At 59.0% G+C, this 109417-nt stretch carries 131 protein-coding genes (1 of these 131 cut by a window edge); 60 read left to right on the top strand and 71 right to left on the bottom strand.

Annotated elements, in window-relative coordinates:
- The 15 genes from ACR0AH_RS15300 to ACR0AH_RS15230 form a co-directional block, all read right to left on the bottom strand.
- Window positions 1-196, bottom strand: the 5' end (the start) of a protein-coding gene (locus ACR0AH_RS15300) for a Maf family protein (protein ID WP_480592577.1). Its footprint begins 383 nt before the window's first position; only the first 196 of its 579 coding nucleotides appear in the window; its start codon is at window positions 194-196; its stop codon lies beyond the left edge, outside the window.
- Between the two features lie 10 nt (window positions 197-206).
- Window positions 207-425, bottom strand: a complete 219-nt coding sequence (infA, locus tag ACR0AH_RS15295) for a translation initiation factor IF-1 (RefSeq protein ID WP_005978431.1) — start codon at window positions 423-425, stop codon at window positions 207-209.
- Window positions 426-515: 90 nt separating this feature from the next.
- Complete coding sequence (locus ACR0AH_RS15290) at window positions 516-1391, bottom strand: carbon-nitrogen hydrolase family protein (protein WP_480592575.1); 876 nt, start codon at window positions 1389-1391, stop codon at window positions 516-518.
- A gap of 333 nt (window positions 1392-1724) precedes the next feature.
- Complete coding sequence (locus ACR0AH_RS15285) at window positions 1725-1961, bottom strand: hypothetical protein (protein WP_170636270.1); 237 nt, start codon at window positions 1959-1961, stop codon at window positions 1725-1727.
- Window positions 1962-2095: 134 nt separating this feature from the next.
- Window positions 2096-2650: a DUF333 domain-containing protein gene (locus tag ACR0AH_RS15280; RefSeq protein ID WP_480592573.1), complete on the bottom strand. Its 555-nt coding sequence runs from the start codon at window positions 2648-2650 to the stop codon at window positions 2096-2098.
- A gap of 86 nt (window positions 2651-2736) precedes the next feature.
- On the bottom strand, window positions 2737-3081 hold the full coding sequence (locus ACR0AH_RS15275; RefSeq protein WP_170392698.1) for a DUF427 domain-containing protein: 345 nt from the start codon (window positions 3079-3081) through the stop codon (window positions 2737-2739).
- Between the two features lie 63 nt (window positions 3082-3144).
- Window positions 3145-4935, bottom strand: coding sequence for an aminopeptidase P family protein (locus tag ACR0AH_RS15270; RefSeq protein WP_480592571.1), 1791 nt, complete (start codon window positions 4933-4935; stop codon window positions 3145-3147).
- Between the two features lie 77 nt (window positions 4936-5012).
- Window positions 5013-6179, bottom strand: a complete 1167-nt coding sequence (locus ACR0AH_RS15265; protein WP_480592570.1) for an alpha/beta hydrolase — start codon at window positions 6177-6179, stop codon at window positions 5013-5015.
- Between the two features lie 265 nt (window positions 6180-6444).
- Window positions 6445-8322 (bottom strand): cobaltochelatase subunit CobT, encoded by a 1878-nt coding sequence (cobT, locus tag ACR0AH_RS15260; protein WP_170513326.1) that lies wholly within the window; start codon window positions 8320-8322, stop codon window positions 6445-6447.
- 121 nt (window positions 8323-8443) lie between these two features.
- Window positions 8444-9430 carry a cobaltochelatase subunit CobS gene (cobS, locus tag ACR0AH_RS15255; protein WP_010437533.1) on the bottom strand — a complete coding sequence of 329 codons (987 nt, stop codon included), beginning with the start codon at window positions 9428-9430 and terminating at the stop codon, window positions 8444-8446.
- A 145-nt stretch (window positions 9431-9575) separates the two neighbouring features.
- Complete coding sequence (locus tag ACR0AH_RS15250; protein WP_480592569.1) at window positions 9576-12923, bottom strand: error-prone DNA polymerase; 3348 nt, start codon at window positions 12921-12923, stop codon at window positions 9576-9578.
- On the bottom strand, window positions 12920-14395 hold the full coding sequence (locus tag ACR0AH_RS15245; RefSeq protein ID WP_480592567.1) for a Y-family DNA polymerase: 1476 nt from the start codon (window positions 14393-14395) through the stop codon (window positions 12920-12922). Before ACR0AH_RS15245 ends, ACR0AH_RS15250 begins: the two co-directional genes overlap by 4 nt.
- 101 nt (window positions 14396-14496) lie before the next feature.
- Window positions 14497-15228 carry an amino acid ABC transporter ATP-binding protein gene (locus ACR0AH_RS15240; RefSeq protein ID WP_010437537.1) on the bottom strand — a complete coding sequence of 244 codons (732 nt, stop codon included), beginning with the start codon at window positions 15226-15228 and terminating at the stop codon, window positions 14497-14499.
- Window positions 15228-16061: an amino acid ABC transporter permease gene (locus ACR0AH_RS15235; RefSeq protein WP_010437538.1), complete on the bottom strand. Its 834-nt coding sequence runs from the start codon at window positions 16059-16061 to the stop codon at window positions 15228-15230. Before ACR0AH_RS15235 ends, ACR0AH_RS15240 begins: the two co-directional genes overlap by 1 nt.
- A 1-nt stretch (window position 16062) precedes the next feature.
- On the bottom strand, window positions 16063-16878 hold the full coding sequence (locus ACR0AH_RS15230) for an ABC transporter substrate-binding protein (protein WP_170402438.1): 816 nt from the start codon (window positions 16876-16878) through the stop codon (window positions 16063-16065).
- A 322-nt stretch (window positions 16879-17200) separates the two neighbouring features.
- Here ACR0AH_RS15230 and ACR0AH_RS15225 point away from each other — a divergent pair, with 322 nt between their 5' ends.
- Window positions 17201-17761: a CHAP domain-containing protein gene (locus ACR0AH_RS15225; RefSeq protein WP_480592564.1), complete on the top strand. Its 561-nt coding sequence runs from the start codon at window positions 17201-17203 to the stop codon at window positions 17759-17761.
- A 152-nt stretch (window positions 17762-17913) separates the two neighbouring features.
- On the opposite strand, the gene ACR0AH_RS15220 is transcribed toward ACR0AH_RS15225, so the two are convergent.
- Window positions 17914-18399, bottom strand: coding sequence for a RidA family protein (locus ACR0AH_RS15220; RefSeq protein ID WP_170392688.1), 486 nt, complete (start codon window positions 18397-18399; stop codon window positions 17914-17916).
- Between the two features lie 199 nt (window positions 18400-18598).
- On the bottom strand, window positions 18599-19990 hold the full coding sequence (locus ACR0AH_RS15215; RefSeq protein WP_170392687.1) for an aminotransferase class III-fold pyridoxal phosphate-dependent enzyme: 1392 nt from the start codon (window positions 19988-19990) through the stop codon (window positions 18599-18601).
- Between the two features lie 221 nt (window positions 19991-20211).
- Between ACR0AH_RS15215 and ACR0AH_RS15210 the strand changes: the two genes are divergently transcribed.
- Window positions 20212-21840, top strand: coding sequence for an acyl-CoA synthetase (locus tag ACR0AH_RS15210; RefSeq protein ID WP_480592562.1), 1629 nt, complete (start codon window positions 20212-20214; stop codon window positions 21838-21840).
- Here the strand turns inward: ACR0AH_RS15210 and ACR0AH_RS15205 are convergent.
- From ACR0AH_RS15205 to ACR0AH_RS15180, 6 genes are all read right to left on the bottom strand, one after another.
- Window positions 21837-22169, bottom strand: a complete 333-nt coding sequence (locus ACR0AH_RS15205; protein ID WP_480592560.1) for a DOPA 4,5-dioxygenase family protein — start codon at window positions 22167-22169, stop codon at window positions 21837-21839. The two genes, ACR0AH_RS15210 and ACR0AH_RS15205, sit on opposite strands and share 4 nt — an antisense overlap.
- Window positions 22170-22257: 88 nt before the next feature.
- Window positions 22258-22896: a maleylacetoacetate isomerase gene (maiA, locus tag ACR0AH_RS15200; RefSeq protein WP_480592558.1), complete on the bottom strand. Its 639-nt coding sequence runs from the start codon at window positions 22894-22896 to the stop codon at window positions 22258-22260.
- Between the two features lie 7 nt (window positions 22897-22903).
- On the bottom strand, window positions 22904-23446 hold the full coding sequence (locus ACR0AH_RS15195) for a VOC family protein (RefSeq protein ID WP_170392683.1): 543 nt from the start codon (window positions 23444-23446) through the stop codon (window positions 22904-22906).
- A gap of 4 nt (window positions 23447-23450) precedes the next feature.
- Complete coding sequence (locus ACR0AH_RS15190) at window positions 23451-23648, bottom strand: DUF2783 domain-containing protein (protein WP_170392682.1); 198 nt, start codon at window positions 23646-23648, stop codon at window positions 23451-23453.
- A 5-nt stretch (window positions 23649-23653) separates the two neighbouring features.
- Entirely contained in the window at window positions 23654-25264 is a 1611-nt protein-coding gene (locus tag ACR0AH_RS15185) for an FAD-dependent oxidoreductase (protein WP_170402424.1), read from the bottom strand.
- A gap of 134 nt (window positions 25265-25398) precedes the next feature.
- Window positions 25399-26349 (bottom strand): MBL fold metallo-hydrolase, encoded by a 951-nt coding sequence (locus ACR0AH_RS15180; protein ID WP_480592556.1) that lies wholly within the window; start codon window positions 26347-26349, stop codon window positions 25399-25401.
- 52 nt (window positions 26350-26401) lie between these two features.
- Between ACR0AH_RS15180 and ACR0AH_RS15175 the strand changes: the two genes are divergently transcribed.
- Complete coding sequence (locus ACR0AH_RS15175; protein ID WP_480592554.1) at window positions 26402-26965, top strand: DUF2585 domain-containing protein; 564 nt, start codon at window positions 26402-26404, stop codon at window positions 26963-26965.
- Between the two features lie 20 nt (window positions 26966-26985).
- On the opposite strand, the gene fahA is transcribed toward ACR0AH_RS15175, so the two are convergent.
- Complete coding sequence (gene fahA / locus ACR0AH_RS15170) at window positions 26986-28245, bottom strand: fumarylacetoacetase (protein ID WP_480592552.1); 1260 nt, start codon at window positions 28243-28245, stop codon at window positions 26986-26988.
- 22 nt (window positions 28246-28267) lie between these two features.
- Entirely contained in the window at window positions 28268-28891 is a 624-nt protein-coding gene (locus ACR0AH_RS15165) for a LysE family translocator (RefSeq protein ID WP_480592550.1), read from the bottom strand.
- Between the two features lie 65 nt (window positions 28892-28956).
- On the opposite strand from ACR0AH_RS15165, the gene ACR0AH_RS15160 reads away from it, so the two are divergent.
- Together ACR0AH_RS15160 and ACR0AH_RS15155 are read left to right on the top strand one after the other, a co-directional pair.
- Window positions 28957-29409 carry a MarR family winged helix-turn-helix transcriptional regulator gene (locus ACR0AH_RS15160; RefSeq protein WP_170392676.1) on the top strand — a complete coding sequence of 151 codons (453 nt, stop codon included), beginning with the start codon at window positions 28957-28959 and terminating at the stop codon, window positions 29407-29409.
- Window positions 29410-29471: 62 nt separating this feature from the next.
- Window positions 29472-30707, top strand: a complete 1236-nt coding sequence (locus ACR0AH_RS15155) for an adenylate/guanylate cyclase domain-containing protein (protein WP_170392675.1) — start codon at window positions 29472-29474, stop codon at window positions 30705-30707.
- A 132-nt stretch (window positions 30708-30839) separates the two neighbouring features.
- Here the strand turns inward: ACR0AH_RS15155 and ACR0AH_RS15150 are convergent, their stop codons facing one another.
- Window positions 30840-31649, bottom strand: coding sequence for a division plane positioning ATPase MipZ (locus tag ACR0AH_RS15150; protein ID WP_170402416.1), 810 nt, complete (start codon window positions 31647-31649; stop codon window positions 30840-30842).
- Between the two features lie 218 nt (window positions 31650-31867).
- On the opposite strand from ACR0AH_RS15150, the gene ACR0AH_RS15145 reads away from it, so the two are divergent.
- The 3 genes from ACR0AH_RS15145 (at window position 31868) to ACR0AH_RS15135 (ending at window position 35192) form a co-directional block, all read left to right on the top strand.
- Window positions 31868-32755 (top strand): AEC family transporter, encoded by an 888-nt coding sequence (locus ACR0AH_RS15145; RefSeq protein WP_480592548.1) that lies wholly within the window; start codon window positions 31868-31870, stop codon window positions 32753-32755.
- A gap of 118 nt (window positions 32756-32873) precedes the next feature.
- Window positions 32874-34463: an MFS transporter gene (locus ACR0AH_RS15140; RefSeq protein ID WP_170508534.1), complete on the top strand. Its 1590-nt coding sequence runs from the start codon at window positions 32874-32876 to the stop codon at window positions 34461-34463.
- A 51-nt stretch (window positions 34464-34514) separates the two neighbouring features.
- Window positions 34515-35192, top strand: coding sequence for an SOS response-associated peptidase (locus ACR0AH_RS15135; RefSeq protein ID WP_170402410.1), 678 nt, complete (start codon window positions 34515-34517; stop codon window positions 35190-35192).
- A 76-nt stretch (window positions 35193-35268) separates the two neighbouring features.
- Here ACR0AH_RS15135 and rpmE read toward each other — a convergent pair whose 3' ends face one another.
- Both rpmE and rplS read right to left on the bottom strand, forming a co-directional pair.
- The gene (gene rpmE, locus ACR0AH_RS15130; RefSeq protein WP_170636256.1) at window positions 35269-35490 is read right to left on the bottom strand and encodes a 50S ribosomal protein L31; all 222 of its coding nucleotides are present in this window, start codon (window positions 35488-35490) and stop codon (window positions 35269-35271) included.
- Window positions 35491-35501: 11 nt separating this feature from the next.
- Window positions 35502-35885 (bottom strand): 50S ribosomal protein L19, encoded by a 384-nt coding sequence (gene rplS, locus ACR0AH_RS15125; RefSeq protein ID WP_170328369.1) that lies wholly within the window; start codon window positions 35883-35885, stop codon window positions 35502-35504.
- Window positions 35886-36255: 370 nt separating this feature from the next.
- On the opposite strand from rplS, the gene ACR0AH_RS15120 reads away from it, so the two are divergent.
- Window positions 36256-37056 carry a glycoside hydrolase family 25 protein gene (locus tag ACR0AH_RS15120; RefSeq protein WP_170392668.1) on the top strand — a complete coding sequence of 267 codons (801 nt, stop codon included), beginning with the start codon at window positions 36256-36258 and terminating at the stop codon, window positions 37054-37056.
- A 2-nt stretch (window positions 37057-37058) separates the two neighbouring features.
- Here ACR0AH_RS15120 and trmD read toward each other — a convergent pair whose 3' ends face one another.
- From trmD to ACR0AH_RS15060, 12 genes are all read right to left on the bottom strand, one after another.
- Complete coding sequence (trmD, locus tag ACR0AH_RS15115; RefSeq protein WP_170392667.1) at window positions 37059-37862, bottom strand: tRNA (guanosine(37)-N1)-methyltransferase TrmD; 804 nt, start codon at window positions 37860-37862, stop codon at window positions 37059-37061.
- Window positions 37859-38674, bottom strand: a complete 816-nt coding sequence (locus ACR0AH_RS15110; RefSeq protein WP_170425117.1) for a hypothetical protein — start codon at window positions 38672-38674, stop codon at window positions 37859-37861. Before ACR0AH_RS15110 ends, trmD begins: the two co-directional genes overlap by 4 nt.
- Window positions 38674-39177: a ribosome maturation factor RimM gene (rimM, locus tag ACR0AH_RS15105; RefSeq protein WP_170392665.1), complete on the bottom strand. Its 504-nt coding sequence runs from the start codon at window positions 39175-39177 to the stop codon at window positions 38674-38676. The genes ACR0AH_RS15110 and rimM overlap by 1 nt, the downstream gene beginning before the upstream one ends.
- Window positions 39170-39316 (bottom strand): hypothetical protein, encoded by a 147-nt coding sequence (locus ACR0AH_RS15100; protein WP_170392664.1) that lies wholly within the window; start codon window positions 39314-39316, stop codon window positions 39170-39172. Before ACR0AH_RS15100 ends, rimM begins: the two co-directional genes overlap by 8 nt.
- A gap of 2 nt (window positions 39317-39318) precedes the next feature.
- Window positions 39319-39954 (bottom strand): 5,6-dimethylbenzimidazole synthase, encoded by a 636-nt coding sequence (gene bluB / locus ACR0AH_RS15095; RefSeq protein ID WP_170425126.1) that lies wholly within the window; start codon window positions 39952-39954, stop codon window positions 39319-39321.
- A gap of 12 nt (window positions 39955-39966) precedes the next feature.
- Window positions 39967-40356 carry a 30S ribosomal protein S16 gene (rpsP, locus tag ACR0AH_RS15090; protein WP_010437590.1) on the bottom strand — a complete coding sequence of 130 codons (390 nt, stop codon included), beginning with the start codon at window positions 40354-40356 and terminating at the stop codon, window positions 39967-39969.
- A 42-nt stretch (window positions 40357-40398) separates the two neighbouring features.
- Window positions 40399-40695, bottom strand: a complete 297-nt coding sequence (locus ACR0AH_RS15085; protein ID WP_170392662.1) for a chorismate mutase — start codon at window positions 40693-40695, stop codon at window positions 40399-40401.
- Window positions 40692-41231: a GNAT family N-acetyltransferase gene (locus ACR0AH_RS15080; protein ID WP_170733722.1), complete on the bottom strand. Its 540-nt coding sequence runs from the start codon at window positions 41229-41231 to the stop codon at window positions 40692-40694. The genes ACR0AH_RS15085 and ACR0AH_RS15080 overlap by 4 nt, the downstream gene beginning before the upstream one ends.
- Window positions 41228-41779: a GNAT family N-acetyltransferase gene (locus ACR0AH_RS15075; protein ID WP_170392660.1), complete on the bottom strand. Its 552-nt coding sequence runs from the start codon at window positions 41777-41779 to the stop codon at window positions 41228-41230. The genes ACR0AH_RS15080 and ACR0AH_RS15075 overlap by 4 nt, the downstream gene beginning before the upstream one ends.
- Window positions 41776-42333, bottom strand: a complete 558-nt coding sequence (locus tag ACR0AH_RS15070) for a GNAT family N-acetyltransferase (RefSeq protein ID WP_170733723.1) — start codon at window positions 42331-42333, stop codon at window positions 41776-41778. Before ACR0AH_RS15070 ends, ACR0AH_RS15075 begins: the two co-directional genes overlap by 4 nt.
- Complete coding sequence (ffh, locus tag ACR0AH_RS15065; protein WP_480592545.1) at window positions 42330-43838, bottom strand: signal recognition particle protein; 1509 nt, start codon at window positions 43836-43838, stop codon at window positions 42330-42332. Before ffh ends, ACR0AH_RS15070 begins: the two co-directional genes overlap by 4 nt.
- Window positions 43839-43998: 160 nt before the next feature.
- Window positions 43999-44517, bottom strand: coding sequence for a hypothetical protein (locus ACR0AH_RS15060; protein WP_170402388.1), 519 nt, complete (start codon window positions 44515-44517; stop codon window positions 43999-44001).
- An 89-nt stretch (window positions 44518-44606) separates the two neighbouring features.
- Between ACR0AH_RS15060 and ACR0AH_RS15055 the strand changes: the two genes are divergently transcribed.
- Window positions 44607-45137 (top strand): prolyl-tRNA synthetase associated domain-containing protein, encoded by a 531-nt coding sequence (locus tag ACR0AH_RS15055; RefSeq protein WP_170402384.1) that lies wholly within the window; start codon window positions 44607-44609, stop codon window positions 45135-45137.
- Here ACR0AH_RS15055 and ACR0AH_RS15050 read toward each other — a convergent pair whose 3' ends face one another.
- Window positions 45138-45878, bottom strand: a complete 741-nt coding sequence (locus ACR0AH_RS15050) for an aspartate/glutamate racemase family protein (protein ID WP_170802235.1) — start codon at window positions 45876-45878, stop codon at window positions 45138-45140. It lies immediately after the preceding gene.
- 64 nt (window positions 45879-45942) lie between these two features.
- Window positions 45943-46524: an NAD(P)H-dependent oxidoreductase gene (locus ACR0AH_RS15045; protein ID WP_170425144.1), complete on the bottom strand. Its 582-nt coding sequence runs from the start codon at window positions 46522-46524 to the stop codon at window positions 45943-45945.
- 120 nt (window positions 46525-46644) lie between these two features.
- On the opposite strand from ACR0AH_RS15045, the gene ACR0AH_RS15040 reads away from it, so the two are divergent.
- The 4 genes from ACR0AH_RS15040 to ACR0AH_RS15025 all read left to right on the top strand — a co-directional run bounded on the left by ACR0AH_RS15040 (window position 46645) and on the right by ACR0AH_RS15025 (window position 49262).
- The gene (locus ACR0AH_RS15040; protein WP_170513380.1) at window positions 46645-47523 is read left to right on the top strand and encodes a LysR family transcriptional regulator; all 879 of its coding nucleotides are present in this window, start codon (window positions 46645-46647) and stop codon (window positions 47521-47523) included.
- Window positions 47520-48431 (top strand): DMT family transporter, encoded by a 912-nt coding sequence (locus tag ACR0AH_RS15035; RefSeq protein WP_170597451.1) that lies wholly within the window; start codon window positions 47520-47522, stop codon window positions 48429-48431. Before ACR0AH_RS15040 ends, ACR0AH_RS15035 begins: the two co-directional genes overlap by 4 nt.
- A 57-nt stretch (window positions 48432-48488) precedes the next feature.
- On the top strand, window positions 48489-48767 hold the full coding sequence (locus ACR0AH_RS15030) for a hypothetical protein (protein ID WP_170625091.1): 279 nt from the start codon (window positions 48489-48491) through the stop codon (window positions 48765-48767).
- A gap of 81 nt (window positions 48768-48848) precedes the next feature.
- Window positions 48849-49262, top strand: a complete 414-nt coding sequence (locus ACR0AH_RS15025) for a universal stress protein (protein ID WP_170597447.1) — start codon at window positions 48849-48851, stop codon at window positions 49260-49262.
- Here the strand turns inward: ACR0AH_RS15025 and ACR0AH_RS15020 are convergent.
- The gene (locus ACR0AH_RS15020; protein WP_170392649.1) at window positions 49259-49591 is read right to left on the bottom strand and encodes an ArsR/SmtB family transcription factor; all 333 of its coding nucleotides are present in this window, start codon (window positions 49589-49591) and stop codon (window positions 49259-49261) included. The genes ACR0AH_RS15025 and ACR0AH_RS15020 overlap by 4 nt on opposite strands.
- A gap of 231 nt (window positions 49592-49822) precedes the next feature.
- Between ACR0AH_RS15020 and ACR0AH_RS15015 the strand changes: the two genes are divergently transcribed.
- The 5 genes from ACR0AH_RS15015 (at window position 49823) to ACR0AH_RS14995 (ending at window position 52393) form a co-directional block, all read left to right on the top strand.
- Window positions 49823-50155 carry an AtpZ/AtpI family protein gene (locus tag ACR0AH_RS15015; protein ID WP_480592541.1) on the top strand — a complete coding sequence of 111 codons (333 nt, stop codon included), beginning with the start codon at window positions 49823-49825 and terminating at the stop codon, window positions 50153-50155.
- Between the two features lie 2 nt (window positions 50156-50157).
- Window positions 50158-50916 carry a F0F1 ATP synthase subunit A gene (locus tag ACR0AH_RS15010; RefSeq protein WP_170587982.1) on the top strand — a complete coding sequence of 253 codons (759 nt, stop codon included), beginning with the start codon at window positions 50158-50160 and terminating at the stop codon, window positions 50914-50916.
- Window positions 50917-50964: 48 nt separating this feature from the next.
- Window positions 50965-51189: a F0F1 ATP synthase subunit C gene (locus tag ACR0AH_RS15005; RefSeq protein WP_005981269.1), complete on the top strand. Its 225-nt coding sequence runs from the start codon at window positions 50965-50967 to the stop codon at window positions 51187-51189.
- Between the two features lie 86 nt (window positions 51190-51275).
- Window positions 51276-51827 carry a F0F1 ATP synthase subunit B' gene (locus ACR0AH_RS15000; protein ID WP_170694642.1) on the top strand — a complete coding sequence of 184 codons (552 nt, stop codon included), beginning with the start codon at window positions 51276-51278 and terminating at the stop codon, window positions 51825-51827.
- 5 nt (window positions 51828-51832) lie between these two features.
- On the top strand, window positions 51833-52393 hold the full coding sequence (locus tag ACR0AH_RS14995) for a F0F1 ATP synthase subunit B (protein ID WP_480592539.1): 561 nt from the start codon (window positions 51833-51835) through the stop codon (window positions 52391-52393).
- A gap of 81 nt (window positions 52394-52474) precedes the next feature.
- Here ACR0AH_RS14995 and ACR0AH_RS14990 read toward each other — a convergent pair whose 3' ends face one another.
- Window positions 52475-53245: a FadR/GntR family transcriptional regulator gene (locus ACR0AH_RS14990; protein ID WP_170392644.1), complete on the bottom strand. Its 771-nt coding sequence runs from the start codon at window positions 53243-53245 to the stop codon at window positions 52475-52477.
- A 151-nt stretch (window positions 53246-53396) separates the two neighbouring features.
- Here ACR0AH_RS14990 and ACR0AH_RS14985 point away from each other — a divergent pair, with 151 nt between their 5' ends.
- From ACR0AH_RS14985 to ACR0AH_RS14965, 5 genes are all read left to right on the top strand, one after another.
- Window positions 53397-54590: an aminotransferase-like domain-containing protein gene (locus tag ACR0AH_RS14985; protein ID WP_170733730.1), complete on the top strand. Its 1194-nt coding sequence runs from the start codon at window positions 53397-53399 to the stop codon at window positions 54588-54590.
- A 45-nt stretch (window positions 54591-54635) separates the two neighbouring features.
- Window positions 54636-55031, top strand: a complete 396-nt coding sequence (locus tag ACR0AH_RS14980) for a hypothetical protein (RefSeq protein ID WP_170392642.1) — start codon at window positions 54636-54638, stop codon at window positions 55029-55031.
- Between the two features lie 141 nt (window positions 55032-55172).
- Window positions 55173-58628: an AAA family ATPase gene (locus tag ACR0AH_RS14975; protein ID WP_170733731.1), complete on the top strand. Its 3456-nt coding sequence runs from the start codon at window positions 55173-55175 to the stop codon at window positions 58626-58628.
- 54 nt (window positions 58629-58682) lie between these two features.
- Window positions 58683-59036 carry a hypothetical protein gene (locus ACR0AH_RS14970; protein ID WP_170392640.1) on the top strand — a complete coding sequence of 118 codons (354 nt, stop codon included), beginning with the start codon at window positions 58683-58685 and terminating at the stop codon, window positions 59034-59036.
- Window positions 59037-59161: 125 nt separating this feature from the next.
- The gene (locus tag ACR0AH_RS14965) at window positions 59162-59959 is read left to right on the top strand and encodes a class II glutamine amidotransferase (RefSeq protein ID WP_170648503.1); all 798 of its coding nucleotides are present in this window, start codon (window positions 59162-59164) and stop codon (window positions 59957-59959) included.
- Window positions 59960-59969: 10 nt separating this feature from the next.
- Here ACR0AH_RS14965 and ACR0AH_RS14960 read toward each other — a convergent pair whose 3' ends face one another.
- Genes ACR0AH_RS14960 through ACR0AH_RS14950 form a run of 3 tightly spaced genes read right to left on the bottom strand, consistent with a single transcriptional unit; the run spans window position 59970 to window position 63028 of the window.
- Window positions 59970-61133, bottom strand: a complete 1164-nt coding sequence (locus ACR0AH_RS14960) for a lytic murein transglycosylase (RefSeq protein WP_170565092.1) — start codon at window positions 61131-61133, stop codon at window positions 59970-59972.
- Window positions 61134-61145: 12 nt separating this feature from the next.
- A complete protein-coding gene (gene cbiB, locus ACR0AH_RS14955) occupies window positions 61146-62066 on the bottom strand; it encodes an adenosylcobinamide-phosphate synthase CbiB (protein WP_480592537.1) in 921 nt (306 codons plus the stop codon).
- On the bottom strand, window positions 62063-63028 hold the full coding sequence (locus ACR0AH_RS14950) for a threonine-phosphate decarboxylase (protein ID WP_170733755.1): 966 nt from the start codon (window positions 63026-63028) through the stop codon (window positions 62063-62065). Before ACR0AH_RS14950 ends, cbiB begins: the two co-directional genes overlap by 4 nt.
- A 181-nt stretch (window positions 63029-63209) precedes the next feature.
- Here ACR0AH_RS14950 and ACR0AH_RS14945 point away from each other — a divergent pair, with 181 nt between their 5' ends.
- Window positions 63210-63572, top strand: a complete 363-nt coding sequence (locus ACR0AH_RS14945; protein ID WP_008756687.1) for a response regulator transcription factor — start codon at window positions 63210-63212, stop codon at window positions 63570-63572.
- Here the strand turns inward: ACR0AH_RS14945 and ACR0AH_RS14940 are convergent.
- Window positions 63554-64543: a glutathione S-transferase family protein gene (locus ACR0AH_RS14940; RefSeq protein WP_480592535.1), complete on the bottom strand. Its 990-nt coding sequence runs from the start codon at window positions 64541-64543 to the stop codon at window positions 63554-63556. The two genes, ACR0AH_RS14945 and ACR0AH_RS14940, sit on opposite strands and share 19 nt — an antisense overlap.
- 212 nt (window positions 64544-64755) lie before the next feature.
- Between ACR0AH_RS14940 and ACR0AH_RS14935 the strand changes: the two genes are divergently transcribed.
- Window positions 64756-65109, top strand: a complete 354-nt coding sequence (locus ACR0AH_RS14935) for a hypothetical protein (RefSeq protein ID WP_170392635.1) — start codon at window positions 64756-64758, stop codon at window positions 65107-65109.
- A gap of 91 nt (window positions 65110-65200) precedes the next feature.
- Here ACR0AH_RS14935 and ACR0AH_RS14930 read toward each other — a convergent pair whose 3' ends face one another.
- Both ACR0AH_RS14930 and ACR0AH_RS14925 read right to left on the bottom strand, forming a co-directional pair.
- Window positions 65201-65899, bottom strand: coding sequence for a fumarylacetoacetate hydrolase family protein (locus ACR0AH_RS14930; RefSeq protein WP_170733734.1), 699 nt, complete (start codon window positions 65897-65899; stop codon window positions 65201-65203).
- Between the two features lie 30 nt (window positions 65900-65929).
- Window positions 65930-67102, bottom strand: coding sequence for a MalY/PatB family protein (locus ACR0AH_RS14925; protein ID WP_170508492.1), 1173 nt, complete (start codon window positions 67100-67102; stop codon window positions 65930-65932).
- 94 nt (window positions 67103-67196) lie between these two features.
- Between ACR0AH_RS14925 and def (ACR0AH_RS14920) the strand changes: the two genes are divergently transcribed.
- The 6 genes from def (ACR0AH_RS14920) to speB all read left to right on the top strand — a co-directional run bounded on the left by def (ACR0AH_RS14920) (window position 67197) and on the right by speB (window position 70509).
- The gene (def, locus tag ACR0AH_RS14920; RefSeq protein WP_170392632.1) at window positions 67197-67715 is read left to right on the top strand and encodes a peptide deformylase; all 519 of its coding nucleotides are present in this window, start codon (window positions 67197-67199) and stop codon (window positions 67713-67715) included.
- A complete protein-coding gene (gene def, locus ACR0AH_RS14915; protein ID WP_480592533.1) occupies window positions 67712-68206 on the top strand; it encodes a peptide deformylase in 495 nt (164 codons plus the stop codon). The genes def (ACR0AH_RS14920) and def (ACR0AH_RS14915) overlap by 4 nt, the downstream gene beginning before the upstream one ends.
- Before the next feature lie 23 nt (window positions 68207-68229).
- Complete coding sequence (fmt, locus tag ACR0AH_RS14910; RefSeq protein ID WP_170733736.1) at window positions 68230-69144, top strand: methionyl-tRNA formyltransferase; 915 nt, start codon at window positions 68230-68232, stop codon at window positions 69142-69144.
- 6 nt (window positions 69145-69150) lie between these two features.
- Window positions 69151-69387 carry a hypothetical protein gene (locus tag ACR0AH_RS14905; protein ID WP_170392629.1) on the top strand — a complete coding sequence of 79 codons (237 nt, stop codon included), beginning with the start codon at window positions 69151-69153 and terminating at the stop codon, window positions 69385-69387.
- Between the two features lies 1 nt (window position 69388).
- Complete coding sequence (locus ACR0AH_RS14900; RefSeq protein WP_480592531.1) at window positions 69389-69625, top strand: GlsB/YeaQ/YmgE family stress response membrane protein; 237 nt, start codon at window positions 69389-69391, stop codon at window positions 69623-69625.
- Window positions 69626-69687: 62 nt separating this feature from the next.
- On the top strand, window positions 69688-70509 hold the full coding sequence (gene speB / locus ACR0AH_RS14895; protein ID WP_480592529.1) for an agmatinase: 822 nt from the start codon (window positions 69688-69690) through the stop codon (window positions 70507-70509).
- On the opposite strand, the gene ACR0AH_RS14890 is transcribed toward speB, so the two are convergent.
- From ACR0AH_RS14890 to ACR0AH_RS14860, 7 genes are all read right to left on the bottom strand, one after another.
- A complete protein-coding gene (locus ACR0AH_RS14890; RefSeq protein WP_170392626.1) occupies window positions 70506-71105 on the bottom strand; it encodes a COG3904 family protein in 600 nt (199 codons plus the stop codon). The two genes, speB and ACR0AH_RS14890, sit on opposite strands and share 4 nt — an antisense overlap.
- A gap of 24 nt (window positions 71106-71129) precedes the next feature.
- Window positions 71130-71753 carry a trimeric intracellular cation channel family protein gene (locus tag ACR0AH_RS14885; protein WP_170392625.1) on the bottom strand — a complete coding sequence of 208 codons (624 nt, stop codon included), beginning with the start codon at window positions 71751-71753 and terminating at the stop codon, window positions 71130-71132.
- Window positions 71750-72217: a ribonuclease HI gene (gene rnhA / locus ACR0AH_RS14880; protein WP_480592527.1), complete on the bottom strand. Its 468-nt coding sequence runs from the start codon at window positions 72215-72217 to the stop codon at window positions 71750-71752. The genes ACR0AH_RS14885 and rnhA overlap by 4 nt, the downstream gene beginning before the upstream one ends.
- Window positions 72210-72797, bottom strand: a complete 588-nt coding sequence (locus tag ACR0AH_RS14875; protein WP_480587597.1) for a class I SAM-dependent methyltransferase — start codon at window positions 72795-72797, stop codon at window positions 72210-72212. Before ACR0AH_RS14875 ends, rnhA begins: the two co-directional genes overlap by 8 nt.
- Window positions 72794-73246, bottom strand: a complete 453-nt coding sequence (locus ACR0AH_RS14870; protein WP_170392622.1) for a DUF3429 domain-containing protein — start codon at window positions 73244-73246, stop codon at window positions 72794-72796. Before ACR0AH_RS14870 ends, ACR0AH_RS14875 begins: the two co-directional genes overlap by 4 nt.
- Window positions 73243-74193, bottom strand: a complete 951-nt coding sequence (ispH, locus tag ACR0AH_RS14865) for a 4-hydroxy-3-methylbut-2-enyl diphosphate reductase (protein ID WP_480592525.1) — start codon at window positions 74191-74193, stop codon at window positions 73243-73245. Before ispH ends, ACR0AH_RS14870 begins: the two co-directional genes overlap by 4 nt.
- Before the next feature lie 202 nt (window positions 74194-74395).
- A complete protein-coding gene (locus ACR0AH_RS14860) occupies window positions 74396-74971 on the bottom strand; it encodes a LabA-like NYN domain-containing protein (RefSeq protein ID WP_039541714.1) in 576 nt (191 codons plus the stop codon).
- 126 nt (window positions 74972-75097) lie between these two features.
- Between ACR0AH_RS14860 and folK the strand changes: the two genes are divergently transcribed.
- The 15 genes from folK (at window position 75098) to ACR0AH_RS14785 (ending at window position 86129) form a co-directional block, all read left to right on the top strand.
- The gene (gene folK, locus ACR0AH_RS14855) at window positions 75098-75679 is read left to right on the top strand and encodes a 2-amino-4-hydroxy-6-hydroxymethyldihydropteridine diphosphokinase (RefSeq protein WP_170597420.1); all 582 of its coding nucleotides are present in this window, start codon (window positions 75098-75100) and stop codon (window positions 75677-75679) included.
- A 94-nt stretch (window positions 75680-75773) separates the two neighbouring features.
- Window positions 75774-76127: a DNA-directed RNA polymerase subunit omega gene (gene rpoZ / locus ACR0AH_RS14850; RefSeq protein WP_010437681.1), complete on the top strand. Its 354-nt coding sequence runs from the start codon at window positions 75774-75776 to the stop codon at window positions 76125-76127.
- Between the two features lie 25 nt (window positions 76128-76152).
- Window positions 76153-78285, top strand: a complete 2133-nt coding sequence (locus tag ACR0AH_RS14845; RefSeq protein WP_480592523.1) for a RelA/SpoT family protein — start codon at window positions 76153-76155, stop codon at window positions 78283-78285.
- Between the two features lie 16 nt (window positions 78286-78301).
- Window positions 78302-79000 carry a DUF2062 domain-containing protein gene (locus tag ACR0AH_RS14840; protein ID WP_170392618.1) on the top strand — a complete coding sequence of 233 codons (699 nt, stop codon included), beginning with the start codon at window positions 78302-78304 and terminating at the stop codon, window positions 78998-79000.
- Complete coding sequence (locus ACR0AH_RS14835) at window positions 78993-79739, top strand: pyridoxine 5'-phosphate synthase (RefSeq protein ID WP_170392617.1); 747 nt, start codon at window positions 78993-78995, stop codon at window positions 79737-79739. Before ACR0AH_RS14840 ends, ACR0AH_RS14835 begins: the two co-directional genes overlap by 8 nt.
- Window positions 79736-80359 carry a LysE family translocator gene (locus ACR0AH_RS14830; RefSeq protein WP_170425202.1) on the top strand — a complete coding sequence of 208 codons (624 nt, stop codon included), beginning with the start codon at window positions 79736-79738 and terminating at the stop codon, window positions 80357-80359. Before ACR0AH_RS14835 ends, ACR0AH_RS14830 begins: the two co-directional genes overlap by 4 nt.
- 16 nt (window positions 80360-80375) lie before the next feature.
- A complete protein-coding gene (locus ACR0AH_RS14825; RefSeq protein ID WP_480592521.1) occupies window positions 80376-80702 on the top strand; it encodes a Dabb family protein in 327 nt (108 codons plus the stop codon).
- Between the two features lie 27 nt (window positions 80703-80729).
- On the top strand, window positions 80730-81707 hold the full coding sequence (locus tag ACR0AH_RS14820) for an NADPH:quinone reductase (RefSeq protein WP_480592519.1): 978 nt from the start codon (window positions 80730-80732) through the stop codon (window positions 81705-81707).
- 1 nt (window position 81708) lies between these two features.
- On the top strand, window positions 81709-82128 hold the full coding sequence (gene acpS / locus ACR0AH_RS14815) for a holo-ACP synthase (protein WP_170392613.1): 420 nt from the start codon (window positions 81709-81711) through the stop codon (window positions 82126-82128).
- A gap of 59 nt (window positions 82129-82187) precedes the next feature.
- Entirely contained in the window at window positions 82188-83027 is an 840-nt protein-coding gene (gene lepB / locus ACR0AH_RS14810) for a signal peptidase I (protein WP_480592517.1), read from the top strand.
- The gene (rnc, locus tag ACR0AH_RS14805; protein WP_170686674.1) at window positions 83024-83701 is read left to right on the top strand and encodes a ribonuclease III; all 678 of its coding nucleotides are present in this window, start codon (window positions 83024-83026) and stop codon (window positions 83699-83701) included. Before lepB ends, rnc begins: the two co-directional genes overlap by 4 nt.
- 19 nt (window positions 83702-83720) lie before the next feature.
- On the top strand, window positions 83721-84233 hold the full coding sequence (locus ACR0AH_RS14800) for an N-acetyltransferase family protein (RefSeq protein WP_480592515.1): 513 nt from the start codon (window positions 83721-83723) through the stop codon (window positions 84231-84233).
- A 168-nt stretch (window positions 84234-84401) separates the two neighbouring features.
- Window positions 84402-85310, top strand: coding sequence for a GTPase Era (gene era / locus ACR0AH_RS14795; protein WP_170392609.1), 909 nt, complete (start codon window positions 84402-84404; stop codon window positions 85308-85310).
- 55 nt (window positions 85311-85365) lie between these two features.
- Window positions 85366-85695, top strand: a complete 330-nt coding sequence (locus tag ACR0AH_RS14790) for a DUF1491 family protein (protein ID WP_170402292.1) — start codon at window positions 85366-85368, stop codon at window positions 85693-85695.
- A gap of 110 nt (window positions 85696-85805) precedes the next feature.
- Entirely contained in the window at window positions 85806-86129 is a 324-nt protein-coding gene (locus tag ACR0AH_RS14785; protein ID WP_170392607.1) for a SemiSWEET transporter, read from the top strand.
- A gap of 9 nt (window positions 86130-86138) precedes the next feature.
- Here ACR0AH_RS14785 and ACR0AH_RS14780 read toward each other — a convergent pair whose 3' ends face one another.
- Window positions 86139-86528 (bottom strand): VOC family protein, encoded by a 390-nt coding sequence (locus ACR0AH_RS14780; protein ID WP_170402289.1) that lies wholly within the window; start codon window positions 86526-86528, stop codon window positions 86139-86141.
- Window positions 86529-86696: 168 nt separating this feature from the next.
- On the opposite strand from ACR0AH_RS14780, the gene recO reads away from it, so the two are divergent.
- Window positions 86697-87422 carry a DNA repair protein RecO gene (recO, locus tag ACR0AH_RS14775; RefSeq protein ID WP_480592513.1) on the top strand — a complete coding sequence of 242 codons (726 nt, stop codon included), beginning with the start codon at window positions 86697-86699 and terminating at the stop codon, window positions 87420-87422.
- Here the strand turns inward: recO and ACR0AH_RS14770 are convergent.
- The 3 genes from ACR0AH_RS14770 to ACR0AH_RS14760 all read right to left on the bottom strand — a co-directional run bounded on the left by ACR0AH_RS14770 (window position 87406) and on the right by ACR0AH_RS14760 (window position 90261).
- Complete coding sequence (locus ACR0AH_RS14770) at window positions 87406-87798, bottom strand: META domain-containing protein (protein ID WP_170402286.1); 393 nt, start codon at window positions 87796-87798, stop codon at window positions 87406-87408. The two genes, recO and ACR0AH_RS14770, sit on opposite strands and share 17 nt — an antisense overlap.
- A 12-nt stretch (window positions 87799-87810) precedes the next feature.
- Window positions 87811-88353 carry a hypothetical protein gene (locus ACR0AH_RS14765; protein ID WP_170402284.1) on the bottom strand — a complete coding sequence of 181 codons (543 nt, stop codon included), beginning with the start codon at window positions 88351-88353 and terminating at the stop codon, window positions 87811-87813.
- A 216-nt stretch (window positions 88354-88569) separates the two neighbouring features.
- On the bottom strand, window positions 88570-90261 hold the full coding sequence (locus ACR0AH_RS14760; protein WP_170733743.1) for an acyl-CoA dehydrogenase family protein: 1692 nt from the start codon (window positions 90259-90261) through the stop codon (window positions 88570-88572).
- Between the two features lie 144 nt (window positions 90262-90405).
- On the opposite strand from ACR0AH_RS14760, the gene ACR0AH_RS14755 reads away from it, so the two are divergent.
- Entirely contained in the window at window positions 90406-91170 is a 765-nt protein-coding gene (locus ACR0AH_RS14755) for a sulfite exporter TauE/SafE family protein (protein WP_170662871.1), read from the top strand.
- On the opposite strand, the gene ACR0AH_RS14750 is transcribed toward ACR0AH_RS14755, so the two are convergent.
- The 3 genes from ACR0AH_RS14750 to ACR0AH_RS14740 all read right to left on the bottom strand — a co-directional run bounded on the left by ACR0AH_RS14750 (window position 91167) and on the right by ACR0AH_RS14740 (window position 93953).
- Window positions 91167-91709 carry a hypothetical protein gene (locus ACR0AH_RS14750; protein WP_255611805.1) on the bottom strand — a complete coding sequence of 181 codons (543 nt, stop codon included), beginning with the start codon at window positions 91707-91709 and terminating at the stop codon, window positions 91167-91169. The two genes, ACR0AH_RS14755 and ACR0AH_RS14750, sit on opposite strands and share 4 nt — an antisense overlap.
- A gap of 32 nt (window positions 91710-91741) precedes the next feature.
- Window positions 91742-92032 carry a hypothetical protein gene (locus ACR0AH_RS14745; RefSeq protein WP_170392600.1) on the bottom strand — a complete coding sequence of 97 codons (291 nt, stop codon included), beginning with the start codon at window positions 92030-92032 and terminating at the stop codon, window positions 91742-91744.
- Window positions 92033-92354: 322 nt separating this feature from the next.
- On the bottom strand, window positions 92355-93953 hold the full coding sequence (locus tag ACR0AH_RS14740) for a phosphoenolpyruvate carboxykinase (protein WP_480592510.1): 1599 nt from the start codon (window positions 93951-93953) through the stop codon (window positions 92355-92357).
- A gap of 344 nt (window positions 93954-94297) precedes the next feature.
- Between ACR0AH_RS14740 and ACR0AH_RS14735 the strand changes: the two genes are divergently transcribed.
- From ACR0AH_RS14735 to ACR0AH_RS14705, 7 genes are read left to right on the top strand one after another with little or no spacing between them, the layout of a single operon-like run.
- On the top strand, window positions 94298-95002 hold the full coding sequence (locus ACR0AH_RS14735; protein ID WP_170392598.1) for a response regulator transcription factor: 705 nt from the start codon (window positions 94298-94300) through the stop codon (window positions 95000-95002).
- 32 nt (window positions 95003-95034) lie between these two features.
- Entirely contained in the window at window positions 95035-96744 is a 1710-nt protein-coding gene (locus ACR0AH_RS14730) for a sensor histidine kinase (protein ID WP_170392597.1), read from the top strand.
- A 3-nt stretch (window positions 96745-96747) separates the two neighbouring features.
- Window positions 96748-97218, top strand: a complete 471-nt coding sequence (locus ACR0AH_RS14725; protein WP_480567449.1) for an HPr kinase/phosphorylase — start codon at window positions 96748-96750, stop codon at window positions 97216-97218.
- Window positions 97203-98096, top strand: a complete 894-nt coding sequence (gene rapZ / locus ACR0AH_RS14720) for an RNase adapter RapZ (protein WP_170508468.1) — start codon at window positions 97203-97205, stop codon at window positions 98094-98096. The genes ACR0AH_RS14725 and rapZ overlap by 16 nt, the downstream gene beginning before the upstream one ends.
- Window positions 98093-98485 carry a PTS sugar transporter subunit IIA gene (locus ACR0AH_RS14715; protein WP_480592508.1) on the top strand — a complete coding sequence of 131 codons (393 nt, stop codon included), beginning with the start codon at window positions 98093-98095 and terminating at the stop codon, window positions 98483-98485. The genes rapZ and ACR0AH_RS14715 overlap by 4 nt, the downstream gene beginning before the upstream one ends.
- 16 nt (window positions 98486-98501) lie before the next feature.
- Window positions 98502-98771 (top strand): HPr family phosphocarrier protein, encoded by a 270-nt coding sequence (locus ACR0AH_RS14710; protein ID WP_170392593.1) that lies wholly within the window; start codon window positions 98502-98504, stop codon window positions 98769-98771.
- A gap of 34 nt (window positions 98772-98805) precedes the next feature.
- Window positions 98806-99705, top strand: a complete 900-nt coding sequence (locus ACR0AH_RS14705) for a lysophospholipid acyltransferase family protein (protein ID WP_170392592.1) — start codon at window positions 98806-98808, stop codon at window positions 99703-99705.
- A 79-nt stretch (window positions 99706-99784) separates the two neighbouring features.
- On the opposite strand, the gene ACR0AH_RS14700 is transcribed toward ACR0AH_RS14705, so the two are convergent.
- Entirely contained in the window at window positions 99785-100660 is an 876-nt protein-coding gene (locus ACR0AH_RS14700) for a 3-hydroxybutyryl-CoA dehydrogenase (RefSeq protein WP_170392931.1), read from the bottom strand.
- A gap of 163 nt (window positions 100661-100823) precedes the next feature.
- Between ACR0AH_RS14700 and ACR0AH_RS14695 the strand changes: the two genes are divergently transcribed.
- Window positions 100824-101642: a DUF6473 family protein gene (locus ACR0AH_RS14695; RefSeq protein WP_480439339.1), complete on the top strand. Its 819-nt coding sequence runs from the start codon at window positions 100824-100826 to the stop codon at window positions 101640-101642.
- Between the two features lie 63 nt (window positions 101643-101705).
- On the opposite strand, the gene ACR0AH_RS14690 is transcribed toward ACR0AH_RS14695, so the two are convergent.
- The 6 genes from ACR0AH_RS14690 to ACR0AH_RS14665 all read right to left on the bottom strand — a co-directional run bounded on the left by ACR0AH_RS14690 (window position 101706) and on the right by ACR0AH_RS14665 (window position 105973).
- The gene (locus ACR0AH_RS14690) at window positions 101706-102635 is read right to left on the bottom strand and encodes an electron transfer flavoprotein subunit alpha/FixB family protein (protein WP_170402252.1); all 930 of its coding nucleotides are present in this window, start codon (window positions 102633-102635) and stop codon (window positions 101706-101708) included.
- Entirely contained in the window at window positions 102635-103393 is a 759-nt protein-coding gene (locus tag ACR0AH_RS14685; RefSeq protein ID WP_170425241.1) for an electron transfer flavoprotein subunit beta/FixA family protein, read from the bottom strand. Before ACR0AH_RS14685 ends, ACR0AH_RS14690 begins: the two co-directional genes overlap by 1 nt.
- Window positions 103394-103578: 185 nt before the next feature.
- Window positions 103579-104151, bottom strand: coding sequence for a cob(I)yrinic acid a,c-diamide adenosyltransferase (locus ACR0AH_RS14680; RefSeq protein ID WP_170662863.1), 573 nt, complete (start codon window positions 104149-104151; stop codon window positions 103579-103581).
- A 3-nt stretch (window positions 104152-104154) separates the two neighbouring features.
- On the bottom strand, window positions 104155-104355 hold the full coding sequence (locus ACR0AH_RS14675; RefSeq protein ID WP_170392587.1) for a twin transmembrane helix small protein: 201 nt from the start codon (window positions 104353-104355) through the stop codon (window positions 104155-104157).
- 79 nt (window positions 104356-104434) lie between these two features.
- On the bottom strand, window positions 104435-105262 hold the full coding sequence (locus ACR0AH_RS14670) for an SDR family NAD(P)-dependent oxidoreductase (RefSeq protein WP_170392586.1): 828 nt from the start codon (window positions 105260-105262) through the stop codon (window positions 104435-104437).
- A 69-nt stretch (window positions 105263-105331) separates the two neighbouring features.
- Entirely contained in the window at window positions 105332-105973 is a 642-nt protein-coding gene (locus ACR0AH_RS14665; RefSeq protein WP_480592505.1) for an SH3 domain-containing protein, read from the bottom strand.
- A 200-nt stretch (window positions 105974-106173) separates the two neighbouring features.
- Between ACR0AH_RS14665 and parC the strand changes: the two genes are divergently transcribed.
- From parC to ACR0AH_RS14650, 3 genes are all read left to right on the top strand, one after another.
- Window positions 106174-108522: a DNA topoisomerase IV subunit A gene (gene parC / locus ACR0AH_RS14660; RefSeq protein WP_170513470.1), complete on the top strand. Its 2349-nt coding sequence runs from the start codon at window positions 106174-106176 to the stop codon at window positions 108520-108522.
- A gap of 97 nt (window positions 108523-108619) precedes the next feature.
- Window positions 108620-109210, top strand: coding sequence for a hypothetical protein (locus ACR0AH_RS14655; protein WP_480592503.1), 591 nt, complete (start codon window positions 108620-108622; stop codon window positions 109208-109210).
- A 116-nt stretch (window positions 109211-109326) separates the two neighbouring features.
- The coding region (locus ACR0AH_RS14650; RefSeq protein ID WP_036223564.1) for a GTP-binding protein at window positions 109327-109417 on the top strand (91 nt) is incomplete at its 3' end.

Below are 109417 nucleotides of genomic sequence, written 5' to 3'. Positions count from 1 at the left end.
ATAAGGTGATATCATCGCTATCAGCTTGAACAGCCTGAACTTTTTTCCGGGTAATGCGGCTGCAATAGGGGGTCGGCAGTTCGCCATTCAGCGGGGTTTCATCGATATCCGGCGGACGGATCGCATCGGGCTGAACGCCAAGCTGCGCCAGCAGGTCCAGCCGCCGCGGGCTGCCCGATCCGAGGATAAACGCCATGTACGAAGCGTTACTTGAAGCGATAGTTGATCCGACCCTTGGTCAGATCATATGGGGTCATTTCGACCTGAACTTTGTCGCCGGCCAGAACACGGATGCGGTTCTTGCGCATCTTGCCTGCCGTATGTGCGATGATCTCATGGCCGTTTTCCAGCTCGACCCGAAACGTCGCATTAGGCAGGAGTTCCTTCACGACACCGGGAAATTCGAGCGTATCTTCCTTGGCCATGTTGTCTCCATCATTAGGTTGCACCTGCAGAATCTGCAGATCGTGCGCTTAAATGAGCCTATTTCGGCCTTATTTCAAGGGCGAAGTCACCTAAAGGGGTGATATTGTGACTGAATCGACCCGAGCGTCTTGCTCGGTCCAGTGCGTGCGGTTCAACACCCACCCGTCTGCGCGGACGTTTGCAATTGTGGACAGGTCGGCCTCGGCATAGGTCCAGCCGGCGGTATTCAGCGTGCCCTCGGCAAGCACTCCCGTCGGTGGGAACCCGATATCGGGCGGGCCAAACACGCCACCCATGCCGGTATTCATGTCGACTGCTTCGGACCATTCATTGCCGCCAACTAACGATGACATTACCGTAACACATTGATTTTCAAGGGCACGAGACATGGCGCCGATCCGCACACGCCAATACCCGGACAGGGCTTCGGTGCAGGATGGTACGAGGATCAAGTCGGCCTCTCTCAGGGTCCGACCCAAGAGAGGGAACTCACTGTCATAGCAGATCAGAACGCCGATTTTACCCAATGCGGTATCAAACAGTTTCAACGAACCGCCCGGGGCGATGTCCCAGGCCTCGCGTTCAAACCGTGTCATGATCTGCTTGTCCTGATGATCGAGACGACCGTCAGGAGCGTAGAACACTGCGCGGTTCACCGGGCGCCCTGGTCCGTCGATAACCGGGGCGGAAGCCCCCAGAATGTATGTGTTGTACATCTTTGCAAGGCGCGAATGCACAACTTGTACATCTTCCATCCGGTCGGAAACCGCCCGGATTGAGCGTTCGAGATCACCGGCCACCTTAGGGCCGTCGAGCGTCGACAACTCCATTGCGCCATATTCGGGAAAGACCAGAAGGTCGGCACCTTGTCCTGCGGCCTCGGAAACCCATGCCTCAAGCTTGTCTTCATATTGAGCCCAACTATCGAGCCAATCGAGGTCGTAGGCGGCGGTGGCGATTTTCATTCCCAAGTCCTATGTCTGGTCGCTGCGCGACACTAGAACAGCAGATCGTCCAAGGCTACAGCAATCGCGGCGCGGGTGGTTCTGAAACCTATGTTGCGACTTACTGTTTCGAGGCGGGTGTGTGTTTATTGGCAGGCTTTCTCGGCCGCCGGTGCAGAGATTGCATCGAATGGCTGATCAGAGGTCGAGTTGACCTATCGAAGAACCTGAACGAAACAGGCAAGGAACTCCACCTCGGGCATCAACTTTGCAACTTCTTCAAGCGCGCGAAGGGGCAGTTTTACATCAAGAACATTGGCCCCGGGGATATCGACTCACAGAAACAAGGCGTTGTCATTTGTAACGGCATCGTGCACCAAGGATGCGGCCAGAAGGGCAAATCCGGGGATCAGGTATGTCCTCGATCCGGTCGGTCAGGCTGGTTTGCGAAATCCCGAAAAAGCGGTGAAACGCCTTGTCCAGAGCTTCGTGAATCTCGAACCCTTCATCAAAGGCGAGGAAGGCGAACCCCAGTGTAATCAGCAGCCAGATAATAGGCTTGCGTTGCAGGAAAACCTGATAACTAGCCAAGGCGACTTAATGGACGCGATCAGGCTATCGCAAAACGGTCACTACCACGCGCTCTGATCGTCGGTAAACTGCGGCTCAATCGGGGCTTCAAGTTCATTTTGGGTGTGGATGTCGGGCTTGATTACCGGATCGGATCACTCGGGATTTTCCGCACGGAACAGGGCCCATGCGTCCTGCGAGGTGCCGTCCGGCTTGGTGCATATACCTACCTGACCCGAACCAGTGTCTTTGATCTTGTAGCTGCCGCCAATCTCAAGGCAGTAGGCTGCTGCTGGGTTCACCACCTGATGCGTTTTTCCATGTGCCTTGCGGTACAGCTCCCATGCATCGGCGGACGTACCGTCGCTCAGTGCGCAGCGAGACGTGGTCAGGTCATATTCGCCTCCAATTGAGCCACAGTACACGACGGCGGGATTTGCAAGGCCGACCGGCTTGCTGCCATCCGCGCCCGCATGGTGTTCACGAAAATAGGTCCAGGCATCGATCCGGGTGCCGTCGGGTAATTGGCAGATACCGCTCTGACCGTCCGGGCCGTCATGTATACCGTAGAGCCCGCCTTGCGCGATGCAATATGTTGCCGCGGGATTGGCCAGACCGGTGTTGGCAGAGCTTGCGGCGGGCAGGGCCATTGAAAAGGCCATCGTCAGGGCCGCAATCGGGCCTGCGGAATTCAATAGACGCTTTGTCATGGTCGCCTCGCAACATTGTGGACAGGGCAGGTTCTGAGGATTTTCGCCGTTTTGCAGATCGATCCGGTCCTGCACTGATACTTGGATCAGAGTTGTTCCACCTTGATCGAGTCTGCGGGATAAAAGGCCAAGTGATCCTTGATTTCGGCCACCGCGTCGATCGGGTTTTCATAACTCCAGGCGGCGTTTTCGGTGACTGAGGATTTGTTTACGATCGAGAAATGCGTGGCGTCTCCCTTGCCTGCGCATTGGGTGACTTTGTTGGTCCGATCCAGAAAGGCCATCGCAATGTCCGCACGCGGGAAGTAGATAACCGGGTCTTTGTCGCCTTCCAGAAGTTCCAGCGCGTTGTTGGTTTCACCCAAAATCGCGCCGCCTGAGCGGACGCTCCATTTGCCCGGTGCTTTGCGGATCGTGATGGTGTCTGTCATTCCTGTTCCTTCCCTCGTCGTGTCAGGGCTTCTCCTCTGCCCAAACTATGTAACAATCCGGTGTCAGACCGGTGCGGTTGCGGCATCCAACCACAGTTGAGCGGCGTCGCCCAGCCTTGGCCGGACTTTTTCCGCCACGTCGCGGTGATAGGCGTTCAGCCAAGCACGTTCCTCTCGTGTCAGCATATCGACTACAATCAAACGCCTGTCGATTGGGACATAAGTCAGCGTACGCCAGTTCAGCATGGCGCGTTCGTCGTCACCGTTGGGCAGGTTTGGGGCCTCTTCCACTACGACAAGGTTCTCAAGCCGGATGCCAAAAGCACCCTCGCGGTAATATCCCGGCTCGTTCGACAGGATCATACCCGGCTCAAGCGGGACGTGGCTGACCCGAGACAGGCGCTGAGGGCCCTCATGCACGCTGAGATAGGTACCGACCCCATGACCGACCCCATGGTTGAAATCCTGCCCGGCCAGCCACAGCGGCAGCCGCGCTACGCATTCGATATCGCGTCCTGCCAAGCCAACAGGCCAGCGTAGCATCGACATGGCGATCATGCCTTTGAGGACGCGTGTAAAGCAGGCCTTTTCCTCATTCCCAACATCGCCGATTGCAATTGTGCGGGTGATATCGGTGGTGCCGTCCAGATATTGCCCACCGCTGTCCAACACCAGCAGGTGACCGTTTTCCAGCCTGCTGTTGGTTTCCTCGGTCACGCGATAATGCATGATGGCCCCGTTCGGCCCGGTGCCCGCGATGGTGTCGAATGAGATATCCTGCAGCGCGTTGTCCCGGCGGCGGCTTTCTTCCAGCCGCGTTACTACCTGTGTCTCGGTCAGGGTGCCGGGCTTCTGCGCGTCCAGCCAACACAGCAGTTCGATCACCGCTGCGGCATCTCGCAGATGTGCCTCGGCCGTGCCTGCGATTTCGGCCGGGTTCTTGCGGGCTTTGGGCAGGGCGCAGGGATCGCCGCCATCGACCATACGGTCCCCCAACGCATCCGCTACGATCTGCGGAACCGTTCCCGGATCGACCTGTACCTTGCCTTCAAGTGCCTCAACCGCTGTCAGGAACGCGTCGGTTTGGTGTTGGGTGACCTGCGGGCCCAGATGATCCTTCAGCCCGTTCAGTTTGGCAGCGGCCATGAACAGATCCACCCGCCCATCACCGTGCAGGATGGCAAAGCCATGGGCCACAGGGTTGTATGCGATGTCCGCGCCGCGAATGTTCAACAGCCACATGATCGAATCCGGCAAGGTGATCACCGCTGCCGTGCGATCTGCGCTCTGCAGTTCACTCGCGAGGCGCTTGATTTTGCTCTCGGCGCTTTCACCTGCAAATTCAATCGGATGTGCCCTGACAGGATTCATCGGAGGGTCGGGCTGATCCGCCCAAATTCGGTCTACAAGGTTATCACAGCGCACCAGTTCGACGCCGCTGCCTTCAAGCTCTTTCTGTGCAGACGAAATCTGTCCTGCAGCGTGGAGCCACGGATCAAACCCGACTTTGCCGCCATTTGGCAATTGCTCTTTCAACCACGCGCTCAGGCTGACATCTGGCCATGGGACCGGCGTGTAATCCTGTGCGACCTGGGCCTTTACCTGAGTGCGATAGCGCCCGTCGATGAAAACCCCGGCAATGTCCGTGAGCGCCGCGCAAAACCCCGCAGAACCGGTGAATCCGGTAAGCCAGGCCAGCCTTTCATCCCGAGGGGCCACATATTCACCCTGATGCGCATCCGCACGCGGGATCAGGAAGCCCTGCAGGCCTTCGCGCGCCAGCTCGTCCCGCAAAGCGGCCAGTCGTGGTGGGCCTTGCTCGGGGCGTGCGGTCACTTCGAAACTCTGGAACATGGGCGGCCTCATTCGTCGGTCTTGCTGCGCGCAAACCTGCGGCCTGCGGTAGGAAATGTCCAGCGCCCCGGCGCACACTATTCTTCTGTCTCAAGAAAGCGTTGAATGGCCTGGATATACGGGTTGTAGGCCTCATTTCCAGGCAATGGTATCTGGTTGCCGGTCTCAAGGATCACAAGCGAGGCATTGGGGATTCCAGCTGCCAGTTTGCGCGCCTCGGACAGGGGGTGAACGGCTGTGTGCCGCCCGTGCAGAACCAGAGTGGGGCATTGCACCATCGGAAGAAGTTGCAGCACCGAGGTGCTATTGGCGATGTCACGGTAGTGAAGTCTTTCCTCGCTTGAATAAAGTGTCTGCAATTCATTGACCATGTGCCGAACGCTATCCAGCGGACCTTCTGGAAAATAGCTGAATTCAGCGCCCATAGCATAGCCGCTGCCCGGCGTGTTCCAGCCTTCCGCGATCAGTGACCGGATCGAGTCGGGTTGTTTGGTATCTTCCCGGTAATCTCGCCCTTCTGCCCATCCGCCGGAGATAATCAGCTTGTCAATCCGCTCGGGGTGCCTTGCGGCGAAGTGTAGGGCAGGGAAGGTGCCGCCAATTTCACCGAGAATGGAAAAGCGGTCAAACCCCGCTGCATTCACGACGGTCAGGATTTCTTCTATTCTGCGGTCATACACCGCCTGATGATCGATGTTTGAGCTGACGTCATTGTCCTTGTTGTAGCGTAACAGGCGGAAACGGTTTGCCATGTCCTGTAACCGGGTACGCTCGGACGGGATGCGCCATTCCGCCTCCAGATCGTGCACGACCGAACCGATGCGCAGCACCGGCAACCCATCACCGGAAAGCGTGTATGGAACAGCGCGGCCCTTCGCACCGCGCGCGTAACGCAGCCGTTGCGTATGGTTTTCTACGCCTGAACTGGTGTCGGCGTCGCAGGTAACATCCGCCGCCATTTGCAACCCGCGCCGTACGACTGTCCGAATGATCCGCTGCGCTTTGCCATCGTCGCCGACTGCTTTACGCGCCGCTGCAATTCGTGCGCTGATGGTAGAATCCGAAACAAAGCGGCCACTCCATACCCGCGCGATGATCTCGTCCCGGGGCACCAGCTTACCTGGGTGCTGGGCCAAGAGGACCAATAGATCGAATACCTGAGGTTCGATTGCGACGGGCTCACCCCGGCGGGTCAGGACGTGTCGATCCACATCCAGAATACAGTCTGCAAACTCATAGCGCATGGGGCAAATACACTCCGTTTCTCGCGGAACGACAAGGTTCAACAACAATCTCAAGGGTTTCTAGGGCGTATCTCAGGACCAGCTACAAGCAGGCCGGGCAGGGTTGGGACACTATCCAAGCAGATAAACAGGAGAACGAATGATGTTCCTGCCCTTCGATATAGCGCTTATGCGCTATCCGTTGCGCCACCATAAGCAAAGTCGCCTTCAGCGGTGCAAAAACTGGCTTGGATGGCACTAAGTCTGCACCGTCGAAGCAGGGCCGTCAACTGGCCCGCTTCATCCCCATCACGCGCGCGCGGGCGCGCGGATCGCTGTCGAACAGTGCGGCCAACTGCTCGGTCATAGCACCTGCAAGCTGCTCGACATCGGTGATCGTGACGGCGCGGTCATAATAGCGCGTCACGTCATGGCCGATCCCGATGGCCAGCAATTCCACCATCTTGCGTTTTTCCACCATCGCAATCACGTCGCGCAGGTGTTTTTCCAGATAGTTCGCCGGGTTCACGCTGAGCGTTGAATCATCGACCGGAGCGCCATCCGAGATCACCATTAGGATCTTGCGCGCTTCACGCCGCGCGAGCATCCGGCGATGCGCCCATTCCAACGCCTCACCGTCGATGTTTTCCTTAAGCAGGCCCTCTTTCATCATCAGACCCAGATTGGGTCGCGCGCGACGCCATGGGGCATCGGCGCCTTTGTAGATGATGTGGCGCAGATCGTTCAGACGCCCCGGTTGCTGCGGGCGGCCATCGTTCAGCCACGCCTCGCGCGCCTGACCGCCTTTCCAGGCCCGGGTGGTAAAGCCCAGAATCTCGACCTTGACGTTGCAACGTTCCAGCGTCCGCGCCAGGACATCTGCACAGATCGCGGCAATCGAGATCGGACGCCCGCGCATCGAGCCGGAATTGTCCAGAAGCAGCGTCACCACAGTATCGCGGAATTCGGTATCTTTTTCGACCTTGAAGCTTAGTGGCGTGGTCGGGTTGGCCACGACGCGCGCCAGACGTCCGGCATCCAGAATGCCTTCCTCGCGGTCGAATTCCCAAGACCGGTTCTGCTGTGCCTGCAAGCGACGCTGCAGCTTGTTGGCCAGACGGCTCACTGCACCTTTCAGCGGCTCCAACTGCTGATCCAGATACGCACGTAGGCGCTCCAGCTCTGCCGGTTCCGCCAAATCTTCAGCTGCGATCTCTTCGTCGTGGGTGTTCAGATAGACCTTGTAATCGGGGTCCGCCTCGGACGCAGGTGGCGGGGCAGGCGGTTCTAGCGGAGCCTCGCCCTCGGGCATTTCAGCCTCATCACCCATCTCATCCTCGGCCATCTCGTCCATCGAGACCTGAGCCTGTGACTGGTCCTGCTGTTCTTCCTGAGTTTGTTCAGGGGTTGCATCGGCGTCTTGTTCGTCCTGATCATCCTGCCCGGTGCTGTCGGGATCGGGCTGCTCTTCGGCGTCATCCTCGGCCTGATCTTCCTGTTCGTCGTCCAGTTCATCCGGGTCATCACCCAGCTGATCGCCGTAACCCAGATCTTTAATCATCTGTCGGGCGAACTTGGCAAATTCGGCCTGGTCCGAAAGGATTTCGTCAAGGTTTTCCAGCGTCCCGCCGGCCTGTTCCTCGATAAATCCGCGCCACAGGTTCATGACATTCTCGGCGGCAGGCGGCATGTCGCGCCCGGTGGCCAGATGCCGGATCAGATAGCCCGCCGCCACAGCCAATGGCGCATCCGCAGGCTGTTTGCACTGATCATAGCCGCGCCGGATCGCCTCATGCCCGATCTTGACGTCGATATTCGACGCGGTGCCGGGCATGTCCCGCGCACCCATCGCCTCGCACCGGGCGGTCTCCATCGCCTCATAAAGATCCCGTGCCATATCACCCGGAGGGGCATATCGCGCATGGGTCGCGTCATCATGATATTTGCGTTGTAAAGCTAACGCGTCTGCCGTTCCGCGCGCCAACAGAACCTCTTCGCGCGTCATCCGGCGTGAGACCTGCGGCAAACGCATCGACTCGCCCGACAGGCCCGATGGATCAACAGTGTAGCTCACCGACAATTCGGGGTCGTCGGCCATAACTTTAGTAGCCTCGGCCAGAGCCTTCTTGAACGGATCAGCAGGATTGTCGTTCTTCTGCACCATGTTCAATCGCCCTTTGTGTTGCAGTGACCCGCCGCATCAATGCGAAACCGGATCCCCCTTCATCTGGCCAAAAATACCTCCGCCGGAGGCATTGCGCCCCGCAGGGCGCAATTCATATTGCTTAGCCCAAGCTCGCGCTCGCCGCGCTTTCCGGCAGTTCCTCATCAAAGCAGCGCTGATAGAACTCAGCAACCGTCTGGCGCTCTAGCTCGTCACATTTGTTCAGGAACGACAGGCGGAAGGCATAGCCGATGTTGCGGAAGATTTCTGCGTTTTGGGCCCAGTTGATCACGGTCCGGGGGCTCATCACGGTGGACAGATCGCCGTTCATGAAGGCGGTCCGGGTCAGGTCGGCGACTGTGACCATCTGGCTGACGGTCTTGCGGCCCTCGGCGGTGTTGTAATGCGGCGCTTTCGACAGAACGATCATAGTCTCGGCATCGTGGCTGAGATAGTTCAGCGTCGAAACCAGAGACCAGCGGTCCATCTGCGCCTGGTTGATCTGCTGCGTGCCATGATAGAGGCCGGTGGTGTCGCCCAGACCCACGGTGTTGGCGGTGGCAAACAGGCGGAAGTTCGGGTTCGGTGTGATGATCTCGTTCTGGTCCAGCAAGGTCAGCTTGCCGTCATGCTCCAGCACGCGTTGGATCACGAACATCACATCCGCACGGCCCGCGTCGTATTCGTCGAAGACGATGGCAACGGGGTTGCGCAGCGCCCAGGGCAGGATGCCTTCGTGGAATTCAGTGACCTGCTTGCCGTCGCGCAGTTTGATCGCGTCCTTACCGATCAGGTCGATCCGGCTGATATGGCTGTCGAGGTTCACGCGCACGGCAGGCCAGTTCAGACGGGCGGCAACCTGTTCGATATGGGTCGATTTCCCGGTGCCGTGATAGCCCTGAATCATCACCCGGCGGTTATGGGTAAAGCCCGCAAGAATCGCCAACGTGGTTTCGGGATCGAACTTGTAGGTCGGGTCGATCACCGGCACGCGGTCGCTGCGTTCGGCAAAGCCTTTGACTGCCATATCGCTGTCAATGCCAAACACCTCGCGAACCGAAATGTCCTCGGTGGGTTTTGCGTTGATGTCGATCGATCCGTCAGCCATGCGCCTTGTCCTTATCCTTTGGCCCGTTCACCGGGTTTGAACCCGTGTGTGGTGCAACATATTGCGGGCAAGGGCAAGGGAAAGAGGTGGTCGGATCACGCTAGCCGGATGTTTCTTTGAAACTGGCCTTATGATGGTGCGGGTTCTAGTGAAAATCCCGGCTTGGGAACAGCCGCTTGGCCTGTTCGCGCGGATGGCGGGCGCTCGGGCCGTTCTGCCGGGGGCGCGGGGTGTCATCCGCCTGTGGCTGGGTGATGCCGATGGCCTCGTCCAGCGGGTGCCCAAGCTCGGACAGTTTGTGCGACATATCGGTGATCTCCTGCGCGATCAGATGCACGACGATCCCCTCGCGCTGCAGATACCCGCGAACCTGCAGCAACCGCCCACCCATCACGATGCGGCGAAATCGTTCATAGACCTTGGGCCAGACAACCACATTGCTGACGCCGGTTTCATCCTCAAGCGTCAGAAAGATCACGCCCGAGGCGGTCCCCGGCCGCTGACGCGTGATCACCAGCCCGCAGACGCTGTAACGGCCCAGCGGGATGTCCTGCAGCGTGGCGTGCGGCACAAGGCCGGGCAGGGACGGGCGCAACAGCTCCATCGGGTGCGAGCGTAGAGTCAGACGGGTCGAGACATAGTCTTCGACCACTTCCTCGCCCAGATGCATGACTGGCAGGTTCACCTGTGGTTCGTTGATGCTTTCCCCATCGATCGGATCATTGAACAGCGGCAGGGCGGTTCGGCTGCGGATGGCTTTGACATGCCACAGGGCGTCGCGCCGGGTCAGGTCCATGCCGGAAAACGCGTCCGCCTCAGCCAGACGGGTCAGCACATCCGGGCGCAGCCCTGCGCGCAGCCACAGCGTTTCGGGGTCCGGATAGCCATTGCCCCGCGCGGCCACGATCCAATCCGCGTCTTCCTGCTTGAACCCCTTGATCTGGCGAAAGCCCAGCCGCAGAGCCAGCGCCCCATCGGCGCGGCGTTCCAGCAGATTGTCCCATTCCGAGGCATTGACGCAGACCGGACGAATCTCGACCCCATGCTCGCGCGCGTCGCGCACGATCTGGGCGGGGGCATAAAACCCCATGGGCTGCGAATTCAGCAGCGCGCAGGCAAAGATCGCCGGGTGGTGGCATTTCATCCAGGCCGAGACATAGGCCAGCATCGCAAATGCCGCGGCATGGCTTTCGGGAAAGCCGTAATCGGCAAAGCCTTCGATCTGGCCAAAGCAGCGGTCGGCGACCTCGGGCGTATAGCCATTGTTCAGCATCCCCGCGATGAACTTGTCACGATAGGTGCCAATCGTCCCCATGCGCCGGAACGAGGCCAAGGAGCGGCGCAGGTGGTCCGCCTCTTCCGCCGAAAACCCAGCGCCTACCACGGCGATTTGCAGGGCCTGTTCCTGAAACAGCGGCACGCCCAGCGTGCGCCGTGTCACCTCTTCCAAAGCGGGGCCGAAGGGTTCGGATTTCTCCAGCCCGTTGCGTCGCCGGATATAGGGCTGCACCATATCGCCCTGAATGGGGCCGGGGCGGACGATGGCGACCTCGATCACCAGATCATAGAATTCACGCGGTCGCATCCGGGGCAGGAAATTCATCTGCGCCCGGCTTTCGACCTGAAACACGCCCACCGCATCAGCGGCGCACAGCATGTCATAGGTCGCCGTGTCCTCTTGCGGGACGGTGGCGATGCTGAGGGTTTCGCCATTGTACTGCTGCATCAGGTCAAACGCCTTGCGGATACAGCTGAGCATCCCCAGCCCCAATATATCCACCTTCAGAATGCCAAGCGCGTCGATGTCATCCTTGTCCCATTCGATCACGGTGCGGTCTTCCATCGCGGCGTTTTCGATCGGGCATAGCTCATCCAGCCGCCCTTTGGTGATGACGAACCCGCCCACATGCTGCGACAGATGGCGCGGGAAGCCGATGATCTCGCCAATCAGGCGAACCGTCTGCATCAGGCGCCGGTCTTTGAGGTCGAGGCCCAGTTCCTGCAACCTCTCGGCATCAACGCCGCCATTGCTCATCCCCCAGATCTGGCCGGACAGGCCCGCGGTCACGTCCTGAGACAGGCCCATCACCTTGCCCACCTCGCGGATTGCCGCGCGGGATCGGAAATGGATGACCGTGGCACAGAGGCCCGCGCGGTGGCGGCCATATTGCTCGTAAATCCACTGGATCACCTCTTCGCGCCGCTCGTGTTCGAAATCCACATCGATATCCGGCGGCTCACCCCGGTACTTCGAGACAAAACGCTCGAACACCATGGCGATCATGTCGGGGCTGACATCGGTGATGCCCAGCAGATAACACAGGATCGAATTGGCGGCTGATCCGCGCCCCTGGCAAAGAATGCCCTGCGAGCGGGCGAATTGCACAATGTCATGCACGGTCAGGAAATAGGCCGGGAAATCCAGATCGGCGACCAGGGCCAGTTCCTTTTTCATCAGGTTGATGGCCTTCTCGGTCGGGCCATCGGGATAGCGCCGTTTCAACCCCTCGCGCGCCAGACGTTCCAGTCGCGCCAGCGGGGTCTCAGAACTGGCGATCTCGTCGGGGTATTCATAAGACAACTCATTTAAGTCAAAGCTGCAGCGGTCGGCGATTTCCAGCGTGCGGCGCAGCGCGCCGGGGTGGTCCTGAAACAGCCGGGCCATATCCGCATAGCTTTTTAGCCGCCGTTCCGCATTGGGCAGGGCGCGGGTGCCGATCTGGTCAATCGTGATGTGTTCGCGCATGCAGGTCAGCACATCGGCCAGTTGGCGGCGGTTGCCACGGTGCATCAGCACATCGCCTACCGCCACCATGGGGGCCGAGGCCCGCAGCGCCGCCTGCGCACAGGCCGCCAGATAGGCCCGGTCACTGCCGTCATAACGCGGCACGGCCCCCAGAAACACCGCATTGGGGAACTGCCGCCGGACGGTCTGAATGTCGGGGATGGCCTGTTTCAACCCTGCCTGAGGCAGCGCGATTAGGATCATCCCCTGACAGGCCGCCAGCATGTCCTGCAGGTCCAGATGACAGTCGCCTTTCTCGGCCCGTCGCTTGCCCAGCGTCAGCAGCCGGGTCAGCCGCTGATAGGCGGCGCGGTCGCGGGGCAGGGCCAGCCAGTGCACCGCGCTGTCGCGCAGAACCAGACGGCAGCCGACGATCAGCTTGGGCAGAGCGGGCACATCTGGTTTGTCGATCGGCTGCACATGCCCGACCTCTTGCCGGGATGAGGAATCGAGCCGGTGTTGCGAGCGGATTTGAACTGCGCCTTCCGCCTCGCGCCGCAGTTCTTTCAACGCGCTCCAGCCCCGGACCACCCCGGCCAGTGAGTTCCGGTCGGTGATCGCGATGGCCTTCAGGCCCAGCTCTGCCGCGCGGGTCACCAGCTCTTCTGGGTGCGAGGCTCCGGTCAGGAAGGTGAAGTTGGTGGTCACGCCCAGCTCGGCATAGCCGGGGTCCTGCGCGTGCGAGCTGGGCGGGTTCGGTTTGCTCATGCGAATTCCCCATGCACAAACCATCCCGGATTTTGCGGCGTGTAATACAGCCACAACCGCCGCCCCTGCCGGGTTTCAACCTGCCAGTAATCGCGCAAGCCCGTGCGCCAGTTCTCATCCTCCAGCCACCATTCGGGGCAGATGCGTTCGGGGCCGGTTGATCGGCCTGTGGTCAGCGACATGCGCCGCCAGCGAAAGCGGCGCGGTGGGTGCGGGCCCGATCCGGCGATGGGTTCCGGCGGAAACAGCTGCAGGGGGCGCGGGCGCAGGGCGACCCAACCGCCTGCAGGGTCGGAATAGGCGGCGGGCGAGATGATGAAGCTGCGCTCGGGGATATGGCTTTGCGCGGGCAGTAGGCGGTGGACCTGTTCCAGCCCGATCCGGGTGCCGATGCGGGTGATCAGGTCATCCAGTTGATCCTTGCCCCGGCTTGCGGCGCGGCTGATCTGGCGCACGGGCAGGGGTTCCACCAGCGTGGCCTCGAGCCGCAGCTGATCGACGCCAAAGCCTGCATCCACCTCGGTCAATCCACGCTCGAACAGGGGCAGGATGCGATACGGATCACGCAGAGGGCGGGCCAGCCGCAGCTCGACCTGTTGATGGTCCTGATCCACCCGGCGCAAGGTGATGCACAGCTTGCGCGCGCCCATTTCCTGCGCTTTCAGCTTGTCGCAGAGCCGTTCCAGCAGCCGTTCCGCCCCGGCCATCATGTCGGACAGCAGCCCAATGGGTTCGGGCAGGGTCATGCGCACGCCGTAATGGGGCGGATCGGCCAGCGGGGTAATCTGTTCAGGTTGATCCCCCAAGGCCTGATCCAGCCGCATCAGTACCTCGGGGCCAAAGCGGCGTGTCAGCGGCGCGCGCGGGGTTTGCGCCAGTTCGCCAATCCGGCGCAGTCCCAGCCGTTGCAGCGCGACCGAGGTATCCTCATCCAGCCGCAGCGCTGCCAGCGGCAGGGCGCGGATGGCCTTCAGCGTATCTTGGGTTGCGACCCCCTCGCCATAATGTGCCAAGGCCCAGGCCGCGCCGCGTGTCGGGGCCAGACCGATCTGCACCGTCAGCCCGGCCCGGGCCAGACGCCTGCGCATGTCGGTCAGCATCATCTCTTCCCCGCCCGCAAGATGCGCCGATCCTGTGATGTCCAGAACCAGCCCATCCTCACCCTCGAGCCCGACCCAGGGGCAATAGCGCGTGGCCCAGCGGCGCAGGGCGTGCAGAAACCGCTGATCTCCTTGCGGGTCGGCGGGATGGCTTTGCAGATCGGGGCAAAAGGCGCGGGCATCGGAATAGGGCATGCCGCTGTGCAGGCCCTGCCGCTGGGCCTGCACATTCAGGCAATACACCCGGTTTGCATTATTCTGTTTCAGCGTCAGAACAAACGGCCCATCGACTGGGCGCACACGCAAAGCCCGGTCACTTGCCAGCCGGGGAAACCAGAGTGAAACGATGCGGCGCTGCATCCCGCCGAACATATAAAACCCCCAAATGTTCTACATTTGTTCTTATATGTTCTTGACCCTCAAAGAGTCGAGTCCTTGAGGGCCAGATCGTCAGGAATTCAGAGCCCGCGCGCTTACTTCAACGCCCGCGCCAAAAAGGCCTGCGTGGTCTGGTGCGAAGGGTGGTCAAACACCGCCTCGGGCGGGCCTTCTTCGATGATCCGTCCGCTGTCGAGGAAACAGATCTTGTCGGCGGCCTCGCGGGCAAAGCCCATTTCATGCGTGGCCATCACCATCGTCATGCCCTGTTTCTTCAGCATCAGCAGAACATCCAGCACCTCGCCCACAAGTTGGGGATCGAGGGCCGAGGTGATTTCATCAAACAGCATGACCTCGGGCTGCATGGCCAAGGCGCGTACGATGGCGACGCGCTGCTGCTGCCCGCCCGACAATTGGTCGGGATAGTTGTGCATCCGGTCGGCCAGTCCGAACCGGGCAAACAGCGCTTCGACCTCGGGCTGCAATTCAGCGCGCGTCAGCCCACGCACCCGGCGGGGCGCGAGCATGACATTCTCAAGCGCGGTCATATGCGGAAACAGGTTGAAGCTCTGGAACACGATCCCGATCCGGGCACGCACCGATTGCGGGTTCAGACCGGGGATTGAGATATCCTCGCCATCCAGAAAGATCGCGCCGTCTTCGATGGGTTCCAGCAGGTTGATACAACGCAGCAGAGTCGACTTGCCCGACCCGGATGCGCCGATCAAGCAAACCATTTGGCCCTCATCAACGGTGAGATTAATCCCGTCACAGACCGTGCGGTCGCCAAAGCGTTTCACCACGCCCTGAAGTTCCAGTTTGGGCATCAGCGCCTCTCTCGCATTTGGCGGGCCATCAGGTGATCGGCGTAGCGTGTGGCGGGGATGGTGACGATCAGGAAGATGATCGCCGCGCCCACATAGGGAGTGAAATTCGCCAGCAGCGACTTGAACACTCCGGCCTGACGGAAGATTTCGACCGGGCCGATGAAGCTGAGCAGAGAGACATCCTTTTGCAGCGCAATCAGCATGTTCATCTGTGAGGGCACCACGTTGCGGATCGCCTGCGGCAACACCACGTCGCGCATCACCTGCCGTTCCGACAAACCCAGCGATAATGCGGCGGCGCGCTGGCTGTGGTGGACGCTGTCGATGCCCGAGCGGAAGATTTCAGCCACATAGGCCGAATAGGTCAGGATCAGCGCCAGCGAACCCCAGATATAAGGTGAATTCCACGGGCGCGGCAGGCCCAGCCCCGGAATACCGAAGCCGATCAGATAGACCGTCAGGATCACAGGCACGCCGCGGAAAATGTCGGTGAACGCCGCGCCAAAGATGCGCAGCGGAAACAGGGCGGGCGATTTGGCATCCCGCGCCAAGGCAATCAACAGGCCAAGCACGGCGATCGCCGGTGCGGACCACAAAAAGATCATCACGTTGATCCGAAACGCCTCAAGCAGTTTCGGGAAGGTTTTGACAAGCGTCTCGCCGTTAAAAAAGCTCTGCTGAACCTTCGACCAGCCCGGAGCCAGCGGCACCAGAAAGTAGATCGCGGCCACAACAGTGACCGTGCTAATCGTGGCGATCACCAACGACCTGCGTCGTTGGTGCGCCTCGTACCGTTCGCGGCGGGTCATCCCCGCCGCCTTATGATCTGCCATGTTACTTGATCAGAGGGACACCAGTGGTGTCCTGCAGCCATACGGCCTCGATCTCGGCCAGTTTGCCGTTAGCTGCCAGTGCCGCCAGCGCCTCGTCCACGCAGGCTTTCAGCGGGTTGCCTTCTTCCATCAACATGCCGAAATGATCCGGATTATCATTTTCATCCGCCGGGAACTGACCGATGACTTTTGAGCCTTCGATCATCACCGCGCTGAGGAACAGGGCGGTGGGCAGATCGAACAGGGCCGCATCAATCTGGTTGGCCGACATGGCGGCGTTAACGTCAGCATTGTCGCCATACAGCAACGGGTCGCTGTCGGGTTGGATGATGCTGGCCAGTTTCGGCACCGCCGTGGTCGAGCCGACGGCCCCCCATTGCAGGCCTTTCAGCGCTTCAAGCGTCGGGGCAGTGTCGGTCGAATTGGGGCTGACCAGAACTGCCATCGGGGCGGTGTAGTAAGGGGTAGAGAAATCGACCACCTGATCCCGTTCAGGCGTGATCGAATATTGCTGCATGTTGACGTCAAATTCCTTGGCGCCGGGCTGGATCGCCTCGTCGAAGGACGAGCGGACCCAAACGACATCATCAGCTGCGAACCCCATTTCTTCAGCCACGGCATAAGCAACGGCTGCCTCGAACCCTTCGCCGCTTTCTGGCGCGTCGTCGATCACCCACGGATAGTAGGCCGGGTTGCCTGTTGCGATGGTGAATTTGCCGTCTGTCAGCGTTTTGCCAGCAGCGCATTGTTCTTGCGCATAGGCCGCTGTTGACAAAAACAGAATTGAAGTTGCCGCGATCGAGAGTGTCTTGGACATCCGATACAAACCTCCTGTTGGATTGGGTTGCGGTCAAAGTAATTCTGCCTAACCCGACTGTCCAGCGGATGCTTGATCGTCGACCTGCGGGACGGGTTGGCGTTCATGTGTCCGATGACATTGTGCCGGTCTCTTCGCCTGCCATGAATCCCAGGGACGGCACAGGGAGGAAACCTGTTGCATAAGTGACCGCACGCTCGGCCAACGGCCGGAATGCGGCGCAGGAACTGGCAATATTCTGCCGGGGAACAGTTGGGCTCTTTTCTTTTTCCTAAAGATATTATTAAAACTGCTTCACCACTCAAACCGGCAAAGAACCTTCTTGCAGTACAACGCACGCAATACCGATACGATCTGGTCGCGCCTGCCCGGCGTCGCGCGAATTGCCGTTGTTTTGGGACTTTTCAGTCTGATCTCGGCCTGTGCCAAGAATCCGAATGAGGTGGACTTGGATCCCGAACGTCAGGCCATGGCGTTGCAAGAGGTCTCAAGAAAACATGCGCTGGGACAAAGGGTGTGGTGCGTGCCCTACGCACGCAACCTCAGCGGCATCAAAATTCGTGGCAACGCCAAGGATTGGTGGGGCAAGGCCCGCAATGGGTTTGACCGGGGTAATGAACCGGAGGTCGGTGCGGTGATGTCGTTTCGGGCCACCAGAGGGATGCCCCTGGGACATGTGGCTGTCGTGTCCGATATTGTCACCGAGCGGGAAGTCATTGTGAACCACGCAAACTGGCTCCGGGATAAGGTGTCATTGCAGATGGGCGTGAGGGACGTGTCCAAAAACAATGATTGGACGCTTGTCCGGGTTGAAAGCCGGCCGGGCAGGTACGGCAGTTCGTACCCGGTGAACGGGTTTATCTATCCGAATTTTGGTGAGTAATCTAAGCTCTCCGCGCCCCCGCCGGTAGCTGGTACGGTGAAGCCGAGCGTCCGACGTGCCGCTGTCATCCGGGCGCGTGTGTTCGGTGGCGGGTATGTTTACTTTGACACATGATCAATGACTGCAGGGCGGACTAAGCCGTGGCAGGCCTGTCAGGCAGAGATCATGACTTCGCCCTCAATTTCCATTGCGAAACCGAGCGGTAGTCCAGACACACCGATAGCAGAACGCGCATGGCGACCGATGTCTGGGCCGAACACCTCAATTATCAAATCGCTAAAGCCATTTACCACAACATGTTGATCCGAGTATCCGGGCGCAGATGTCACCATACCAAAGACGCGGACCCATCCAACAATTCTTGATAGCTCGCCTATTTCTGCTTTCAGGTTAGCCAGTACCGTTAGTGCCACTTCGCGGGCCTCAGCATACGCTTGATCCGTAGTAATTTCGGCTCCGACAACTCCAAAGGGCCCGGCCAGACTACCATCCATTGCGTTTTTTGGGTGACCAGAGAAAAAGGCTCGGTCACCTCTGACATTAACAAATTCGAAGGGTATGTGCAGGCCATCCGGTAACTTGGTAGGCGCAGGTAATTTCAAGCCCAATTCTTCAAGCCTGCTTTCTGGCGTCGACATAGTAATCCCTCCAACTAGTGCATGGGCTGCAAGCTAGGCGGAAAGAAAACCAATGTCATCTTCGGGCTCGTTCCTGCAATTTGAATGTAAACTGAGTATCCTTGGCATCAGCTAATACGCTTGGATGGTGTCCACATAAAAAGAAACCCGCCAAAAGCTGGCGGGTTTCATCTGTTTTAGCAATACTACAGTGGTCGGATCAGCCGAACACACGTCCCAGCGCGCCGTCGACGGCGTCGGTGATCTGGTCGATATCGTCCGCTGTTGCAATCAGCGCTGGCGAGAAGCACAGCGTGTTGTTGCGGCTGGGGATCGAGCGGTTGGTGGCACCGATGATGACGCCCTGCGCCATACAATCTGCGACAACGGCCTGAACGCGCTTTTCGTCCATCGGATCCTTGGTGGTCCGATCGGTTACCAGCTCGGCGCCAAGGAACAGGCCCTTGCCGCGCACGTCGCCGATGACTTTGTGCTTTTCCATCAGCGCCTGCAGGTTGCCCATCATGCGATCACCCATGTCCACGCAGTTCTGCAGCAGGTTTTCATCCTGAATGATGCGCATGTTTTCAACCGCTGCCGCCGGACCGGCAGTGCAGCCGCCAAAGGTCGAGATATCACGGAAATAGTTCATCGGGTCTGCCGCGTCGTCTTTGAACATGTCAAAGACTTCCTCGGTGGTGACCATGCAGGCGATCGCGGCATAACCCGAGGCAACGCCCTTGGCCATGGTCACGAAGTCCGGCTTGATGCCGTATTGCTGATAGCCGAACCAGGTGCCGGTCCGACCTACGCCGCAGACAACCTCGTCAATGTGCAGCAGGATGTCGTATTTCTTGCAGATCTCCTGCACGCGGGGCCAATAGCCTTCAGGCGCTTCGATGACGCCACCGCCTGCGGTCACGGGCTCAAGGCACAGGGCACCAACAGTGTCAGGGCCTTCGCGCAGGATGACCTCTTCGATCTGATCTGCAGCCCATTCGCCAAAGTTCTCTTCCGGTGCGCCGTCCAGCTCGTGCTTGCGGTATTCCATGCAGTGAGGCACGCGCACGAAATCGGGTGCAAAGGGACCGTATTGTGCGGTGCGCTCGTCCTGACCACCTGCCGACATGGTCGCCAGGGTGGAGCCGTGATAGTCGCGGTCGCGATACAGGATCTTGGTTTTCTTGCCGCCATATTTCTTGTGCGCGATCTGGCGGATCATCTTGAACGCCTTCTCGTTCGCCTCAGAACCTGAATTGGTGTAGTACACGCGGCTCATGCCCGGCATCTTGTCGATCAGCATTTCCGCGAAATTCGAACCGGGGATCGAGCCTGCGGTGTTGGCGAAGTAGCACAGCTTCATCAGCTGGTCATAAACCGCCTTACAGATAGATTCGCGGCCATAGCCCACGTTCACGGTCCAGACACCGCCTGATACGGCATCCAGGTGCTCTTTGCCCTTTTGGTCCCACACGCGCATGCCTTTGCCTTCGACAATGATACGGGGATCGTTGGTCTCAAACGGCTTGTGCTGGATCAGGTGATGCCAGAGGTGGGCGCGGTCGGCTTCGACGACGCGGGAAAGATCGTTTTCGTTGAACGTGCCGTCCATGACATGTCCTTTCAAAAGTGGGGCGCGCGGGGAATCAGTAGGTCCCGGCGGGCACAAAGTGACGTGATACTGCAGATCAACGCGAATGGTGCGCGTGAAGTAGGGCCAGATTAGCCCATAGGATATCTCCAGTGTAGCTCAAACGCGTATTAATACGGGTTTGTTATGACGTAAACTTTGTGCTCAATACGACAATCTGACGAGTTTGGGAGGATCGCCGGATGACAGCCACACCTATCTACCAGCAACATCTGGATAAAACCCCGGCGAATTTCACGCCGTTGTCTCCGCTGAGCTATCTTGAGCGGACGGCGGCAGTGTATCCGGATTACCCATCCGTTGTGTATTGCGAGCGCCGGTATAGCTGGGCAGAAACCTATGCGCGGAGCCGACGTCTGGCCAGCGCGCTGACTACGCGTGGCGTAGGCGTGGGCGATACAGTCTCGATCATCGCGGCCAATATCCCCGAGCTGTATGAGGCGCATTTTGGCGCGCCCATGGCAGGGGCGGTGCTGAACGCGATCAACACGAGGCTAGATGCGCCGATCATCGCCTTCATTCTGAACCATGCCGAAGCCAAGGTTCTGCTGGTCGATCCCGAGTTTTCAGGCGTCGTGAAACAGGCGTTAGCGCAGGTGGATCACAACATTCTGGTGATCGACATCGAAGACGCCAGTTTTGACGGTGGCGAGCGATTGGGAGATCTGACCTATGAGGGTCTGCTGGCCGAGGGTGATCCAGAGTTCGACTGGTCTTTGCCCGCAGATGAATGGGATGCGATCACGCTGAACTATACTTCGGGCACCACCGGCAACCCCAAAGGTGTAGTCTATCACCACCGCGGCGCGGCGCTGAATGCAACGTCGAACATTCTGACATGGGGGATGCCGCAGCATTCGGTCTATCTGTGGACCTTGCCGATGTTCCACTGCAACGGCTGGTGTTTCCCGTGGACGATGGCGGCCAATGCGGGCACCTCCGTCTGCCTGCGCGCCGTACGGGACGAACCGATCTATCGCGCCTTCCGAGAAGAGGGCGTAACTCATTTCTGCGGCGCGCCGATCGTGCTGAACATGCTGGCCAATGCACCGGATCACCTCAAGGATTTCACGCAGCAGATTAAGGCGATGACCGCTGGCGCTCCACCGCCGGCCAAGGTGATCGAAGCGATGGAAGGGATGGGTGTCGAGGTGACCCATGTCTATGGGTTGACCGAGACTTATGGTCCATCCGTCGTCTGCGCGTGGAAGGACGAATGGAACGACAAGGGTGCAGAAGACCGCGCCGCGCTCAAGGTGCGTCAGGGTGTGAAATACGTGGCATTGTCTGGCTTGATGGTCGCAGACCCGGAAACCATGGAGCCTGTTCCTTCGGATGGCGAAACCATGGGTGAGATATTCATGCAGGGCAACATTGTCATGAAGGGCTATCTCAAGAACGCCGAGGCGACCGACAAAGCCTTCAAAGGCGGGTGGTTTGCCTCGGGCGATCTGGGCGTGATGCATGCGGATGGCTATATCGCGCTGAAGGATAGGTCCAAGGACATCATCATCTCGGGCGGTGAGAACATCTCGTCGGTCGAGGTCGAAGATACGCTGTATAAACACCCGGCTGTGATGGAGGCGGCGGTGGTGGCCCGCCCGGATGAGAAATGGGGCGAAACGCCATGTGCGTTTGTGGAATTGAAGCCTCAGGCAGAGGCGAATGAGGCTGAGATCATCGCTTTCTGCCGGGATCATATGGCCCATTTCAAAGCCCCCAAGACGATTGTCTTCGGGGCGTTGCCGAAAACGTCGACGGGGAAGATTCAGAAGTTCATCTTGCGCGATCGCGCGCGTGAGCTGGGTTAATCAAAGATCGACAGATCAAGCTCCAGCATCTCACCCATCCAAATGGCGCGATCCCGATGATCGGCCAAGTGATCGCCGGTTTCTGGATGGGTAAAGATGGTCAGCCCTTGCCGGTTTAGGATCAGCCAGGGAAAGACCTGATCAAAGGCTTCGGCGGGAAAGCCCAGCTGGCAACTCCAACGCGGATGAGGGCCAACGTTGCGCGCATGCATGCGGCCCATCTGCACGGTGGGAAACAGGCGCGCGGCCTCTTCACAGACCTGCTGTGCCGTATCCTGCGTGTCGGCGTCAAAATAGACATGGGCGTGGTAGCCGGTGATCTCGGGCATGGGGGTCTCCGTCTGTCGTTACACAGAAACCTAAGGACGGCGCGAGGATTTGTGCACCCGCACCGCCACACAGACTCTGTGCGCCGGTTCAGAGCGGAGCATGCAGGTCGGGATGGGCTGCGGCAAAGGCCGAATGCTCGGCGCAGACGGCCTCGACTGCTGTCAGGCGCGGCATGTCGGATAGATCAACTTCCCACCGGCGCGCATTATAAAGCTGCGGGATCAGGCAGATATCGGCCAGACCGGGGGTGTCGCCGGTACAGAACGGGGATTGATCAAAGCCGCCCAGCAGCGATTCAAACGCGAGCAGACCCGGTCGGATGAAGTGACGCATCCAGTCGCCGGGCATGTCGCCTGCACCATTACTAAGCGCGGTGGCATGTTTGGCAACCGACAGGTTGCAGACCGGATGGATATCCACCGCGATACTGTGCGCCAATGCCCGCGCCGCGGCTCGCTTGGCCGGATCGGTTGGCAGCAGACCCAGTTCGCGGGTCTCATCCAGATAATCGAGGATCGCCAGCGATTGGGTCAATCGAACCCCATCGATATCCAGCACCGGGACCAGACCTTGCGGGTTGCGGTCCAAATGATCCGGGGCGCGATGCGCCCCGTTCACCAGATCCACGACGACCGGGCGGTAGGTGATCCCAGCCAGATTCAGTGCAATCCGCACCCGGTAACTGGCGGACGAACGCCAGTAATCAAACAGAACCACTTCGGACATACGATGGTTAGCCTTTGCTTAGTTCCTTGGCATGCAGCCAGTCGGCATGCTGAGGGGCTCGTTTGGTGCGCGACCATTCTTCGAGCATATCCCATTTGACCGAATCCAGCCGGGCCAGCATGGCCTCTTCCTCGGGGTCGGGGCAAGCCAGTTCCACCCGGTGACCGTTCGGATCGAAGAAATAGATCGAATGAAAGATCGAATGATCCGTGACACCCAGAACCTCGACGCCGTTGGCTTCGAGATGGTCCTTGAATGCGATCAGCTCATCACGGTCCTTCACCTTGAATGCGATGTGCTGCACCCAAATCGGCGTGTTGGGATCGCGCCCCATTTCCGGCTTGGTAGGCAGCTCAAAAAACGCCAGCACATTGCCATTTCCGGCATCCAGAAACAGGTGCATGTAGGGATCAGGTTCATGGGTGGAGGGCACATGGTCTTCGGCAATCGCCAGAATGAAATCCATGTTCAGCATCTTGCCATACCATTCAACGGTCTCTTTCGCGTCCTTGCAGCGATAGGCGACGTGGTGAATCTGTTCGATTTTCATGGGCTTACTCCTGTTTCAGGGCTGCGGCGTCCAACGCCTGCTTCAGCACCGCGTTGTCGCCGATGTGGTTTGCCAGAACCAGCACAAGGCGCGCGTTGAACGCATCGCTTTCGGCTTTCTCAAGCCCTTCATGGGCGGCCACCAGATCGGCATAGAAATCGTCTGCCTGGGTCAGATTGGATGAGAGGATCAGATCAGCCATGTCGCTTACTCCTTGCCTGTGGCGCGGCGCACCGCGTGCCGGAATGCATTTTCTTCGTAGGTGTCGCGGCGGGCGGCCACGTGCTGATCGGGACGGATCAGATAGACCGCTCCGCTGGCATCGCCCAGATAGCGGCGCTTCAGCGTCAGGGTCGGGTCGTCTTTGACCGAGAGTGCCAGGCGTTTGACGATGATGCCATCGACCTCGATCTCATCTGGTGCATCGGCGTCGATGGTCAGCAGCGTGAACTGTCCAGCCAGTTTAGGCAGTAGAAAGCCATCACCCAAAGGCGCATCGGGACAGGACGCTCCGGGACGCGTCTGCGTCGGCCCGTTCAACGCATCCGCCGAATTCAGCGACGAGCCGTCATAGACGCAAGGTACGCTCAGGCGGCCAGAATTCACCATCGGGCGGGCGAAGTCATAGTGCTCGCTCAAGTCCAGCACCGCGTCGCGCAGGATGCGGGACATCTGCGATTTCGGGGTGATGAAATCGGTCGAGCGGGTCGAGTTCAGGATGTTTTCGTCCGCACCGTGAATGCGTTCCTGATCGTAGCTGTCCAGCAAAGATTCAGGTGCGCTGCCATCGATCACCAGTTTCAGTTTCCAGCACAGGTTGTCGGTATCCTGCACGCCCGAGTTTGCGCCCCGTGCGCCAAACGGGCTGACCTGATGGGCACTGTCACCGGCAAAGATCACGCGGCCATGGCGGAATTGCTCCATCCGGCGGCACTGGAAGGTGTAGATGCTGACCCATTCCAGCTCGAAATTTACCTCCTCGCCCAGCATGGCCTTGAGGCGCGGGATCACGTTTTCCGGGCGCTTTTCGCGTTCCTTGTCGATATCCCATCCCAGCTGCAGATCGATGCGCCAGACGCCATCGGGTTGTTTATGCAGCAACGCAGATTGGCCTTTGTTGAAGGGCGGATCGAACCAGAACCAGCGTTCCGAAGGGAAATCGGCCTCCATGATCACATCAGCGATCAGGAAGTTGTCTTCGAACACGCGGCCCACAAAATCCTTACCCATCATGGCGCGCATGGGTGAGCCCGCGCCGTCGCAGGCGATGACCCAATCGGCCTCGATGGTGTACGAACCCTCGGGCGTTTCGACCTCAAGCTTAACGTGATCGGGATGGGTGCCCACCGCTTCGACTTTGTTGCGGCCCCGGATTTCGATCGGTGCGCCCTGCGCTTGCAATTCGCGGACTCGGTCGACCAGAAACTGCTCGAAATAGTATTGCTGCAGGTTGATGAAGGCCGGGCGCTGATCGCCGCTGTCGGGCTGCAGGTCGAACTCGTAAACCTGACGTTCGTCGAAGAACACTTTGCCCTTGTTCCAAAGAACGCCCTTGTCCACCATCGGCTGCCCGCAACCCAGTCGGTCGAGGATTTCCAGCGGGCGCTTGGCAAAACAGATGGCGCGGCTGCCAAAGCTGACCTTGTCGTTGTCGTCCAGCACCAGCACCTCAACCCCTTGCTGGGCCAGATCGATGGCGGCGGCCAGACCCACCGGACCGGCCCCAACAACGATGACCTTGTGACGCACGGGCGCTGGCGCGGATTGATCCGGGCTGGCCTCGTAGGCATAAAGTGGAACTTCGAAAATCTTGTTCACGGTCTCTCTCCCAGTTCTGGTGCAGCGGGCACAACTCATCTGTTCTCCGGCGGGATAGCGCCGGAGGGTTGGTCTTAGCGTTTCACTGTCAAATCCGGGCCGCCACGATCTGGATCAAATCCGGCCCGGAATTCTTAGCCCTGCAGGGCCTCCCACATCTCCAGATCGCGCTGGGCGGTCCAGATCCGGGGCGTGTCGATGCCGCGGGCCTCGTCATAGGCGCGGGCAACATTGAAGGGCAGGCAGTGTTCGTAGATCGCATAGTCAGCGAATTTTGGGTCGCATTCTGCGCGCACGGCGTCCCAGGCTTCTTTCAGCGAACCGCCACGCGCCGCGACCTTTGCTGCCGGGCGGTAGGTGCTTTCCACGAAACCGCGGGTGTTTTCGATGGCCGCGTTGACCATGTCTTTACCGATCAGAGCGTCGCCGCGCCCCGGCGCGATAGCGTCTACGTCGAACCACTTGATTTCGTCCAGCGTATCTCCCCAGTCGCTGAAATGCCCATCGCCGCAGTAGCAGGCCGAATGGTATTCGACGATGTCACCGGTGAACATGACATTCTGATCGGGCACGTGGATGACGATATCGCCAGCGGTATGCGCACGGCCCAGATGCATCAGGTCGATCCGGCGGTTGCCCAGATAAACCGTCATTGTGTCGCTGAAGGTGGTGGTGGGCCATGTGAGGCCGGGGATGCTTTCGTGTCCTTCAAAGAGACGCGGGAAGCGTTGGAATTCGCTGTCCCAGTCTTCCTGACCGCGTTCAACCACCATGGCGCGCGCCATATCCGACATCAGGATCTGTTGCGCACCAAAGGCGCTCGCGCCCAGCACGCGTACTGCGTGGTAATGGGTCAGCGCCACATGGGTGATCGGCTTGTCAGTCACCGACCGCACGCATTCGATCACCTTGTTGGCCAGACGCGGGGTCGCCTGCGCCTCGACAATCATCACGCTGTCATCGCCGATGATCACGCCCGAGTTCGGGTCGCCTTCGGCGGTGAAGGCATAGAGCCCTTCGCCCACCTCGGTGAACGAGATTTTCTTTTCCGACATGTCCCCCTGGGACGCAAATGCCTTGGCCATATCAGTGATTTCCCTTCTGGACAGCGACTGGCTTTGATGATGTTGTCGCCATATGTTTGAACGTCGATTTTTGCCTTATTGGGCAACCGCTTGTGTTGTCATTGCCTGCGCCATCATCCTGCTGTGGATGGGCCGCGAACCGATTTGCAAATGCGGTTATGTCAAGCTGTGGCATGGTGAAACCTTCAGTTCCGAAAGCTCGCAGCATCTGACCGATTGGTACACGCCCAGCCACATCATTCATGGCTTTCTGTTTTACGGTCTTCTGTGGCTGGTGGCGCGCCGCCTTACCGTTGGCTGGCGGTTGTTCATCGCCACCTTGATAGAAGTCGCGTGGGAGATTTCCGAGAACACCAATGCCGTGATCGAACATTACCGCGCGGTCACGATCTCGCTGGATTACTACGGCGACAGTGTCGTCAACTCGATCGCCGATATTGGCGCGATGATGCTGGGGTTCTGGTTGGCGCGTCGCCTGCCGATCTGGATGACGGTCACCATTGCGCTGGGATTCGAGATCCTGACCACCACGCTGATCCGCGATGGTCTGACGCTGAACGTGCTGATGCTGCTTTATCCCATCGAGGCCGTTAAGGACTGGCAGAGCGCGCTCTGAATATGCGGACTGGACCTGCATCAATCTCTGGCGAATGGATTTTCGAGTGCGGGCAGCACAGTGCCGGTGCAATCGCCGAACCCGATGGAATAGCCGTCGCCCTTGGCTGCGCCGGTCAGGGTCAGCGTGTCGCCGTTCTCGATGAAGGTGCGGGTCTCGCCTGTGTCCAGCGTCAGCGGCTCTTTCCCGCCCCAGCTGAGTTCCAGAAGTGATCCGCGCTCTGGCTTGTTCGGTCCCGAAATGGTGCCGGACCCCAACAGGTCGCCCGTGTTCATCGGACACCCAGACGTCGAGTGATGCGCCAACTGCTGCGCCGCCGAGTAGTACATCTCGCGATAATTGGTCCGTGCGATGGTCGTGGCGTCTTTATTCTCGGGCGCCATCGTCACGGCCAAATCGATGTCATAGAGCATCGGGCCGCAATCCTTCAGGTGGTCCAGCAGGGCAAACTCACGGTCGGGCGTATCGCAGCGGAACGGTTCCAGCGCCGCTTTGGTCACGATCCAGGGGCTGATCGAGGTCGCGGTCGCCTTGGCCTGAAATGGCCCCAGCGGCTGGTATTCCCAGGCCTGAATATCGCGTGCGGACCAGTCGTTTAGCAGGACATAGCCAAAGATGTTGTCATCGGCTTCCTGCACTGAAATTGGGCCGTCAGACGGTGTGCCCACGATTGCACCCATCTCTAGTTCGATATCAAATCGACGGCTGGGCAGGAAAGCAGGCAGGTCCTGATCGGGCGATTTCAACTGACCCCAGGGGCGACGGATATCCGTGCCTGAAACGACAACAGACGACGCGCGGCCGTTATAGCCGATGGGGATGTGCAGCCAGTTCGGCGGCAACGCGTTTTCCGGGCCGCGGAACATGGTGCCCACGTTCTGGGCATGGTGGCGGCCCGCGTAGAAATCGGTGTACTCGCTGACGGCAAAGGGCATGTGCATCTCGGCCTCGTCCTGCGGGATCAGCAGACCTTCAATCTTGTGCTGTTCGTCCGAATCTTCAGCCAATAGCGTAGATAGGCGGTCGCGCAATGCAGCCCATACGGCAGGGCCTTCTTCCATCAGCGGATTCCAGAAGGGCAGATCGAACAGCGGCTCATCCGATAGCGTGATTAATCCATCAGCTTCGGCAGCAGTCACGTCGAAGATCATGTCTCCGATGGCGACGCCGCAGCGGGGCTCGGTGGATTCGGTCGAGAACACGCCATAAGGCAGGTTGTTCAGCGGGAAGGGGTGGTCGGCGGAATTGGCCGATGCGACCCAGGATTTCTTCAAAGGCATATTGCGTCCTTATGTCTTTCGGTTACGAGGCGGCGCGCAGGGATTTGAAGCCCAGCAGGACTGCCGCCAATATCATGAAGCTGCCACCGATCCGGTCGAGCCAAAGCCTTGCCGGCCCCTGCAGGCGCCGGGCCAGCCAACTGGCAGTGGAGCCATAGGCCATCAGAAACAACCCGTCTATGATCAGATATGTGGCCGAGAGGATGGCGAATTGCGGCCAGAATGGCAGCGCGCCATCGATGAACAGCGGAAACAGAGCGGCGAAGAACACCACCGCCTTGGGATTCGCGGCAGAGGTGATGAAGCCCTGCATCCAGAGCGCCTTGCGGCTGGCACGTGGCGCATCGTTGGTTTCGGCAACACGTGCCGTCACGATTTGCTTGACGCCGAGATAGATCAGATAGGTCACGCCCAACCACTTGATCACGGTAAAGGCGGTCCCGGACGTGGCGATCAGGGCAGCCAGACCCAGACCGGCGGCCAACATTTGAAAGAAATTGGCCGTCAAATCACCCGCAGCGGTAAAAAAACCTCGCCGCAGCCCATTGGTTGCCGAGTTCGACAGCATCAGCAACTGGCTTGGCCCCGGTGTGCTCATCAGCAACAACACCGTCGCCACATAGGTGATCCAGATATCAAAACTCATCTCGTCTCCGGTGATCCTTCAACTTGTCACTTGTCGAATAATAGTTGATTTTGTAACTAACAAGGATGACCCAGCCTAAAAATGACCAAAAAGATGAGTTTGATTTGCGAAATTTCCTGCCGTTCCTGTTGAATCAGGCGGCCGAGGAAAGTTCGCTTGAGTTTCAGCGCGTTTACAAGGATCGCTACGGAATGCTGCGCACCGAATGGAGGGTGCTGTTTCATCTGGGCAATCATGGTGAGATGACCGCACGCGACATTGTTGAGCGTGCCAAAATCCACAAAACCAAGGTCAGCCGAGCGGTCAGCCGATTGCAACAGCGCCGATATTTGCAAAGGTTGCGGGATGAAAATGACCGGCGGGTTGAGCGGCTATCGCTGACCTCGGCTGGCCAGAAGGTTTATCGTGAGCTAAGCGGTATCGCGCAGGATTATGATCAGAAACTGGCATCGCGTTTCACCACGGGTGAGGCCGCCTTGCTGCGCATGATGCTGCGACGTCTGGCGGGAATGGATTAGGGTACTGGTAATCCGGTACAGCTGCCCCCAGATCAACGTCATAACGGACACAGGAACGACACATGACAGCGCCGGATTCCCCAACGGCAAAATCCCATGATCTGATAGATTGGTTGGTGACCCGCGGCCTGGAAGGGGCCGACAAACAAGAACTTTTGGACGGGTATTGCACCCGTTTGGTTGATCTTGGTGTGCCCTTGATGCGCTTTCATGCGGCGCAACCGGCCTTGCATCCCGTCTATGGCGGAACGGGCTATAGCTGGTACCGCAGCAAAGGAAGTAATCTGGAAACCTTCGAGTATTCCGAAGAGCCCAGTGAAGTTTGGACACAAAGTCCGCTATATGCCGTATTGCACGAAGATATCGATGCTATCCGTGAACGGCTGGTCGACCAGAACGAACCCAGCCGCTTTCCTCTGCTAAACGAGTTGCGGGAAAACGGAGCCACGGACTATTACGCGACTGGCATCAGCTTTGATGTGCCGGCTCAACGCAACCCCTATGATGCGAAAGAGGCAATCGACGGCGTCTTGATGTCCTGGTCCAGCAATGCGCCGGAAGGATTCTGCGACGATGATCTGGACGTGATCAATACGGCGTTACCGCATCTGGGGTTGGCTCTGAAGTCAGCCTCGAACGCGCGGGTGTCGAAAGATTTGATGCGGGTTTATCTGGGGCGCGATGCCGGTCGTCGGGTCTTGTCCGGTGAAATCCGTCGCGGGTCACTGCAGCAGATCGATGCGGTGATCTGGAACTTCGATCTGGAAGGGTTCACCAGCCTGTCAGAAGAGATGCCAGGGATCGAAGTTATAGATATGCTGAATGACTACCTGGGTGTGGTGGTCGATGTTGTTCATCAATGCGAAGGCAACATCCTGAAGTTCATGGGCGACGGTGTCATGGCGATGTTTGATGTCGGCGAGATCGATGCCGATGCCCGCGCCGCGCTGGCTGCGGCGACCATGCTGCAAGAGCGCATGGCCGAATTGAACACTCAGCGGAGTTCACGGGGGCAACCGGTTTCGAACTATACGCTGGCATTGCACTCTGGTGAGATCCTCTATGGAAACATCGGCTCCGAAAGTCGGCTGGATTTCACGGTAATTGGTCCGGCGGTCAACCAGACTTCGAGAATCGCGGGAATGCACAGGTCACTGGGGCAGCGCATCCTGATTTCCGACGATGTAGCCCGCGCGGCCCATCCCTGCGATCAGGATCTGATCTCGGTCGGTCGCTATATGTTGCGGGGCGTGGCAGAGCCGAAAGAGCTGTTTACGATTTACAGAACGGCGGGCTAACCGATCACTGACACCCGTGCCAACGCGTGCGACTGCTGCTGCGCACGATTTCATAGAATGAAATCGATCCGGAAACTTTTAAATTTTCCGGGGTCTTGGGCGGATATGTTGGGTAATTCGAGCTGTGGTCGCTCAGAAATCGATCTCAACACCCGGCAAGCTCAGTTCCTTCATCATGTCGCGCAATTCCTGGCGTGCGGCGATGTTGGAGATATTGAGCTGCTTGACCCCGATATCCTTGAGGTCCAGCAAAGTCAGTCCGCGCGGGAACAACTCGCGGAAAATCACTCGCTCGGAAAAGCCCGAGGCGACGCGGAAGCCGATGCGCTGTGACAGCATTTCGATCGCGCGTTGCATCTTCTCCTTGTTGACCATGCGCTGGGTCCCGACCCGGTTGCGCACCACTACCCAATCGATGGGTTTCAGCCCGGCCTGTGCACGCAATTGGCGCGCGTTCCAGACCATCTCGGAATAGACCGAGGGGCCAAGGATTCTCTCACCTTTGGAATCGATCCGCGCCAGCAGGTCAAAATCGATGAAACTGTCGTTCAGCGGTGTAATCAGCGTATCGGCCAGCGAATGTGCAACCTGGCTGAGTCGAGTGTGCGAACCGGGGCAGTCGATCAGGATGAAATCGCTATCGCTTTCCAGTTCGGCCACGGCGGCCGAAAGGCGGTGGTCATAGATGTTTTCACCGGGTTGCAGAGCGCTGGCGTCAATCTCGGGCAGGTCGTGGTGGCGTGGGCTGGGCAGAGACAGGTCCGAGCCGTTCAGGAAGTTCAAGCGGTTCTCGAAATAACGACCCAGACTGCGCTGCCGCAGGTCAAGATCGAGTGTGCTGACCTTGTGCCCCAGCCGTGCCAATGCAGTGGCCACATGCATCGACACGGTTGATTTGCCTGCGCCGCCCTTTTCGTTCCCGACCACAATGATATGTGCCATGCCTGTATTCCCAAGTCCCGCCGTGTTTGCCTACACGTTGTTGGCAGCCACTATATGTTGTGTAGGCCGGGAAGGGAAGAACCTCGGGCCGTCTTGAGCGGTATTATCAAGCCTCAAATTGGAAAAGTGCTTGGTACTTGGGGGTTAGGGTAAATCCTTGCCAAACACACACCCCTGTTTCACTGTCCATCCTATGGATTTGTGATCGAGGGCAGCCATTGGATCATCTGTTTCTGAACGTTTTGAACGTGGTTCTGCCTGTCCTGATTTGCGCTGGAATCGGTTACGCTCTGGCTTTGATCAAGGCCCCCTATGACAACAAGGTCATTGGCGGGATCGTCTCGCGGGTCGGGTATCCGACGCTGATTATCTCGCACCTTTCAACCACCCAGATTGCGGTCGGCACCTTTCTTGATGTCATGATGGCCGCCGCTTTGGCGATTGCAGGATTTGGGCTGTTGGGGCTTGTCGCGCTCAAACTGATGCGGCTGCCGGTGCGGGCATTTCTGACGCCACTGATGCATGGCAATGTCGGCAATATCGGCCTGCCCATTACCCTTTTGGCGCTGGGCGATGCGGGAATGGCCTATACGATGGCATTTGTGGTGGTTGTGCTGATCAGTATCTTCACGATCGGCATGTGGATTCCGGCCGGAGAGTTCTCACCCAAGAAACTGGCGACTTCGCCGATTATTTACGCGGTCGCACTGTCGCTGGTGTTGATGGCGACGGGCACCAGCCTGCCGCAACCGGTGGCCAAATCCTTTGATATTCTGGGCGGTCTTTCAATCCCGCTGATGTTGCTGACGCTGGGCCACACGCTGGCGACCCTGCGGATCAAAAGCCTTGGCCGAGCCGTTTCGCTGACAGCGCTGCACCTGCTGATGGCTGCGGTGATTGCCAGCGCGTTGGTCTGGAGCTTCGGCTTCACCGGGGCTGAGCGGGGCGCGGTGATCCTGTGCTGTTTGATGCCATCCTCTGTCGCGACCTATTTGTTTATCGATCAGCATGTGCCGGAATACGGACCCGATGTGGCCGGGTTCATTCTGGTTTCGACTCTGTCCACGATCCTGGTGCTGCCAGTGGCGCTGTCCTACTGGATCTAATAGGCGCTGGGCGCGCAGCGCGCTAAAAACAGTATCTATCAGCAAAAAACCGTTTAATAATAGGTACAACACGGTGCCCGAAAGGCCAGCGCGCTATTCCTGAACGGGGGACAGGCAGATGCCAAAAGACGTCACTGAGGACACATCCGGCGCGGGAGGGGCACGTCTGGTTCTGGTGATGACCGCGCTGTGCATGATGGTTGTTGGCTTCAACACAACCGCCGTTGCGACGATCCTGCCAAATCTGAAGGCCGAGTTCGATCTGTCGCCTTCCAGCCTGCAATGGGTGATGGCGATCTACACAGTGGTTAGCGCGACCCTCGTCACCATCGTCAGCCGACTTGGCGATATCACCGGCAAGATGGGCGTCTTCTTTGCCGGAATGATCGTGTTCGGTCTTGGCTCGGCCCTTGTATTGTTTTCGCAGGATGCAGCCATGTTGCTGGCAGGCCGCGGGGCCCAAGGTGCCGGGGCGGCAGCGCTGTTTGGCACCTCGCTTTCGCTGCTGACTGCCGCCACGCCCGAGGAACAACGGGCCAGCGTCACCGGTGCCTGGGGCGCGATCGTCGGGCTGGCAATCGGCGTTGGTCCGATTGTTGGCGGCGCGTTTGCACATTACCTCAGCTGGCGCGGCGTATTTGCCACCGATCTTGCGTTGCTGATCGTGGCGTTTGCGGTCGGGTTGCGGGTCAGCAAAGAGCATTACGTCCCCGACACCCGTCTTGCAGGCGCAAAGTTCGATCTTGCGGGTGCAGTCGCACTGGTCCTGCTGCTTGGCCCGCTATCCTTCGCCCTCAGCAATGGGGAAAGCCACGGATGGGCCACAAGATCGACCCTGATCCCGCTTGCCGTGTCGGCTGTAGCGGTGATTGCACTGATCATCACCTCGCGCCGCAGCGCAGACCCCCTGATCGAGCTGCGCTACTTCCGCCACCCCCGTTATTTCATGGCGGCGGCAGGGATGTTCATTACCGGCTTCGCGCTGTTCAGCTTTTTCGTCTATTTCAACGTCTTCGTGCAATCGCCAGATGCGTTTGGCCTGTCCGCTGTTGGGGCGGGGGTGGCGATCCTGCCGTTGAGCCTCAGTATGTTCGTCGTGTCCGTGGTGGCTCCGCGTTTTCTTGCACCTTACAGTTTTCGATGGCCGGTGATCCTGGGCATGGGGTTCATGACCTGTGGGTTCATGCTGTTGACGACAACGACGAACACAACAGGCATGGGTGCGATTTGGTGGAAGCTGGTGATTATCGGGATCGGGCTTGGCATCGGTTTTTCGTTATTGCCGCGTCTCGGGCTGCGCTTGTTGCCGGAAGAACATATGGGGCAGGGCTCGGGCGTGGTGAATGCGTTCCTCTATTTTGGTGCCACCCTTGGTGCCGTGGTTGGAGGTCTGGCCGAAGCAATCACTACCCGACGCGGCCTGTCCGAAGTGATCAACGCCTTGCCCACCGGGTCCGAGCAACGGGCCGACCTGGCCCATGCACTGACACATGGCACCGCCAGTCAGGTGCAGCAGCTTATAGCGGCGCTTGATCCGACAACGGGCGAAGCGTTGGCGCGCGCCTTGCGAGATCTGCAGGATGATGCATTTAACAGTGCCATGCTTGTCGCCGCTATCGCTGCGCTTTTGGGGATGATCCTGGCTGCCGTAATGCTGCGAGGCCCCGTGCCTCCACCGCACAGCGCGGTTGATCTGACAAGGGACTGATCGTCGGTGGGGCCACTTGTGACCGGCACCCAATCGGCCTAGGTTTTCGCCATGTGTGGAAAATTTGCAGCCGGACACCTGACGCAGCGGGAAATGCTGGCGATTACCGAGTATTTTCTCTACGGCAAGGTCTCGCCTGATCTGCCCGAACAGCTGCCTTCGGGCGGGTACAATGTGTCTCCGACCAATCGGGTTGGCATGGTCCGTTGGGACGGAGACCGGGCCGAGCTGGCGACGGCGCGCTGGCAGATCAAGGACCCGCGCAGCAAGAAGCCGATGATCAACTCGAAGATCGAAAATGTCAGCTTCTGGCAGGAGTACTGGAACAAGGGGCGCTGTCTTATTCCGGCGCTGGGCTATTACGAATGGCCCAAGGATCAGGGCCATAATTGCCCGGTCTACATTACGGTTCAGCGCAATGCCCCGGTGATGTTCTTTGCGGGGTTTTACCGAACGGATGATGGCAGCCACAGCTGTACGATCCTGACCCGGCCACCCAGCCCACAGATCGCGCATATTCACAGCCGAATGCCGGTGATCTTGACCCCGGATGAGATCGAAAGCTGGCTATCGGGCGTCACAACCGCGCAAGAGGCGAAGCAGTCTTTGGGCACGCAGTACGAAGGCCGGTTCGAATATCACACCGTCAAACCCATCAAGCGCGGGGCTGAGGGTGAGGACATGATCGAGCCTTACACGCCCCCCGTCCAGACCGGGTTTGATTTCTGAGCCTGCAGTAATCACGGCAGGAGAACAAAAAAGGCCGCCCAAATGGACGGCCTTTCGCATTTCAACCAGGTCGGGATTAGAAGCCCAGACCTTCGTATTTCTTCTTGAACTTCGACACGCGGCCGCCTGCGTCCATCAGGCGCGACGAACCACCGGTCCATGCGGGGTGCACGGAAGGGTCGATTTCCAGAGCCAGCTGGTCGCCTTCGGCGCCCCAGGTGGATTTCATCTGAACCACAGTGCCATCGGTCATTTTGACGTTGATGACGTGATAATCGGGATGGATGTCTTTTTTCATCTTTCCGCTCCTTACGCCTCGGCGCCAGCCTTGGGCTTGTAGTTGGTGACTTCTGCGATACGCGCGGATTTACCACGGCGCGAGCGCAGGTAGTACAGTTTGGCGCGACGAACGCGGCCACGGCGGACAACGGTGATGCTGTCGATATTGGTCGAATGCAGCGGGAACACACGCTCCACGCCTTCGCCAAACGAAATCTTGCGAACGGTGAACGAACCGGCGATGCCGCTGCCACCTTTGCGCGCGATGCAGACGCCTTCATAGTTCTGCACACGGGTACGCGACCCTTCGGTCACTTTAAAGCCGACACGGATGGTGTCACCGGCTTTGAAATCGGGGATGTCTTTCCCCAGGGCGGCAATCTGTTCCGCCTCAAGCTGTGCGATCAGGTCCATCGCAGTTACTCCTATCTGCTCGTGGTTGGTCCACGAAGTTTGGGCACGGCCTGAGAGCTCTTGGTCTTCACCGGGTCCTGCGCACAGCCCGCCAGAGGTCAGATCGAATGTTCCTTTTGGTCCGGTCCGCCCTGTCGCGCCGGTGCCGAAGAAAGCTGGGCGTCACGTCAGGATGCAAACCAAAACACCGGAGTCGCATAACGCCACACCGGATTGCGCTGCTTTACGGGCTTTGCGGGCGGGGATCAAGCCTTATTCTTGGTGAAACAGGTGAGTTTTTGCCACCCGTCAAATCCGCCGTTGCCTTGTCCGCCAGATCAGGCATTCTGGGATCAATTATAAGAGCAGATATTTGATACAGGATCATAAGATGCGCAAAGCACTTCTGTTGGCCGTTATGGCGCTTGCACTTGTCTCATGTGGTCGCCGCGGCCCGCAACCTCAGGCGGTTGAGCCGCAGGCCTTCGCGGACACGACCCCGCCTTCGATCATCTACCCCGCCTTTGGTGACGCTGACCCGCACCCGTGGGAGGGACGTCATCCCGGCCATTACCCGGTGCACGGGCTGGATGTCTCGCGTTGGCAGGGGCCGATTGATTGGCGCACCGCGCAGAAGAACGGTGTCAGCTTTGCCTTCATCAAAGCCACCGAGGGCGGAGATTTTACCGACCCGATGTTCGACGAGCACCGACGCGGCGCACAAGCTGCCGGAGTGCCGTGGGGGGCCTATCACTATTATTATTTCTGCCGTCCGGCCCATGAACAGGCGCGTTGGTTCATCCAGAACGTGCCCAAAGGGGCCGACCTGCCGCATGTGCTGGATATGGAATGGACGCCCCATTCCAAAACCTGCACCCTGCGCCCTGATGGCCGAACCGTTCGGGCCGAGGCGCAGCGGTTCCTTGATATTCTCGAGCGCCACTATGGCCGACGCCCGATTGTCTACACGACGGTGGATTTCTACGGCGACACCGATATCGGACGACTTCCCAAAACCGAGTTCTGGCTGCGCTCGGTCGCGGGCCACCCGCGCAACGTTTATCCAGGCTCGGTCTGGCGGTTCTGGCAATACACCGGCACCGGGCTGGTGCCGGGGGTTCAGGGTAAGGTGGACATCAACACCTTCAACGGCACGCCGGAAACCTGGGCGTTGTGGAAGGCAACCCGTTAGTCTTAGCCCTTATCTTCTGATTTTCGATAGGCGTCCCACAGATCCGGCCGCCGTTCGCGGGTGATCTGTTCCGACATTTCATGACGCCAATCCGCAATGCGTCCATGGTGGCCTGACATCAGGATCTCGGGGATCGGGCGGCCTTTCCAGTCGGCGGGGCGGGTGTATTGCGGATGCTCCAATAAGCCAGAGGAAAAGCTCTCCTCCTCGGCTGAGGCCTGATTGCCCAGAACGCCCGGGATCAGCCGCACGGTGGCGTCGATCAGGGCCTGCGCGGCGATTTCACCCCCGGTCATGACAAAATCACCCAAGCTGATCTCTTGCACGCCGTAATGTTCCAGCACGCGCTCATCGACGCCTTCGAAACGACCACATAACAGGGTCATGCCATCGCAGCGAGCCAGGTTTTGCATCATTTTCTGATCCATCCGACGCCCACGCGGGCTGAGGTAGATCAACGGCCAGTTGCCCCGGATGCCCGCCATCGTATGCTCAATGGCCTCACCCAGCACATCGGCACGCAGGACCATGCCTGCACCGCCGCCCGCCGGGGTGTCATCCACATTGCGGTGCTTGCCGATCCCGAATTGGCGCAAATCCACAGTTTCCAACTGCCATAGCCCTTCTTGCAGGGCCTTGCCGGTCAGGCTTTCGCCCAGAACACCGGGAAAGGCAGATGGGAACAACGTGATGATCTTGGCCTTCCACACCCCGTGCAGATCGGGCGTCGGCGTCATCAACTCGCGCGGCTTCAACGTTGGACGGATGGCTTTGCGGCCATGGGACTTTCCGGGTTTATCTGTCATCTCGAGCCGATCAGATCATTCTGGGTGCTTTGAACCAAAGCCGTCTTTTGATCGATCAGCGCAGCATCGTCCAGATCGGATCGGTTCATTTCCAGCATCTGCTGCAAGACATCCTCGGGCAGGCGTGGGTTTGATCGGGTCGGGCCTACCAATTCGGCGGCTTTGTCCGCAGGCAGGTCAAGGAATTCAGCAAAAGTGCTTCCAAGCCCATGTCGCTGGCCCTGCAGGTCTTCCAGCCATTCGGTGCGGACCGAGACCGAGGGCAAACGGTCGCGCACAGCCGCAGCAGCAATCTGAGGCGACGGCACCGGTTCAAGTCTTGCGCGGAAAGTCTCAAAATCCTGAATCAGGCGTGATCGTTGAAGATCATGTGCCCACAGGCTGCGCAGCCAGCTTCCGCGTTGGCGCAGCGAGTAGTAGATCGTGATATGCACCTCTTCCCCGGCAAACCGGTCGCGGATCAGGCCGACAAGGCACGAGGCGAGCTCGGGCGCGGCCTCATATCCCACCGCGACATTGCGGCTGGGGCGCAGGCCCGAGAAATTCTCTTCGCTCAGAACCAGCCCGCGCTTCTGGCCGAATTCTAGTGAATTCAGAAAGTGCCGCATCTGATCCTTGAAATCGCTCATCGCGCCGGGTGTGCCGTAGACGGAATAGCGCGTGGCGGCCTCGGACAAGCCGGTTTTCCGGGTCCGATAGGGCAGGACCAACGCATGGTGCGGCCAGATCAGTGACCGGTTCTCGAACAGAAAGGACTGTGCCGCCGTTGTCCCGGTCTTGTGCAGACCCAGATGCAGCAACACGCGACGCATTACAGCAGGCCCTCGGGCGGGTCGGCTATGATGCGGCCCTTGTCCAGATCAACGGTCGGAACGGATTCGAGTGTAAACGGCAGCAGCACGGTGGCCTTTAAGCCCGGCCCATGCAGTTCCAACAGATCCGCCGCACCGTGATTTTGCACCGATTTCACTCGGCCCAGCAGCGTGCCGCCGGTGTCATAAACCTCAAGCCCGATAAGGTCGGTGTGGTAAAACTCATCATCCGGCAGCGACGGCAATTGATCGCGCCGCGCATAAAGGCGCAGGCCATTCAGCGCATCCGCCGCTTCCTTCGTCTCAATGCCACCCAGCCGGGCGGCAAAGCCGTTCTTGATCGCGCGGGTCAGGACTACGGGATAGCGCTCTTTACCTTCTTCGTCTGTCAGCGGCGAATAGCCTTCGATATCCTCGGGGACGGCACAGAAACTTTTCAGCCGCACCTCGCCGCGCACCCCATACGAGCCCGCGATGCTGCCTACGCAGATCAGATCACTCATTTCGACCATCCGTCACACATAGCCCGTCCCGCCATTGTCCGATCACCTCGCACGCCTCGCGCTGGTTCGAGCGTTCGAAGAATACGCCCACAATAAATGCGATCGCCAGCAGGATGGGAAGCCGTAACAAACCGAACATGACTAACGCACCTCGATCGGCAGAGAGGCGTCGCGGCATTCCCAGCCGACCTGCTCCAGCTCCGGCGTATCGGATTGGGCCTCGGGCCAGCCCAAGCAGAAATATCCGATCAACCGCCAGTCCTCGGGGACATCCAGATCGCGCACCATCTGGTCCGGGTCGAGGATCGAGACCCAACCCAGCCCCAGCCCTTCTGCCCGTAAGGCAAGCCAGAACAGGGTGATGGCAGAGACCACAGAATAGCGCCGCATCTCGGGCATAGTACCTGCGCCCAGACCTTGACCCTTGTCGGTGGCATCGTCGCAGAACACGGCCAGCTGCACCGGAGCTTCTTCCATCCCGGACAGTTTCAGCTGGCTGTACAGCTGCGCCTTTTCGCCGGAATACCCGCTCAGCGCCCGCTCGTTGGCCGCTTGGAAATTCTTCAGCGCCGCGTCGCGCGCGGCCTGACTTTCGATGCGGATCACGCGCCAGGGTTCGCTGAGCCCAACAGAAGGGGCCAGTCGAAACGCGTCGAGGCAGCGCGTAAGCACTGCCTCGTCAATTGCATCGGTGCGAAACCGGCGCACATCACGCCGGAGCCGCATCAACAGATCGAACTGCGTGCGAAAATCGTCGGAAAAGGCCTGATCCTGCACGCGCCCGACTGCTTATTCTTCTGCAGCAGCTTCTTCAGCCGGTGCAGCAGCCGCTTCGGCAGCTTCAGCAGCCTTGGCAGCTTTCTCTTCCGCGCGTTCCTGAGCTTTCTTGCCCGGAGTACCCTTGTTGGGGTTGTTGCGCTCGGCCTTGTCACGGGCGCCGGCAGCTTCCAGCATACGTGCGATCCGGTCGGTGGGCTGTGCGCCCTGATCCAGCCAGTACTGGATGCGCTCCATGTTCATTTTCACGCGCTCTTCGCTGTCTTTCGGCAGCAGCGGGTTGTAGGTGCCCAGTTTTTCGATGAAACGACCATCGCGCGGCATACGGCTGTCAGCCGCAACAATGCGATAGAAGGGACGCTTTTTCGAGCCGCCGCGGGCGAGACGAATTTTCATTGCCATGGTGGTATCTCCTTTGAATGGCGTATCCGGTGCTAGACCGGCTTAGTTCTGGTGTTTCTTGTGGTGTCGGATGACTTCCTGAATGATGAAATTCAGAAAAGCCTTGGCGAAATCGGGGTCCAGATCGGCCTCTTTCGCCAGGTCTTCTAACCGTGCGATCTGCGCAGCCTCGCGCGACGGATCGGACGGGGGAAGGTCGTGTGCGGCCTTGAGCTTGCCAACGGCCTGCGTGTGCTTGAACCGCTCGCCCAGCGTATAGACCAGGATCGCATCCAGCCGGTCGATGCTTTCGCGGTGATCCTTCAACAGCGCGGCAGCTTGTGTCACGGGGTTGTTCATTGGCCGGTCCTTTCGGTGGTCAATTCAATCTGCGGATGACGCCAGATCTGGGCGTGTTTGCCCAAAAGTTCGGCTCTCTCAATCTCCAGCGTTGCGCCCAGCCGTTCGGCCAGCGCGCGCGAGCGATCATTGGCATGGGCGATGTAAGAAATCACACCGTTCAGCCCCTGATGCTGCGCTGCATAGTCGCGTGCAGCCGCGGCGGCCTCAAAGCCCAGACCTTTGCCTTCGGCCTCGGCCATCAGCGTCCAGCCCAGCTCGGGCTCCGCCCAGCCGGGTACGTAGATCATGCCTGCCCATCCCACGAATGCGCCGCTGGTCTTTTCAGTCAAATGCCACAGACCATAACCGCGCAGCGCCCAATGACCCAATCTGTTCGAAAGAGAGCTCCAGCTTCCAAGCGCGTCCTTGGGACCACCAACCATATGGCTGCGCTCGGTCGCGTAGAACGCGGTCATCGCAGGAAGATCGTCCAGATGCGGCGCGCGAAGGATCAGGCGATCGGTTTCGACGGTGGGTATAGTGAACGAGGTCATGCGTATGCCTCCACGCCACCGTTTACCAGATCGGCAGGCGCAGAATGACGCCAGACCTGCATCGCCCCGAAAGCCGGGTGTTCGAACATATATTCGAACTGCGCGCCCAGCCGTTCCGCGACAGCCTTGCTGCCCAGATTATCCGGATCGATCAGCGAGATTGCGGTTTCCCAGCCCAGCACGTCATAGGCATGTGCACGTGCAGCCAGTGCCGCTTCGGTCGCATAACCCTTGCCGGTGGCGTGGTTCATCAGGGTCCAGCCAATTTCGGGCTCGGGCCAGCTATGCGGGTTCCACAAGCCAACATGGCCTACATAGGTGCCCGTGTCTTTTTCCTCGACACCCCAGAAGCCATATCCCCGCATCGCCCAGTGGCCTAACAGCATCGCAACAGCGCGCCATGTCTCATCCGGGCGTTTCGGGCCGCCGACGAATTTCGAGGCGTCGCTGGCAAAAAACTCTGCCTCAGCCTCAAAATCGGCCTCGCAGGGGGCCCGCATGATCAGGCGTTCGGTTTCCAGCGTTGGTATGGCCATGGCAAGTGTCATGCCTGCACCTCGCCGTATCGCCAGACATGCTGTGTTGGACCAAAGGCGCTTTCGGCAACGGCGTCGCGCGTTGCACCCAGACGCTGTGCCAATGCGTTCGAACGAGCGTTGGACTGCGAAACGTAGCTTACGAACTGGCCGGATCCGAGCAGATCAAGCCCAAAATCGCGAACGGCGCTGCACGCTTCGGTCGCGTAACCTTGCATGCGGAACTTGCTATCAAACATATAGCCAAGCTCGGGCTCGTGATCGTCCCATTCGAGGCCCAGAATGACGAAGCCAATGACCTGATCATCGTCTTTAAACGTGACGGTGAACAAGCCGTGACCATGCAAAAGCCAGCCTGATGTGTAGTAGGAAAACTCAGTCCAGGCGTCTTGCTCGGTATCGCCAAAGCTGTCCTTGCAGATCGATGTCCACACCGGCAGGTCGTCCAGAGTGGGTGCACGCAGAACCAGCCGCCGGGTCTCAATGACCGGCAGGGCCGCGCGATACTGCGCTGCTGCCATCGCCGCCTTTCCGGACGGGGGCTGGGTGCAGCGTGCTGACGTCACTTTTTCTTTCCAAAACCGCTCAACCCCGGGGGCAGGCCCATGCCGCCACCCAGTCCGGGCAGACCGCCGGGCATCTTACCGCCCATCGCTTTGGCGGCCTGTTCCAGCGCCTTGGGGTCCATGCCTGCTGCCATGTCCTCGGGCGAGGGGCCGCCTTTGCCGAACATGCCTTTCATGGCCTGCTTCAGCATCTTGCCTTTGCCCATCTTGCCCATCTTCTTCATCATGTCCGACATCTGCCGGTGCATCTTGAGCAGCTTGTTGAGGTCGCTGACCTCCATCCCCGAACCGGCGGCAATCCGTTTCTTACGGCTGGCTTGCAACAGTTGCGGGTTGGCGCGTTCGCGTTTGGTCATCGACTGGATCAGGGCGATCTGCTGGCGCAGGATTTTGTCGTCCAGCCCGGCCTGATCCATCTGCTTGGCCATCTTGCCCATGCCGGGCATCATGCCCATCATGCCCTGCATGCCGCCCATCTGGATCATCTGCTCCAGCTGCATTTTCAGGTCGTTCATGTTGAACTGACCTTTGACCATGCGCTTCATCATGCGCTCGGTCTGTTCCATCTCCATCGTTTCCTGGGCCTTTTCGACCAGGGCCACGATGTCGCCCATGCCCAGAATACGACCGGCGATCCGGTCCGGCTCGAAGGTTTCGAGCGCGTCCATCTTCTCGCCCAGACCGACGAAACGGATCGGCTTGCCAGTGACCGCGCGCATCGATAGCGCCGCACCGCCGCGCCCGTCACCGTCCATCCGGGTCAGGACTACGCCAGAAATGCCGACCTTGGCGTCAAACTCCTCGGCGACCTCAACGGCGACCTGACCGGTCAAGCCGTCGACGACCAGAAGGGTCTCGCGTGGGTCAACCACATTACGGACCTGTTCGACCTCGCCCATAAGGACTTCGTCAATATGCAGACGGCCCGCCGTGTCGAGCATGTAGACGTCATAGCCGCCCAGCGTCGCCTGCTGCTTGGCGCGTTTGGCGATATCGACCGGCGATTGGCCCGGCACAATCGGCAGCGTGTCTACACCAACCTGCGTCCCAAGCACCGCCAGCTGATCCATCGCTGCGGGGCGATAGACGTCGAGCGAGGCCATCAGGACCTTCTTGCCCTCTTTCTCTTTTAGGCGTTTCGCCAGCTTACCGGTGGTGGTTGTCTTACCCGAGCCCTGCAGACCGACCATCAGGATCGGAGCAGGCGGGTTGTCGATCTTCAACGCGCCGGGGTCTTCTTCGCCACGCAGTGTATCGACCAGCGCGTCATGCACGATCTTGACGACCTGCTGGCCGGGCGTGATCGATTTGGTCACCGCCTGACCGGTCGCCTGTTCCTGCACCTTCTTGACGAACTCACGCGCCACCGGCAGCGAAACGTCGGCCTCAAGCAAGGCGACGCGGACTTCGCGCAGGGCGGTTTTGACGTCTTCTTCGGACAGGGCACCCTGTTTGGTCAGCCGGTCAAAGACGCCAGAGAGGCGTTCGGATAGATTTTCAAACATGCCTTCGGCCTCCATAGCCGGTTATCTGGTTGCGTGCCCTAGATAGGACGCGCCGGTTAAATGCACAAACGCCCCCACGGGCGAAACTCGCTGGTGGGGGGCGATCCCTGAACGACTCAAGGGACCGGAAGATCATACGCTTCCGGATGTTGGCGGCGATTTAGGCCGATTGGCTGGCAGAGTCAACCTTGCGCGCCGGAAGCCAGTCATTGATCGCATCAACCAGCCGATGCGCGCCGCGCCCGCTGGAATAAGCCTCGACAATGGGATGTCGCCCGGCGCTCATGCCTTCATCCAGAATCAGGACAGGGCGATAGAGGGTCGATGTGCCATTGTCACTACGTGAGGTCGTGCTTTCGGTTTCCGCGTGCGAGAGGTTCGACAGCTCATGTTCCACCGCATCATATCCAAATACGGACTGTCTGCGGATCAGGATGCTGTTTTTGTTACGATCCAGTATGACCTGCACGCGGCGGACGAAGGCGCAAAATGCACCAAAACCCATGCCTCCGCCGAATAGTGCGAAGAAAATGCCGAACAAGATACCCTCGCCACCTTCACTGGCCAAGAAGACGCCCGCGCCGACAAATGCCAGAATGAAGAAAACCAGCGTGATGCCGATGAACCATGGCGTATTGGACAGGATCAGTTGGCTCGGAGTGTTACGCGTGACTTTCATGGCGGCACGCTAGCACCGAATGCCGCGCCTGTCGTGGCTTGAATTTACCTGTCGGTTGGGCGATGAGCGCGCCATACGAGGAGGTTCCCATGGACGCATCATCTGTCTTTCAGGATACGTTGCCGCTCAGCTCGGATGCGCTTTTGGCGCAGTTGGATGAATGGGGGCTGCCCTATCGGTTGCATACTCATATCCCGCTGCGCACCGTTGAGGATGCCAAAGGGGTGGAGTGCCAGTTCATGGTGCCGGGTGAAAACACACTGCGGCTTAAGAACCTGTATCTGCGCGACAAGAAAAAGCGGAACTATCTGGTGACGCTGGAACAGAGCCGCGAGATCGACCTCAAGGCGCTGGGCGCGGAGTTGGGGGTTGGCAACCTGTCCTTCGGCTCGGCGGATCGGCTGTTCCAGAACCTCGGCATCCGCCCTGGCGCGGTCAGTCCGCTGGCGATGATCAACGGCGTTGAGAACAACGTTAAGTTCTTTATGGACGCCGCCGCGCAACAGGCCGATGTCATCAACATGCACCCTTTGGTCAACGACCGAACCGTCGTTTTGTCGCGCGAAGACCTGATGGTGTTCTTTGATAAGATCGGGTGCGAGATAAACTGGCTGCCGTGATCACCCCTCAAGCGCTTCGTTCAATGCGGCAGCGACATGGGCGGCAGAGGGGTTGACGAACAGGTGACCGTCCGCCTCGAACACCGGATCGTCCAGATGATCGGGGAAGGCCAGAGGCAACTCGGTACACGCCAGCAAGATAGCCGTTCCGGGTGTGGCGTGTTTGTTGCAGAAGGCCAGCAGGCGCGCATGTGCGGTGTCGGATGCGCCGCCGTAGAAATCACTGTCGATCATCGCCTGCATCTCGGCGATCTCGGGCTCGGGCAGGCGTGTGTTTGCCGTGATACCCTCGGCGGCCAGCCGGTCTGCATAGTTTGTGGCCTGCATGGTGACTGCGGTTCCAAGGACCAAAGCATTGGTGGCGCCGGTCAAGGCGGTCGCGTCGGCGGTTGCGTCAAAAATGCTGAGAATAGGCATGGAGACGCCTTCGCGGATCGCGTGAAGCCGCGCGTGTGGCGTATTGGATGCGATGATGCCGAAATCGCAGCCTGCGTGTTCCAAAGTCAGCAGCGCTTCGCGGAACACTGCGTCGAAAGCGGCCCAGCTGTCTTCGTCACCGGCCACGCCGCGCAAGGCGCGGGTTTTGGCTTGGGTGACGGATTCGATGGTCATGGGTGGGATGGGCAGCGGCGATCCGTGGCCGCGCTCAGCAAAATACCGACCCGCGCCTTCAGCGATCGCCCGGTAGTAGTCGACAGTTGAGGCCCAGCCAACACCGCCCAATATTCCAATCTTTTTCATGTGAAACGCCCAGTCTGCCGATTTGCCTCGGCGCAGACTGGACGGTTCAAGGGGGTCAGGTCAATCAGGCTGCCAGTTTGGTGACAGCTTTCTGCGCATTGGACAGGGTTGTTTCGGGGTCCAGTGCCATGCGATCTGCGGCGATGACCTCGACATCATGGATGCCGATGAAGCTCAGAACATGGCGCGCATAGGTGGTGGCAAAGTCGATTTCGGAGCCCACCGCCGTACCGCCCGATGCAACAGCAAGGATGGCGCGTTTGCCTTCCAGCAGACCTTTCGGTCCTTCTTCGGAATAGGAGAATGTCAGACCGGCACGGGCGACCAGATCAATCCAGGCCTTGAACGCGGCGGGAACCGAGAAGTTGTAGATCGGCAGGCCGATGACGATCGTGTCGGCCTTTTGCAACTCGGACACCAATTCGTCCGACAGGGCCAGCAGGTCTTTCTGTACCGCGTCACGCTGGTCGGCGGGGGTGAAATTGGCGCCGATCCAGTCCTCGGTCAGCAGGGGCAGGGGGGTGGCCAGATCGCGGCGGATGATGCGGCTGGCGTTCAGGTGGCGAACCACGCGGTCGGACAGATCGCGGGTGGCAGATCCAGTGCGGCGGGCCGAGGCGTCGATATGCAGGATGGTTTTGGTCATTTCGGGGCGTCCTTTGTTGCGGAATTACCTTCTGTTGCCCCAATATGGCTGTTGCGTGCATGAACAAAACTCGGATATATCAACAAGCATTGTTAGAATTTGCACATTGGATCAGATGCAATGGACAATTGGGATGAAGTGAGAACCGCCTATCAGGTGGCGCGCATGGGAACGGTCAGCGGCGCGGCGGATGTGCTGGGTGTGCACCACGCCACCGTGATCCGCCATATCGATGCGATCGAGGCACGGCTGGGCGTCAAACTATTCCAGCGTCACGCGCGTGGGTACACACCAACCGAAGCGGGTGAGGACCTGTTGCGGGTCGCGCAGGCAACCGAAGATCAATTCAACCAGTTGGTCGGTCGCATGAAGGGGCGCGGAGACGATGTCTCGGGCGAGATCGTGGTCACCTCACTGGCCTCACTGGCCCCGCTCATCGTACCGACGCTGACCGAGTTCCAGCAGACCCACCCGGGATTGATCGTGCGCTATCTGACCGGCGACCGCCTGTTCCGGTTGGAATATGGCGAGGCGCATGTGGCGATCCGCGCCGGGGCCGCGCCGGATCAACCGGACAATGTGGTGCAGCCGTTCATTCCGCAAGAGGTCGGACTATTCGCCAGCAAGGCCTATCTCGCGCGCCACGGCAAACCCGCGGACGTTGCAGATTTCGCCAATCACCACTTCGTCGGCAATGATGACGAAAACAGCCGCGCGCCGTTTTCCCGCTGGCTGCGTGCCAACGCGCCGGAGCAGGCGATCACTTTCCGCTGCACCAATAATTTCTGTATGCGAGAGGCTGTTCTGGCCGGTGCAGGCATCGGCTTTATGGCCCGTTGGGAGGCCGCGCGCGATCCCGATCTGGTCGAGGTGATGGCACCGTTGCCCGAGTGGTCTGGCAAGCTGTGGTTGGTGACTCATGTGGATCTGCACCGGACCACTAAGGTGCAGGCTTTCCTATCCTTCCTGAAAGATCAATCCAAGGGCTGGCTGCCGTGACACCGCAGGCGCGCGGCCATCTGGCCATGCTAACATTCTCGGCTTTGGTGGCGGGCAGTTTCTCGCTTGGCTCAATGGCGGCAAATGAGATCGCACCGTCGGCGATCACGGCAGCGCGCTTTGCGATTGCGGCGGTTGTGATCGGCATCGCTGCGATTGCCACAACGGGCATTCCGCGCAGCGCGGCTCGGGCACCATGGCGCTATCTGGTTCTTGGCGGATTGTTCGGAGCCTACTTTGTCCTAATGTTCTACGGATTGAAAACCGCTCCCCCGGTCAGCGCGGCGGCGGTCTTTACGCTGACCCCGGTCATGTCGGCGCTGGCCGGGTGGGTGCTGCTGCGCCAGATCACCACCCCACGCATGGCGCTGGCCCTGACGGTCGGTGCGGTCGGTGCGCTGTGGGTGATCTTCAGAGCGGATTGGCAAGCCTTTCAGGCCTTCGAGATCGGAGGTGGCGAGATCATCTATTTCTGGGGTTGCGCCGCGCACGCCGTCTATACGCCGATGATACGGCGATTGAACCGGGGCGAGCCTGCGGTGGTGTTCACCTTCGGTACGTTGGTTGCGGGGTGTTTGATCCTGACGGTCTGGGGCTGGTCCGATATACGTGCAGTAGATTGGGGCAACCTTCCCGGGATTGTCTGGGTGACGCTGCTTTATATCTCGTTGTTTGCGACCGCCGCCAGTTTTGTACTGGTTCAGTTTGCAGCCCTGCGTTTGCCCGCGGCAAAGGTCATGGCCTACACTTACCTGACGCCCAGCTGGGTGATCCTGTGGGAAATCGCCCTGGGACGTCCTGCGCCGACGGCATTGGTGTTGGTTGGTGCCGGGCTCACCGCTGTTGCGCTGTTGTTGCTGCTGAAAGGAGAAGACGCGCCTGCAAATACTCCTGTGCGCTCGAATTGAAGCTTGTGATTTCTACCTGATGTGGCAGCCTGCCTGTCACCACCAAGGAGCTGGGCCATGAAAACACTGTCACTTATTCCCGCATTGCTGGCGCTGTCCGCCTGTGCCCCCGGTGGCGCGAAAGACGCTGCAGAGGTGGACCTGCAAGCCAGCTGCGAAGCTCTGGTAGGCGCCGAAACCGGCACAGGGCCTGATGGTGTCAAAGCGATGTCGACCCAGTCCAGCCCGACAGGCTCGGTCACTAGCGTATTCGTGGCGGGGGCCGAGGCTCCGTGGCTCTGTCGTGCCGACCCAACGGGGGTTGTGACCGGGGTGGAATATAGCCGCGAGGGCTGAGCCTGCCGTTTGGATCGTCCCGACGGGTCAGACTGGCGAACCGCCCGGGTCGACATATCTCAGGATCAGGAGGACGCCAATATGTTCAAACACATCATGGTCCCGGTCGACCTGCACTTGCCGCCCGAGGTCAAGAAAGCCACCGAGGTTGCGGCGCAATTGGCCAAATGGCAGGGCGCCAAAGTGACCATCGTCAGCGTCACCGGCCCGCAGCCTGGGGATAGCCACCTGACAACAGACGCGATCAAACAAGAATTGCTGACCTGCGCCAGTGAAATTGCGATGCAAAGCGGCACAAGTGTGGACACACGCAACATTCACTCGGTTGATGTCGCGGTCGAGATCGACAAGGACCTGACCCACGCAGCAGAGGAAATGGGGGCCGATCTGATTGTTGTGGGAACCCACGCACCCCGGATCACAGACTATATCCTGTCCAGCCACGCGGGATATCTGGCCAAACACGCCAGCATGTCGGTCTTAGTTGTGCGTTAGGCCTCATCCGGGGGCAGTTCAACTTCTAGAAACCGCTCGAACGCATCCAGATTGACCGGTTCGAACTGTCCGAACCCCTGCATCCAAACCGAGGCCGCACGAAGCGCGTCGGGTTCAAGTTTGCACCACTTCACCCGTCCGCGTTTTTCCTGAGAAATCAGACCTGCTTTGGTCAGGATCACCAGATGCTTTGAAATCGCGGCCAGCGACATTTCGAACGGTTCGGCCACGTCGGTGACGGCCATGTCATCTTCCAGCAGCATCGCTAAGATGGCACGGCGGGTGGGATCGGCGAGGGCTGCGAAGACAGTGTCGAGGTCGTTGGACATGGTTCCGCTGAACCATAGCCTGTGAGTTTGGTCAACCATTTGGTTGAATATGCGGTTTCAGGCTTATCCGCCCGGTCAGCGAATTATACGCCATCGGCAGGTTTCGCGTGGTCTGTAATATTATTATAAAAATCATATACTTAGCGACGTTCATGCTGCGGCTTCATTGCCGTTGACTCTGCGCCTTCAGCCCCTTAGCACCCTACCCAAGACTGTGCGAGGGAAACGCCCGTGACCGAAGATGACCAAAAGCAGCGTATGGCGCAGCTGGAGGCCAAGATCGAAGCGGCGAAAAAGGCCAAAGCGCCGAAACCTCGTGCGGATGCTGACGTATCCGGAGGCGAGCTTGCCTGGAGGATGGTCATCGAAATGGTATCCGGTCTGGGGATCGGATTTGGCATCGGATACGGGCTGGACAGCCTGCTCGGGACAATCCCGATCTTTCTGGTGCTGTTCACATTGCTGGGCCTTGTCGCGGGCGTGAAGGTTATGCTCCGCAGCGCGAAAGAGGTTCAAGAGAAACAAACGGCGGCAAGCGCGGCCGAGAAGGACGAGAGGGACTGAACGTGGCGACCGAGACCACCGCAGCAGAAGGCAGCAGCCTGGTATTCCACCCGATGGACCAGTTCATCGTCAAGCCGTTGTTCGGCGACGGTGCGATTGCCTGGTACACCCCCACCAACGTGACCCTGTGGATGTTCCTGGCGATTGCTGCGATCTTTGGTCTGCTGGTTCTCAGCACTTCGAAGCGCGCGATTGTTCCGACCCGGATGCAGTCGGTGGCCGAACTGGCCTATGGCTTCATCTACAAGATGCTGGAAGACATCTGCGGCAAGGAAGGCGTCAAGTACTTCCCCTATGTCATGACCCTGTTCATGTTCATTGTCTGCGCGAACTTCCTTGGGATGATCCCGACATCATTCACCACTACATCGCATTTCGCCGTGACCATCCCGCTGGCGCTGGCCGTGTTCCTGACCGTGACCGTTCTGGGCTTCGTCAAGAACGGTGCCGCGTTCCTGGGCCTGTTCTGGGTCTCGAGCGCACCGCTGGCCCTGCGTCCGGTTCTCGCGATTATCGAGCTGATCTCGTACTTCGTACGCCCGGTCAGCCACTCCATTCGTCTTGCCGGTAACGTCATGGCAGGCCACGCCGTGATCAAGGTGTTCGCAGGCTTTGCCGCGATTGCCGTGATCTCGCCCGTGTCCGTTCTGGCGATCACCGCAATGTATGGCCTCGAGGTCCTCGTGTCCTTCATCCAGGCCTACGTATTCACCATTCTGACCTGTGTTTATCTGAAAGATGCGCTGCATCCTTCGCACTAAGGTCCGATACCCCAACATCGAAACTTCCAATTCGTAAGGAGACACATCATGGAAGGCGATCTCGCACACATCGGCGCAGGCCTGGCAGCAATCGGTTCCGGCGCAGCCGCAATCGGGGTGGGCAACGTTGCAGGCAACTTCCTGGCCGGCGCCCTGCGCAACCCTTCGGCGGCTGCTTCGCAGACCGCAACCCTGTTCATCGGTATCGCATTCGCAGAAGCGCTGGGCATCTTTGCATTCCTGGTCTCGCTGCTGCTGATGTTCGCCGTCTAATCTGCGGAACCTGATCCTTACGCGCAGGTGGGTCCAAGCCATAGCGGCCCACCTGTTGTAAAGACAACGTTCCGACGGAGGACATCATGGCGACTGAACCCATTAGCGAAGAAGTAGTTGGCTCGTGCGTCGACTCGCATGGCTCTGCCATCGGGATGCCACAGCTCTGCTTCGATTGGTTTCCCAACCAGATTTTCTGGCTGGTCATTACGCTGGTCGTCATCTTTCTGGTCCTGTCCCGCGTGGCTCTGCCCCGCATCGCGGCAATCCTGGCTGAGCGTCAGGGGACCATTACAAATGACCTGGCTGCGGCCGAAGATCTGAAGGCCAAGGCGGTCGAGGCCGAAGAGGCCTATAACAAAGCGCTGGCCGATGCCCGTTCTGAGGCACAGCGTATCGCAGCGGAAGCCCGCGCCGAAATCCAGTCTGGTCTGGATGACGCGATTGCCAAGGCGGACGCGGAAATCGCTGCAAAGGCGGCTGAATCGGAAAAGGCAATTGCCGACATCCGTGCCGGTGCGCTGGAAAGCATTCAAGTGGTTGCCAAGGATACGGCGGCTGAACTGGTCACAGCGCTGGGCGGCGAGGCGGATGCCAAAGCCATCAACAGTGCCGTAGACGCGCAGACGAAAGGATAAGTGACATGCGGAACACTTTTGCCCTTATCCTGACCGTTGGTGCCGCCAGCCCCGCGCTGGCTGCAAGCGGCCCGTTCTTCTCACTTGGCAACACCGACTTTGTCGTCCTTCTGGGCTTCATCGTCTTCATCGCGGTCCTGTTCTACTTCAAGGTTCCCGGCATGATCGGCGGTGCGCTGGACAATCGCGCCGAAGGCATTCAGTCCGAACTGGACGAAGCCCGTGCCCTGCACGAAGAAGCGCGCAGCCTGCTGGCCTCGTACGAGCGCAAGCAGCGCGAAGTGCAGACTCAGGCAGACGCCATCGTGGCCGCAGCCAAAGAAGATGCGGCTTTGGCGGCCGAGCAGGCCAAGGTTGATCTGGAGAAATCCATCGCGCGCCGTCTGGCCGCTGCGCAGGATCAGATCGCATCGGCTGAGGCTTCTGCAGTTAAAGAAGTTCGCGATCAGGCCATCACCGTAGCGGTTTCGGCAGCCAACGCCGTGCTGGCCAAACAGATGACCGCAACGCAGGCGAATAAGTTGATCGATGCATCCATCGCGGATGTGGGTGAAAAGCTACACTGATCGCCTGGATCATATGATTTGAAAAACCCGAGGGCCTCAGGCTCTCGGGTTTTTTCTTTTTGTGGCTCCCAGTTTGAAGGATCAGACCTCTCCAGTCTCGTGCTTCAAACGCTGTTGCGCGATCTCTTCATTGCGCAGGGCCTTCTGCTGATCGGCCATGCAGCTTTTGACAAAGTTCAGATGATCTTCGACCGCCTTCCGTGCCCCTTTCGGGTCGCGGTCCTGCAGGGCTGTGTTGATGGCTCGGTGCTGGTCCAGAATTGCGTCGCGGGTGGTGCGTTGCTGGAACATGATCTGTCGGTTGTAGAATACGCCCTGCCGCAGCAGATCGAACATCGACCGCATCATATGCAGCATCACCACGTTATGACTGGCCTCGATGATCGCCATATGGAACTGGGCGTCCAGATGCGCCTCTTCTTCGGCTGCATTGCGGGCGTGGGCGTCTTCCATCTTGTCCAGTATGGTCTGCACCACCTTCAGATCGCTGCCCGAGCCCATGCGAGCGGCACGCTCAGCCGCTAGACCCTCCATGTCACGCCGGAATGAGAGATAGTCGAACACTGCCTCGTCGTGATTGCCGAACAACCGGATCAAAGCCGGCGCGAAGGCCGAGCCCAGCACCTCGGCCACATAGATGCCCGATCCGGCCTTGGCAGTCAGCAATCCCTGCTCCTGGAGGTCCGAGATTGCCTCGCGCAGCGACGGGCGCGACACGCCCATCCGCTCGGCCAGCTCCCGTTCTGAGGGCAGGCGTTCTCCGGGGCGCAGAATGCCGCGCAGGATCAGCAGTTCGATCTGGCGCACAACAGCCAGTGACAGTTTTTCGGTTTGAACTTTTTGAAAAGGCATCTGGCTATCACTTGGAATTGGTCAAGTCACTTGACCACGTTTGTAAGGGGCGTTCAAGTCGCTCACAGAGGTTGAAACATTAGGTCAGAATTATTGACATAAGAGGCGCATTGCCTAATCTGCGACCCAAGGGCGGAGGAGGCCCCCTACGATGGATCAGCTCTACGCCACCCGAACCGCTCGGATGAAGGCTTCCGAAATCCGCGAATTGCTGAAACTGCTGGGCGAGCCCGGTATCATTTCCTTCGCAGGCGGTATTCCCGACCCCGCTTTGTTTCGAGCAGAGGCTTTCGCCGAAGCGTTTCAAAATGCGCTTGGCCCAGATCAACAGGCGCAGGCGCTGCAATATTCGGTCAGCGAAGGCTATGCCCCGCTGCGTGAATGGCTGGCCGACCATATGCGTGGGATCGGCGTTACATGCGGCATCGACAACATCCTGATCACCTCGGGCTCGCAGCAAGCGCTGGATTACTTGGGTAAGTTGTTCTTGTCACCGGGTGATACTGCGTTGGTTGGGTGGCCCACATATCTGGGCGCGCTCAATGCGTTTGACGCTTATGAGCCGCGCTTTGACCAGCTTAGCATCAATGGCAATCGTGGGGCTGCCGAATACCAGGCCGCCGCCGGCAACAGCCCGATCAAATTCGCTTATCTCTCCGCCGATTTTGCAAATCCGACTGGTGAGACGGTCGATCTGCGGGGCCGGGAGGCGCTGCTCGATCTGGCAGATGAATTGGATTGCGCAGTGATCGAGGACGGAGCCTATCAGGCGCTGCGCTATGACGGCGATCCGATCCCTCCGATCCTCGCGTTAGAACATGCGCGCAAGGGATCGATCGAGAACTGCCGGACGATCTATTGCGGCAGCTTCTCGAAAACTCTTTCACCGGGGTTGCGGCTGGGTTGGGTGGTTGCAGCAAAACCGGTGATCTCGCAACTGGTGCTTCTGAAACAGGCGGCTGATCTGCATTCTTCTACGATCAACCAGATGGCGGTTTATCAGGTGGCGCGGGATCGCTTCGACACTCATGTCCCCATGCTGCGCCAGACCTATGCCGCGCGCCGCGATGCGATGCTTGAGGCGCTCAAAGAACACATGCCCAATGGCGTCGACTGGACCCGACCCGAGGGCGGCATGTTCATTTGGGTCACTCTGCCCAAGGGAATGAACGGCGCCGACCTGCTGGCGAGGGCGCTGGAAACGGTCAAGTTGGCCTTTGTCCCCGGTCAGGCTTTCTATCCCGACGACAGCGGGTCCAATACCATTCGACTGAGTTTCTCCAACTCGGATGAGGACACGATCCGCGAGGGTATACGCCGGTTAGGAGAAGTGTTGCGCGCCTGAACCGGGGAAAGGTTTCATTAACCATATTGTCGCTAATAAAGCAGCATGATCCGCGTGCTCGCTTTCCTGTGCCTCGCCGCCTGCTCAGGTGGTACACCCTATTTTCGCGACTTGCCCGCAACGCGCGTCGCGGTGAATGGCAGTATCTTCGACGTCCGCGTCCGCAATGAACTGGCCGAGGCCGTCCGCGTGAACCCGCAATACGCGCCGCGTCTGGGTCCGATCCGCGATCGGGCTGCGCTGGCCATGGCGCAGGTCTCGGGCTGTCCGCTTCTGGATGTTCTTGGCGATGCGGCCGTCACTGTGGGCGTGCTGGGCTGCGACCAGGAACTGGGGGAAAAACTGATTTTCGGCGCACTCCTTCGCCGTCCCTATGAATGCGTTGATTACGGATATTACGAAGACTACGGATATCAGGTCTTTGAATGCTCGCCTTACTGAGATACGCGGGACTCCGCGTAGTTTTGCCAAGATGTTGTGGATAACTTGGTCCAATCTCCCATATCCTGCGCAATCACGTTGACACCTCCCCCATCCGTTGCGCAGACTTCTTACCCATAGGAATCATACCAAGAGCAGCCATTGCGCTTTAGCAAACTCAAACTGACCGGCTTCAAAAGCTTCGTGGACCCGACCGATCTGATCATCGCGGACGGGCTGACCGGAGTGGTTGGTCCGAATGGCTGCGGCAAGTCCAATCTGCTGGAAGCGTTGCGCTGGGTGATGGGTGAAAACCGTCCCAAATCCATGCGCGGTGGCGCGATGGAGGATGTGATCTTTGCGGGCGCTGCCACTCGGCCTGCGCGCAACTTTGCCGAGGTGGTCCTGACGATGGACAACTCGGAACGTTTGGCGCCATCCGGCTTCAACGACAGCGACCAGTTGGAAATTGTCCGCCGCATCACCCGCGATGTGGGCAGTGCCTACAAGACCAACGGCAAGGACGTGCGCGCCCGCGACGTTCAAATGCTGTTCGCGGACGCCTCGACCGGTGCGCATTCGCCTGCGCTGGTGGGGCAAAACCGCATTGCCGAACTGATCAACGCCAAACCCCGCGCACGACGTCGCATTCTGGAAGAGGCCGCCGGCATCTCCGGGCTTTATCAACGCCGCCACGAGGCAGAACTGAAACTGAAAGGCACCGAGGCCAACCTGACCCGCGTGGATGACGTGCTGGAACAATTGGGCGGGCAGTTGGCACAACTCGCCCGTCAGGCCCGGCAGGCGGCGCGGTATCGCGAGATCGGCGAGCTGTTGCGTCAGGCCGAAGGGATGCTGCTCTATCGCCGTTGGAAAGAGGCCGACATGGCCCGTCAGGCGGCCGAGGAAAAGCTACGCGACCGGATCACCGAAGCCTCTCGCGCCGAGGCATCCGCCCGTGAATCCGCCGCCAAACGCGCCGAGATCGAGGAAACCCTGCCGCCCTTGCGTGAGGAAGAGGCCATCGCTGCCGCCGTCCTGCAGCGCCAGCAGGTGCAGCGCGATCAGCTGTCGGATCAGGAAACCCGCGCACGCCAGACGATTGAGACTCTGACCAACCGTATCCAGCAATTGGGCAACGACATCGAACGCGAATCCGGTCTGAACCGGGACGCGGGTGAGATGATCGAACGGCTCGAATGGGAGGCCCGCGAGCTTGCCAAAGCCGCCGATGGCTATGACGAAAAGGTCGCTGAAGCTGCAGAAGTTGCGCGCGAGGCCGCGTCAGTGCTGCAGGATCGCGAAGATCACCTGTCGCAGGAAACCGAAGACATGGCCCGTCTGGTGGCCCGCCACCAATCGGCGCAACGACTGGTTGAAGACAGCCGCAAGACACTGGCTCGTTCCGAGGGCGAGGAAGAAAAGGCCCGCGCCGCCGTGGACGAGGCGCGCAATGCCCTTTCCCGCGCCAGCGAGGCGTTCGAGACCGCGCAGGAGGGTGAGGAAGAAGCCCGCGAAGCTGCTGAAGCAGCGGAAGAAGCGCTGGCCGCCGCCGACGAGCTGCGCAACGACACGCAGGCGCGTGAGGCCGAGGCCCGCGCCAAACGCTCCGAGGCCGAGGGTGAGCTGGGCGCTATAAGGGCCGAGACCACCGCGCTGGCCAAGCTGGTCGAACGCGACACGGCTGAGGGTGGGCAAGTGCTCGACATGCTGCGGGTGGCAACGGGCTTTGAAAAGGCATTGGGGGCTGCGCTGGCGGATGACCTGCGTGCACCGTTGGTCGAGGGCGACGGACCTTCAGGTTGGGTGCAGGTAGCGGGCTATGACAGCGACCAGCCCTTGCCCGATGGGGCCGAGCCGCTGGCGTTGCATGTGTCCGGTCCCGACCGCCTGAGTCGCCGTATTGCGCAGATCGGTTTGGTCGATGCGGATCAGGGCGCGCGCCTGCAGGCGTCGTTGAAACCGGGTCAACGCTTGGTCTCACGCTCGGGCGATTTGTGGCGCTGGGACGGATTCCGCGCCTGGGCCGAGGATGCACCAAGCGCTGCCGCCCTGCGTTTGGAACAGCTCAACAAGCTTGAGGCGCTGAAACAGGAACTGACACGCACCGAGGCGCAGGCCGACGGCGCGCGCGCCGCGCATGAAGCGCTGTCACAGCAACTGGCCAATGTAACCGAGGCTGACCGCCGCGCCCGCGAGGCCCGCCGTGCCGCGGATCAGCGCATGGCGGAAACCGCGCGGATGCTCAGCCGGGCTGAGGCGGATCGAAATCTGGCGCAAGGCAAGCTGGAAACACTGACCCTCGCGGTCGACCGTCATAAGGAAGACGCCATGTCCGCCCGCGCACAACTGCGTGAGGCTGAAGGCGCGTTGACTGGCCTGGGCGATCTCGACAGCGCCCGCGCGCAGGTCGAGGACATCAAGCAGACGGTCGAGGCGGCGCGGATCACCATGCTGACCCACCGCTCGACGCATGATGAATTGCGCCGCGAGGGCGAGGCGCGCACCCGGCGCACGCAGGAGGTGACTAAGGACCTCAGCGGTTGGCGGCATCGTCTGGAAACGGCGGAAAAGCGGATATCGGAACTGGCCGAACGCAAGGAAAGCTCGGAAGAAGAACTGACCGAGGCGATGGCGGCCCCCAGCGAAATCGCCGAGGCACGGGAAGAACTGAACGAGCTGATCGAAACCGCTGAGTCTCGGCGCGCCGAAGCCGCCGACAAGTTGGCCGAGGCCGAGACCCAGCAGCGCGAGGTGGTTCTTGCCGAGCGCGAAGCCGAACGTCTGGCCTCGGAGGCGCGCGAAAGCCGCGCGGCGGCTGAGGCGCGTTGCGACGCCGCCAAGGAAAGCGTAGTCGCCGCAGCAGAACGCATTGCCGAGGATCAGCAACTGACGCCGAACCAGCTGCTGAACCAACTGGACGTGAACCCTGACCAGATGCCCGCCGCCGACGCACTTGAAGCCGAAGTGAACCGCCACAAGCGTCAGCGCGACGCCATGGGCGCAGTGAACCTACGGGCTGAAGAGGACAGCAAAGAAGTTCAGGAAGAATTCGACACGCTGAACGGCGAAAAGGCCGATCTGGAAGAGGCGATCAAGGCCCTGCGCAGCGGCATCGCCAGCCTCAACCGCGAGGGTCGCGAACGCCTGCTGACCGCGTTCGAGCAGGTGAATTCCAACTTCGCCATGCTGTTCAAGCACCTGTTTGGTGGCGGTGAGGCCAATCTGGTCATGGTCGAAAGCGACGATCCTCTGGATGCGGGCCTTGAGATCATGTGCCAGCCGCCGGGCAAAAAGCTCTCGACTCTCAGTCTGCTTTCGGGCGGCGAACAGACCCTGACCGCGACGGCGTTGATCTTTGGCGTGTTCCTTGCCAACCCCGCCCCGATCTGTGTGCTGGACGAGGTCGACGCCCCGCTGGACGATGCCAACGTCACCCGCTTCTGCGACTTGCTGGACGAGATGTGCCGCCAGACCGATACGCGTTTCCTGATCATCACCCACCACGCGGTGACCATGGCGCGGATGGATCGGCTGTTCGGTGTGACGATGCAGGAACAGGGTGTCAGCCAACTGGTTTCGGTCGATCTGAAAAAGGCCGAGCAGATGGTCGCTTGATCGATCACTGCAACGTTATGAGCCATCGCCCGTGTATGAGGGTAGGCTAGCATCATGATCCGATATTTCACCCTCGCATTGCTCGCGGCCAACCCCCTCTGGGCTGCCGAATGGCCCACGAAACCCGGTGACGTCCCCTTGACGCCAGAAGAATTGGAGGCTTTGGCCGGTCGTACTCTCACTTTCTACGACGACGGCCAGTCCAAATACTCGGCTGGAGGGGCCTATTCTTATACCTATGCCAGCGGAGAATCCGCCTTTGGCACCTATTCCATCGCCGGGGACGGCAGTGTTTGCATCGCTTATCGCAATGGGTTCAGCCGATGCGACCTATATGTCCGCAGTGGTGAGCGGTTGATCCTGATCGACGAGAAAGGCGATCGCTATCCGGTCAGAGCGAGTAATTGATCTGTTTTTCCCGATCAATTGGTAAATTTGATAGAGGCTTTGAGTAAAAACGGAAGAAAACGGGATAATCATCGTCAAATCAAGTTGTAGAATGCCCTGGATCGAAAAACTGATGGGGATGCCAAATGTGCCGTTTTTTGGCTTGGGTTGGGGAGCAGCGATATCTGGATGAATTGATTCAGGAGCAAGAGCAATCGCTTGTCATTCAAAGCCGCAACGCGTTGATTGGGAAGACACCAATCAATGCCGATGGGTTTGGACTGGCCTGGTATTCTGATCGCGAAACGCCCTGTTTCTACAAGGACACTCATCCCGCATGGTCCGATGCAAATCTCAAACAACTGGCTCATCACACACGATCACGACTGTTTTTGGCCCATGTAAGAGCGTCGACAGGCACTGCGACCTCGCGCAACAACTGTCACCCATTTGGATTTGGCAAATGGAGCTTCATGCACAATGGCCAGGCTGGAGGGCATGACCAAATCCGGCAGCAGCTCGATGCTATGATCCCGGCACATTTATACGGGCACCGAATGGGTGCGACAGAAAGTGAAGCGATCTTTTTGATTGCTCATGGCGAAGGTCTGGATTCAAATCCGATCGACGCAATGGCACGGGCCGTGGGGCGGGTGGAAGCGCTGTCCCGTCAATGCGGATCGTCGCCTTATATGCGGTTTGCTGCGTGCTGGTCAGACGGCAAGCGTGTATTTGCGGCGCGCTATGCGTCTGATCGTTATGCACCCAGTCTGCATTACCGAACCTCAGAAGACGGGATAGTGATATCGTCCGAACCGCTTGATGCAGACAGTGACGGCTGGGTTGAAATACAGCCCAATACCGCCATCGTCACAGAAGGCTCGCTGGTATCTATCCATGCGTTTGATCCGTCAGTGAAACGTGAACCTGCAAAGGTTGCCTAGGCGCTGACCCTTATAGCTGCTTCAGCAGCTGTGTCGTTGGCCACGCATCGGCTGGCAAACCCAGACGCAGTTGTTCAGCCTGCACAGCCGCACGCGTTCCGGCCCCAAGGATGCCGTCGATCTTGCCCACGTCGTGCCCACGCGCCTGCAGTTTGCTCTGCAACTGCTTCATCTGCGCGCCCGTCAGCCCCGGCGCTGGATTACCTGCATCGTAAATCTGCGCGCCTTCCAACCGTGTGCCGAAATAGGCGGCGGTCAGGACGTAAACGAAGCTCTGGTTCCATTCGAAATAGACATCGAAATTCGGGTAAGCCAGAAAGGCGGGTCCTTTATGCCCTTGTGGCAGGATCAGCGAGGCAGGCAGATTTGCCAACGACCCACTACGCGCCTGCACGCCCATCGCCTGCCATTCGGACACCGAGCGGGGCTTGCCGGGGCCAGAGAGAGACCAGTCCATCTGCGCGGGGACGGTGACCTCTTGCAACCATGGCTGACCCGGTTGCCAACCCAGATGCGACAGCATCTTGGCCCCGGACATCAGTGCATCCGGCGCCGATGTTTTTAGCGAAACCTTGCCGTCTCCGTCCCCATCCACGCCGTTTTCCAGAATGTCGCGGGGCAGCATCTGGACCATGCCGATTTCACCGGCCCAGGCTCCGGTGGTGCGGGCGGGGTCAAAATTGCCCTGGCTGTACAGCTCGATCGCGGCGAAAATCTGCGGGCGGAACAACTCGGGGCGGCGGCAGTCGTGGGCCAGCGTCACCAGCGCGTTGCGGGTGTTGAAATCGCCCTGAAAGGACCCGTAGTCGGTCTCGAACGCCCAAAATGCCAGTAGCACACCGCGCGAAATGCCGTATTCCTGCTCAATCCGGTCAAACACCGCGTCGTATTTGCCCGACATGGCCTTGCCCCGGTCGATCCGGTTCTGTGAAATCAGGCGCCGCGAGAAGTCGATGAATGGTTTCTGGAATACGCCCTGCGCGCGGTCGGCTTTCAGAACGGCTCCGTCCTGCTGCACGCCCTTGAAAAAGCTGTTGACGGTGGATTTGTCGTAACCCTGCTGAATGGCTTCGGCTTTCAGCCCTTTGACGAAGGTATTGAACCCACCGCCGCATTGGGCGAGTGCAGGCGAGGCGAAGAGGGCGGCGGCAATAAGGCCGGAAAGGAAACGCATAAGGCTGATCCGTCAGAATATGAAGTTGAACCCAACCCACACCGACACGAGCCCAAGCGCAAGCCCCCATACCTGCCAGAGCATGTCTGATGCGCGAAAAACCTCCGCCGCGTCGATATTCTGCCGCGCATTCCCGTTCACCCAAGCAAGATCCCGCATCTGGCCATCATAGCTGCGCGGTCCGGCCAGTGCGATATCAAGCGCACGTGCCATCGCGGCCTCGGGCCAGCCTGCGTTGGGTGAGATATGGCGGCGTGCATCCTCAACCATCTCTCCCCAGCGCGACCATTGGCTGGACAGCGCGACGATCATTACGAAGGTCAGGCGTGCTGGGACAAGGTTCAGCACATCATCCAGCCGCGCCGCTGCCCAGCCGAAGGCGCGGTATTTGTCGTTGCGATAACCGATCATACTGTCGGCGGTGTTGGCGACCTTGTAAACCAGCAGCCCCGGCAGACCTGCGACCAGAAACCAGAAGGCTGGGGCAATCACCCCGTCGCTCAGGTTTTCGGCGGCGCTTTCGATGGCCGAGCGCGCCACCTGCGCCTCGGTCATATCTCGCGTATCGCGCGAGACAATCATGGCGACCTGCGCGCGCCCTTCGGCAAGCGAGGTCAACAGGCCTTCGCCAACTGCGCGAACATGGGTGATCAGGGATTTCTGGGCCAGAAGGATGGCGCAGACCACGATCTCGACGATCGGACCAAGCAGCGCTAGCAACCGGCCAAGGATGAGTGCCACCGCAACCAGGATGAGTACCGTCGCAACCCCTTTGAGGCGGCGATACGCCCCATGGTTCAGCCGGTTGTCCAGCCAGCCAATCGCGTTGCCCATCAGTACGGCAGGGTGGCGAATCCGCGACCACAGCCAATCCGGCTCACCCAATGCTGCGTCCAGACACATAGCGCAGACCAATAGGAACGCGGTGCTCACAGCGCTGCTTCCAACCGGGCCCAACCATCTGCTGGCGGTAATCCAAGGCGCAGGTAGGTCCGGGAATAGGGGAAAATTCGGCTCCAGATATGCGCCCGCGCCAATCGGTCTTGCCAGGCGGTCGCGCCATCAACGTCGTAGAGGCGGAACAGGCTGGTGCCGCCAATCAGCCGCGCACCTTTGGACGTTAAAAGCTGATCCAACCGTGTTGCTTCATTTGCCAGACGCATGCGCGTTTCATCAGCCCATTTTACATCGTGCAACGCTTGCGCGCCGATCCGCAGTGCCGGGCCGGATACGGCCCATGGTCCGGTCAGGTCGTTCAATCGTGCAATCAGATCGGGATGGCCAATTGCAAAACCCAGTCGCAACCCGGCCAACCCCCAAAATTTGCCAAAGCTCTTCAGCACCACGATGCCGGGCCGCTGGGCCAGATGAATCAGCGAGGCTTCGGGCGTTACGTCGCAGAAGCTTTCATCGATCACCGTCAGCGACGCGTCGACATCCGCGTCCTGCCAGATGCGCCCATCGGGATTGTTGGGGTGTACGATGACACGTGCCTGAGCCGGGCCGTTCTCGTGCACCGTCCAACCCTGAGCGGTGAATGCAGCGGCATGTTCGTTATAAGTGGGCATCGTGATCTGCACGCGGCCGGCTTTGGTCAGCGCGGGCACGCGGGCAATCACCGCGGAGGCACCAGGCGATGGCAGAATCTCGGCCCCATCAGGCACGTTCCAAAACACCCGCGCCGCGTCCGAGAGGCGTTCGAACGCGCCATGATCCGGCAGTTCCATCCAGTCCGGAGGCTGCAGGCCCGAGACCTCATAAGCATGCGGATTGATCCCCGTGGACAGATCGATCCAGCCTGCGCGCGTGCCCCCAAAACGCGTCATCGCGCCATCCAGCCCTCCGCCATGATCGCGCGCAGCCCGAGGGTTCAATCTGTCATCCTGTCCAACCATCTGCCCCAGCCGGAATCGCCTATTTCTCATGCTTCAAGCGGATTTTTGCCGTTCTTACAAGCGAATCCGCCCGATCACGGCGCTGTGCGGGCCTTGTTAACACTTTGTTAAGGAAATCGCGTGATCACGGACAACAGGGGTCGGCACCACTCACCCATATCACGTGCCGAGGTTGTTGCAAATGAAAGTACTGATTGTTGAGAGTAACCCCGATCTAGGTCGGGTCTGGCAGCGGCATCTGCAAAGGCAGGAGGCCGAAGTCACGCTGGTCGAAACGCAAGAGGCCGCGATCCTGGCACTGTATGGTACCGCATTCGATATCATCGTGCTGGATCTGGTTCTGGAAACCGGCAGCGCCTTGGCGGTTGCCGATTTCGCAAGCTATCGCAGGCCCGAGGCGCGAGTGATCTTCGTCACCAACACCACATTCTTCTCGGACGGATCAATCTTTGCCCATAGCGCCAATGCCTGCGCCTATGTCCAAAGCTCGACCCCGCCCGAGGATCTGGCGGCCATGGTCGAACACTACGCGGCGGGGCGCTGATCTCGTCCATGAGGTTCTGAATAGTCCAACGTTGGATTCACTGGAATAATTCGGTGCGGATTGATGCTGTCATGGCTGAAGTGATAGTGGCGCACGATGTGGTTCATGTTCACTGTCTGCGCCACGCCGGGCCATTGATATAGCTCCCGCGTAAAGGCCCAGAGGTTCGGGTAGTCCACCAACCGACGCTTGTTGCACTTGAAATGTAAATGATAAACCGGGTCGAACCGGATCAATGTGGTGAACAGGCGCCAGTCGGCCTCAGTCACGCGGTCACCCATAAGATAGCGGTTCCGGGCCAGACGATCCTCAAGCCAGTCCAGCGTGTCGAACAGAGGTTCAACCGCGGCGTCATAAGCTTCTTGCGAGGTGGCAAAGCCGGATTTGTAGACCCCGTTATTGACATCGGAATAGATGCGCGCGTTGACCTCTTCGATCTCGTCCCGCATTGCCTCGGGCCAGTAGTCGTCTGTGTTGCCGGTGATCCCGTTGAAAGCCGAGTTGAACATGCGGATGATTTCCGAGCTTTCGTTCGACACGATCGTTTTCTCAACTTTGTCCCACAGGATCGGAACCGTAACGCGGCCCGAATAGTGAGGGTCGGCACGGGTGTAGATTTGATGGGCAAATTCTGATCCGAACAGTTTGTCGCCGGTCGCGCCATGGTCGTCGGTCTCAAAGGTCCAACCTTTATCCAGCATATCCGGATGCACGACCGAGACCGAGATGTGGTCGCTCAGCCCTTTCAACTCACGAAAGATCAGTGTGCGGTGCGCCCAAGGGCAGGCGTGCGAGACATAAAGGTGATAGCGCCCCGATTCCGCCTCGAACCCGCCGCGCCCCGAGGGGCCGGGCGCGCCATCGGCGGTGATCCAGTTGCGAAACTGTGCGGCCGAGCGTTTGAACGCCCCGCCTGTGGATCTGGTGTCATACCAGGTGTCATGCCATTCGCCGTCGACAAGCAGGCCCATCGTTATTCCTTTCGCATTGCGATTGGGTCAAAGATAGGCCGTCTTGCGCCACGATCCTATTTCACCGGGCGCGCATCAGGCCTGCATGCGCGCACAGGTGGGATGCGGTGTCTGGGCACCAGAACCGCAATGCCAAAACTTATGTGACGCCGTTCACTGGATTTTTACAGGAATCGCGTCAGACTAATGAGTGTTAAGGGGGGAAGTTTATTATGAGTACCTATGTTTCCAAGGAAATTCGCGCCGAATTGGATGCGGCCCGAATCGCTACCCTCAAGAAATCCAGCCGTTTGCGGGTGGAGGTTGGCGACAATAGCTTCAAAATTTTGACATTGTGGAAGGATGGTTTCACCGTCGAGGCCGAAACCACGCCGCGCCTGCGTGGGCTCGTCGATATCTATGACGGTGCCAACCACATGTATCAGTGCCTGATAATCGCAGACGAAGAAGCGGTGGGTGAAATGCGCTATGAGTTCAAGCGTAACACTGTGGCGACGGACAAGGCTCCACTGGATTTCTACCGCGCCCCGGATGCACCGATCGCATTGCTTGAAAACCGCGACTGACGCGCGCACCGTTTGATCTTTGGCACCGACGCGCCACCGGCGCTCGGGCGGTAATGGGGCCTCAAGATTCTCAGGGATCAGGCCGGACGGTTTAGTCGGAGGCCGTCAGGGTCAGGTGCACAGGAGCCAAACCATCGATGCCGCCTTCAATTCGGTCTCCGGCGACCACAGGCCCGACCCCGGCGGGTGTGCCGGTCAGGATCAGATCGCCGGGGCGCAAATGGTAGAAACCCGATAGATGGGAGATCAGTTCATCGATCTTCCAGACCAGCTCTGACAATGTGGCGTCTTGTACGACCCGCTCATTGACGCTCAGATAGATGCGCTTGTCATCAGATGGGCTCCAGTCATCGGCGCGGGTCAGCGGAGCGAAGACCGCGCCGTTTTCCACATCCTTGCCCAGATCCCAGGGGCGCTGTTTGTTGCGCTCGCGGATCTGCAGGTCGCGGCGCGTCATGTCCAGCGCACAGCCATAGCCAAAAATCGCGTTGCGGGCCTCAGTGGCTGTGGCCTGAAAAACCGGCTTGCCGATGGCAACGGCCAGTTCCATTTCATGATGATAATCCTCGGTCCCTGCCGGATACGGCACATGCGCTCTGGTCAAAACCGCGTTGGGCGCGGATTTGGTGAAGTAAAACGGCGCCTGACGATCCACCTCATGCCCCATCTCGGCAGCGTGGGCCGCATAGTTGCGGCCCACGCAGAAAATCCGCCCGATCGGATAGGTCGCCTGTTCCCCCTGCACCGGGATGCTCGGGATGTCCGGAAGCGTAAAAAGGTGGTTGGGCATGACGTGCCTCCGTTTATTTTTGAACGGGGTTCATTGCAAATCGCCAAAGGCTGCTTTCAATCGCGCACAGGCTTCTTCAACCCGCTCGCGTTGGGTGGCCAGATTGAAGCGCTCGAAGGTTTCTCCACCGGTGCCGAAACCGGGGCCAGAGGATGTCGCGATCCGCGCATCTTCGCGTAGGCGGCGGACAAACTCATCGTGGCTCATACCCGTGCCCGAAAAATCGACCCATGCCAGATAGGTCGCCTGAAGCGGCATCGACCACAGGCCCGGTATCTCGGCTATGGTAGCATCAAACAGCTTCCGGTTCGCGTCCAGGTGGGCAATTTGTTCATCGACCCATTTTGCACCTTCCGGCGAATAGGCGGCAGTGATCATCGCCACACCCAACGCACTGGGGTCATAGTCCAGCGTGGTGATCCGGTGCCGCATCTCGGCCCGCAGCTTGGCGTCGGGAATGATCATGTTGCCGGTACGCTGACCGGCGATGTTGAATGTTTTCGACGCCGCGGTCAGTGTCACCGTCCACGGGCGCGCGTCGGGGGCGGCCGTATCCATCGGTACGAAGGTATTGCCCGGATAAACCAGATCATGGTGAATCTCGTCCGACACAAGGATCAGCCCGTTGCGCTCCGCAAACGCCGCTACAGCGCGCAGTTCATCCGGCGTCCAGACCCGACCTGACGGGTTTTGCGGCGAGCACCACAGCAGCAGCTTTTCTGATCCGTCCAACCGCGACTGCGCATCGTCCAGATCAAGCCCATAGCTGTCGCCATCGCGCACCAGCGGGCATTCCACCACGCGGCGGCCGGATTTGTTCACCTTATGGGCAAACTCATGGTAGACGGGCGTGAAGATCACGACGCCATCTCCCGGTTCACTCCAAACATCCAGACACAGGGCAATCGCATTGCCCAACCCTTGTGAGGTCAGAATCCAATCGGTGTCGATCTCCCAGTTGTGGCGTGTCTTCATCCACCACTGGATTGCATTCAGATAATCCGGGTGCATCCATGAATATCCAAACGCGCCATGATCGGCCGCTTCCCGCACCGCCTCGATCACGCAAGGGGCCGTGGCATAGTCGGAATCAGCCGTCCACATGGCCAGCCCATCCTCGGGGGCGACACCGTAAAGCTGCTCCATCTTGTCCCATTTTGAAGAGTTGGTGCCCCGGCGGTCGATCAGGTCGTTGAAAGTCATGTCATCTCCATCTGTCGAGGCGAAAGCTAACCACAAATCCATAAGGTGCAAGGGGGCCGTTGCGGAGGCGGGCGCGATGGCCTAAATCAGCCCCATGAAACGCAATATCCTGATCCACCCCGATCCCCGCCTGAAAAAGGTCTGCGCGCCGGTGGCCGACATCACCGACGATCTGCGCAAACTGGCCGATGACATGCTGGAGACGATGTATGACGCGCCCGGCATTGGCCTTGCTGCGCCGCAGATCGGTGTGCTCGACCGGCTGATCGTGGTGGACTGCGTCAAAGAAGAAGGTGAGGCCCCACGCCCACTGGTGATGTTCAACCCCGAGGTCATCGCGTCCTCGGACGAGACCAACGTTTACGAAGAAGGCTGCCTGTCGATCCCTGAGCAATATGCCGAAGTCACGCGCCCGAAGACGGTTGATGTCACCTGGCTGGACCGTGACGGTAATCTGCAGCAGGAAACCTTTGATGATCTCTGGGCGACTTGTGTGCAGCATGAGATCGACCATCTGAACGGTAAGCTCTTCATCGACTATCTCAAACCGCTCAAGCGTCAGATGATCACGCGCAAAATGCAGAAGCTCAAGCGCGAAAAGGCCCGTACATGACGGTGCGGACCTGCCTGCCGTGGCCCGACAAGCGCCTGCGCACCAAGGCCGAGGATGTCACGGAAATCACCGACGACATCCGCACCATCTGGGACGATATGATCGATACGATGGAGGCGATGCCGGGTGTTGGCCTCGCTGCGCCGCAGATCGGAGTGATGCTGCGGCTGGCTGTCGTGGATGGCTCGACCCAGCGAGGCAAAGCTGTGCGACTGGCCAACCCCGAGATTCTGCACAGCTCGGTTGAGCTGCGTGAACATGACGAGGCCAGCCCGAACTTGCCCGGCGTGTCCGCCAAGGTGAAGCGACCGCGCGCAGTGACCGTGAAATTTCTCAACGAACAGGGCCAGATCGACCGCCGTGATTTTGTCGGCATCGAGGCCACCAGCGTGCAGCATCAGATCGACCACCTGAACGGGCGGATGTATTTCGACCGGCTCAGCAAGGTCAAACGCGACATGCTGCTGCGCAAAGCACAGAAGAAGGGGTGAAACCCCATCCTACGGAGGGACGGATGCGTATCATCTTCATGGGAACGCCAGATTTCTCGGTGCCGGTGCTGGATGCGCTGGTCCGTGACGGGCACGAAATCGCCGCCGTCTATTGCCAACCGCCACGCCCCGCCGGTCGCGGTAAAAAAGACCGTCCAACCTCGGTGCACGCGCGTGCCTTGGCGCTGGGCTTAGACGTTCGCCATCCGACCTCGCTGAAATCACCCGAAGAACAGGCCAGCTTTGCAGCGCTGAATGCCGATATCGCGGTGGTCGTCGCCTATGGCCTGATCCTGCCACAACCTATTCTGGACGCGCCAACCCATGGCTGCCTGAACATTCACGCCAGCCTGTTGCCGCGCTGGCGTGGGGCCGCGCCAATACACCGCGCGATCATGGCAGGCGATGTGCAAACCGGTGTTTGTATCATGCAGATGGAGGCCGGGTTGGATACAGGCCCCGTTCTGCTGCGCGAGGCCACCGAGATCGGGATTGAGGAAACCACGGCGCAACTCCATGACCGCCTATCGGGCATGGGTGCGGCGCTGATCGTTGAGGCGCTGAACACGCTGCCGAGCCTGACCCCCGAACCGCAGCCCGAGGTCGGCGTAACCTACGCCGCCAAGATCGACAAATCCGAGGCGCGGATCGACTGGTCGGCCCTCGCGTCCGAAGTCGACAGAAAAATCCGCGGTCTCTCCCCGTTCCCCGGCGCATGGACCGAGGTCGAGGGCAATCGGATCAAACTGCTGGCTTCGCGGCTGGCCGAAGGACGGGGCACTCCGGGCGAGGTGCTGGACGACCACCTGCGCGTGGCTTGCGGCGAAGGCGCAGTTGAGTTGCTGCGCTTGCAACGGGCAGGCAAGGGCGCGCAGGATAGGGAAACTTTTCTGCGGGGATGGCCCATGTCGGCCGGGACCCGCCTGTCATCGGAGTAGGCGTACATGATCATGATCATGATGGGCACGGTCGTGATTGCCGGGATCGTAGGCTATCTGTCTGAACAGACTGGCTTTACCCATAACGGCTATCTGCAGTCGATCATCATCTGCGTGGGTGGTGCTTTCCTGTTCTATTTCGTGCGCATCATGTTCGGCATCAGCTTTGGCCCGCCGGGGTTGGACGCGGTGCTGTCCTCGATCGGTGCGCTGATCATCGTTCCCACGCATTGGAGGAAATGATATGCCGATCATCGCCCTGATCATCGTCGGAGCCGCTGCAGGTTTCCTCGCCACCCGCCTAATGCGGATCGAGGCCGATATTCCAACCACCATGCTGATCGGCATTGTCGGCGCTTTGGTGGGCGGTTTGGTACTGCGCACGCTCATCACTGTGATGGGCTGGCTCTCAGGGTTTATCGGCGCCGTTCTGGGGGCGCTCTTCGTGATCTGGATCTGGCAGACATATATCCGCCGCTGATCGCTTGACCCGACCGTGATCTGCGACCAATGTCCCGTCAATTCTTTGTTGAAAGGCCTCTCATGTCGCATGATCTGACCGCCGGAGACGTCGCCCTGATGGGTGTGCCGTTGGACCTGCATTCCTCGTTCCTGCAAGGCCCCGCCTTTGCGCCGGGTCGCATCCGCGAGGCGTTGCATTCCGGTGCGGCCAACCTGACCGCCGAGGATGGCACTGATCTGGGCGCAACCGACCGCTTCAAAGACACCGGCGATCTGGATGTGTTCGAGATGATGGGGCAGGAACCCATCGACCGGATCGAGGCAGGGGCCGCCGCCCGGATCGAAGCCGGTGCACGATTATTGTCGTTGGGGGGCGATCACTCGGTCGCCTATCCGCTGATCAAGGCCCACGCGGACCGGTATGAGGGGCTGAATGTCTTGCATATCGACAGCCACCCCGACCTCTATGACAGTCAGCAGATCGGCCCGCTGGGCCATGGCTGCCCGTTTGCCCGCGTGATGGAAACCGGCATGATCAACCGTCTGGTGCAGGTCGGGATCCGCACCATGAACAAGCACCAACAGGAACAGGCCGACAAGTTCGGGGTCGAGGTAATCGACATGCGCAACTGGAGCCCCGATCTTGAGATCAGCTTTGATGGCCCGGTTTACCTGTCACTGGACCTCGATGCGCTGGATCCGGCCTTTGCCCCCGGCGTTTCACATCACGAACCCGGCGGTCTCAGCACGCGTGAGGTGATCGACCTGATCCACCGGTTCAAGGGCCAGTTGATTGGCGCGGATATTGTCGAGCTGAACCCGCATCGCGACCCCTATGGCATGACCGCCATGGTGGCGGCGAAATTCGTCAAGGAAATCGGCGCGCGACTGCTGACGCGCTAACGTTCGTCGCAGATTGCGGCAGTGCCAAGGCGAGGGGCGGACCGTGTAGTCATGTCGAACCGATTCGCCTCGGACGCCGTCATCCAGTGCATCTCTTCCTCGGATGCTGCATCCAGCGTGAACCAGTAGAAGTCGGGATCGACGCCGATATCTTCGAAATAGTTCAAATACCGGTCATGCTCGGGGTGATCTTCGGGTAGCTCCGCAGCGACATAGCCGCCGCCGCCCCAGCTGTGGACCCCCACGCAGGCGCCGGGTTCCAGCACGCGTCGGTTACCCGCTAGAAACAAATCGGTGCCGCCCGAGGCCACCAGCCCGTTTGACGGAACCACCGTGTCGAACCCTTCCTCACGCACTACGCGACTGAAGACCACATTCGAGTCATCATCGACCGAACCTTCGATATTTTGCAGCACCAGTGTCTTGATCTCGGGGTTTTCGTCCATCACTTCTTCAAACGCGCTGAGCGTTGTGTGGTCGATCGTTCCGGATGCGACGATCTGATTGCCCACTGCCGTGAAGCTGACCGGGGCGTATTGCTCTGCACATGCCGTTAGCAGCAGTGCCGTGGCCAGAAACGAAAGTCTGTAGGTCATCGCGATCTCTTGTCCGTTTCTATCCTATTGCCGAGGCGGTCGGGCCTTGTAAACCGGCAACTGCCAACCGAACAACAGAGATCCGGCGCGCAACGCCCAGCAAATCAATGCACATAAGCCCAATGCCAGCAGGCCTTCCAGCCCGAGGCGGGTGGCAAACACAGCGGTCAAGGCTCCGATAAAGGCGCAGGATACGTAAAGCTCACCTTGTTTCAGTACCAGTGGCACCTCGTTGCACACCACGTCACGCATCAAGCCGCCCAAACAGCCCGTGGTCACCCCCATCAGCACTACGATGATACCGGATTGATCCAACGACAACGCCGCACCCGTGCCAGCAGCGACCGCGATGGACAGGGCGAAACTGTCCAACCAGACTAGCCAATTATACCGGCTTTCCACCAGATGAGCGGTAAAAAATACCAGCACCGCAGCGCCGCAAGCGATCAGGATATAAGCGGGCTGACCGACCCAGAAGATCGGATGTCGGTCCAGCAGCAAGTCGCGTACGGTACCACCGCCCACTGCCGTCAGACAGGCGATGAAGGCAAACCCGACCAGATCAAGCTGCGCTCGGCTGGCCACCAGCGCACCGGTCAGCGCAAAGACCAAAACCGAGGCGTAATCCAGCAGGGCAAGCCCGCTCACGCCTGCGCCTTCTTAGGTTTGAATGGGGCCATGCCGGCGCGTGCCAACTCATCCGCGCGTTCATTTTCGGGATGGCCCGCATGGCCCTTGACCCATTCCCAGGTCACCTGATGCCGCTCTTGCGCCTCATCCAGCCGCTGCCACAAATCGACATTTTTGACCGGCTTCTTGTTCGACGTCTTCCAGCCGTTCCGCTTCCACCCGAAAATCCATCCCGTAACGCCGTTCTTCACATAAGCGCTGTCGGTGACGATAGTCAGTTTCGAGGGCCGCTCCAGCGTCTCCAAAGCACTGATTGCAGCCAGCAGTTCCATCCGGTTGTTGGTTGTCTCGGCTTCGCCTCCGCTCAGCTCGCGTTCTTTCAGGATGGTATCGCCATCCATCGCGCGCAGCAGTACGCCCCAGCCGCCGGGGCCGGGATTTCCGGAACAGGCACCATCGGTATAGGCAAAGAGATCAGGCATGAGCGAATACCAGAATGAACCCGTCGTAAGACCCGGCCAAACCTTTCCCCATTCCCTGCACGGTACGATCAATGGTGAAACCTGCCGAGGTCAGGGCGTCCTTGATCTGGGTCTCTGAATAATAGGTATAGTAACGGTCCAAATCATCGCGATGCTCGCCTGTGCCCAGCTTCATTCCCAGAAACAGCTGCCCGCCCGGCTTCAGTGCGGTGTGGATCGCGTTCAGATGACGCGGGAAATCGGCGCGCGGGGCGTGCAGCAGGCAGAAACTGGCATAGACGCCGTCATACTCTGCTACCTCTGTGACGTCATCGAAGGTGCCAAGGTGGGCGTCAACACCGTTGCTCCGCGCATGTTCAACAAAGGCAGGGGTTGCATCCAGCGCCCGTACCTTCAGCCCTTGCCGCATCAGAAACGCGCTGTCTGATCCGGGACCCGAGCCCAGATCCAGCACATATCCACCCTCGCGGACCGCATCTACAAAAGCCTGACGCGCCTCTAGCTGCTCGGCGGGCAGGGGGATCCTTAGGTAATCCGCAACGCGATCCGAGTAGGCCTTGATGGTCCGTTCATCACTCACAGGTAAACTCCCACAGCAAGACAGGTCAGCACGACAGCGGTTAACAGGACGCGCAGCCGCATCCACCAGACCGGGGTCAACCGCCAATATGAGAACATGGCGTCCAGCAAAAGCAAGCCCGCAAACCCATACATCAGGTTGGTGCCCGCATTCACCGGACCGCCGCCGGTCGTGAAAAATGCCCAAAGTGCAGGCAACACCGACAAGGTGTAACAGGCCGCAGCTTTGCTGCCTGAGGTTTTGGTGGCGAAGCCCCACAGCACGCCCGACATGAAACTCAGGATCACCGAGCCATAGAATAGCTGAATATACGGCCCCACGAAGCGCGACCCCAGCGTCTGCCGACCCCAATCGTTCAAATCACCGTTCAGATAAGTCAGCGCGCCCCAGACAAACGGGATCAGCCCAGCCAAACCAAGGAATAACGGCGCGCGGGGGATGCCGCTCATGCTAGTTCCCGCAATACGCGGGGAACTTTGAACTCGACATTCTCGACAGCGGTTTCGACCAGCTCGACGGTGACATCGTAGTGGTCGCGGAATGCATCGATCACGTCGTTCACCAGCACCTCGGGCGCGGATGCCCCGGCGCTAACCGCAATGCTGGAAATTCCTTCCAGCGCACGCCAGTCGATCTCGGTCGCGCGCTGCACCAGCTGCGCATAACTGCATCCGGCGCGCGAGGCGACCTCGACCAGACGACGTGAATTCGATGAGTTCGGCGCACCCACCACCAGCAAGGCATCGGCTTTCGGAGCGACGGCTTTCACCGCTTCCTGCCGGTTGGTGGTGGCATAACAAATGTCTTCCTTGTGCGGCCCGACGATGGCGGGGAAGCGGGCCTCAAGCGCGGCAATAATGTCCTTGGTGTCATCCACCGATAGGGTTGTCTGGGTGACAAAGGCCAGCTTTTCGGGGTTACGCACAGCGACCTGCGCCACATCTTCTACCGTTTCAACCAGCAGCACCTCGCCATCGGGCAGCTGTCCCATGGTGCCGATGGTTTCGGGGTGGCCCTTGTGGCCGATCATGATCATCTGCAGCCCGGCATCCGCATGGCGCTGCGCCTCGACATGTACCTTGGATACAAGCGGGCAGGTGGCGTCGACATATATCATCTCGCGCTGGGCTGCTGTGGCGGGCACCGATTTTGGCACACCGTGGGCCGAGAAGATCACGGGGCGATCATCAGGGCATTCGTCCAGCTCCTCGACAAACACGGCACCCTTGGCGCGCAGACCGTCGACGACGAATTTGTTGTGAACAATCTCATGGCGCACATAGACAGGCGCCCCCCATTTTTGAAGGGCCATTTCCACAATCTTGATGGCACGGTCCACTCCGGCGCAGAACCCGCGCGGGGCGGCCAGATATAATGTCAGCGGCGGCTTTGTCATTCGGCGATCTCCTGGACCGAACACCTAGGTCTTTTCATTGCCATGGTCCAGACAGCACTGCGTCATTTCACTGACATGAATCGCTGTTAGCACAAGGGTGTTTTCAGCACCTATACCTTTAAAGTCGCGCGGCCAGGGCTTCTGGCCCTGGCCGCGCATATTCTTGCCAACCCCCATTGGTGAGTGGTGGGGTTTGGTGGGGTCAGTGCCCGCCTGCAGCTGCGACGCTGCGGGGTTCAGTCGGCATCTCGCGCGGAGGGCGGCCGATCACGTCGCGCAGGTCTTCCAGCTCAATGAAGTTATCGGCCTGGCGGCGCAGTTCGTCCGAAATCATCGGCGGCTGGCTACGGATGGTCGAAACAACGGAAACACGTACGCCCTGCCGTTGCAGGCTTGCGATCAGCGGGCGGAAATCCCCATCGCCCGAAAACAGTACGATATGATCAACGCGTGGTGCCAGTTCCATGGCATCGACGGTAAGCTCGATATCCATGTTTCCCTTGACCTTCCGACGCCCCATGCTGTCGGTGTATTCCTTGGCCGGTTTGGTGACCATGGTGAAGCCATTATAGTGCAGCCAGTCCACCAGAGGCCGGATCGGGGAATACTCGTCATTTTCCAGTAGCGCTGTGTAGTAGAAAGCTCTAAGCAGTTTGCCTCTGCGCATAAATTCCTGACGCAGCAACTTGTAGTCGATGTCAAACCCCAGAGCTTTGGCGGCTGCATAAAGATTCGAGCCGTCGATGAACAGCGCTAGCCGTTCGTCCTTGTAAAACATAAAATGGTCCTTCCGGTATAAGCCACCGCACCGTGAGCTCCGTGAGTGATAAAGTAATAGGTCAGTGCAATGGTGTCCTTAAAATAGGTGTTTTAGGCTTTATCGCAAGTATTCTCTGGTCCGAATATGGGGTCTGAAGTGGACAAAACCTTGTCAAAAGCGGTCATTGCCCTAGGGGCAAATCTCAGTCTGAGAGGTTGTGGGCCCAAGGTGACACTTGAGCGGTCGCTGATCGCGATGGCCGAGGCGGGCTTGGTGATTCGCAAGACAAGCCGGTTTTTTGCCACCCCATGCTTTCCGGCAGGGGCAGGGCCGGACTATGTCAACGCAGCGGTTTTGATCGAATCGGACCTCACGCCACAGGGTGTTCTGGACCTGCTGCACCGCATCGAACATGATTTTGAGCGCGCCCGTGAACAGCGTTGGGGCATGCGCACTCTGGACCTCGATCTGGTCTTTTGGGATGAACTTGTGCTGCCGGATGACGCCGAATACCAGCGCTGGCTGACCCTTCCCCCCGAAGATCAGACCAAATCTGCGCCGGAACACCTAATCCTGCCCCATCCGCGCTTGCAGGACCGCGCTTTTGTGCTTGTTCCCATGATGGATGTCGCCCCCGATTGGCGCCATCCCGTTCTGGACCGGACAGTGACGCAGATGGTTGCAGCCTTGCCGCCCGATGAGGTGGCAGAGGTCAAGCCTCTGTGATCCTCGCATTTGCGGCATTTCTTGCTTGTCAAGGCGGGGATTCGCGCTTAGATAAACCCCTTCCTGCCACGGATTCATTTACGGAGAGCGCCCCATGGCCCGCGTTACGGTCGAAGATTGTGTAGACAAGGTCCCGAACCGGTTCGAACTGGTGATGCTTGCAGCCCACCGGGCGCGCGAGATTTCTGCTGGTGGCCCGATCACCGTTGACCGCGATAACGACAAGAACCCTGTCGTCTCGCTACGCGAAATCGCCGACGAAACCCAAAGCGCTGATGAGCTGCGCGAGCGTCTGATCGAAGCCAACCAGACCCAGATCGAGGTTGATGAGCCCGAAGAAGATCAGATGGCCCTGCTGATGGGTGCGGAATCTGACAAGCCTGCGGATGACGACATGTCGGAAGAAAAGCTCCTGCGCGCTCTGATGGAGGCCCAGGGCCAGGGGTAACCCAAGCGACAAAGGTGCGGACCGGATGATTTCAGAAGAAGACCTGATTGCGCTGGTCCGCAATTACAATCCCAAGACAAATGCCGACCGCATCGAAAGGGCCTATGAATTTGGCCAACAGATGCATGAAGGCCAGTTCCGCCATTCCGGCGAGCCCTATTTCTCTCATCCCGTTGCCGTTGCCGCCATCCTGACCGAACAGCATCTGGATGATGCGACCATTATAACGGCCCTGTTGCACGACACGATCGAAGACACCAAAGCCAGTTATGGCAAGGTTACCGAACTGTTCGGGGATGAGGTCGCCAAGTTGGTCGATGGCGTCACCAAGCTGACCAACCTGCAGCTGTCCAGCCGTGAGACCAAACAGGCCGAGAATTTCCGCAAGCTGTTCATGGCCATGTCCAAGGACCTTCGGGTTATTCTGGTCAAGCTCGCCGACCGCCTGCACAACATGCGCACGATCAAGGCGATGCGCCCTGAAAAGCAGGTGCAAAAAGCGCGTGAGACAATGGATATTTACGCGCCGCTTGCGGGCCGGATGGGGATGCAATGGATGCGCGAGGAACTCGAAGACCTTGCCTTCCGCGTCCTGAACCCCGAAGGCCGCCAGTCGATCATCCGCCGCTTTATCACTCTGCAACGCGAAACCGGCGACGTGATCCATCGCATTACCGGCGACATGCGGCACGAATTGGAAAAGGCGGGCATTGAAGCCGAAGTCTTTGGTCGCGCCAAGAAACCCTATTCGATCTGGCGCAAGATGCAGGAAAAGGATCAGGGTTTCTCACGTTTGTCCGACATCTACGGGTTCCGCATCATCACCCAGACCGAGGAAGACTGTTACCGCACACTCGGTGCCATCCACCAGCGCTGGCGCGCGGTGCCAGGGCGATTCAAGGACTATATCAGCCAACCGAAATCGAACGGTTATCGCTCGATCCACACAACAGTTTCGGGGCGCGACGGCAAACGGGTCGAGGTCCAGATCCGCACCCGTCAGATGCACGATGTGGCCGAAACCGGTGTTGCAGCGCACTGGTCCTATCGCGACGGTGTGCGGTCCGAAAACCCCTTTGCGGTCGACCCGGCAAAGTGGATCGCAAACCTGACCGAGCAATTCGACAGTGAGGATGATCATGAGGATTTCCTCGAAGCTGTGAAGCTCGAGATGTATTCGGACCAGGTGTTCTGCTTCACCCCCAAGGGCGATGTGGTGAAACTGCCGCGTGGGGCGACGCCGATTGATTTTGCTTACGCAATCCACACCCGCATTGGTCATGCCTGCGTGGGGGCCAAGGTTGATGGCATTCGTGTGCCGCTCTGGACCCGGCTCAAGAACGGTCAATCGGTTGACATCATCACCGCCGATGGCCAGAGCCCGCAGGTCACTTGGCTTGAGATCGCGGTTACCGGCAAAGCCCGCACCTCGATCCGCCGCGCCTTGCGCGAGGTCGACCGGGAACGCTTCATCAAGCTGGGTAAGGAACTGGCCCGCGCCGGGTTCGAAAACCTGGGCCGCAAAGCCACCGACAAGGCGCTGGAAACCGCTGCCAAACACCTGCGTTTAAAAGATCGGGACGAGTTGCTGGCCCGTCTGGGCAGTGCCGAGTTGACCGCCCATGAGGTGGTCGAAGCGGTATATCCCGAACTCACCAAGGATGATGGCGACGCGATCTCGCCCCGTCGCGCTGTGATCGGGCTTGAACCGGGCCAGAAATTCGATCGTGCCCCCTGTTGCCAGCCACTGCCGGGCGAGCGCATCGTCGGAATTACATATCGCGGCAAGGGTGTTGTCGTGCACGCCATCGACTGCGATCGCCTGACCGAGTTTGAAAATGAACCCGAGCGCTGGGTTGATCTGCACTGGCATTCGGGCACCCACCCCGCCGTCTATGGCGCGACGCTGGATTTGACCATCGGCAATGATGCCGGGGTGCTGGGGCGTATTTGCACATTGATCGGCGAGAAAAAGGCCAATATCTCGAACCTCGAATTTGTCGACCGCAAACCGGATTTTTATCGGCTGATGATCAATGTCGAACTTCGCGATCTTGAACAGCTGCATTCGCTGATGCTGATGCTCGAGGCTGAAAGCGACGTTGCTGCGGTCGAACGGTACCGGGAAAGTGCGAAACCCGCCGTTGCGGCTGGCTGAGAAGGGGTGATCACGAGTGGTTTTCAAGCGCCGAGATCGCCGCTCGCCTGTTCAAGTCGCGTCAGAGTTCGTCTATCCGCGCGGCGGATGGACCCGTGCCTTTCACTATGTCAAACATCGGGTTCGGCGCCTGCCTGACAGCCCGGAACGCATCGCGCGTGGCATCGGGGCAGGGGTGTTTGCCTCGTTCACGCCTTTCTATGGCTTGCATTTCCTGGTCGCCGCCGTGCTGGCGCGGCTGCTGAACGGCAACATTCTTGCCGCGCTCAGCGGCACGTTCTTTGGCAATCCCCTGACCTATGTGCCGATCGCGGTCATAAGCCTGCAAACCGGGCATTTCCTGCTGGGGACCAAGTTCCGCAAAGACGATACCGATGGGTTGATGGGGAAATTTGCGGATGCGATGGGCGATCTCAAGGACAATTGCATCGCCATGTTCACCCATCGCGAGGCGGACTGGCACGGGCTTAGCCGGTTCTATGACGATGTGTTCTTTCCTTATATGATCGGCGGGGTCATTCCAGGCATCGTGGCCGGAGTGATCTGCGCCTATCTTAGCCTGCCGCTTATCCGTACTTATCAGCAACGCCGCCGCGCCAGAATCAAAGCGAAGTTTGAACAAATCAAACGCCTTGCTCAGGCAGAGGCTGACGTTCCCCCGACAAAACCACTAGGCTCGACCTCAGGGACAATGAAGGATTCGAAAGATGTCTGACAACCGTTTGCGTCTGGGCGTGAATATCGACCACGTAGCCACCGTGCGGAATGCGCGCGGCGGGGCCTATCCCGACCCACTACGCGCCGCCCGGATCGCGGAAGAGGCCGGGGCCGACGGCATCACAGCACATCTGCGCGAAGATCGCCGCCACATCTCGGACGCCGATATCGACGGGTTGATGGAGATCCTGTCGGTGCCGCTGAACTTCGAGATGGCCGCAACCGACGAGATGCAGAAAATCGCCCTGCGCCACAAGCCGCACGCCGTCTGCATCGTTCCCGAAAAGCGCGAGGAACGCACAACCGAAGGGGGGTTAGAAGTCGCGCGCGAGGAAAATAAGCTGGCCCATTTCATTGCGCCCTTGCGCGATGTGGGCTGCCGCGTGTCCATCTTCATCGCCGCCGACCAGCGCCAGATCGACGCCGCCCACCGCATCGGGGCCGAGGTGATCGAACTGCACACCGGTGCCTATTGCGATTTCCACGCCGAAGGCAAACTGGACGACGCCGCGCGCGAACTGGAAGCCCTGCGCGAGATGTCCGCCTATGCCCATTCGCTGGGTCTTGAAGTTCATGCGGGTCACGGGCTGACTTACGACACCGTACAACCGGTGGCAGCCTTCCCTGAAGTGCGAGAGCTGAACATCGGCCACTTCCTGATCGGCGAGGCCATCTTTCGCGGCCTCACCCCGGCGGTTCACGAAATGCGCCGCCTGATGGACGAGGCGCGGGCATGATCACACCCGGTTTTGTGGCGATCTGGTTTGCATGGCTCATGGCCGGGGGCTCTCCGGGCCCTGCCACCATGGGCATCGCCGGAACCGCCATGAACGAAGGCCGCACCGCCGGTCTGGCCTTTGCGCTGGGCATCTGCGCCGGGTCCGCCGCGTGGGGCATCGCCGCCGCACTGGGGCTGTCGGCGATTATGCTGGCCAATGTCTGGGTGTTCGAGGTGATCCGCTATATCGGCGTCGCTTATCTGGGCTGGCTGGCGCTCAAGGCGCTGCGCCGCGCGCTGACTTCGGATGAGGTCGCGCTGGGCAATCCAGTCACCGGCTCATTGGGTACGATATTTGCCAAAGGTGCGGCGATCCACCTGACCAACCCCAAGGCGATCCTCAGCTGGGGCTCGATCTACGCCATCGTTGCGCCAAATGACGCCAGCCTTGCTATGCTGCTGGGTTATTTCGCCATGCTCTATGCGGGTTCACTGCTGATCTTCATCGGCTACGCCTTCCTGTTTTCGTCTGCGCGCATGGTCAACGCCTATCGCCGCGCCCGCCGCTGGTTTGATTTTGCCTTCGCGGGTTTCTTTGGCGTGGCCAGCTACAAGATTCTCACGGTGCGCCTGTCATGACCTCTGAGGTGCAATGATGATCCGCCATTGCGTGATGCTGCGACTCAAGCCCGATCACGACACCGCAGAGCTTGCCGCTGTGATGGATGGGCTGGGCGCGGTCGCAGACCGTTTGTCGGGCTGCGGTGGCTTCACCCACGGCCCCAACCGCGATTTTGAGGCAAAATCCCCAAGCTATCCCTACGGCTTCACACTGGATTTCGCGGCTCAGGCCGACCTACAGCGCTATGCCAGTGACGAAACCCACCAGCAACTTGGCGCACGGCTTGTCGCGCTGTGCGTGGATGGGGCCGAGGGCGTCTTGGTGTTCGATCTGGAAACGCCCGACGCGGCTGACCAATAGCTGACCAATAGGAGACGAGGGACTGTCATGAAAGCAATCACCTATCGCGGATTTGGTGCGGCGGCGGATGTCCTCGAGTTGGTCGATCTGCCCACGCCCAACCCCGGCCCAGGCGACGTTCTTGTCCGGGTCCATGCCAGCGGCATCAACCCCTCAGATGTCAAGCTGCGCGGCGGCGCGCGCCCTGGCGCTGTGATGCAATACCCTATGGTTGTTCCCCACTCGGACGGGGCCGGAGTGATTGAGGCCGTAGGCGAAGGGGTCGATCCCGCGCGCGTCGGCGAACGTGTCTGGATCTGGAACGGCCAATGGCAACGCGCTTTTGGCACTGGGGCCGAATACACTGCGCTACCCTCCGAACAGGCCGTATTCCTTCCAGATACGACCGGCTTCGCCGAGGGCGCGTGTTTTGGTATCCCAGCCTTGACTGCATGGTACGCGCTCTATTGTGACGGACCGATCACTGACCAGACCGTGCTTGTGACCGGCGGCGCAGGCACGGTCGGACGCTACGCCTGCCAGATGGCCGCACTGGGCGGCGCACGCGTTATCACAACGGTCAGTTCAGATGAAAAAGCCGCCCATTCCGGCGCGTCCGAATGGATCAACTACCGCACGCAAGACGTGGCCGAGGCGGCGATGGACATGACCAACGGCGCAGGCATAGACCGCATTGTCGAGGTTGATTTCGCCGCCAACCAACCCGCTTCCCTTTCTATGATCCGCCCCGGTGGCACCATCGCCAGCTATGCCTCGGCTTCGCAAATGAAGCCCGAACTGGATTTCTATGGCTTCATGTTCAAGAACATCCGCCTGCATATGCTGATCGTCTACCAACTCGACGCCGCGGCCCGCCGTCGCGGCGAGGCGCAGTTGGGCCAGTGGCTGGAACAAGGCGCACTGTCCCACGCCGTCGTCCCCGGCGGAGGGCTGATGGATGCGGCAAATGCACACGCAATGGTCGAGGCAGGGCAAAAGCTCGGGACCGTTGTGTTGGAGGTCTGACATGATCCTCGGCATCGGCACCGACCTCGCAAATATTGATCGCATTCAGGGCACGCTCGACCGGTTCGGCGACCGCTTCCGTAACCGTGTCTTCACTGAAACTGAACAGCGCAAGGCTGAGCGTCGCGCCGATACTGCGGGCACCTACGCCAAACGCTGGGCCGCGAAAGAGGCGTGCTCGAAGGCGCTAGGCACCGGCCTGCGGATGGGGATCGCGTGGAAGGACATGGCGGTGACCAACCTGCGCACCGGCCAGCCCGTCATGCATGTCACCGGCTGGGCCGCAGAGCGTCTGAAAGAAATGACTCCCGAAGGCCACGAGGCGATCATCCACGTCACCCTGACCGATGATCACCCCTGGGCGCAGGCCTTTGTGGTGATCGAGGCCCGTCCGCTGCAAGAAGCACCCGCGCAGCCTTGACTTGCCTCCACCCGACACGCATGTAGCACCCCAACCACGCATAGACTGGAGAGAGCAGTATGGCCGAGGAAGCCAAATCCGGAAACGCCGTCTGGGAGACGATCAAAACTATCGTCTACGCCCTGCTGATCGCGGGCGTTTTCCGCACGCTTTTCTTTCAGCCGTTCTGGATTCCCTCAGGCTCCATGAAGCAGACGCTGCTGATCGGTGATTTCCTCTTCGTCAATAAGATGGCTTATGGCTATTCCTACGCGTCCTGCCCCAGCCTGATCATCCCCAGCGTCGGCCTGAACATCGATGCCGAGGATGTGTGCGGTTGGATGCAGGGTGATGACAACTCCCGTCTGCTGGGTGGCGATCCCGAGCGGGGCGATGTCATCGTCTTCCGCCATCCGGTGACAGGGCGCGACTATATCAAGCGACTGATCGGCCAGCCGGGTGATCGTATCCAGATTCGTGGAGGCCAAATCATCCTCAACGACACTCCAGTGCCGCAGCAACCCGACGGTGTGTTCACCGAAGTTGCTGAACCGCAGGGCCCACAAGGCCTGCGCCCGCGCTGTTCCAACGGTCCCGTCGGGATCGGCGGTGTTTGCGAAAAGAACCGCCTGATCGAGACCCTGCCAAATGGCGTGTCCTACGACGTGCTGAACATCGGCAATCAGGGATCGGACAATACCGGGGTCTATACTGTACCCGAGGGCCACTATTTCTTCATGGGCGACAACCGCGACAACTCGGCCGACAGCCGCTTGCCGCAATCCGCCGGTGGCGTGGGCTATGTTCCTTACGAAAACCTGATCGGTCGCGCCGACCGGATCATGTTCTCCTCCGCTGGCCGGTCCATGCTGTTCTTCTGGACATGGCGCGGTGACCGCTTCTTCAAGGCGGTCAATTGAAGCTATCGGCTGAGATAAAGGCGTTCCAGCAACGCTTGGGGTATGAGTTTTCCGACCCTGAACTGCTGGTGCGTGCGCTGACCCACGGCTCAGTGTCCTCTGCCACGCGCCCCGACAATCAGCGTCTTGAATTTCTGGGCGACCGCGTCCTGGGTCTCGTCATGGCCACTGCTTTGCTTGAGGCCGACAAGAAAGCTTCCGAAGGCCAACTGGCCCCCCGTTTCAACGCGCTGGTGCGCAAGGAAGCCTGCGCCGATGTGGCCCGCCAGATTGATCTGGGTGCGGTGCTGAAACTGGGCCGGTCCGAGATGCTGTCCGGAGGTCGTCGCAAGCAGGCCTTGCTGGGCGACGCGATGGAGGCGGTCATCGCGGCCATCTACCGCGACGCAGGGTTCGAGGCTGCCCGAGACGTGATCCTCGCCCTCTGGGGCGATCGCATCCACAAGGTCGAGGCCGACGCCCGCGACGCCAAAACCTCGCTTCAGGAATGGGCGCAGGCCCGCGGTCAGAAACCCCCTGCATATGTCGAGGTCAAACGCACCGGCCCCGACCACGCTCCGATCTTCACCATCGCCGCGCGCCTGCAGGACGGGACCGAGGCGCAGGCTACCGCCGGCTCCAAGCGACAAGCCGAACAAGCCGCGGCAAAGGCGTTGTTGGAACAGTTGTCTTGATCCGTTTTGCGGCCAGATCATGAAGATCAGACCCGCCCAGAAATCCGATGCCGCCAGCCTCGCCGCCTTGTCGATTGAGGTCTGGATCGGAACATATCTAAAGCGTGGTGTGAACGCCTTCCTTGCCGAGTTCGCACTGTCCGAGTTCACGACCGCCCGGTTCGAAGCCATATTGGAGGACGGCCAAGACCTCTTGATGGTTTCCGAAAACGAAGACGGGATCGACGGCTATATTCGGCTTGCGGAAAGTCGCGCCGCACCCGTGGACGGGCTTTCTGACCTAGAAATCGTGACGTTCTATGTCCAGCACCGCCATCAAGGTAAAGGCATCGGCTCAGCGCTGCTCGACATCGCGATTGACTACATGCGTGAAAAAGGGCGCCCGTCGATTTGGCTGACAACCAATTCCGAGAACACGCCCGCAATCGACTTCTATCTAGCCAAAGGGTTCCGGCAGGTCGGAGTCACAGATTTTCGGATCGGGGACCAAGCCCATCCGAACCAAGTTCTGGCGTTGAACACTACAACCTGATCGCGCGATCAAGCCCGGCCAATGCCGGCACCGGTCGACCGGGCAGCGTCGCCCTATGGGCCGCAGACTGGCCTTCGCTCACTGATATCCGCAATGCGACAAATCCCTCTGGCCCGTCCGCGCATTCTGCTATAGGGGTGCGCACTTGCAAACAGGATCGCAGGACACATGAGCACACGCGCCGGATTTATCGCCCTGATCGGAGAGCCCAACGCAGGCAAATCCACCCTTCTGAACCGCATGGTCGGAGCCAAAGTCTCGATCGTGACGCACAAAGTGCAAACCACCCGTGCTCGTATCCGTGGCGTGGCGATGGAGGGCGATGCGCAACTGGTCTTTGTCGACACGCCGGGCCTCTTCAAACCGCGCCGCCGTCTGGACCGTGCCATGGTAGCCGCCGCTTGGGGCGGGGCTGCAGATGCGGATGTGGTCGTGCTGATGATCGAGGCGCATCGCGGTATCACCGAAGGTGTCGAACGCATCCTCGAAGGCCTGGAAGAGATCGGACAGGGCCGCACCATCGCACTTGCGATCAACAAGATCGACAAGGTGCCCTCGGAAAAGCTGCTGGCGCTGACCAGTGACCTGAATGCGCGTTATCCCTTTGCCGAGACCTTCATGATCTCGGCCGAAAAAGGCCACGGTGTCGACGACCTGCGCAAATGGCTCGCCTCGGAACTGCCCGAAGGCCCGTGGCTCTATCCAGAAGACCAGATTGCGGATCTGCCTCTGCGCATGATCGCGGCTGAGATGACGCGCGAGAAACTGACCCTGCGCTTGCATCAGGAACTGCCCTACCAGCTGACCGTCGAGACCGAGAACTGGGAAGAGCGCAAGGACGGCTCGGCCAAGATCGATCAGGTCATCTATGTTATGCGTGATGGCCACAAAGGGATTGTGCTGGGCAAACGTGGTGAGACCATAAAGGCCGTCAGTCAGGCGGCGCGTGCCGAGCTGGAAGAGTTTTTGGACCGCAAGATCCACCTGTTCTTGCAGGTGAAAGTCCGGCCAAACTGGCTGGAGGAGTCCGAGCGCTACTCGGAAATGGGTCTGGATTTCAAAGACGGCAACGCATGACCCGGGCCAAGAATTTTCGTCGAAAATTCTCAACCCCTACGGGAAGGTCAGAACCATGACCCGGCTGACGGCTGAATTCTGGGTGCATGCCTATCTGGCGCGGCTGCGGTTTCAGGAAATACCGGCTTTTGTTGTGGCGCATGGGGATGACACCGCTGGGGCGGTGCTTATCAAACTCAACACACTCAACGGGCGGGCCGCAGCCTTTCAGCGCAGTTTTGATCTGATGAGTGGCGAGCGCAAATGGGTGGAGCTCTCATCCGGAGAAGAGGCAGACGTAGATGCCGCCATCACCCGCCAACGCAGTTTTGACCCCGACCTTTGGGTGATCGAGGTGGAAGACCGCCAAGGCAGGCACCTGCTGGGTGAAGAAGGTCTGGACTAACCCGCGCCAAATGATCTTGGACGTGCGGCGCAAAGCGACTATTTTGCTTTGCAACCGGCTGAATGAAACGGCCCAATCTTCCGGGGGCCGCAGGAACAGGAGGGGGTTGAGTGGCTGAAACGCTTGCCCAGAAACTGGAAAACTCAAATCTCGGTCACTGGATGCAGCGGTTCGAGGGGTTCATGGTCTTCATCGGCGTCGTTGGCCCCTTCGCCACGCTTCCACAACTGATCAAGCTTTATTTCACCCACTCCGAACATGCGACCGGACAGTCGCTGCTGTCCTGGTCTCTGTATGCTGGGCTGTCGTTTTTGTGGTTCGCCTATGGGCTGGTGGTGGGCAAGTTGCCCATCTATGTGGGCAACGGTATCTCAATGGTGCTGAACCTGCTGATGGTTATCGGCATTCTGATTCACGCAGGTATGACGTTCTAGGGCGCGCGATCAGCCTGCATCGCTAAAATAGACAAAGCTCATCTTGTTGCCATCAGGATCGCGCGCATATGCGCCATAGAAGTTCGGGCCATATTGAGGTCGATCTCCGGGATCACCTTCATTTGTTCCGCCATTGGCAAGAGCCTCCGCATGCACCTCGCGAACTTCCGCTTCGCTTTCGCAGAGCAAGCCAACCATGTTGCCGTTTCCAACCGTCGCGGCCTCTTTGTCAAAGGGCGTCGCGACCCACATGGACCCACCGCCCCGCAGCTCGTAACAAACAGCGTGGGGCATATATTCAGCAATAACCTTGCCGCCGATTTTGGGCACAACCGCATCGTAAAAGCTTCGCGCTTTGACGACATCATTTGAACCGATCATGACATAGTTAAGTGACATTTCTTAAATTCCTCCGTGTAGAACATAAAGTGAACACTATTGCGTGAACAGATGTCACGCAACGTGTTTTTGGTGCTCCACAGGGTCAACCTGACGCGTTTCTACCTTGAACCTGCAACGGCCATAAGATTTCCTGCGTATATATCTGGTGACCTGACGAGGCCAAACTTGGACTGGCGTGATCACGGCATTCTTCTGACCTCTCGCCGTCATGGTGAGACAGCGGCGATCATCGAGGTCTTTACCGAAGCCCATGGTCGACATGCAGGTGTTGTGCGCGGAGGCACCAGCCGCAAGATCGCCCCGATCCTGCAACCCGGCGCGCAACTGGACGTGCTTTGGCGCGCGCGGCTCGAAGAACATCTTGGCACCTTTCAGGTCGAACCCCTGCGTTCGCGCGCTGCAGCGGCGTTTTCAGGGCGGCTGGCGCTGGCCGGATTAAATGCGGTGGTGGCGCTGCTGTCCTTTTGCCTGCCCGAACGCGAGCCTCATCCGGCGATCTATCAGCAAACAGAACAGTTGATGGACCTGCTGGGTCAGGATGACGTCTGGCCACTGGCCTATCTGCGCTGGGAACTGGCGCTGCTGGAAGAGCTGGGCTTTGGCTTGGATCTTTCGGCCTGCGCAGTGACAGGGGCGACCGAGGGGTTGGTCTATGTCTCTCCGAAAACCGGCCGCGCGGTCAGTGCGGCGGGGGCAGGGGACTGGGCCGATAAGCTGCTGCCTTTGCCCCCCTGCCTGCGCGGCGAAGGCGCGGCTCCGGATACCGAGATTGCTGAAGCCTTGCGCACGACCGGGTATTTTCTGGAAAACCATCTGGCTCCGTCGCTGGGTCATACGCCTTTGCCGGACGCACGCGCGCGATTTGTGGCGCAGTTTACTCGGCGGCTTTGAACACCATCTCGTGCCCGTCCTCATTGCGCAGGATCAGCACATCGCCGGACACCTCGGACTGGGTCATTGCCATCAGTGCGGCGAAATAAAATCCCTCGGCTTCAAGCCCGGCGCAAGCCGCGCGGGTGGCGACAAGATCGGTGATCTCAAACCACGGGTAGGGTGCATTCAGTGTACCTGAATAGGTGTTGCACGGGGCATTGCCCTCAATCCGACCCTCTTCGGGGAATCGCAAAAGGGCGCTGGCCTCAAAAGGCTGCCCGTCGATCTCTTGCAAAGCCCATGTCTGATCCGCTGCGCCATAGGCGGCAACAGTCTCATCCTTGTCGCATTGGAACAGGGTTAAAAGGGGCAGGAACAAGGCCAGACGTAACATCGCAATATCCTGTCAATAGGGGTTCACACCGCTGATTAACTCTTCGCGCACTTCAAGGCGGGGGCGCCAGTTGTATTTGGTATCCTCGCGCACCTGATCCCAATAAAGCACCCCGCTGTTGCGCCACGGGTCAAGGATGATGCCTTCATACATTGAATCTCCCTTAGCGCTGATCAGAGCCGAATGGTGGATGATCCGGAACGCAGTTGGAGGCGACGTGGCCCAGTGCAGGTCCAGCGTGCGAAAGTTCTCTTGCTTCAAACGCGTGGTCATGGCCTGCGCCCAATCATTGCACAGACCTTTTTCGCGAAATCCGTTGATGACCTTTGCGTTGTGGATGATGGCTGGATCGGTGACGTTCCAGTCCTGTTTCAGTTGATTGGAATAGGCATAAGATATCTCGGCTGCACGCCGCGCCTCGGCAGGGTCAACCTTGGGGTCAAGCTGCTGGATCGCTTGTGCCAACTGGTCCACATCATCGGGCCCGGTGTTTGGTGCCATGGCGCATCCGGCAAGGGCCATGCAGGTGGCCAAAACTGCGATGATGATCTTCACGCTCGATTCTCCTCTGGCCAGCTTGGGCGCTGGGTTTGGTTGACGCCCTTTACCCGATTTCTGCGCTCGATCCGAGGGGGAAGTTTCGCCCATTAAGCCCTGAAACCGAGTTGTACAACTCGGAAGAAATAGGCCTGAAGGTCCGTACAACACGGAAGAAAAAGAAAACCCGGCGCAAGGCCGGGTTCAGTTGGGGAAACCGCGTCGCTTCGGGCGTCAGCCCAGCAATCGACGCGCGATGACTTGCGCCTGTATTTCTGCGGCGCCTTCAAAGATATTTAGGATGCGCGCGTCACAAAGCACGCGGCTAATTTTGTATTCCAGAGCGAAGCCGTTGCCGCCATGAATCTGCAGCCCGTTATCCGCCGCAGCCCAAGCAACTCGAGCGCCCAGCAGCTTGGCCATCCCGGCCTCAAGGTCGCAACGTTGACCGTGATCTTTTTCCCAAGCAGAATAATAAGTTAGCTGTCGCGCGATCATGATCTCGACCGCCATCATCGCCAGCTTGCCCGAGACGCGAGGGAAATTGATCAGAGATTTGCCGAACTGCTTGCGGTCTTGTGCATATTGCATGGCAATGTCCAAAGCACTCTGCGCTACGCCGATGGCGCGGGCAGCCGTTTGGATGCGGGCAGACTCGAAGGTTTCCATTAACTGCTTGAAACCTTTGCCTTCTTCGCCGCCCAGCAGGTTTTCGCCCTTCACTTCGAAGCCGTCAAATCCCAGCTCGTATTCCTTCATGCCACGATAACCCAACACCTCAATCTCACCACCAGTCATGCCGGGCGTGGGGAAGGGGTTCTCGTCGGTTCCAGGTGTCTTCTCAGCCAGGAACATGGACAGCCCACGGTGATCGGTACTGTCGGGATTAGTCCGCGCCAACAAGGTCATCACATGGGTGCGCGCCGCGTGTGTGATCCATGTTTTATTTCCTGTTATTTTATAGTTACCATCTTCACTCTTGACGGCCCGCGTACGCAGGCTGCCCAAATCCGATCCGGTATTGGGTTCAGTGAAAACAGCGGTTGGCAGGATCTCGGCGCTGGCCAGTTTTGGCAGCCAGTTGGCCTTTTGTTCATCCGTACCGCCCGCGATGATCAGTTCTGCGGCGATTTCGGACCGTGTGCCCAGAGAACCCACGCCGATGTACCCGCGCGAAAGCTCTTCCGAGACCACACACATTGAGGCTTTGGATAGGCCGAACCCGCCGAATTCTTCGGGGATGGTCAGACCGAACACGCCCATCTCGGCCAGTTCCTCGATAATCTCGATTGGGATCAGTTCGTCCTTCAGGTGCCATTCATGGGCATTAGGCTCAACCTTTTCAACGGCATAGCGGCGAAACTGGTCTCGGATCATCTCCAGTTCTTCGTCCAGACCAGACGCACCAAACATGGTGGCACCGGACTGGTCCTGCATCAACTCAACCAGACGCGTGCGCGCGGCCTGAGAGTTGGCTTGCGCCATTAGTGTCTGCACTTCGCTGCATTGGAATCCCGACAGAGCATCCCAGCCAAGGCCAAGATCCTGCAAACGTACAACCTCGCCCTGGTTCATCGGAATACCACCGGCGATCTGATGCAAGTATTCCCCAAAGGCGATCTGATGCAACAGCTGCTCCATCTCGCCGAATTTTCCCTCGGCCTGAAGCGCCTCGGCCCAGCGCTGCATCTGCTGCAGCGACTGGTGGTATGTGGCCAGCCAAGCCAGCCCATGTGCGGCTGTCTGATTGGCCTCGATCAGTGCGCCCGATATGCGACCTTCGCTTGTCACCTGCGCGCGAACCGATTCGACCGCCTTATCGAATACCGCTTGAACGCCGGGCAGGGCTGCTGCGCTGAGTGATAGAAGATCGGGCAAAACCGCTGGCTGCGTCATGTTCGTCACATCCTGTCCGTCATGGGCCATGAATCACGTCCTCTGCTGGGTTGTCTGGTCATATCATGCTGCACATGCAGCGCAACAAAAATACGCAAATCATCCATAAAAAGTTCAAAAATTGCTTAGTGACTTTTGCAGTGCAGAAATTTTTTGGACTGGTATGAAGGGTCGATGGGACTGTTTTCACTTATGTCGCCGCAGGATTTCTGTCTGGCTTTGGTCGTTGCCTTCGTCGCGGGCTGGGTCAAAGGCATGGTCGGTTTTGCCATGCCAATGGTGCTTGTTTCTGGTCTTAGCATGATGCTGCCGCCTGAGCTGGCGCTGGCAGGTCTAATCTTGCCCACGCTGGTGACCAATGGGGTGCAGGCCTTGCGGGAAGGTTTACCTGCGGCGGTGGCGTCAGTTCGAAAGTTCAAGGTATTTCTGAGCGTTGGACTGGTCTGTCTATTGGCCAGCGCGCAGCTGATCAACATCTTGTCGCCCAAGGCATTTCTGTTGATCTTAGGCGCACCAGTTTCGTTCTTTGCTCTGATGCAACTACTGGGGCTGAAACTGACGCTGCAAGCGCCCTCAATGCGGGTTGAGGCTATGGTGGGTGCGGTGGCCGGTGCTGTCGGCGGCATCTCGGGCGTGTGGGGACCACCAACCGTGGCCTATCTGACAGCCTTGAATACACCGAAGAAGGATCAGATGCGGGTGCAGGGCGTGATATACGGTCTGGGCGCTGTGGCGCTTATTGTGGCGCATCTGGGTTCGGGTATTCTAAGGACTGACACAGCGGTGTTCTCAGCGCTGCTGATTATCCCTGCCTTGCTGGGAATGCGCGGCGGTCAGTTTCTGCAGGATCGTATCGATCAGGCACAGTTCCGCAAACTCACTCTGCTTGTACTGCTGATTGCAGGGCTGAACCTGCTGCGCAGGGGTCTTTTGGGTTAATTGCGTCTTTCAGCAAACCGAAAGGCGAAATAGAGGCCCAACATTAGGAAGAAAAGACCTGAGATATCACCGATCAGATAGGCGATATACTCGGCCGTTGCGCTGCCGAAGGCCATGTTGGTGAGAACGGACACCAATACCGATGTGATGATTCCAACGCCCATCACGCACAGCCAGCATGGCTTCCGATCGACGCGCGGAAACAAATCCCAGCCCAACGCCTTGCAGACATAAAAAACCGCTGGAACTGTGGTGACCGCGATAGTGATCGCCAGCAATCTGCTGGGCAGAAGAACATCCCAACCGCCCACAAGGGCAAAGACGATGGCAACGCCGGGCAACAGTGCGAATATCGCCCTCCATCCCAACAACCAAGCCGACAGAACCCGCACGCCGTGCGGCAGGAACAATAAGCTGGCATAGCTGGGGTATGCGGGAAAAAACACGTTCTGAAGCGGCATCAGCACCTGGAATGTTAGGAACGATGCAGCGACATAGGCCAAAGAGGCATAGAATGTTTCAGAGGCCCATCTGCGCACGGGGTCAGCCGATTACAGATCTGGGGTGGCGATCACCTGGGCGCATGAACCAGATACCGTCCGCGATTGGCGCTGCCGCTTTGCGACAGATAACCCTTTTGAACCAGAGACTTCAGCGCGCGGAAAAATGTCGGGCGAGATACGCTTTTGACCAGCGTGTGTTCGATCAGACCAAAGGTGCGTACTTCGCGATCATCTTTCGACAGTTCTTCGGCGGCATAGTAGATGTCGCGCTCGACCGGTGAGAGTTCTTCCAGCCCAAGAGTGCGCTCCATGCTTTGCATCAATTTGCGCAGTTCGGTGAGTTTTGAGATTTCAGTCATTACTTGCCTATAGTTTCCGTGACGGACCGAGGCAGTTCGAAAGGCTGACCTTTGGAACACATCACGCCGACACCCATCCCCGTGTAGAAATAATCATTACCTTGTTGAACGGCCCGAGACATGATGTGAGTAAGCTAGCCCGGATCGCCCGATGTTCAAATTTAACAGAAGCCGCTGCCAAAGGACGCCGGGCTTCGAAGCGTCTTGGGTAAATTGCGATAGCGCATGTTGCACGTTATCGCAATGAACTTGTCTGTTTGCACACAAGGTGCCGAAGCGTAAGCTTTGGTGGGTCAGGGGCCATGATGGCCCCTAAATTCTATCAACCGATCGCGACAGCTTTGATGTCTTCGTCGATGAAGGGCAGGTACTGCTCGAAGTTTTCCGCGAACATGTGCACCAGCTTTTCCGCCTGTCTGTCGAACGCTTCCTGATCGTCCCAAGTGCGGCGCGGATCCAGCAAGACCTCGGGCACACCAGGGACAGAGACCGGCACATCGAAGCCGAAATTGGCGTCCTTGCGGAATTCCGCATCGGTCAGTGATCCTTCCAGCGCAGCCGTCAGCAGCGCGCGGGTGGCCTTGATTGGCATGCGACTGCCCACGCCGTAGGCACCTCCAGTCCAGCCGGTGTTGACCAACCAGCAGGTCGCGCCATGCTGAGCAATCTTATCGCGTAGAAGGTTGCCATAAGCCTCGGGGCGGCGTGGCATAAAGGGCGCGCCAAAGCAGGTCGAGAAGGTGGGCTGCGGTTCGGTCACGCCACGTTCGGTCCCGGCGACCTTCGAGGTAAAGCCGGAAAGGAAGTGATACATCGCCTGTGCAGGCGTCAACCGCGCGATCGGAGGCAAAACGCCGAACGCATCGCAGGTCAACATGATAATGTTCTTAGGGTGCCCACCCAATGCAGTTTTCGACGCGTTGGAGATGTATTCCAACGGGTAGGCGCAGCGCATATTCGCAGTCAGCGAGTCGTCGTTGAAATCCAGCTTTTTGGTTTCGGGATCAAAAACCATGTTCTCGATCACGGTGCCAAATTTCGAGGTGGTGGCATAGATTTCTGGCTCGGCTTCGGCGTTCAGGTTGATGGTCTTGGCATAGCACCCACCTTCAAAGTTGAAGGTGCCTCGATCCGACCAACCGTGTTCGTCGTCACCGATCAGGGTGCGCGACGGGTCAGCAGACAGGGTGGTCTTGCCGGTGCCGGACAGGCCGAAGAATACGGCGGTGTCGACCGGGTTGCCAACCGCGTGGTTAGCCGAGCAGTGCATCGGCATCACGCCTTTTTCGGGCAGCATGTAGTTCAGCAGGGTGAAGACGGACTTCTTGTTCTCGCCGGCGTATTCGGTGCCGCCGATCAGGATCAGCTTGCGATCAAAGTTCAGTGCAATCACCGTTTCGCTGCGGCAGCCATGCTTTTTGGGGTCCGCCTGGAAACTGGGACAGTTGATGATAGTAAAGTCAGCCGTGAAATCATCCAGATCCTCACGATCCGGGCGGCGCAGCAGGTGGCGGATGAACAGGTTGTGCCACGCCAGCTCGGTTACCATGCGCACATTGATCGAGTAGCTGGGATCAGCCCCGCCCACGAGGTCCTGCACGAAGTAGTCGCGGCCTTTCATATGGGTCAGCATATCTTCATAGAGCGCGTCAAAACCTTCAGGGCTCATGGCGGCGTTGTTTTCCCACCAGATGCTGTCGGCAACACTGTCTGTCTTGACAACATGCTTGTCCTTGGGCGAGCGGCCTGTGAATTTGCCGGTGGTGACCAGAAAGGCGCCGCCATTGCCAAGGGTGCCTTCGCCGCGCTTCAGCGCTTCTTCGATCAGCGCCGGTTCCATGAAGTTGTAATAGACATTGCCCAGACCCTCGATGCCCTGATCTTCGAGGCGGAATTGCGGGTTAACCCGTCCAGATGTCATGTGTGTCTTCTCCTGTGGCGGCGCGAGGGCCTTGGGCCGGGTGCACCATTGGGGCGGATACCGGAAAGAGCCGGCGGTCAAGCGCCTCTTATCACGGTATTTTGGGACATGAACAGGAGGGTTGGGGGTAGTTAGCGCAACCAAGTTGAGGTTTAGCGCCATCACGATTTGTCTGCCGTAAATCAAGGCAGCTATTTGGGCGCAGCAAGGCAAATTTGCCGCATACCTGCCGCAAGAATGGCACGATTCGAGGTTACGAGTTGATTCGGTGGCTCAAAACCGCCAACAATGCCTTACAAAAAAGCGTATTATTGCGCGAGTGAGCAGGAATAGGGGTGAACCCGATGTCAAAGATTGCACTGGTGGACGACGACAGAAATATCCTGACGTCTGTGTCCATGACACTCGAAGCCGAAGGGTTTGAGGTCGAAACATACAACGATGGTCAGGCTGCGCTGGACGCTTTCAACAAAAAGCTGCCAGACATGGCCGTACTGGATATCAAGATGCCGCGGATGGACGGCATGGATCTGCTGCAAAGGCTGCGGCAGAAAACCCAGATGCCCGTGATTTTTCTGACCTCCAAAGATGACGAGATTGACGAGGTTCTGGGTCTGCGCATGGGTGCAGATGACTACGTCAAAAAACCATTCTCTCAGCGGCTGCTGGTCGAACGGATTCGCGCCTTGTTGCGCCGTCAGGAAGCGGTCGATGGTGATGTGACCAACGCGGCCTCGGGCGATACAAAAGTGATGGAGCGGGGCGAGCTGCGGATGGACCCGCTGCGCCACGCAGTCAGCTGGAAAGGCAATGATGTCTCGCTGACAGTTACCGAGTTTCTGCTGCTGCAGGCCTTGGCGCAACGTCCGGGCTTTGTCAAAAGTCGCGATCAGCTGATGGATGTGGCTTATGATGATCAGGTCTACGTGGATGACCGCACCATTGACAGTCATATCAAGCGACTGCGTAAGAAGATGCGCGCAGCCGATCCCGAGTTTTCGGCGATAGAAACGCTGTACGGTATCGGGTATCGTTATAACGAAGAATAGGCGCGGCCGTTTTATCAAGCCGAAGGGGTCTCGTGCGCGATACTGAACAAGCCAACCAAGTGCACGACGCAGACGTCGTTCTTGGGGATGACTGGGTCATCCCCCAAGACCCTGATGCTGCCGAGCTACAGGCCAAGCGTTCGCGACGAAACCTGTTTTCTATGCGCTATTCGCCCCTGGCGCGCAGGATCATCACCTTCAACCTCATTGCCCTTGTCATTTTGGTGGCAGGGCTGCTGTATCTGGACGACACGCGAAAAGAACGGGTTCAACAAACCGCGCAGAACCTGGTCGGTGATGCGCAACTTGTCAGCAACGTTTTTGAAACCCAGCTGCGTCAACCCTCTGCCAATGGTGCAGGCACATTGGATGTCCGTGATACGCTAGCGGGTCTCAGCTTGCCCGAAGGCGGCGAGGTTTTTGTTTATGACGGCACGGGCACTCTGATCGGTTGGACACGCGGGGCGTCCATGGCCGACAAATTGCCCAGCCTTTTGCATCAGGACGCCGACAGCGCCACTGGAAGCACTTTGATCAGCGACGCATTGAATGCGGTTTGGAATGGTGTGTCTGCGGTCTTTAGCGGTTCTTCCGAAAGCGAGGCTCCGACGCTGGCGCAACGGGTGCAGGAAATGATCCCGCAGGCGCTGAACGGCGGATTGCAAGTACAGGCCGTGCACGACGATAAAGGCAAGACGGTGATTGTCGCCGTGGCCCCGATCCTATTGGACGATACGCCTGTGGGTGCCGTTGCTATGGCGGGCCCGGCAGGCGAGATCGATGCGCTGGCCCGCAAGGAGCAAGAGCGGATCCTTCAGATGTTTGTGGTGGCACTGCTGGTCTCGATAGGTCTGAGCCTCGTTTTGGCCTCAACGATTGCCAATCCTCTTGCTGATCTGGCCGCCGCTGCCGAGATGGGCAAGGACCGCGGAGCCGGAGTGAACCCCGGACGTATCCGCATCCCGGATCTCAGTGCGCGTCCGGATGAAATCGGCCGCCTGAGCCAGGCTTTGCGCGGGATGGTCACGGCGCTTTACAACCGCATTGACGCGAACGAACAATTTGCGGCCGATGTCGCGCATGAGATCAAGAACCCACTGGCCAGCCTGCAATCCGCCGTGGGCACCATGCGCATGGTAAAACGCGATGATCAGCGCGAAAAGCTATTGGGCGTGATTGAGCATGATGTGCGGCGATTGGATCGACTGGTCAGCGATATCTCGAACGCATCGCGGCTGGACGCGGAACTGGTGAAAGAAGAAGAGCAGCCCTTTGACCTGCTCAATCTGCTTGGCAATATCAGTCAGTTTCTGGGTGAAGATGCCCGTTCGAAAGGCATCGAATATATCACAGACCTTCCCTCCGACCCCATCGTGGTCAACGGGCTCGAGGCGCGTCTGGCGCAGGTCTTTGTCAACCTGATCACCAATGCGATTTCGTTCTGCGAAGACAAAGACGCCATCCGGGTCTGGGTCCGCCGTCGTGACAACCGCGTGCTCGTGGTGGTTGAAGACACCGGTCCCGGCATTCCTGATCAGGCGCTGACCAAGATCTTCAAGCGTTTCTATTCCGAACGCCCCGAAGAGCATTTCGGCAACAATTCGGGCCTTGGATTGGCGATTTCGAAACAAATCGTCGAGGCGCATGGTGGTGTGATCTGGGCAGAAAACATCCGTCCGACCGAAGCCGATATCACCTCGGACCCGCTAGGTGCGCGGTTTGTTGTCGGGCTTCCCGTCTAGGTTATGAGGACCACCCCACTTTCTGAGATAGCGGATCAAGGGTCGGCCTGCATTCATGGGACCTGTGTTGCGGTTCAGGAAAAAGGCTTATTGATCATTGGCGCCTCGGGTACTGGCAAATCTTCTTTGGCGCTACAGATGATGGCGCTTGGGGCGCAGCTTGTCGCTGATGACCGGGTCGAATTGACCGGACAGGCCGATCACGTGATGGCAGCTGGACTTCCGCAGATCCGCGGCCTGATTGAAGCGCGCGGCATTGGGTTGCTGCGAGCTGAAGCCGCGAGGCCGGTCCGATTGGCATTTGTTGTGGATATGGACCAAGCCGAGCCTGCGCGGCTGCCTGAACCCACTGAAATTCTTGTGCTGAAGCAAACTGTTCCCTTGCTTCGGGGGGCTGGCGTGCCCAATTTGGCTGCAGGACTTATTCAACTTGTGAAAATGGGGCGCGTAGCCCCGGAATGGCCGAATACATGACAGCACAACAGCGCGTCGTTCTGATAACAGGTCCTTCCGGTGCAGGGCGATCGACCGCAATTCATGTGCTTGAAGATCTGGGGTTCGAGGCGATTGACAACCTGCCGATGGGGTTGCTGGCTCGCCTCGTCGACAATTCGGAGCCTGCGCGCCCAATGGCTTTGGGTATCGACGCGCGCAATCGCGATTTTTCAACCACCGGGTTTATCGAACTTGCCGCCAAACTGGGCCGGATGGAGAATGTCGACCTGACAATCCTCTATCTGGATTGCAGTGACGAGGTGCTGCTGCGTCGCTTCTCGGAGACCCGCCGCCGTCACCCGGTTGCGACTGATGCCAGCCCGGAAACCGGCATTTGTCAGGAAAAGGAATTGTTAGCCCCAATTCGCGAGTTTGCCGACACGCTGATCGACACCAGCGCGTTGAATGTGCATCAGCTGCGGGAAGAGGTCGAACGCTGGTTCGCCCCAAAGGGCGGGCGGCATCTGGCGGTGTCGATCGAATCCTTCTCTTACAAGCGGGGCTTGCCGCGCGGTTTGGACATGGTGTTCGATTGCCGGTTTCTGGCCAATCCATACTGGCGGCCTGAACTGCGGGATGCGGATGGTCGAAACTCGGATGTGGCGGCCTATGTTCAATCAGATGCAAACTATGGCGTCTTCTTTGACCGGGTGGTCGACCTGCTGATCGAACTGCTTCCGGCCTTCCGTGAGGAAGGCAAAGCGCACCTTTCAGTCGCATTTGGGTGCACCGGAGGGCAGCACCGCTCGGTCGCGGTGGCTGAAGCAGTTGCAAAGGCCCTTGCAGAAGGGGGGCAGCAGGTGGCAATTAGGCATCGCGAAATGGAACGACGCGCGTTGAATGTGAGGCCGGAGTGATCGGGATCGTTATTGTTGCACATGGTGGGTTGGCTCAGGAGTATCTTGCGGCCACGCAGCATGTGGTTGGAAAGCAAGCCGGACTGGTGGCCATCCCGATAGAAGCCGACCATGATCGCGAAGCGAAACAAGTTGAAATCTGCCGCGCGGCGGACGAGGTCGATATGGGCGATGGCGTCGTTGTGGTGACCGATCTGTTTGGCGGCAGCCCCTCGAATCTGAGCCTGCGCGCATGTGCGCCACAAGACCGGCGAATCCTTTACGGGGCCAACCTTCCCATGCTGATCAAACTGGCCAAAAGTCGCCACTTGCCACTGGCCGAGGCCGTGCGTTTGGCTTTGGAAGCTGGACGAAAGTACATCAATGCGCAAAATGTGACATTGGATTGACACCGGATAGATTCATATGACGACCAAGAGTTTGAAAATTATCAATGAAAAGGGCCTTCACGCCCGCGCTTCTGCCAAGCTGGTCGAGGTGGTCGAAGGCTTTGATGCGCGCGCCGAGGTGTCACGAGACGGGCTTTCTGCCTCGGGCGACAGTATCATGGGCCTTTTGATGTTGGCAGCGTCGCGCGGAAGCACTATTGACGTCGAGACGTCCGGCCCGGATGCTGAGGCGTTGGCAGAGGCTTTGGAAACATTGGTGAACGATAAGTTCGGCGAAGGGTTCTGACAGCCACGACACCAAGGACGGAAAGACAAGGCAATTGGCGGAAACCACGCACGATACCAAGACAGGTCCTGTAGTGGATCACGACACCGATCAGGGTGAAATCTACGACCGCAGAACCCTGACCTACGCCAACTCGTTTGACGATGCCTGGACGTCTACGGCCATTCGCGCCATCGAATGGTGCACAGGCAAGCTGACCATCTTGCGCATGGTCAACAAGTTCGAGAAGCAGAACGAACGCTATCGAGGTCAGAAGTTCTGGGGCGGTGCGCTCAAGACCATGGGTATCGAGCTGACAACCCCAGCCGAACAGATCGCCCGCATCCCAAAAGAAGGCCCCGTAGTGGTCGTCGCGAACCATCCGCACGGCATGGTTGATGGCATGATCTTCGCTGAACTCATCGGTCGGGTCCGCAGTGACTATCGCATCCTGACCCGCTCAGTCCTGACTGGGTTGGATGAAGCTGCGACCTCATTCATGATCCCGGTGCCGTTCCCGCATGATCCTGAAGCGCAGGCCAAGATGCTCGAGATGCGCAGCAAGACGATGAAACATCTGGCAGATGGGGGCGTTGTCGCGTTATTCCCGTCAGGTGTTGTGATGTCTTCGGATGATTGGTTCGGACCAGCCATCGAGCGGGAGTGGAATGTCTTCACCGCGAAGATGATCCGTAGGTCGGGTGCCAAGGTCGTGCCGATCTTCTTCCCTGGCAGCAACTCGCGCTGGTATCAAATTGCCAACCGGATATCGCCCATCCTGCGCCAGGGCCTACTGCTGCACGAAATCGTCCGATCCTGCAATAGGCCCCAGTCGCCGGTGATCGGTGACCCGATTTCGGATAAAGACATGGACCTGCTGGAACGCGACCCCCGCGGTTTCATGGCATGGCTCCGTGATCACACCATGGCGCTGGGCAAGACGCTCAAATCCTGATCCGCCCCTTCATCTGGCCAAAAATATCTCGGGAGTGAATTGAGCCATAGGCTCAAGAGAGGGCTGGCCCTCTCAGATTCTACCGTGTGGGTACCGGAACCTCGCCTCGATAATCATAAAACCCGCGTTCGGTTTTGCGTCCCAGCCATCCGGCTTCGACATATTTCGTCAACAGCGGGCAGGGACGATACTTGGTGTCTGCCAGTCCGTCATGTAACACGTTCATGATCGCCAGACAGGTATCCAAGCCGATGAAGTCCGCTAGTTCCAATGGGCCCATAGGGTGGTTTGCGCCCAGTTTCATCGATTGGTCAATGGACTGCACATTCCCGACACCTTCATACAATGTGTAAACCGCCTCATTGATCATGGGCATCAGAATGCGATTCACGATAAAGGCCGGAAAATCTTCGGCGCTGGCTGAGGTTTTGCCAAGCCGGTCCACTACGGCTTTACAGGAATTAAAGGTTGCTTCATCGGTGGCGATGCCCCGGATCAACTCGACGAGCTGCATCACTGGGACCGGGTTCATGAAGTGGAATCCCATGAAACGTTCGGGCCGGTCGGTGCGGCTGGCCAGCCGGGTAATTGAGATCGACGAAGTGTTCGATGTCAGGATCGTATGTGGCTGTAGGTGCGGCAACAGGTCTTCAAAGATTGCCTGTTTCACCGTTTCCCGCTCGGTCGCGGCTTCGATTACAAGATCGGTCTGCCCCAAATCCGGCAGATTCAGCGTCGTCGTGATCCGACCCAACGCGGATTTCACTGCATCATCCGAGATTTTGCCGCGCGACGCTTGACGCGCCAGGTTGGTTTCAATGGTTGCCATCGCGCTGTTTAGCGCGTCCTGGCTGACATCGTTCAGTAGAACATCATACTCTGCCAACGCCATAACATGAGCAATCCCGTTGCCCATCTGTCCAGCGCCGATCACTCCGACTGATTTTACGTCCATTTGTTCGATGCCCTTGTTCGCAGAATATGGCGACATTATCGGCAGTTCCCTATGGGCGGCAAGGGGACGGGGACAGTCAATTTCGCTTCAAATGCGCGCATTAGGACTTTCTCAAGACTTGCGGCGGCAAAATGGCGGTTGGGTGAATATTTGGGTGAGTGTGATGAGCTATCAATCGATCAATGCGGTCCATTCCGAGGAAACGACGTGCGAATATGAAAATTCCAAACTACGTTTCAGGGGCCCTCAAAGGGCGTTGAACAACCCCTATGTGGCATGTTTGGGGGGCGAAGAGACTTTTGGCCGTTTCGTAGAAACCCCCTTTCCCAATGAGTTGGAACGTCGTCTGGATCGTCGATGCCTCAACCTTGGCAGCCTGTTCTGCGGTGTCGAAGCGTTGACGCAGGACAAAGGGCTACTGGAGATCGCAAACCGGTCTGATGTCTGCGTCCTGCAGTTACCCGGCATGCTGGGGCTATCGAACCGATTCTACCGGGTGCACCCACGACGCAATGACCGTTTCGTTGCGCCAAATACCGATCTGGTTGCGCTGTATCCCGAAGAAGATTTTACGGATGTCCATTTTGTACAGCACTTGCTGAACCGCCTGTCGTCACGCTCGGATGCCCGTATTGAACTTGTGGAACAAGAGTTGCGCAATGTCTGGATCGAAAAGCTCGGCAAGTTTCTTGCAGAAGTAGGCCCGCCCGTCCTGCTTTTGCATCTGCAAGTGGAGAGAAGCGATTTGGATTCGACACCGGGTGTCGGCTTTGCAATCAACCCCGAGATGATTGAGCCTTTGGGGCCCCATTGTACGGATATTTTGTCCTTGCAGGTTCAGGTGTCCGGCGTATCCGATGAGCTTGAAGACATGTTGTTTGGCACCCTGCAACAACCGATTGCCGAGCATATGATCGGCCCAGCCACACATCGCAATATCGCTGGCTCACTTGCCCAAGTGATCAACGACCTGGGCGTATAAACAGCAAAGGCCCGCCAGTGGCGGGCCTTCTAAGATTTTTCGTCGAGAAATCTTTGTCTGAAATCAGCCGAGTTTTTCGGTGAGTTCCGGCACGGCCTGGAACAGGTCTGCGACCAGACCGAAGTCTGCGACCTGGAAGATCGGCGCTTCTTCGTCCTTGTTGATCGCAACGATGACCTTGGAGTCCTTCATGCCCGCCAGGTGCTGGATCGCACCCGAGATGCCGACTGCAACATACAGGTCAGGGGCAACAACTTTACCGGTCTGACCCACCTGCCAGTCGTTCGGGGCGTAGCCCGAGTCAACTGCGGCGCGTGAGGCACCAACGGCGGCTCCCAGCTTATCGGCCAGGCCTTCGATCAGTTTGAAGTCGTCTTCCGAGCCAACACCACGGCCACCCGAAACAACAACACCAGCCGAAGTCAGTTCAGGACGGTCGCTTTCAGCAACCTTGTCCTCGACCCACGACGACAGTCCGGGGTTTTCGCCGACCGAGATGGTCTCGACCGCCGCCGAACCACCTTCGCCCGCCGCATCGAAGCTGGCGGTCCGGATGGTCACGACTTTCTTGGCGTCGTTCGATTTCACGGTCTGGATCGCGTTACCCGCGTAGATCGGACGCTCGAAAGTGGTGGCATCGACCACGCCAGACGCGTCCGAGATCACCATCACGTCCAGCAGGGCTGCAACGCGCGGCATCACGTTCTTGGCGTCGGTGGTGGCAGGGGCAACGATATGCTCGTACCCATCGGCCAGACCCACGATCAGGGCTGCGGTCGATTCCGCCAAGCGATGACCCAGCGAGGCGTCTTCGGCCACCAGAACCTTGGATACGCCATCGATCTTGGCAGCAGCCTCACCAGCAGCAGCGGCAGAACCACCTGCGGCCAGAACGGTGATGTCGCCCAGCGATTTGACAGCCGCTACGGTCTTGGCGGTGGCGTCAACCGACAGCTCACCATTGTTAACCTCTGCGAGAAGAAGAACAGCCATTACACAGCCCCCGCTTCTTTGAGTTTCTCGACCAGCTCATCAACCGAGCCCACGATGATACCTGCGGCGCGTGCCGGCGGCTCTTCGGTCTTGACGATTTCCAGACGCGGCGTGACGTCGACGCCATAATCGGCGGCGGTTTTTTCATCCAGCGGCTTTTTCTTCGCCTTCATGATGTTCGGCAGCGACGCATAGCGCGGCTCGTTCAGGCGCAGGTCAACGGTGACGATGGTCGGCATTTTGACAGAGATGGTCTGCAGACCGCCGTCAACCTCACGGGTGATCTTGGCGGTGTCGCCTTCGATGTCCAGCTCGGACGCGAAGGTGCCTTGCGACCAGCCCAGCAGGGCCGACAGCATCTGGCCGGTAGCGTTCATGTCGTTGTCGATCGCCTGCTTGCCCGCCAGAACGATGCCCGGCTGCTCTTCTTCGACCACTTTGGCGAGGATCTTGGCAACGGCAAGCGGTTCGATGTCCTGATGCACGTCATCCGCCGCGACAACCAGAATGGCGCGGTCGGCGCCCATGGCCAGTGCGGTCCGCAGGGTTTCCTGCGACTGTTTCACACCGATCGAAACGGCAACAACCTCATCGGCCTTGCCCGCCTCTTTCAGGCGGATCGCCTCTTCCACGGCAATTTCGTCGAACGGGTTCATCGACATTTTTACATTGGCGAGATCAACGCCGCTGCCGTCCGCTTTCACACGAACTTTCACGTTGTAGTCAATCACGCGCTTGACAGGCACAAGTACCTTCATTTTTGCGTATGCTCCTTACAAAAACGGCAAGCCGCGCAGCGACTCCACCAATGCTCTCGCTGGCCTAGATAGCGAGTCGTGATGCCTCGCAACAGAGCAAAATCGTCACGTCATGGTTTCGAGACGTCGCGTTTTGTCATTTTTTGGACCAGAAACGAAATTTAGTTTCCCGACGGCAGGCGCGATCACCGGTTTGCACCGGGAATCCAGAGCACATCATCGTGCCCGCCGTTGTTGGCACAGCGCGCCGCGACAAAGAACCAATCGCTCAGGCGGTTGAGGTATTTGACAGCCGCCTCATTGACCGGTTCCATGTTTGTCAGCTCAACCGCCAACCGCTCGGCCCGGCGCGAAACTGTTCTGCACACATGCAGATGCGCGGCCAAACGTGAGCCACCGGGCAGGATAAAACTGCGCAGGGGCTGGAGCGCTTCGTTCATCGCGTCGATCTCGGCTTCAAGCCGGTCGATCTGAGCGGAAACGATACGCAGGGGCGGGTAGTCGGCCTCGGCATCCTTATCCATGTCGGGGCGGCAGAAATCGGCACCCAGATCAAACAGGTCATTCTGGATACGGGACAAGGCGGCTTCGACTTCTCCGTCTGCTTCGGTCCGTGCCACGCCGACAAAGGAATTAAGCTCATCCACAGTGCCATAGGCCGCGACACGCCCGGAATATTTGGCGACGCGCTCGCCATTGCCCAGAGCGGTTTTCCCATCATCGCCGGTGCGCGTGTAAATCTTGTTGAGAACAACCATGCCTTACCCTCCCTGCCCACGCAGATAGACGTAAAGTACGATCAGCAGCACCGCGATGAACTGAAACAGGATACGCAGGCGCATCAGCTTGTTGCTTTTCAGCGCGGCCTCTTTGCCGGGTTTTCCAAAATTGGCAATGCCCATCACCAGCACGACGACGACCGCCGCCATGGCCAGAAGCAGTATGACCATCGTCAGGTCCATAGCTCACCGTCCGTGTTTGTTCAGTTGTTGAGCCGTCATCTAGCGTTGATAGCGGCAAAAGCGAACAGGTAATTTCGCCTCATATGTCCGAGAGGATGCGATCAATGGCCCGGGTAGGCAGAATACGGCGCAGATATCCGGCGATATAGGTGGGCGTCGTCACATAGTATCGCGGACGTGGGCGCTTGGATTCAACCGCATGCGCCAATTTGGCGGTAACAGCCGAGGCAGGCAGTTCGAACTTGTCAGGTCCGGAGGATTCGTAGAGGCGTTTCAGCAGCGTATCCTCGTATCTCTGTCGCAGGGCTGAGCTTTTCCAGTCAATAAAGCGTTCGAAGACAGGGATCGCGTTCACACGGATCTTCGAGGTGACCGGGCCTGGTTCGATCAGGATGACCTTGATGTCGGTGTCTCGTAGCTCTAGGCGCAAGGTATCGGTCAGGCCTTCGATGGCGTATTTGGTGGCGACGTATGCCCCGCGCCAGGGAAACGCGACCAGTCCCAACACTGATGAGTTCTGCACGATGCGTCCATGGCCCTGAGCCCGCATCACGGGAATCACTTGCCGGGTCAGTTCGTGCCAGCCAAATACGTTGGTCTCGAAAATTAGGCGAAGCCCTTCGATTGGGACATCTTCAACCGCGCCGGGAAGGCCGTGAGCGCCATTGTTGAACAACGCATCCAGCGTGCCACCGGTCGCGTCCAAAACCTGCTGCAGGCCTGAGGTAATGCTATCGGAATCGGTATAGTCGATCAGCGGGCTGTCGAAACCCTGTGCCCGTAGCCGATCACAGTCACGCTGTTGACGGCATGAGGCAAAAACGCGCCAACCGCGCGCGCGCATCCCGTGCGCCGCGTCCAGACCGATCCCGGATGAGCAGCCTGTGATCAGAATTGATTTCTGCATATTGCCCCCGCCTGTGTATTTCGCCCATAGCTATGGCGAGCTTTAGGTCAGGACAATGACACAGTTGCGTCAGTTTGTTGGTTTCCGAACCAGTGAGGCAGAAATCCAACCCACCCGCTGATCAGGGTATAACCGCAACCGCAGCCAGCCGGTGCCGGAATCACTGAGAACCTCAACGCGCTGGCCAAGTTTGGCTTTGGCGATGATGGGGTAAATCGTTCCGGGCCCATCGCGCATATTGACCCGCGTGCCCGAGATTTCGCGGATATCTTTCTCGGGCTCGATGACCTGATTCACAGGTGTGATGTCATCCTGCACCTCGGCCTCGACCTGCAACAGTCCGGCGGCTCCGTCTTCAAGCGAAGCCAGAGTAAAGCTGACGCCGTTCTCGTCAAATGCAGAGAACTGAGACAGTGGATCGTTGGTGACTTGTGACAGGACGACTGCGGCATCCTCCTCTACTTGTGGCTCGGGCTGAGCGCGCACCTGTACAATGCGCGCGGCAACGTTGGTCACAAGGTCTTCAGCCCGAGGTGCGTGGTCGTCTTTAGCCCGAGGTGCGTGGTCGGATGCAGGCTCATGTTCTGGCACAGAGGCAACGCGAACCGGTTGCTCGGTGCGGGTGCCCCGCGGTTCGAAATCCGGGCCCCCGCTCATCACATAGAAGCTCCAGCCGAGCATGGCGAAAGTGATAACAATAACACGCTTCATGGCGCACCCCCTGGCAATCGTAACATCAATAAAAGGCAGCAGTCTTAATGTTCGAAACCCTACCATAGATTCAGCTTCGAGTCGAAAAGCGGGGGAAATCCGATACTTGCCTCCCCCTGTTGCAAAAAGCCCGACTTGTCCCCAGCAAAATATGCGCCGATTGCTTTACCCGCGCGCGCTTGCGTCGTATCACATCATGTATGAACGATACGATCGACGACCCCAATATGGAGACCCCTGACAATGGGGGCGAGGTAGCCGAGCCGCTGCGCCGCGCAATTGGCGAGCGCTACCTGACCTACGCGCTTTCCACCATCATGCACCGCGCTTTGCCAGATGCGCGCGATGGATTGAAGCCGGTTCACCGGCGAATCCTCTACGCGATGCGCGAGTTGCGACTCAGTGCGACGGGCGGTTTCCGTAAGTCAGCGAAAATCTCTGGCGACGTGATGGGTAACTATCACCCTCATGGCGACGCGGCGATTTACGACGCAATGGCGCGCTTGGCACAGGACTTCAACGTCCGATATCCACTGGTCGACGGGCAGGGGAATTTTGGCAATATCGACGGCGATAATCCGGCGGCCTCTCGATACACCGAGGCGCGGATGACCATCGTGGCCGAAGCCCTGTTGGAAGGGTTGAACGAAGACGCTGTCGATTTCCGCGACAACTATGACGGCACACTGACCGAACCGGTCGTGTTGCCCGCACAGTTCCCGAATCTACTGGCCAATGGCGCCAGCGGTATCGCGGTGGGCATGGCGACAAATATCCCGCCGCATAATATTTCCGAGCTGTGCGACGCTTGTCTGCATCTGATCAAGACGCCGGATGCGCGTGACGATACGCTATTGAATTATGTTCCCGGCCCGGATTTTCCGACCGGCGGCGTCATTGTCGAGCCGCCCGAAAATATCGCTCAGGCCTACCGCACCGGGCGTGGATCCTTCCGGCTGCGCTGTAAATACGAGGTTGAAGATCTAGGGCGTGGCCAGTGGCAGATCATCGTCACCGAGATTCCCTATCAGGTTCAGAAATCCAAGCTGATCGAAAAGATCGCGGAACTGATCCAGACCAAGAAGATCCCGATCCTCGCCGATGTCCGCGACGAATCCGCTGATGACATCCGCCTGATCCTTGAACCACGTTCCAAGAATGTGGACCCCGAGGTGCTGATGGGCATGCTCTATCGCAACTCGGACCTTGAGGTGCGCTTCAGCCTCAACATGAACGTGCTGATCGACGGGGTGACGCCTAAGGTCTGTTCGATGAAGGAAGTGCTGCGCGCGTTCCTTGATCACCGGCAAGAGGTGCTGATCAGGCGGTCGCGTCACCGCATGGCCAAGATCGACCACCGCCTTGAGGTATTGGAGGGCTTTATCGTCGCCTTCCTGAACCTCGACCGGGTGATCGATATCATCCGCTACGACGACGACCCCAAGGCCGCTCTGATGCGCGAAGATTGGGGCATCGATCACGTCCGCGCAACCGATGAGTCCGATTATGTCTCGCCGAAGCCGGGTGAGGGCGAACTGTCCGAGGTGCAGGTCGATGCAATCCTCAACATGCGCCTGCGCAGCTTGCGCCGTCTGGAAGAGATGGAACTGGTACGCGAACGTGACGAACTGATGCTGGAACGCGCCAACCTCGAAGACCTGCTGGCCGACCCCGCCCTGCAATGGGCCAAGATCGCCGAGCAACTCAAAGAGACCAAGAAGACCTTCGGCAAAGACTATGAAGGCGGCGCGCGCCGGACACAATTTGCCGAGGCAGGTCAGGTCGAGGAAGTGCCGCTTGAGGCGATGATCGACAAGGAACCGATCACGGTCGTCTGCTCTCAGATGGGTTGGATCAGGGCAATGACCGGCCATATCGATCTGAAGCGCGAGTTGAAGTTCAAAGATGGTGACGGCCCGCGTTTCATTTTCCACGCGGAAACTACGGACCGCCTGCTGGTCTTTGCGTCAAATGGCCGATTCTATACCGTCAGCGCCGCTAACCTGCCTGGCGGGCGTGGCATGGGCGAACCGCTACGTCTGATGGTCGACCTGCCGAACGAGGCGCAGATTATCGACATCCTGATCCACAAACCGGGGCGCAAGCTGCTTGTGGCCTCAGATGCGGGCAACGGCTTTATGGTGCCGGAAGATGACGTTCTGGCGCAGACCCGGAATGGCAAACAGGTGCTGAACGTCAAAGGAGACGAGACGGCGATGATCTGTAAGCCGGTTGAGGGCGATCATGTTGCTGTCGTCTCGCAGAACGGGAAATTCCTAGTGTTCCCGACAGAGGAACTGCCCGAGATGACCCGTGGTAAGGGTGTCCGCTTGCAGAAGTACAACATGGCGCGTGGACGGCAGGGCACACTGGAATTGGATGGTGGGTTATCCGATATCACCACCTTCAACTGGGAAGAGGGCCTGAAATGGTCCATGGGCGGCGACAAAACCCGGCACGAGGCAGATATGTCCCAATGGTTGGCCAAGCGTGCGGGTGTTGGGAAAAAAGCACCTTATGGCTTTCCGAGGGATTACAAGTTCTCGTGATATGCTGTCCGCTTGGTGAAAATCTGCCGATACGGCTTGGCACAACCCGTATCGGTGCGCTACATCCAAAGAAAACAGGCCTATCGAGACGAGAGACATGCTGCGCATTCTGACACTGATCACCGGGTTGGCCCTGATGGGCGCATGCACCCAAACGCAGGTTTATGAAGACCCCGAGTCGCTGGGTGAATTCAAGCTACGCGTGAATTATGCCTTTGCGGAAAAGGCCGTTCAGGGACCGGTTTCGCGGGATGCTACGCCGGATGAATGGACCAAAGCGATCCAGAATGCAGTGGACATCAGGCTTGGCCGGTATGAAGGTTCACAGGAATACGACATTGGCATCAGTCTCGAGGGCTACATGTTGGCACCTCCGGGAATTCCTGTGATTTACAACCCCAAAAGCACCGCCATCGTTCTGGTAAACGTCTATGACGTTGAAAAGAAAGAGTTCCTTGCTAAAGGCAAGCAGTTTCAGGTGCTCGAAGATACCACCGGTGAAAGCGCCCTTACAGGATCAGGAAATGCGCGCACCCGAGAAGAACAGATGAACGGTCTGGCCTTGAAGGTTGCCGACCGGGTTGAGGAGTGGCTGGCCGAAGAGCACAAGGATGATGGCTGGTTTGACAAGCGTCCCAGCTTGATCCAGCCGCTTGAAACTGAAGCTGGCACACAAAATCCGGCGTGATGGATGCATTTCCCTCAGGATGTGCTTGATTTTCCCCCCTGAACCAAATATCTCGCGCGCGCAGATGTAACCACGGGACCAAGGGTCCCCCAAATTGCAAAAAGGGCGCCTGAGGAATGGCAAAGGAAAAGTTTGAGCGTAATAAGCCGCACGTCAACATCGGCACGATTGGCCACGTTGACCACGGCAAGACCACGCTGACCGCAG

The organism is Ruegeria sp. AM5, assembly GCF_056540645.1.
This window is presented reverse-complemented; position numbering and strand designations above follow the sequence as displayed.

Coding starts and splice junctions, on each gene's coding strand:
- ACR0AH_RS14905 (WP_170392629.1), top strand. CDS start 69,151: ATGATCATGATCATGATGGGCACGGTCGTGATTGCCGGGATCGTAGGC.
- ffh (WP_480592545.1), bottom strand. CDS start 43,838: ATGTTTGAAAATCTATCCGAACGCCTCTCTGGCGTCTTTGACCGGCTG.
- ACR0AH_RS14980 (WP_170392642.1), top strand. CDS start 54,636: ATGATCCGCGTGCTCGCTTTCCTGTGCCTCGCCGCCTGCTCAGGTGGT.
- ACR0AH_RS15055 (WP_170402384.1), top strand. CDS start 44,607: ATGGACGCATCATCTGTCTTTCAGGATACGTTGCCGCTCAGCTCGGAT.
- ACR0AH_RS15280 (WP_480592573.1), bottom strand. CDS start 2,650: ATGACAAAGCGTCTATTGAATTCCGCAGGCCCGATTGCGGCCCTGACG.
- ACR0AH_RS15110 (WP_170425117.1), bottom strand. CDS start 38,674: ATGCGTCGCGTGTTGCTGCATCTGGGTCTGCACAAGACCGGGACAACG.
- ACR0AH_RS14760 (WP_170733743.1), bottom strand. CDS start 90,261: ATGGCCCATGACGGACAGGATGTGACGAACATGACGCAGCCAGCGGTT.
- ACR0AH_RS14820 (WP_480592519.1), top strand. CDS start 80,730: ATGAAAGCAATCACCTATCGCGGATTTGGTGCGGCGGCGGATGTCCTC.
- ACR0AH_RS15195 (WP_170392683.1), bottom strand. CDS start 23,446: ATGAAAATCGAACAGATTCACCACGTCGCCTATCGCTGCAAGGACGCG.
- ACR0AH_RS14800 (WP_480592515.1), top strand. CDS start 83,721: ATGAAGATCAGACCCGCCCAGAAATCCGATGCCGCCAGCCTCGCCGCC.
- ACR0AH_RS14860 (WP_039541714.1), bottom strand. CDS start 74,971: ATGTTTTACAAGGACGAACGGCTAGCGCTGTTCATCGACGGCTCGAAT.
- ACR0AH_RS14995 (WP_480592539.1), top strand. CDS start 51,833: ATGCGGAACACTTTTGCCCTTATCCTGACCGTTGGTGCCGCCAGCCCC.
- ACR0AH_RS15245 (WP_480592567.1), bottom strand. CDS start 14,395: ATGTTCGGCGGGATGCAGCGCCGCATCGTTTCACTCTGGTTTCCCCGG.
- ACR0AH_RS14940 (WP_480592535.1), bottom strand. CDS start 64,543: ATGGGCCTGCTTGTCGACGGCGAATGGCATGACACCTGGTATGACACC.
- ACR0AH_RS14675 (WP_170392587.1), bottom strand. CDS start 104,355: ATGGACCTGACGATGGTCATACTGCTTCTGGCCATGGCGGCGGTCGTC.
- ACR0AH_RS14900 (WP_480592531.1), top strand. CDS start 69,389: ATGCCGATCATCGCCCTGATCATCGTCGGAGCCGCTGCAGGTTTCCTC.
- ACR0AH_RS14990 (WP_170392644.1), bottom strand. CDS start 53,245: ATGCCTTTTCAAAAAGTTCAAACCGAAAAACTGTCACTGGCTGTTGTG.
- parC (WP_170513470.1), top strand. CDS start 106,174: ATGAACGATACGATCGACGACCCCAATATGGAGACCCCTGACAATGGG.
- ACR0AH_RS14830 (WP_170425202.1), top strand. CDS start 79,736: ATGATCACACCCGGTTTTGTGGCGATCTGGTTTGCATGGCTCATGGCC.
- ACR0AH_RS14770 (WP_170402286.1), bottom strand. CDS start 87,798: ATGTTACGTCTGGCCTTGTTCCTGCCCCTTTTAACCCTGTTCCAATGC.
- ACR0AH_RS15250 (WP_480592569.1), bottom strand. CDS start 12,923: ATGAGCAAACCGAACCCGCCCAGCTCGCACGCGCAGGACCCCGGCTAT.
- ACR0AH_RS15155 (WP_170392675.1), top strand. CDS start 29,472: ATGACAGCGCCGGATTCCCCAACGGCAAAATCCCATGATCTGATAGAT.
- ACR0AH_RS14835 (WP_170392617.1), top strand. CDS start 78,993: ATGTCTGACAACCGTTTGCGTCTGGGCGTGAATATCGACCACGTAGCC.
- ACR0AH_RS15160 (WP_170392676.1), top strand. CDS start 28,957: ATGACCCAGCCTAAAAATGACCAAAAAGATGAGTTTGATTTGCGAAAT.
- ACR0AH_RS14970 (WP_170392640.1), top strand. CDS start 58,683: ATGATCCGATATTTCACCCTCGCATTGCTCGCGGCCAACCCCCTCTGG.
- def (WP_480592533.1), top strand. CDS start 67,712: ATGACGGTGCGGACCTGCCTGCCGTGGCCCGACAAGCGCCTGCGCACC.
- maiA (WP_480592558.1), bottom strand. CDS start 22,896: ATGTCCGAAGTGGTTCTGTTTGATTACTGGCGTTCGTCCGCCAGTTAC.
- ACR0AH_RS14745 (WP_170392600.1), bottom strand. CDS start 92,032: ATGACTGAAATCTCAAAACTCACCGAACTGCGCAAATTGATGCAAAGC.
- ACR0AH_RS15165 (WP_480592550.1), bottom strand. CDS start 28,891: ATGAGTTTTGATATCTGGATCACCTATGTGGCGACGGTGTTGTTGCTG.
- ACR0AH_RS14825 (WP_480592521.1), top strand. CDS start 80,376: ATGATCCGCCATTGCGTGATGCTGCGACTCAAGCCCGATCACGACACC.
- ACR0AH_RS15080 (WP_170733722.1), bottom strand. CDS start 41,231: ATGACCTCGTTCACTATACCCACCGTCGAAACCGATCGCCTGATCCTT.
- ACR0AH_RS15215 (WP_170392687.1), bottom strand. CDS start 19,990: ATGGACGGCACGTTCAACGAAAACGATCTTTCCCGCGTCGTCGAAGCC.
- ACR0AH_RS14735 (WP_170392598.1), top strand. CDS start 94,298: ATGTCAAAGATTGCACTGGTGGACGACGACAGAAATATCCTGACGTCT.
- ACR0AH_RS14985 (WP_170733730.1), top strand. CDS start 53,397: ATGGATCAGCTCTACGCCACCCGAACCGCTCGGATGAAGGCTTCCGAA.
- ACR0AH_RS15240 (WP_010437537.1), bottom strand. CDS start 15,228: ATGCCCAAACTGGAACTTCAGGGCGTGGTGAAACGCTTTGGCGACCGC.
- ACR0AH_RS15005 (WP_005981269.1), top strand. CDS start 50,965: ATGGAAGGCGATCTCGCACACATCGGCGCAGGCCTGGCAGCAATCGGT.
- ACR0AH_RS15210 (WP_480592562.1), top strand. CDS start 20,212: ATGACAGCCACACCTATCTACCAGCAACATCTGGATAAAACCCCGGCG.
- ACR0AH_RS14690 (WP_170402252.1), bottom strand. CDS start 102,635: ATGGCTGTTCTTCTTCTCGCAGAGGTTAACAATGGTGAGCTGTCGGTT.
- ACR0AH_RS14700 (WP_170392931.1), bottom strand. CDS start 100,660: ATGGACGTAAAATCAGTCGGAGTGATCGGCGCTGGACAGATGGGCAAC.
- ACR0AH_RS14710 (WP_170392593.1), top strand. CDS start 98,502: ATGACGACCAAGAGTTTGAAAATTATCAATGAAAAGGGCCTTCACGCC.
- rnhA (WP_480592527.1), bottom strand. CDS start 72,217: ATGCCTGATCTCTTTGCCTATACCGATGGTGCCTGTTCCGGAAATCCC.
- ACR0AH_RS15275 (WP_170392698.1), bottom strand. CDS start 3,081: ATGACAGACACCATCACGATCCGCAAAGCACCGGGCAAATGGAGCGTC.
- rpmE (WP_170636256.1), bottom strand. CDS start 35,490: ATGAAAAAAGACATCCATCCCGATTATCACGTCATCAACGTCAAAATG.
- ACR0AH_RS14670 (WP_170392586.1), bottom strand. CDS start 105,262: ATGCAGAAATCAATTCTGATCACAGGCTGCTCATCCGGGATCGGTCTG.
- ACR0AH_RS15230 (WP_170402438.1), bottom strand. CDS start 16,878: ATGTCCAAGACACTCTCGATCGCGGCAACTTCAATTCTGTTTTTGTCA.
- lepB (WP_480592517.1), top strand. CDS start 82,188: ATGGCCGAGGAAGCCAAATCCGGAAACGCCGTCTGGGAGACGATCAAA.
- cobS (WP_010437533.1), bottom strand. CDS start 9,430: ATGGCTGACGGATCGATCGACATCAACGCAAAACCCACCGAGGACATT.
- ACR0AH_RS14740 (WP_480592510.1), bottom strand. CDS start 93,953: ATGACATCTGGACGGGTTAACCCGCAATTCCGCCTCGAAGATCAGGGC.
- ACR0AH_RS15265 (WP_480592570.1), bottom strand. CDS start 6,179: ATGCGCTATGAGTTTGCAGACTGTATTCTGGATGTGGATCGACACGTC.
- ACR0AH_RS14790 (WP_170402292.1), top strand. CDS start 85,366: ATGACCCGGCTGACGGCTGAATTCTGGGTGCATGCCTATCTGGCGCGG.
- ACR0AH_RS15075 (WP_170392660.1), bottom strand. CDS start 41,779: ATGACACTTGCCATGGCCATACCAACGCTGGAAACCGAACGCCTGATC.
- rapZ (WP_170508468.1), top strand. CDS start 97,203: ATGGCCGAATACATGACAGCACAACAGCGCGTCGTTCTGATAACAGGT.
- ACR0AH_RS14845 (WP_480592523.1), top strand. CDS start 76,153: ATGATTTCAGAAGAAGACCTGATTGCGCTGGTCCGCAATTACAATCCC.
- ACR0AH_RS15100 (WP_170392664.1), bottom strand. CDS start 39,316: ATGTTCGGTTTGTTACGGCTTCCCATCCTGCTGGCGATCGCATTTATT.
- ACR0AH_RS14680 (WP_170662863.1), bottom strand. CDS start 104,151: ATGGTTGTTCTCAACAAGATTTACACGCGCACCGGCGATGATGGGAAA.
- ACR0AH_RS14685 (WP_170425241.1), bottom strand. CDS start 103,393: ATGAAGGTACTTGTGCCTGTCAAGCGCGTGATTGACTACAACGTGAAA.
- ACR0AH_RS15150 (WP_170402416.1), bottom strand. CDS start 31,649: ATGGCACATATCATTGTGGTCGGGAACGAAAAGGGCGGCGCAGGCAAA.
- ACR0AH_RS15235 (WP_010437538.1), bottom strand. CDS start 16,061: ATGGCAGATCATAAGGCGGCGGGGATGACCCGCCGCGAACGGTACGAG.
- rplS (WP_170328369.1), bottom strand. CDS start 35,885: ATGGACCTGATCGCACAGCTTGAGGCGGAACAGATTGCCGCCCTGGGG.
- ACR0AH_RS15120 (WP_170392668.1), top strand. CDS start 36,256: ATGCGCAAAGCACTTCTGTTGGCCGTTATGGCGCTTGCACTTGTCTCA.
- era (WP_170392609.1), top strand. CDS start 84,402: ATGAGCACACGCGCCGGATTTATCGCCCTGATCGGAGAGCCCAACGCA.
- ACR0AH_RS15270 (WP_480592571.1), bottom strand. CDS start 4,935: ATGTTCCAGAGTTTCGAAGTGACCGCACGCCCCGAGCAAGGCCCACCA.
- ACR0AH_RS14695 (WP_480439339.1), top strand. CDS start 100,824: ATGAGCTATCAATCGATCAATGCGGTCCATTCCGAGGAAACGACGTGC.
- ACR0AH_RS15060 (WP_170402388.1), bottom strand. CDS start 44,517: ATGAAAGTCACGCGTAACACTCCGAGCCAACTGATCCTGTCCAATACG.
- ACR0AH_RS15040 (WP_170513380.1), top strand. CDS start 46,645: ATGGACAATTGGGATGAAGTGAGAACCGCCTATCAGGTGGCGCGCATG.
- ACR0AH_RS14945 (WP_008756687.1), top strand. CDS start 63,210: ATGAAAGTACTGATTGTTGAGAGTAACCCCGATCTAGGTCGGGTCTGG.
- trmD (WP_170392667.1), bottom strand. CDS start 37,862: ATGACAGATAAACCCGGAAAGTCCCATGGCCGCAAAGCCATCCGTCCA.
- ACR0AH_RS15025 (WP_170597447.1), top strand. CDS start 48,849: ATGTTCAAACACATCATGGTCCCGGTCGACCTGCACTTGCCGCCCGAG.
- ACR0AH_RS15190 (WP_170392682.1), bottom strand. CDS start 23,648: ATGGCTGATCTGATCCTCTCATCCAATCTGACCCAGGCAGACGATTTC.
- ACR0AH_RS14960 (WP_170565092.1), bottom strand. CDS start 61,133: ATGCGTTTCCTTTCCGGCCTTATTGCCGCCGCCCTCTTCGCCTCGCCT.
- infA (WP_005978431.1), bottom strand. CDS start 425: ATGGCCAAGGAAGATACGCTCGAATTTCCCGGTGTCGTGAAGGAACTC.
- ACR0AH_RS15030 (WP_170625091.1), top strand. CDS start 48,489: ATGAAAACACTGTCACTTATTCCCGCATTGCTGGCGCTGTCCGCCTGT.
- folK (WP_170597420.1), top strand. CDS start 75,098: ATGGGGTCTGAAGTGGACAAAACCTTGTCAAAAGCGGTCATTGCCCTA.
- ACR0AH_RS15000 (WP_170694642.1), top strand. CDS start 51,276: ATGGCGACTGAACCCATTAGCGAAGAAGTAGTTGGCTCGTGCGTCGAC.
- ACR0AH_RS15180 (WP_480592556.1), bottom strand. CDS start 26,349: ATGGCCAAGGCATTTGCGTCCCAGGGGGACATGTCGGAAAAGAAAATC.
- ACR0AH_RS14925 (WP_170508492.1), bottom strand. CDS start 67,102: ATGACTTTCAACGACCTGATCGACCGCCGGGGCACCAACTCTTCAAAA.
- ACR0AH_RS15140 (WP_170508534.1), top strand. CDS start 32,874: ATGCCAAAAGACGTCACTGAGGACACATCCGGCGCGGGAGGGGCACGT.
- rpoZ (WP_010437681.1), top strand. CDS start 75,774: ATGGCCCGCGTTACGGTCGAAGATTGTGTAGACAAGGTCCCGAACCGG.
- ACR0AH_RS14755 (WP_170662871.1), top strand. CDS start 90,406: ATGGGACTGTTTTCACTTATGTCGCCGCAGGATTTCTGTCTGGCTTTG.
- ACR0AH_RS15045 (WP_170425144.1), bottom strand. CDS start 46,524: ATGACCAAAACCATCCTGCATATCGACGCCTCGGCCCGCCGCACTGGA.
- ACR0AH_RS15020 (WP_170392649.1), bottom strand. CDS start 49,591: ATGTCCAACGACCTCGACACTGTCTTCGCAGCCCTCGCCGATCCCACC.
- ACR0AH_RS15220 (WP_170392688.1), bottom strand. CDS start 18,399: ATGTCGACGCCAGAAAGCAGGCTTGAAGAATTGGGCTTGAAATTACCT.
- ACR0AH_RS14930 (WP_170733734.1), bottom strand. CDS start 65,899: ATGCCCAACCACCTTTTTACGCTTCCGGACATCCCGAGCATCCCGGTG.
- ACR0AH_RS14965 (WP_170648503.1), top strand. CDS start 59,162: ATGTGCCGTTTTTTGGCTTGGGTTGGGGAGCAGCGATATCTGGATGAA.
- acpS (WP_170392613.1), top strand. CDS start 81,709: ATGATCCTCGGCATCGGCACCGACCTCGCAAATATTGATCGCATTCAG.
- ACR0AH_RS15175 (WP_480592554.1), top strand. CDS start 26,402: ATGTTTGAACGTCGATTTTTGCCTTATTGGGCAACCGCTTGTGTTGTC.
- ACR0AH_RS14780 (WP_170402289.1), bottom strand. CDS start 86,528: ATGTCACTTAACTATGTCATGATCGGTTCAAATGATGTCGTCAAAGCG.
- ACR0AH_RS15290 (WP_480592575.1), bottom strand. CDS start 1,391: ATGAAAATCGCCACCGCCGCCTACGACCTCGATTGGCTCGATAGTTGG.
- rimM (WP_170392665.1), bottom strand. CDS start 39,177: ATGAGTGATCTGATCTGCGTAGGCAGCATCGCGGGCTCGTATGGGGTG.
- ispH (WP_480592525.1), bottom strand. CDS start 74,193: ATGACAAAGCCGCCGCTGACATTATATCTGGCCGCCCCGCGCGGGTTC.
- ACR0AH_RS15135 (WP_170402410.1), top strand. CDS start 34,515: ATGTGTGGAAAATTTGCAGCCGGACACCTGACGCAGCGGGAAATGCTG.
- ACR0AH_RS15085 (WP_170392662.1), bottom strand. CDS start 40,695: ATGAACAACCCCGTGACACAAGCTGCCGCGCTGTTGAAGGATCACCGC.
- ACR0AH_RS14870 (WP_170392622.1), bottom strand. CDS start 73,246: ATGAGCGGCATCCCCCGCGCGCCGTTATTCCTTGGTTTGGCTGGGCTG.
- ACR0AH_RS14655 (WP_480592503.1), top strand. CDS start 108,620: ATGCTGCGCATTCTGACACTGATCACCGGGTTGGCCCTGATGGGCGCA.
- fmt (WP_170733736.1), top strand. CDS start 68,230: ATGCGTATCATCTTCATGGGAACGCCAGATTTCTCGGTGCCGGTGCTG.
- cobT (WP_170513326.1), bottom strand. CDS start 8,322: ATGGTGCAGAAGAACGACAATCCTGCTGATCCGTTCAAGAAGGCTCTG.
- speB (WP_480592529.1), top strand. CDS start 69,688: ATGTCGCATGATCTGACCGCCGGAGACGTCGCCCTGATGGGTGTGCCG.
- ACR0AH_RS14725 (WP_480567449.1), top strand. CDS start 96,748: ATGAGGACCACCCCACTTTCTGAGATAGCGGATCAAGGGTCGGCCTGC.
- ACR0AH_RS14935 (WP_170392635.1), top strand. CDS start 64,756: ATGAGTACCTATGTTTCCAAGGAAATTCGCGCCGAATTGGATGCGGCC.
- ACR0AH_RS15205 (WP_480592560.1), bottom strand. CDS start 22,169: ATGCCCGAGATCACCGGCTACCACGCCCATGTCTATTTTGACGCCGAC.
- fahA (WP_480592552.1), bottom strand. CDS start 28,245: ATGCCTTTGAAGAAATCCTGGGTCGCATCGGCCAATTCCGCCGACCAC.
- ACR0AH_RS14665 (WP_480592505.1), bottom strand. CDS start 105,973: ATGAAGCGTGTTATTGTTATCACTTTCGCCATGCTCGGCTGGAGCTTC.
- ACR0AH_RS15050 (WP_170802235.1), bottom strand. CDS start 45,878: ATGAAAAAGATTGGAATATTGGGCGGTGTTGGCTGGGCCTCAACTGTC.
- rpsP (WP_010437590.1), bottom strand. CDS start 40,356: ATGGCAATGAAAATTCGTCTCGCCCGCGGCGGCTCGAAAAAGCGTCCC.
- ACR0AH_RS14890 (WP_170392626.1), bottom strand. CDS start 71,105: ATGACCTACAGACTTTCGTTTCTGGCCACGGCACTGCTGCTAACGGCA.
- def (WP_170392632.1), top strand. CDS start 67,197: ATGAAACGCAATATCCTGATCCACCCCGATCCCCGCCTGAAAAAGGTC.
- ACR0AH_RS14950 (WP_170733755.1), bottom strand. CDS start 63,028: ATGGTTGGACAGGATGACAGATTGAACCCTCGGGCTGCGCGCGATCAT.